Annotated in this window: 92 protein-coding genes and 2 pseudogenes; 56 read left to right on the top strand and 38 right to left on the bottom strand. The window is 61.5% G+C overall.

The window, feature by feature from the left end:
* The first annotated feature begins 140 nt into the window (after window positions 1–140).
* The 8 genes from AB4Z15_RS17655 to AB4Z15_RS17620 all read left to right on the top strand — a co-directional run bounded on the left by AB4Z15_RS17655 (window position 141) and on the right by AB4Z15_RS17620 (window position 9,155).
* Complete coding sequence (locus AB4Z15_RS17655) at window positions 141–545, top strand: tautomerase family protein (protein ID WP_442018320.1); 405 nt, start codon at window positions 141–143, stop codon at window positions 543–545.
* 162 nt (window positions 546–707) lie between these two features.
* Window positions 708–1,742 (top strand): 5-dehydro-2-deoxygluconokinase, encoded by a 1,035-nt coding sequence (gene iolC, locus AB4Z15_RS17650; protein WP_442018319.1) that lies wholly within the window; start codon window positions 708–710, stop codon window positions 1,740–1,742.
* The gene (locus tag AB4Z15_RS17645; RefSeq protein ID WP_442018318.1) at window positions 1,739–2,722 is read left to right on the top strand and encodes a Cgl0159 family (beta/alpha)8-fold protein; all 984 of its coding nucleotides are present in this window, start codon (window positions 1,739–1,741) and stop codon (window positions 2,720–2,722) included. The genes iolC and AB4Z15_RS17645 overlap by 4 nt, the downstream gene beginning before the upstream one ends.
* Window positions 2,723–2,762: 40 nt before the next feature.
* The gene (iolD, locus tag AB4Z15_RS17640; RefSeq protein ID WP_442018327.1) at window positions 2,763–4,688 is read left to right on the top strand and encodes a 3D-(3,5/4)-trihydroxycyclohexane-1,2-dione acylhydrolase (decyclizing); all 1,926 of its coding nucleotides are present in this window, start codon (window positions 2,763–2,765) and stop codon (window positions 4,686–4,688) included.
* A gap of 66 nt (window positions 4,689–4,754) precedes the next feature.
* Complete coding sequence (locus AB4Z15_RS17635; RefSeq protein ID WP_442018317.1) at window positions 4,755–6,266, top strand: CoA-acylating methylmalonate-semialdehyde dehydrogenase; 1,512 nt, start codon at window positions 4,755–4,757, stop codon at window positions 6,264–6,266.
* Window positions 6,267–6,290: 24 nt separating this feature from the next.
* On the top strand, window positions 6,291–7,208 hold the full coding sequence (locus tag AB4Z15_RS17630) for a sugar phosphate isomerase/epimerase family protein (protein WP_442018316.1): 918 nt from the start codon (window positions 6,291–6,293) through the stop codon (window positions 7,206–7,208).
* A 51-nt stretch (window positions 7,209–7,259) separates the two neighbouring features.
* The gene (locus tag AB4Z15_RS17625; RefSeq protein WP_442005965.1) at window positions 7,260–8,273 is read left to right on the top strand and encodes a Gfo/Idh/MocA family protein; all 1,014 of its coding nucleotides are present in this window, start codon (window positions 7,260–7,262) and stop codon (window positions 8,271–8,273) included.
* A 9-nt stretch (window positions 8,274–8,282) separates the two neighbouring features.
* Window positions 8,283–9,155 carry a sugar phosphate isomerase/epimerase family protein gene (locus AB4Z15_RS17620; RefSeq protein ID WP_442018315.1) on the top strand — a complete coding sequence of 291 codons (873 nt, stop codon included), beginning with the start codon at window positions 8,283–8,285 and terminating at the stop codon, window positions 9,153–9,155.
* Window positions 9,156–9,226: 71 nt separating this feature from the next.
* On the opposite strand, the gene iolB is transcribed toward AB4Z15_RS17620, so the two are convergent.
* Both iolB and AB4Z15_RS17610 read right to left on the bottom strand, forming a co-directional pair.
* Window positions 9,227–10,120 carry a 5-deoxy-glucuronate isomerase gene (iolB, locus tag AB4Z15_RS17615; RefSeq protein ID WP_442018314.1) on the bottom strand — a complete coding sequence of 298 codons (894 nt, stop codon included), beginning with the start codon at window positions 10,118–10,120 and terminating at the stop codon, window positions 9,227–9,229.
* Between the two features lie 17 nt (window positions 10,121–10,137).
* Window positions 10,138–10,878, bottom strand: a complete 741-nt coding sequence (locus tag AB4Z15_RS17610; protein ID WP_442005968.1) for a GntR family transcriptional regulator — start codon at window positions 10,876–10,878, stop codon at window positions 10,138–10,140.
* Between the two features lie 307 nt (window positions 10,879–11,185).
* Here AB4Z15_RS17610 and AB4Z15_RS17605 point away from each other — a divergent pair, with 307 nt between their 5' ends.
* The 3 genes from AB4Z15_RS17605 to AB4Z15_RS17595 all read left to right on the top strand — a co-directional run bounded on the left by AB4Z15_RS17605 (window position 11,186) and on the right by AB4Z15_RS17595 (window position 14,237).
* Window positions 11,186–12,181: a substrate-binding domain-containing protein gene (locus AB4Z15_RS17605; RefSeq protein WP_442018313.1), complete on the top strand. Its 996-nt coding sequence runs from the start codon at window positions 11,186–11,188 to the stop codon at window positions 12,179–12,181.
* A gap of 64 nt (window positions 12,182–12,245) precedes the next feature.
* Window positions 12,246–13,298 (top strand): ABC transporter permease, encoded by a 1,053-nt coding sequence (locus AB4Z15_RS17600; protein WP_442018312.1) that lies wholly within the window; start codon window positions 12,246–12,248, stop codon window positions 13,296–13,298.
* 12 nt (window positions 13,299–13,310) lie between these two features.
* Entirely contained in the window at window positions 13,311–14,237 is a 927-nt protein-coding gene (locus AB4Z15_RS17595) for an ATP-binding cassette domain-containing protein (protein WP_442018311.1), read from the top strand.
* Between the two features lie 59 nt (window positions 14,238–14,296).
* On the opposite strand, the gene AB4Z15_RS17590 is transcribed toward AB4Z15_RS17595, so the two are convergent.
* On the bottom strand, window positions 14,297–15,298 hold the full coding sequence (locus AB4Z15_RS17590; protein WP_442018310.1) for a LacI family DNA-binding transcriptional regulator: 1,002 nt from the start codon (window positions 15,296–15,298) through the stop codon (window positions 14,297–14,299).
* A gap of 157 nt (window positions 15,299–15,455) precedes the next feature.
* Between AB4Z15_RS17590 and AB4Z15_RS17585 the strand changes: the two genes are divergently transcribed.
* From AB4Z15_RS17585 to AB4Z15_RS17575, 3 genes are all read left to right on the top strand, one after another.
* Window positions 15,456–16,643: a Gfo/Idh/MocA family protein gene (locus AB4Z15_RS17585; protein WP_442018309.1), complete on the top strand. Its 1,188-nt coding sequence runs from the start codon at window positions 15,456–15,458 to the stop codon at window positions 16,641–16,643.
* On the top strand, window positions 16,640–17,671 hold the full coding sequence (locus AB4Z15_RS17580; protein ID WP_442018308.1) for a sugar phosphate isomerase/epimerase family protein: 1,032 nt from the start codon (window positions 16,640–16,642) through the stop codon (window positions 17,669–17,671). The genes AB4Z15_RS17585 and AB4Z15_RS17580 overlap by 4 nt, the downstream gene beginning before the upstream one ends.
* An 84-nt stretch (window positions 17,672–17,755) precedes the next feature.
* Entirely contained in the window at window positions 17,756–18,778 is a 1,023-nt protein-coding gene (locus AB4Z15_RS17575) for a Gfo/Idh/MocA family oxidoreductase (protein WP_442018326.1), read from the top strand.
* A 656-nt stretch (window positions 18,779–19,434) separates the two neighbouring features.
* On the opposite strand, the gene AB4Z15_RS17570 is transcribed toward AB4Z15_RS17575, so the two are convergent.
* On the bottom strand, window positions 19,435–22,173 hold the full coding sequence (locus AB4Z15_RS17570; RefSeq protein WP_442018307.1) for a chitobiase/beta-hexosaminidase C-terminal domain-containing protein: 2,739 nt from the start codon (window positions 22,171–22,173) through the stop codon (window positions 19,435–19,437).
* Window positions 22,174–22,463: 290 nt separating this feature from the next.
* Window positions 22,464–23,264, bottom strand: coding sequence for a gamma-glutamyl-gamma-aminobutyrate hydrolase family protein (locus tag AB4Z15_RS17565; protein ID WP_442018306.1), 801 nt, complete (start codon window positions 23,262–23,264; stop codon window positions 22,464–22,466).
* Between the two features lie 74 nt (window positions 23,265–23,338).
* On the opposite strand from AB4Z15_RS17565, the gene AB4Z15_RS17560 reads away from it, so the two are divergent.
* Window positions 23,339–24,472 carry an LOG family protein gene (locus AB4Z15_RS17560; RefSeq protein WP_442018325.1) on the top strand — a complete coding sequence of 378 codons (1,134 nt, stop codon included), beginning with the start codon at window positions 23,339–23,341 and terminating at the stop codon, window positions 24,470–24,472.
* A gap of 9 nt (window positions 24,473–24,481) precedes the next feature.
* Here AB4Z15_RS17560 and AB4Z15_RS17555 read toward each other — a convergent pair whose 3' ends face one another.
* The 3 genes from AB4Z15_RS17555 to AB4Z15_RS17545 all read right to left on the bottom strand — a co-directional run bounded on the left by AB4Z15_RS17555 (window position 24,482) and on the right by AB4Z15_RS17545 (window position 27,645).
* A complete protein-coding gene (locus AB4Z15_RS17555; protein ID WP_442018305.1) occupies window positions 24,482–25,396 on the bottom strand; it encodes a matrixin family metalloprotease in 915 nt (304 codons plus the stop codon).
* Between the two features lie 115 nt (window positions 25,397–25,511).
* A complete protein-coding gene (locus tag AB4Z15_RS17550; protein WP_442018304.1) occupies window positions 25,512–26,399 on the bottom strand; it encodes a matrixin family metalloprotease in 888 nt (295 codons plus the stop codon).
* Window positions 26,400–26,481: 82 nt separating this feature from the next.
* Window positions 26,482–27,645, bottom strand: coding sequence for a VIT1/CCC1 transporter family protein (locus tag AB4Z15_RS17545; protein WP_442018303.1), 1,164 nt, complete (start codon window positions 27,643–27,645; stop codon window positions 26,482–26,484).
* A gap of 256 nt (window positions 27,646–27,901) precedes the next feature.
* On the opposite strand from AB4Z15_RS17545, the gene AB4Z15_RS17540 reads away from it, so the two are divergent.
* Window positions 27,902–28,096 carry a hypothetical protein gene (locus tag AB4Z15_RS17540; RefSeq protein ID WP_442018302.1) on the top strand — a complete coding sequence of 65 codons (195 nt, stop codon included), beginning with the start codon at window positions 27,902–27,904 and terminating at the stop codon, window positions 28,094–28,096.
* A 110-nt stretch (window positions 28,097–28,206) separates the two neighbouring features.
* Here the strand turns inward: AB4Z15_RS17540 and AB4Z15_RS17535 are convergent, their stop codons facing one another.
* Window positions 28,207–29,748, bottom strand: coding sequence for a sodium:solute symporter (locus AB4Z15_RS17535; protein WP_442005843.1), 1,542 nt, complete (start codon window positions 29,746–29,748; stop codon window positions 28,207–28,209).
* A 267-nt stretch (window positions 29,749–30,015) separates the two neighbouring features.
* Between AB4Z15_RS17535 and AB4Z15_RS17530 the strand changes: the two genes are divergently transcribed.
* Window positions 30,016–30,591: a helix-turn-helix domain-containing protein gene (locus tag AB4Z15_RS17530; RefSeq protein WP_017197669.1), complete on the top strand. Its 576-nt coding sequence runs from the start codon at window positions 30,016–30,018 to the stop codon at window positions 30,589–30,591.
* A gap of 24 nt (window positions 30,592–30,615) precedes the next feature.
* On the opposite strand, the gene AB4Z15_RS17525 is transcribed toward AB4Z15_RS17530, so the two are convergent.
* On the bottom strand, window positions 30,616–32,589 hold the full coding sequence (locus AB4Z15_RS17525) for an amino acid transporter (protein WP_442018301.1): 1,974 nt from the start codon (window positions 32,587–32,589) through the stop codon (window positions 30,616–30,618).
* 231 nt (window positions 32,590–32,820) lie between these two features.
* On the opposite strand from AB4Z15_RS17525, the gene speB reads away from it, so the two are divergent.
* The 8 genes from speB (at window position 32,821) to AB4Z15_RS17485 (ending at window position 43,704) form a co-directional block, all read left to right on the top strand.
* Entirely contained in the window at window positions 32,821–33,891 is a 1,071-nt protein-coding gene (speB, locus tag AB4Z15_RS17520; RefSeq protein ID WP_442018300.1) for an agmatinase, read from the top strand.
* Window positions 33,888–35,591 (top strand): thiamine pyrophosphate-binding protein, encoded by a 1,704-nt coding sequence (locus AB4Z15_RS17515; protein ID WP_442018299.1) that lies wholly within the window; start codon window positions 33,888–33,890, stop codon window positions 35,589–35,591. Before speB ends, AB4Z15_RS17515 begins: the two co-directional genes overlap by 4 nt.
* A 134-nt stretch (window positions 35,592–35,725) precedes the next feature.
* Window positions 35,726–36,208: a MarR family winged helix-turn-helix transcriptional regulator gene (locus tag AB4Z15_RS17510; RefSeq protein WP_442005847.1), complete on the top strand. Its 483-nt coding sequence runs from the start codon at window positions 35,726–35,728 to the stop codon at window positions 36,206–36,208.
* 9 nt (window positions 36,209–36,217) lie between these two features.
* Window positions 36,218–38,314, top strand: coding sequence for an MFS transporter (locus tag AB4Z15_RS17505; protein WP_442018298.1), 2,097 nt, complete (start codon window positions 36,218–36,220; stop codon window positions 38,312–38,314).
* A gap of 313 nt (window positions 38,315–38,627) precedes the next feature.
* A complete protein-coding gene (locus AB4Z15_RS17500; protein ID WP_442018297.1) occupies window positions 38,628–40,361 on the top strand; it encodes an ABC transporter ATP-binding protein in 1,734 nt (577 codons plus the stop codon).
* A complete protein-coding gene (locus AB4Z15_RS17495) occupies window positions 40,358–42,436 on the top strand; it encodes an ABC transporter ATP-binding protein (protein ID WP_442018296.1) in 2,079 nt (692 codons plus the stop codon). Before AB4Z15_RS17500 ends, AB4Z15_RS17495 begins: the two co-directional genes overlap by 4 nt.
* Window positions 42,437–42,510: 74 nt before the next feature.
* On the top strand, window positions 42,511–42,927 hold the full coding sequence (locus AB4Z15_RS17490) for an acyl-CoA thioesterase (RefSeq protein ID WP_442018324.1): 417 nt from the start codon (window positions 42,511–42,513) through the stop codon (window positions 42,925–42,927).
* A 9-nt stretch (window positions 42,928–42,936) separates the two neighbouring features.
* Window positions 42,937–43,704, top strand: coding sequence for a copper homeostasis protein CutC (locus AB4Z15_RS17485; protein WP_442018295.1), 768 nt, complete (start codon window positions 42,937–42,939; stop codon window positions 43,702–43,704).
* Window positions 43,705–43,751: 47 nt separating this feature from the next.
* Here AB4Z15_RS17485 and AB4Z15_RS17480 read toward each other — a convergent pair whose 3' ends face one another.
* From AB4Z15_RS17480 to AB4Z15_RS17470, 3 genes are all read right to left on the bottom strand, one after another.
* Window positions 43,752–46,340, bottom strand: a complete 2,589-nt coding sequence (locus tag AB4Z15_RS17480; RefSeq protein WP_442018294.1) for a GH32 C-terminal domain-containing protein — start codon at window positions 46,338–46,340, stop codon at window positions 43,752–43,754.
* 127 nt (window positions 46,341–46,467) lie between these two features.
* Complete coding sequence (locus AB4Z15_RS17475; protein WP_442018293.1) at window positions 46,468–47,673, bottom strand: NosD domain-containing protein; 1,206 nt, start codon at window positions 47,671–47,673, stop codon at window positions 46,468–46,470.
* A 192-nt stretch (window positions 47,674–47,865) separates the two neighbouring features.
* On the bottom strand, window positions 47,866–48,048 hold the full coding sequence (locus AB4Z15_RS17470; RefSeq protein ID WP_442018292.1) for a hypothetical protein: 183 nt from the start codon (window positions 48,046–48,048) through the stop codon (window positions 47,866–47,868).
* A 268-nt stretch (window positions 48,049–48,316) separates the two neighbouring features.
* On the opposite strand from AB4Z15_RS17470, the gene AB4Z15_RS17465 reads away from it, so the two are divergent.
* The 6 genes from AB4Z15_RS17465 to AB4Z15_RS17440 all read left to right on the top strand — a co-directional run bounded on the left by AB4Z15_RS17465 (window position 48,317) and on the right by AB4Z15_RS17440 (window position 55,651).
* Complete coding sequence (locus AB4Z15_RS17465) at window positions 48,317–49,597, top strand: ABC transporter substrate-binding protein (protein WP_442018291.1); 1,281 nt, start codon at window positions 48,317–48,319, stop codon at window positions 49,595–49,597.
* Between the two features lie 70 nt (window positions 49,598–49,667).
* Window positions 49,668–50,555: a carbohydrate ABC transporter permease gene (locus tag AB4Z15_RS17460; protein ID WP_442018290.1), complete on the top strand. Its 888-nt coding sequence runs from the start codon at window positions 49,668–49,670 to the stop codon at window positions 50,553–50,555.
* A 170-nt stretch (window positions 50,556–50,725) separates the two neighbouring features.
* On the top strand, window positions 50,726–51,622 hold the full coding sequence (locus AB4Z15_RS17455; protein WP_442018323.1) for a carbohydrate ABC transporter permease: 897 nt from the start codon (window positions 50,726–50,728) through the stop codon (window positions 51,620–51,622).
* A 46-nt stretch (window positions 51,623–51,668) separates the two neighbouring features.
* The gene (locus tag AB4Z15_RS17450; RefSeq protein WP_442018289.1) at window positions 51,669–53,054 is read left to right on the top strand and encodes a right-handed parallel beta-helix repeat-containing protein; all 1,386 of its coding nucleotides are present in this window, start codon (window positions 51,669–51,671) and stop codon (window positions 53,052–53,054) included.
* A 15-nt stretch (window positions 53,055–53,069) separates the two neighbouring features.
* A complete protein-coding gene (locus AB4Z15_RS17445) occupies window positions 53,070–54,122 on the top strand; it encodes a LacI family DNA-binding transcriptional regulator (RefSeq protein WP_442018288.1) in 1,053 nt (350 codons plus the stop codon).
* Window positions 54,119–55,651, top strand: a complete 1,533-nt coding sequence (locus AB4Z15_RS17440; RefSeq protein ID WP_442018287.1) for a glycoside hydrolase family 32 protein — start codon at window positions 54,119–54,121, stop codon at window positions 55,649–55,651. The genes AB4Z15_RS17445 and AB4Z15_RS17440 overlap by 4 nt, the downstream gene beginning before the upstream one ends.
* Here the strand turns inward: AB4Z15_RS17440 and AB4Z15_RS17435 are convergent.
* Together AB4Z15_RS17435 and AB4Z15_RS17430 are read right to left on the bottom strand one after the other, a co-directional pair.
* The gene (locus AB4Z15_RS17435) at window positions 55,646–55,963 is read right to left on the bottom strand and encodes a type II toxin-antitoxin system RelE family toxin (RefSeq protein WP_442018286.1); all 318 of its coding nucleotides are present in this window, start codon (window positions 55,961–55,963) and stop codon (window positions 55,646–55,648) included. The two genes, AB4Z15_RS17440 and AB4Z15_RS17435, sit on opposite strands and share 6 nt — an antisense overlap.
* Window positions 55,960–56,211 carry a type II toxin-antitoxin system Phd/YefM family antitoxin gene (locus AB4Z15_RS17430; protein ID WP_442018285.1) on the bottom strand — a complete coding sequence of 84 codons (252 nt, stop codon included), beginning with the start codon at window positions 56,209–56,211 and terminating at the stop codon, window positions 55,960–55,962. Before AB4Z15_RS17430 ends, AB4Z15_RS17435 begins: the two co-directional genes overlap by 4 nt.
* Before the next feature lie 114 nt (window positions 56,212–56,325).
* Between AB4Z15_RS17430 and AB4Z15_RS17425 the strand changes: the two genes are divergently transcribed.
* Window positions 56,326–58,263, top strand: a complete 1,938-nt coding sequence (locus AB4Z15_RS17425; protein WP_442018284.1) for a DUF5107 domain-containing protein — start codon at window positions 56,326–56,328, stop codon at window positions 58,261–58,263.
* A gap of 38 nt (window positions 58,264–58,301) precedes the next feature.
* On the opposite strand, the gene AB4Z15_RS17420 is transcribed toward AB4Z15_RS17425, so the two are convergent.
* Complete coding sequence (locus AB4Z15_RS17420; RefSeq protein WP_442018283.1) at window positions 58,302–58,910, bottom strand: TetR/AcrR family transcriptional regulator; 609 nt, start codon at window positions 58,908–58,910, stop codon at window positions 58,302–58,304.
* Between the two features lie 113 nt (window positions 58,911–59,023).
* Between AB4Z15_RS17420 and AB4Z15_RS17415 the strand changes: the two genes are divergently transcribed.
* Complete coding sequence (locus tag AB4Z15_RS17415; protein ID WP_442018282.1) at window positions 59,024–62,209, top strand: glycoside hydrolase family 2 TIM barrel-domain containing protein; 3,186 nt, start codon at window positions 59,024–59,026, stop codon at window positions 62,207–62,209.
* A 110-nt stretch (window positions 62,210–62,319) separates the two neighbouring features.
* Here AB4Z15_RS17415 and AB4Z15_RS17410 read toward each other — a convergent pair whose 3' ends face one another.
* Window positions 62,320–63,759 (bottom strand): M23 family metallopeptidase, encoded by a 1,440-nt coding sequence (locus AB4Z15_RS17410; RefSeq protein WP_442018281.1) that lies wholly within the window; start codon window positions 63,757–63,759, stop codon window positions 62,320–62,322.
* Window positions 63,760–64,278: 519 nt separating this feature from the next.
* Here AB4Z15_RS17410 and AB4Z15_RS17405 point away from each other — a divergent pair.
* The 3 genes from AB4Z15_RS17405 (at window position 64,279) to AB4Z15_RS17395 (ending at window position 68,074) form a co-directional block, all read left to right on the top strand.
* Entirely contained in the window at window positions 64,279–66,513 is a 2,235-nt protein-coding gene (locus AB4Z15_RS17405; RefSeq protein ID WP_442018280.1) for an McrB family protein, read from the top strand.
* Window positions 66,514–66,592: 79 nt separating this feature from the next.
* Window positions 66,593–67,801: a 5-methylcytosine restriction system specificity protein McrC gene (locus AB4Z15_RS17400; protein WP_442018322.1), complete on the top strand. Its 1,209-nt coding sequence runs from the start codon at window positions 66,593–66,595 to the stop codon at window positions 67,799–67,801.
* Window positions 67,802–67,834: 33 nt separating this feature from the next.
* On the top strand, window positions 67,835–68,074 hold the full coding sequence (locus AB4Z15_RS17395; RefSeq protein WP_442005865.1) for a PLDc N-terminal domain-containing protein: 240 nt from the start codon (window positions 67,835–67,837) through the stop codon (window positions 68,072–68,074).
* Between the two features lie 3 nt (window positions 68,075–68,077).
* On the opposite strand, the gene AB4Z15_RS17390 is transcribed toward AB4Z15_RS17395, so the two are convergent.
* Window positions 68,078–69,748 (bottom strand): sensor histidine kinase, encoded by a 1,671-nt coding sequence (locus AB4Z15_RS17390; RefSeq protein WP_442018279.1) that lies wholly within the window; start codon window positions 69,746–69,748, stop codon window positions 68,078–68,080.
* Between the two features lie 100 nt (window positions 69,749–69,848).
* On the opposite strand from AB4Z15_RS17390, the gene AB4Z15_RS17385 reads away from it, so the two are divergent.
* Window positions 69,849–70,592 carry a response regulator transcription factor gene (locus AB4Z15_RS17385; protein ID WP_442005867.1) on the top strand — a complete coding sequence of 248 codons (744 nt, stop codon included), beginning with the start codon at window positions 69,849–69,851 and terminating at the stop codon, window positions 70,590–70,592.
* A 73-nt stretch (window positions 70,593–70,665) separates the two neighbouring features.
* Here AB4Z15_RS17385 and AB4Z15_RS17380 read toward each other — a convergent pair whose 3' ends face one another.
* The 6 genes from AB4Z15_RS17380 to AB4Z15_RS17355 all read right to left on the bottom strand — a co-directional run bounded on the left by AB4Z15_RS17380 (window position 70,666) and on the right by AB4Z15_RS17355 (window position 77,121).
* Complete coding sequence (locus AB4Z15_RS17380) at window positions 70,666–70,968, bottom strand: DUF4193 domain-containing protein (protein ID WP_442005868.1); 303 nt, start codon at window positions 70,966–70,968, stop codon at window positions 70,666–70,668.
* A gap of 388 nt (window positions 70,969–71,356) precedes the next feature.
* On the bottom strand, window positions 71,357–72,436 hold the full coding sequence (locus AB4Z15_RS17375) for a LacI family DNA-binding transcriptional regulator (protein WP_442018278.1): 1,080 nt from the start codon (window positions 72,434–72,436) through the stop codon (window positions 71,357–71,359).
* A 38-nt stretch (window positions 72,437–72,474) separates the two neighbouring features.
* Window positions 72,475–73,386 (bottom strand): carbohydrate ABC transporter permease, encoded by a 912-nt coding sequence (locus tag AB4Z15_RS17370; protein ID WP_442018277.1) that lies wholly within the window; start codon window positions 73,384–73,386, stop codon window positions 72,475–72,477.
* Window positions 73,383–74,264: a carbohydrate ABC transporter permease gene (locus AB4Z15_RS17365; RefSeq protein WP_442018276.1), complete on the bottom strand. Its 882-nt coding sequence runs from the start codon at window positions 74,262–74,264 to the stop codon at window positions 73,383–73,385. Before AB4Z15_RS17365 ends, AB4Z15_RS17370 begins: the two co-directional genes overlap by 4 nt.
* Before the next feature lie 46 nt (window positions 74,265–74,310).
* Window positions 74,311–75,645, bottom strand: coding sequence for an ABC transporter substrate-binding protein (locus AB4Z15_RS17360; RefSeq protein ID WP_442005872.1), 1,335 nt, complete (start codon window positions 75,643–75,645; stop codon window positions 74,311–74,313).
* Window positions 75,646–75,684: 39 nt separating this feature from the next.
* A complete protein-coding gene (locus AB4Z15_RS17355) occupies window positions 75,685–77,121 on the bottom strand; it encodes a GH32 C-terminal domain-containing protein (RefSeq protein ID WP_442005873.1) in 1,437 nt (478 codons plus the stop codon).
* A 148-nt stretch (window positions 77,122–77,269) separates the two neighbouring features.
* Here AB4Z15_RS17355 and AB4Z15_RS17350 point away from each other — a divergent pair.
* Window positions 77,270–77,551: pseudogene (locus tag AB4Z15_RS17350) on the top strand (PDDEXK nuclease domain-containing protein); the annotation flags it as partial.
* Window positions 77,552–77,887: 336 nt separating this feature from the next.
* Here AB4Z15_RS17350 and AB4Z15_RS17345 read toward each other — a convergent pair.
* The 3 genes from AB4Z15_RS17345 to AB4Z15_RS17335 form a co-directional block, all read right to left on the bottom strand.
* Entirely contained in the window at window positions 77,888–78,196 is a 309-nt protein-coding gene (locus AB4Z15_RS17345; RefSeq protein ID WP_442005874.1) for an RES family NAD+ phosphorylase, read from the bottom strand.
* Entirely contained in the window at window positions 78,193–78,822 is a 630-nt protein-coding gene (locus tag AB4Z15_RS17340; protein WP_442005875.1) for a hypothetical protein, read from the bottom strand. Before AB4Z15_RS17340 ends, AB4Z15_RS17345 begins: the two co-directional genes overlap by 4 nt.
* 81 nt (window positions 78,823–78,903) lie before the next feature.
* The gene (locus tag AB4Z15_RS17335; RefSeq protein ID WP_442005876.1) at window positions 78,904–79,299 is read right to left on the bottom strand and encodes a nuclear transport factor 2 family protein; all 396 of its coding nucleotides are present in this window, start codon (window positions 79,297–79,299) and stop codon (window positions 78,904–78,906) included.
* Window positions 79,300–79,627: 328 nt separating this feature from the next.
* Here AB4Z15_RS17335 and AB4Z15_RS17330 point away from each other — a divergent pair, with 328 nt between their 5' ends.
* The gene (locus AB4Z15_RS17330; protein ID WP_442005877.1) at window positions 79,628–80,428 is read left to right on the top strand and encodes an SDR family NAD(P)-dependent oxidoreductase; all 801 of its coding nucleotides are present in this window, start codon (window positions 79,628–79,630) and stop codon (window positions 80,426–80,428) included.
* A gap of 64 nt (window positions 80,429–80,492) precedes the next feature.
* Here AB4Z15_RS17330 and AB4Z15_RS17325 read toward each other — a convergent pair whose 3' ends face one another.
* Window positions 80,493–81,245 carry a helix-turn-helix domain-containing protein gene (locus AB4Z15_RS17325; RefSeq protein WP_442005878.1) on the bottom strand — a complete coding sequence of 251 codons (753 nt, stop codon included), beginning with the start codon at window positions 81,243–81,245 and terminating at the stop codon, window positions 80,493–80,495.
* 408 nt (window positions 81,246–81,653) lie between these two features.
* On the opposite strand from AB4Z15_RS17325, the gene AB4Z15_RS17320 reads away from it, so the two are divergent.
* The 9 genes from AB4Z15_RS17320 to AB4Z15_RS17280 all read left to right on the top strand — a co-directional run bounded on the left by AB4Z15_RS17320 (window position 81,654) and on the right by AB4Z15_RS17280 (window position 91,165).
* Window positions 81,654–82,715 (top strand): sugar ABC transporter substrate-binding protein, encoded by a 1,062-nt coding sequence (locus AB4Z15_RS17320; protein ID WP_442018275.1) that lies wholly within the window; start codon window positions 81,654–81,656, stop codon window positions 82,713–82,715.
* A 62-nt stretch (window positions 82,716–82,777) separates the two neighbouring features.
* Window positions 82,778–84,307: a sugar ABC transporter ATP-binding protein gene (locus AB4Z15_RS17315; protein ID WP_442018274.1), complete on the top strand. Its 1,530-nt coding sequence runs from the start codon at window positions 82,778–82,780 to the stop codon at window positions 84,305–84,307.
* A 68-nt stretch (window positions 84,308–84,375) separates the two neighbouring features.
* Window positions 84,376–85,419 (top strand): ABC transporter permease, encoded by a 1,044-nt coding sequence (locus tag AB4Z15_RS17310; RefSeq protein WP_442005881.1) that lies wholly within the window; start codon window positions 84,376–84,378, stop codon window positions 85,417–85,419.
* Between the two features lie 38 nt (window positions 85,420–85,457).
* Window positions 85,458–86,186 carry an SDR family NAD(P)-dependent oxidoreductase gene (locus tag AB4Z15_RS17305; protein WP_442018273.1) on the top strand — a complete coding sequence of 243 codons (729 nt, stop codon included), beginning with the start codon at window positions 85,458–85,460 and terminating at the stop codon, window positions 86,184–86,186.
* Window positions 86,187–86,230: 44 nt separating this feature from the next.
* Window positions 86,231–87,178: a dioxygenase family protein gene (locus tag AB4Z15_RS17300; protein WP_442018272.1), complete on the top strand. Its 948-nt coding sequence runs from the start codon at window positions 86,231–86,233 to the stop codon at window positions 87,176–87,178.
* Complete coding sequence (locus AB4Z15_RS17295; protein WP_442018271.1) at window positions 87,175–88,230, top strand: maleylacetate reductase; 1,056 nt, start codon at window positions 87,175–87,177, stop codon at window positions 88,228–88,230. The genes AB4Z15_RS17300 and AB4Z15_RS17295 overlap by 4 nt, the downstream gene beginning before the upstream one ends.
* Window positions 88,231–88,282: 52 nt before the next feature.
* On the top strand, window positions 88,283–89,386 hold the full coding sequence (locus AB4Z15_RS17290; RefSeq protein WP_442018270.1) for a zinc-dependent alcohol dehydrogenase: 1,104 nt from the start codon (window positions 88,283–88,285) through the stop codon (window positions 89,384–89,386).
* Between the two features lie 12 nt (window positions 89,387–89,398).
* A complete protein-coding gene (locus AB4Z15_RS17285; RefSeq protein WP_442005886.1) occupies window positions 89,399–90,322 on the top strand; it encodes a sugar phosphate isomerase/epimerase family protein in 924 nt (307 codons plus the stop codon).
* A 99-nt stretch (window positions 90,323–90,421) separates the two neighbouring features.
* A complete protein-coding gene (locus tag AB4Z15_RS17280; protein WP_442005887.1) occupies window positions 90,422–91,165 on the top strand; it encodes a helix-turn-helix domain-containing protein in 744 nt (247 codons plus the stop codon).
* A gap of 299 nt (window positions 91,166–91,464) precedes the next feature.
* Here the strand turns inward: AB4Z15_RS17280 and AB4Z15_RS17275 are convergent, their stop codons facing one another.
* Window positions 91,465–92,961, bottom strand: coding sequence for an amino acid permease (locus tag AB4Z15_RS17275; RefSeq protein ID WP_442005888.1), 1,497 nt, complete (start codon window positions 92,959–92,961; stop codon window positions 91,465–91,467).
* Window positions 92,962–93,405: 444 nt separating this feature from the next.
* Between AB4Z15_RS17275 and AB4Z15_RS17270 the strand changes: the two genes are divergently transcribed.
* The 4 genes from AB4Z15_RS17270 to AB4Z15_RS17255 all read left to right on the top strand — a co-directional run bounded on the left by AB4Z15_RS17270 (window position 93,406) and on the right by AB4Z15_RS17255 (window position 96,722).
* On the top strand, window positions 93,406–93,822 hold the full coding sequence (locus AB4Z15_RS17270) for a RidA family protein (RefSeq protein WP_442018269.1): 417 nt from the start codon (window positions 93,406–93,408) through the stop codon (window positions 93,820–93,822).
* A gap of 92 nt (window positions 93,823–93,914) precedes the next feature.
* Complete coding sequence (locus tag AB4Z15_RS17265; RefSeq protein WP_442018268.1) at window positions 93,915–95,057, top strand: MalY/PatB family protein; 1,143 nt, start codon at window positions 93,915–93,917, stop codon at window positions 95,055–95,057.
* Between the two features lie 147 nt (window positions 95,058–95,204).
* Window positions 95,205–95,951 carry a helix-turn-helix transcriptional regulator gene (locus AB4Z15_RS17260; RefSeq protein ID WP_442018267.1) on the top strand — a complete coding sequence of 249 codons (747 nt, stop codon included), beginning with the start codon at window positions 95,205–95,207 and terminating at the stop codon, window positions 95,949–95,951.
* Between the two features lie 207 nt (window positions 95,952–96,158).
* Window positions 96,159–96,722 carry an OsmC family protein gene (locus tag AB4Z15_RS17255; RefSeq protein WP_442018266.1) on the top strand — a complete coding sequence of 188 codons (564 nt, stop codon included), beginning with the start codon at window positions 96,159–96,161 and terminating at the stop codon, window positions 96,720–96,722.
* A gap of 140 nt (window positions 96,723–96,862) precedes the next feature.
* On the opposite strand, the gene AB4Z15_RS17250 is transcribed toward AB4Z15_RS17255, so the two are convergent.
* Window positions 96,863–97,264 carry a nuclear transport factor 2 family protein gene (locus tag AB4Z15_RS17250; RefSeq protein ID WP_442018265.1) on the bottom strand — a complete coding sequence of 134 codons (402 nt, stop codon included), beginning with the start codon at window positions 97,262–97,264 and terminating at the stop codon, window positions 96,863–96,865.
* A gap of 84 nt (window positions 97,265–97,348) precedes the next feature.
* Here AB4Z15_RS17250 and AB4Z15_RS17245 point away from each other — a divergent pair, with 84 nt between their 5' ends.
* Window positions 97,349–97,732, top strand: a complete 384-nt coding sequence (locus AB4Z15_RS17245) for a winged helix-turn-helix transcriptional regulator (protein ID WP_442005894.1) — start codon at window positions 97,349–97,351, stop codon at window positions 97,730–97,732.
* Window positions 97,733–97,738: 6 nt separating this feature from the next.
* Here the strand turns inward: AB4Z15_RS17245 and AB4Z15_RS17240 are convergent, their stop codons facing one another.
* The gene (locus AB4Z15_RS17240) at window positions 97,739–98,149 is read right to left on the bottom strand and encodes a CGNR zinc finger domain-containing protein (RefSeq protein ID WP_442018321.1); all 411 of its coding nucleotides are present in this window, start codon (window positions 98,147–98,149) and stop codon (window positions 97,739–97,741) included.
* Between the two features lie 203 nt (window positions 98,150–98,352).
* Here AB4Z15_RS17240 and AB4Z15_RS17235 point away from each other — a divergent pair, with 203 nt between their 5' ends.
* Complete coding sequence (locus AB4Z15_RS17235) at window positions 98,353–99,288, top strand: AEC family transporter (protein ID WP_442018264.1); 936 nt, start codon at window positions 98,353–98,355, stop codon at window positions 99,286–99,288.
* Between the two features lie 123 nt (window positions 99,289–99,411).
* On the opposite strand, the gene AB4Z15_RS17230 is transcribed toward AB4Z15_RS17235, so the two are convergent.
* From AB4Z15_RS17230 to AB4Z15_RS17220, 3 genes are read right to left on the bottom strand one after another with little or no spacing between them, the layout of a single operon-like run.
* Complete coding sequence (locus AB4Z15_RS17230) at window positions 99,412–100,215, bottom strand: amino acid ABC transporter ATP-binding protein (RefSeq protein ID WP_442018263.1); 804 nt, start codon at window positions 100,213–100,215, stop codon at window positions 99,412–99,414.
* Window positions 100,212–101,150 carry an amino acid ABC transporter permease gene (locus AB4Z15_RS17225; RefSeq protein WP_442018262.1) on the bottom strand — a complete coding sequence of 313 codons (939 nt, stop codon included), beginning with the start codon at window positions 101,148–101,150 and terminating at the stop codon, window positions 100,212–100,214. Before AB4Z15_RS17225 ends, AB4Z15_RS17230 begins: the two co-directional genes overlap by 4 nt.
* Window positions 101,151–101,176: 26 nt before the next feature.
* Window positions 101,177–102,103: an ABC transporter substrate-binding protein gene (locus AB4Z15_RS17220; RefSeq protein ID WP_442018261.1), complete on the bottom strand. Its 927-nt coding sequence runs from the start codon at window positions 102,101–102,103 to the stop codon at window positions 101,177–101,179.
* A 217-nt stretch (window positions 102,104–102,320) separates the two neighbouring features.
* On the opposite strand from AB4Z15_RS17220, the gene AB4Z15_RS17215 reads away from it, so the two are divergent.
* Window positions 102,321–103,154: a GNAT family N-acetyltransferase gene (locus AB4Z15_RS17215; RefSeq protein WP_442018260.1), complete on the top strand. Its 834-nt coding sequence runs from the start codon at window positions 102,321–102,323 to the stop codon at window positions 103,152–103,154.
* A complete protein-coding gene (menC, locus tag AB4Z15_RS17210; RefSeq protein ID WP_442018259.1) occupies window positions 103,151–104,257 on the top strand; it encodes an o-succinylbenzoate synthase in 1,107 nt (368 codons plus the stop codon). Before AB4Z15_RS17215 ends, menC begins: the two co-directional genes overlap by 4 nt.
* A 53-nt stretch (window positions 104,258–104,310) precedes the next feature.
* On the opposite strand, the gene AB4Z15_RS17205 is transcribed toward menC, so the two are convergent.
* From AB4Z15_RS17205 to AB4Z15_RS17190, 4 genes and pseudogenes are all read right to left on the bottom strand, one after another.
* Window positions 104,311–105,912 (bottom strand): PucR family transcriptional regulator, encoded by a 1,602-nt coding sequence (locus AB4Z15_RS17205; protein WP_442018258.1) that lies wholly within the window; start codon window positions 105,910–105,912, stop codon window positions 104,311–104,313.
* Window positions 105,913–105,923: 11 nt separating this feature from the next.
* Window positions 105,924–107,066 (bottom strand): M20 family metallopeptidase, encoded by a 1,143-nt coding sequence (locus AB4Z15_RS17200; RefSeq protein ID WP_442018257.1) that lies wholly within the window; start codon window positions 107,064–107,066, stop codon window positions 105,924–105,926.
* A 103-nt stretch (window positions 107,067–107,169) separates the two neighbouring features.
* A complete protein-coding gene (locus AB4Z15_RS17195) occupies window positions 107,170–107,790 on the bottom strand; it encodes an MBL fold metallo-hydrolase (protein ID WP_442018256.1) in 621 nt (206 codons plus the stop codon).
* A gap of 131 nt (window positions 107,791–107,921) precedes the next feature.
* Window positions 107,922–108,245 (bottom strand): annotated as a pseudogene (locus tag AB4Z15_RS17190) (TMEM175 family protein); the annotation flags it as partial.

The raw sequence follows: 108,245 nt of genomic DNA, 5'->3' as shown, positions 1-108,245 counted from the left end.
CTTTAAAGCACGACGGCGGCCCCGCCCTTTCCACACGGAAGGTGCGGGGCCGCCGTCGTGCTTTAAAGCGGAGCCCCTGTACCTTCATGCCCTTTGTTTGTTAGTATGTCAGGACAAACTACTTCGAAGGAGCGCGCAAGATGCCACTGGTAAGAATCGACGTCAATCAGGGCCGGTCGGCGGAGGAGTTGGCCGCCATTAGCCGGGCCATCCACGATGCAATCGTCTCCGAGTATGAAATCCCCGAGCGCGACTACTTCCACATCATTACCGAACACCAGGGGGCCCAGATTGTGGCCCAGGATGCGGGGTTGGGCTTTGAGCGCAGCCCTGGAGTGGTCATGATTCAGATCTTCACGCAGGGCGGGCGAAGCCAGATGGCCAAGAGCTCGCTCTTCGAGGCCATTGCCGAAGCGCTTGGCGAGGTTGGTATCAAAGGCGAGGATGTCTTCATTGGCTACATGGAGAACTCGCCTGGCGACTGGTCTTTCGGCTTCGGGCGGAGCCAATATGTCACTGGCGAATTGGCCATCCCACGGAAGTAGATGCAGTCCGTGTCATGTTGTAAATATGTCAGTACAAACCTTTGACAGGACATGAAATCTGGGGCAAAGTAGTCATGTGGCCCCGCTCACTGAGGGGTGGCAAGGCATTGGGGCCCAGCGCTCAAAGGTTCAGAGTTCACAAGAGAAAGGTCAACGATCATCGTGACCCACGAACTGCTTACAATCGGGCGCATCAGCGTTGATATCTACCCGAACGACATCGGAGTGGACCTGGAGGACGTAACGTCCTTCGGCAAGTATTTGGGAGGTTCGCCCTCCAATGTGGCCGTCGCTGCTGCGCGCCACGGCCGCCGCTCCGGTGTCATTACCCGCACGGGCGACGACGCATTCGGAAAGTATCTGCACCGGGAACTGCACAAGTTCAATGTTGACGATTCGTTTGTCTCCCCGGTGAAGGAGTACCCGACGGCGGTGACTTTCTGTGCCATCAAGCCGCCTGAGGATTTCCCGTTGTACTTCTACGGACGTTTCCCCACGGCGCCGGACCTGCAGATCAAAGCCGAAGAACTCGATCTTGAGGCCATCAAGGACGCGGGCATTTTCTGGTCCACGGTGACTGGCCTGTGCCAGGAACCGAGCCGCAGTGCTCACCTCGCCGCCCACGAAGCCCGGCCTCGGACTGGTCTGAAGGAAGGCCAGTTCACCATCCTCGACCTGGATTACCGGTCGATGTTCTGGGATTCGGAAGAGGAAGCCCGCGCGGAAGTCGCTAAAATCCTCCCGCACGTCACAGTCGCGATCGGCAACGACAAAGAATGCGCCGTCGCGGTAGGAGAGGGGACGCCGGACGAACAGGCGGACCGCCTGCTCGCCGCCGGCGTCGAGATCGCGGTGGTGAAGCTCGGCCCGGAAGGCGTGATGGCCAAGACCCGCACTGAGCGTGTTGTCTCGGCCCCAGTACCGGTGGAAACCGTCAACGGCCTGGGCGCGGGTGATTCCTTCGGCGGGGCTTTCTGCCATGGACTGCTGTCCGGTTGGACGCTGTCCGAGGTCCTGGATTACGCCAACGCTTCCGGTGCAATCGTCGCCTCGCGGCTTTCCTGCGCGGATGCGATGCCGACGCCGGATGAGGTCACCTCGCTGCTCGCTGAACGCGGACGGCGGATCCCGGGAGCTTCCCCCGCCGCGGCCACTGCGCCTGCAGCACCCACGTTCGCAGAAGGAGCAGTCCGTTGAGCCTGAATGACGATCCCCGCCGGTATGAGCACTTGAGCCGTATCAGGCTGGAGGACCCGGAGGCCGTCGCACGCGCGGCTGCCACCCGGCGTCGCCACCCGGGCTTGAAGCACGGCGTCCAGAATTTCATTGTTGCGGCGGACCACCCGGCACGGGGCGCCCTTTCGGTCGGGCCGGAGCCGATGGCGATGGCCGATCGCCGGGACCTGCTGGACCGGTTGCAGATCGCCCTCGCGAACCCGGCCGTGGATGGCATCCTTGCCTCACCGGACATCATGGATGACCTGCTGCTGCTGGGTGCTTTGGACGGCAAGCTGATCTTCGGCTCGATGAACCGTGGTGGCCTGGCTGGTCTGGTCAACGAGTTCGATGACCGGTTCACCGGCCACACAGCCGCTGCGTTGCAGGCACTGGGCGCAGACGGGGGCAAGATGCTCACCCGGATCTGCCTGGGCGACCCGGATACCGTGGCAACCCTCGAGGCGACCGCGAAGGCCATCGATTCGTTGGCCGAACGTAAGCTCATCGCGATGGTGGAGCCGTTCCTGTCGGTGCGTGACGCACACGGCAAGGTCCGCAACGATCTTCGCGCGGACGCCGTGATCAAATCCGTGGGCATCGCCGAGGGCCTGGGTTCCACCAGCGCCTACACCTGGATGAAACTGCCCGTAGTGGCTGACATGGAACGCGTCATGGCCTCCACCACCCTTCCCACGGTGCTGTTGGGCGGTGACCCTGACGGCTCGCAGGACGAGGTCTTCGCCAGTTGGCAGGCCGCCCTCGCACTGCCCGGCGTCCGCGGCCTCACGGTGGGCCGGACGCTGCTTTACCCGCACGACGGCGATGTGGCAGGTGCCGTAGCGACGGCCGCCTCGCTGCTGAACAGCACTGCACCTGCGACCGGGCCCGCGACCGGACCGGCGCCAGCTGCGGGGGAGCCCACCTCGTCTGACCGTATTCCAGTGAAAGTATCGGAGTAGCCCCGCCATGCGGACCTCAACAGGAACAGTAACCCGTCGGATGACCGTGGCCCAGGCCGTGGTCGAGTTCCTCTCCAAGCAGTACACAGTGGATTCCATCAACGGGGTGGACTATCGCGAGCGCCTGATCCCAGGCATGTTCGGTATCTTCGGGCACGGCAATGTGGCCGGCGTTGGCCAGGCTTTGAAGCAGTACCAGGCCGCGGACCCGTCCATCATGCCGTACTACCAGGGCCGCAATGAGCAGGCCCAGGCGCACCAGGCCGTGGGGTACGCCCGACACACGCGCCGGCGCCAGACGTTCGCAATCAGCACCTCGATCGGTCCGGGTTCCTCGAACCTGTTGACCGGTGCCGCCCTGGCCACGACCAATCGTTTGCCGGTGCTGCTGCTGCCCAGTGACACGTTCGCCACGCGCGCAGCGGATCCGGTGCTCCAGCAGCTGGAGTTGCCGTATGCGTACGACATCACGGTCAATGATGCGTTCCGTCCGTTGTCGAAGTTCTTTGACCGGGTGTCCCGCCCGGAGCAGTTGTTCTCGGCGTTCCACCACGGCCTGCGTGTACTGACGGACCCGGCCGAGACCGGCGCAGTGACCATTTCCTTGCCGCAGGACGTCCAAGCCGAAGCCCTCGACGTCCCGGAAGAATTCCTGGCCGAGCGTGAATGGCGGATCCGCCGTCCCGAGGCCGAGGACGATGACATCCGCCGCGCCGTCGAGGCCATCCGTGCCGCGAAGCGCCCCCTGATCATCGCCGGCGGCGGCGTGCTCTACGCCTACGCCAACGAGGAACTCGCCACGTTCGCCGAACTCACCGGCATTCCCGTGGGGAACACGCAGGCTGGCGTCGGGGTTCTGCCCTGGGACCACAAACACTCCCTGGGTGCGATCGGATCCACGGGCACGACGGCGGCCAACGCCATCGCTGCCGAAGCGGACCTGGTCATCGGGATCGGAACGCGCTACGAAGACTTCACCACCGCGTCCCGCACCGCGTTCCAGAACCCGGACGTGAAGTTCGTGAACATCAACGTCGCCCCCATCGATGCCTACAAGCACGGGACCACCATTCCGGTCGTCGCCGACGCCCGCAAGGCCCTGGTGAAACTGAACCAGGCAGTGGGCGGCTACCGTGTGGGTGCTGATCTTGAAGAAAAGGTCGCGGCGGAGAAGAAACGCTGGAACGCGATCGTGGACGAAGCGTTTGATACCCGGTTCACGCCATTGCCGGCCCAGAACGAGATCATCGGCGCCACGAACAAAGCCATGGATGACCAGGACGTCGTCATCTGCGCGGCGGGTTCCCTGCCGGGGGACCTGCACAAGATGTGGCGGGTCCGTGACCCGTTCGGCTACCACGTGGAATACGCGTACTCCTGCATGGGCTACGAAATCCCGGGCGGGTTGGGCGTGAAGCGCGCAGCACTGGCCGAAGCCGCTGCCGGCGGTCCCAACAGGGATGTCGTGGTGATGGTAGGGGACGGGTCCTACCTGATGATGCACACCGAACTGGTCACCGCCGTCGCCGAACGCATCAAACTGATCGTGGTCCTGATCCAGAACCACGGCTACGCTTCCATCGGTTCGCTGTCCGAGTCGCTCGGTTCGCAGCGTTTCGGGACGCAGTACCGGGTCCTGGACAAGGAACAGCACAGTTTCGACGCCGGTGAGCACCTGCCGATCGATCTGGCCACCAACGCCGAGTCCCTCGGCGCCAAGGTCATCCGGATCGAACCAGGCGAGAACGTCATCCAAGCCCTTGGCGCTGCCATCAAGGAAGCCAAGGCAGCCCCGGAAACCGGCCCGATCGTCATCCACGTCGAGTCCGATCCTCTGCTGGACGCGCCCAGCTCCGAATCCTGGTGGGACGTTCCCGTCTCCCAGACCTCCGAGCTCGAATCCACCCAGCAGGCCTACACGACGTACACCGAGCACAAGAACCGCCAGCGCAAGCTGCTCGGCTGATTCCCAACACATAGCCCCCGCCTCTAAAGCCACAGCTTTCAAAGCCACAGACCAAAGGAAGTCCGCATGTCGACGACGACCACACTGACCACCATTAACCACTTCATCAACGGCGCCGAAACCGCAGGCGACGGCGACCGCACCCAGCCCGTATATAACCCGGCAACGGGGCAGGTCAGCGCCGAGTTGCGCCTGGCCAACGAGGCTGACCTGAACACTGCGGTGGCTGCGGCGAAGAAAGCTGCCGAGTCCTGGGGCGATATTTCCCTGGCCAAACGCACCGGCGTGTTGTTCAAGTTCCGTGAGCTGGTCGCCGCGCACGTGGACGACCTCGCCGAGCTGATCACGGCCGAGCACGGCAAGGTCCTCTCGGATGCGAAGGGCGAGATCGGCCGGGGCCTGGAAGTCATCGAATTCGCCTGCGGCATCCCACAGTTGCTCAAGGGCGACTACTCGGACCAGGTCTCCACCGGCATCGACGTGTTCTCCTTCCGTGAGCCTCTGGGCGTGGTTGCCGGCATTACCCCGTTCAACTTCCCGGTGATGGTGCCGTTGTGGATGGCTCCGATGGCGATCGCCACGGGCAACGCGTTCATCCTCAAGCCCTCCGAGCGTGACCCGTCCGCCCCGATGCTCCTCGCCCGCCTGTGGAAGCAGGCCGGGCTGCCCGATGGCGTATTCCAGGTCGTCCACGGCGGGAAGGAAACCGTCGACGGGCTCCTGACCCACCCGGACGTGGACGGCATCTCCTTTGTTGGCTCGACCCCGATCGCGCAGTACGTGCATGAGACCGCCACGAAGCACGGCAAGCGAGTCCAGGCGTTGGGCGGGGCGAAGAACCACGCGATCGTGATGCCCGACGCGGACCTGGACAACGCCGCGGACCACCTTGCAGCCGCCGCTTTCGGCTCCGCCGGGGAACGGTGCATGGCGATCTCCGTCGCCGTCGCCGTCGGGGACGCCGCGGATTTGATCGTGAAGAAAGTCGAAGAGCGTGCCCTGACCATCAAGGTCGCCAACGGCACCGAACCCGACGCCGACATGGGCCCGGTCATCACCCCCGCCTCCAAGGAACGCATCGTCAGGATCGTCACGGAAGCCGAAACCGCCGGCGCGGCCATGGTCGTGGACGGCCGGGACCTGGTGGTCCCGGGCCACGAAGAAGGGTTCTGGGTAGGGCCGACCGTGATCGACCACGTCAAAACCGAAATGACTGCCTACACCGAGGAAATCTTCGGCCCCGTCCTGGTCGTGGTCCGCGTCGCGGACCTCGAAGAAGGCATCGCGCTGATCAACGCCAACCCCTACGGCAACGGCACCGCGATCTTCACCTCCTCCGGCGCCGCAGCCCGTAAATTCCAGCGCTCCGTGACCGTGGGCATGGTCGGCATCAACGTGCCCCTGCCCGTCCCCGTGGCCTACCACTCCTTCGGCGGGTGGAAGAACTCCCTCTTCGGCGACAAACACATCTACGGCCCCGAAGGCGTGTCCTTCTACACCCGCGGCAAAGTCATCACCTCCCGCTGGCCCGAACCCACCCACGCCTCCGGCGCCTCCTACAACTTCCCCTCCAACTAACCTTCCTAGAAAGACACCGCTGTCATGACTGACGTCGAGAACAAGCTCATCATCGGCACCGCCCCCGACTCCTGGGGCGTGTGGTTTGCCGATGACCCCCAGCAGACTCCGTGGGAACGGTTCCTGGATGAGGTTGCTGAATCCGGTTACAAATGGATTGAACTGGGTCCCTACGGCTACCTGCCCAACGACCCCACCCGTCTGGCTGAAGAGCTCAAGCAGCGCGACCTCAAAGTCACTGCCGGAACGGTGTTCACGGCATTCCACCGTGGTGCCAAGCAGTACGACGAAGCCTGGGAGCCGGCCCGTAAGGTGGCCGAACTGACTGCGGCCATGGGTGGCGAACACATTGTGGTTATCCCCGCGATGTGGCGGGACGACGTCACGGGCGAGGCCGTGGAGAATGGCGAACTGACCGACGAACAGTGGGCTGATCTCTTCGCCGGCCACAACCGGATGGGCAAGGTCCTGTTGGAGGACTTTGGCCTGCACCAGCAGTTCCACTCCCACGCGGACTCCCACGTTGGCGCGCAGCAGGACATCGAAACCCTCTTAGCCGCAACGGATCCGCAGTACCTGAACCTTTGCCTGGACACGGGCCACGCAGAATACTGTGGCGCTTCCAGCCTGGAGCTCATCAAGAATTACCCGGACCGCATCGGCTACCTGCACCTCAAGCAGATCAACCCGGAGATCCTGGCCGAGGTCAACGAGAAGAACATGACTTGGGCTGCGGCGAACCTGGCCGGCGTCATGACCGAACCGCCCAGCGGCCTACCGGACCTGCGCGCCGTGATCGAAGCCGTGGAAGGCCTCAACCGGCCGATCTTTGGCATCGTGGAGCAGGACATGTACCCGGTAGCGTTCGATGTGCCGATGCCCATCGCCAAGCGAACCCGCAGTTACCTTCTCTCCTGCGGCTCCCGCACGCGGGTCCAGTAACTCCCGCACGCGCGTCCAGTAACAAGAACGAACCTCACGAAGGATAGAAAAGTGACAAAGATTCTCCGCGTTGCCGTCATCGGCGCAGGCCGCATGGGTGCCGATCACATCAAGCGCCTCAGCACCCGCATTCACGGCGCTGAAGTAGCCGCCGTCGTCGATGTTGACCTTGCCCGTGCGCAGGCTGCCGTTGAAGGAATCGACGGCGCCGTGGCGCTGTCCAGTGCCGATGAGGCGCTGAACAATGGTGACGTCAACGCCGTCCTGATCGCCACGCCGGGCTTCCTGCACGAGGAAATCCTGTACAAGGCGTTGGAGAAGGACTTCCCGATTCTCTGCGAGAAGCCGCTGACGCCGGATGCAGAAAGCGCGTGGAAGGTTGTCCAGGCTGAACTGGCATTGGGCCACAAGCGCATCCAGGTGGGTTTCATGCGCCGCTTCGATGCCGAGTACTCGGCGCTGGGTTCGATCATCCGCAACAGTGAATTGGGGGAGCTGTTGATGCTGCACCACCAGCACCGCAACCCGAGCACGCCTGAAGGCTTCACCAACGAGATGCTGATCAACGACTCCGTGGTTCACGAGTTCGACGCCATCCGTTACTTCACCGGCGAAGAAATCACGTCCGTACAGGTCCGTCTGGGGAAGCCTACGCGCAACGCCCCGAACGGCCAGCATGACCCCCAGCATGTGCTGCTTGAAACCGAATCCGGTGTGTTGGCCGACGTCGAGATTTACGTCAACGCCAAGTTCGGCTACCAGGTTGCCACGCAGGCGTCCTTTGAGGACGGCATTGTGAGCATCGGCGGTGACAGTGGCCCGTACATCCAGTCCGCTGGCAAGTGGGGCGGCAGCGTCACTCCGGGCTTCGAGGAGCGCTTCGGAGCAGCGTACGACGTCGAGGTCCAGGCTTGGGTTGATGCTGCCCTTCGCGGCGACATCGGCGGTCCCACCGCCTGGGACGGTTATGCCACCGCTGCCTGTTGCGAGGCCGGCGTCGAGGCACAGAAGTCGGGCGAAAAGGTCAAGGTGCAGCTCAACACCAAACCGGATCTCTACAAGTAAGGGATTGTTATGAAGATTGCCCTTGATCCCACTCCGTTCCACCACAGCCATACCCTGCTCGAGTTCCCGCGCGTGGCAGCAGACCTGGGCTACAAGTACCTGCAGATGACCCCGCATGCGGACCTCATCCCGTTCTTCAACCACCCCAAGGCTGACGACGAGCTTGTGGGCAAGTTGAAGGCAGCGTGTAAGGATGCCGGCGTCGAAATCGCCTCCGTCCTGCCCGTCCTGCGCTGGTCCGGACCCGATGAGGATGCCCGGGAAGCTGCCGTCCGCTACTGGAAGCGGGCCATCCAGATCGCCGTCGATCTTGGCGTCCAGACCATGAACACGGAGTTCAGTGGCCGTCCCGAGAAGGCCGAGGAGTCTGAGCGCGCGTTCTACCGCTCCATGGAGGAACTCCTGCCGATCATCGAGCGCGAAGACATGGATGTGCTCATTGATCCCCATCCGGACGACTTCGTGGAAGACGGCCTGGCCGCGCTGCGCGTGATCCGGGGCGTGAACTCCCCGAACATCGGCATGGTCTACGTGGCCTCGCACTCTTTCCATATGGGCAACAAGCCGTTGGAGATCATGCGTGCGGCCGGCGACAAGCTCCGCCTGGTGCACGTCTCTGACACGATGAACCACCACGCCTCACACGGCCTTCGGTACATCACCAACCCGCCGGGCAACGCTGTGCGCGTCCACCAGCACCTCAAGATCGGTGACGGGGACGTGAACTGGGACGACTTCTTCGGCGGCCTGAAGGAGATCGGGTTCCTGGACAAGGCGAACACCGTCATGGTCTCGTCAGTGTTCGCAGAGGACGAGAATGCCGAGGACGTTTCCCGGTACCAGCTCAAGACGATGAACGACTACATCGCCGGGACAAAATAACTAGTTTGTGTACAGCTAAGGCCCCCTGGACGTCATCCAGGGGGCCTTTCGCTGTGCACAGGCTCGGGAGGTTAGGCGCCGAACGGGAGCCTGGGGTCGACGTCCTGGCCGTCCCAGGTCTGGCGGATCCAGCCATGGTGGGGGTCGTCGCTGATGAGCCAGTCGCGCACGCGGCCCGGGCCTGCCATGACGTTCAGGTAGTAGAGGTCATAGCCCGGAGCTGCCATGGCGGGTCCGTGCCAGCCGTACGGGACCAGGACCACGTCACCGGTGCGGACCTCAGCCGAAACGTCGATGGGCCGGTCGTCGGAGGCGTAGACGCGTGCGTAGCCGATTGCGTCCGAGTCTGCGGGGGCAGGGGAGTCCGGGGCGACTCGCGTTTCGAAGTAGTAGATCTCCTCCAGGCTGGTCTCGCCCTCCTTCTCCTCATCGTGCTTGTGAGGAGGGTAGGAGGACCAATTGCCGGCAGGGGTGATGACTTCGCAGACAATGAAGCGATCAGCTTCCAGTGCTGCCGGAGTGCCGAAGTTGTGGACCTGCCGGGAGCAGTTGCCCGCGCCGCGTAGCTCTACTGGGGTCTCGGCCGCAGTGATCAGACGGGTAGGGTACCCGGCCTTCGCCGGTGCGGTCGCAACCGCCACCCTGCCGCCGTCGTGCGAGCTGATGGTGACGGCTTTATCGATGCCGGTGTACAGGACGTCACTTGGCCCGTGGAAAACCGACTGCCGGCCCGCGAGGCTGTACGCGTCGTCGTCGACCGTCACGGTAAACGAACCGCTCAACGGAACCACAATGCGCTCTTCCGCAGCTGCACGAAGTTCGACGGCGGCACCAGCTTCGAGCGTCGCAACCTTCAGTCCCGTATGGGCCCAGCCGTCGATCGCGAGAGTGGAATCGGAAGTGCCGAGCGAGATGTCCCACTTGCCGTCGGTGGCTGTTCCCAGCGGGTAGACCCAGTTGGCCATAAGTATGTGTCCTTGCGTTAGCGCTGTACGAGTGTCATTTCAAAGCTGTAGGAATCGGCGCGGTAGACGTGGTGGCCCGTTTCAACCATGCGTCCCGTGTCGTCCACCGCGGTGCGCTCCATGGTCACAAGCGCCGAACCTACTTCGGCTTCGAGGAGCGGAGCCTGGTAGTCGTTGGCGATCATGGCGCCGATACGCTGGGACGCCAACCGGAAATTCACGCCGCCGCGGCGAAGGATGGAATACAGTCCCTCGCTGGAGAGCTGGGCTTCATCCATGCTGGTGATGTCGTCACGCACCCAGTTCTCCATGAGCGCCAGGGGCTTGCCGCCAACTTTGCGCAGGCGGGTGAAGTGGTAGACCTTTGACCCGGGCGGCAGCTGAAGTGCCGTGAGGGTGGCGGCGTCGGCCTCCACGTGGGAGAAGCTGAGCACATCCGTGGTGGGTTTCTTGCCGTTATTGCTCAGGTCATCGTAAAGGCTGGAGAGCTCCAGCGGCCGCCGGACCTGGCTTGAAACAACCTGCGTGCCAACGCCGCGTTTGCGGACCAGGAGGCCGGAGCGGACCAGTTCGTCCATGGCCTTTCGCATAGTGGGGCGGGACAGGTTCAGCTGCGCTGCAAGGTCGATTTCGTTGTCCAACCTGCTGCCCGGTTCCAGGACGCCACTGTGGATGGCGGCTTCGATTCCCTGGACCACTTGGTGATAGAGCGGCACCGGGGACGAACGGTCGATGCTGAGGCTGAGTTGGTTCGCCACGGGATTCTCCTAGCCTGCGGAAGCCCGGCCGGGGAAGCAGTATCCCGGCCGGATGGATGAGTATGTCCGCCCATGTTCTCTTGATAGGACATACTGCCTTTTTCTGATAATAGCAGCCGGGCTGTGCTGGTCAAGGAAGTGACTTCCGCCCACGCTGCGGCGTCATCTACTCGAGGAACTTACGTAAAAACATCCTAATGTCAGGACAAACTATTGACAAAGTGTGAGACGAGTCACCATGATCGAGGTAGCAGGCGATCCGGCACGAGTCCCCGGACGCCCGAAGCTGACATCAAAGGAGATAACGGTGGCAAAATTCTCGTGGCGCAAAGCGGCGGTCGTCGCAGCAGTGGTTCCATTGGTGGCCCTGAGCGCCTGTTCGAGCCAGGGCGGCAAACCGGCTGATTCCGGGGGAGGTGCAGCTGCCGGACAAGCAGCCAGCACGGCACGCATCAAGGTGGCCCTCATTACGCACGCAGCGGCGGGTGACACCTTCTGGGATATTGTCCGCAAGGGCGCAGAGGAAGCATCAAGCAAGGACAACGTAGAACTCCTGTACACCAGCGATCCCGAAGCCGGGCGCCAGGCGCAGCTTGTTCAGCAGGCCATCGACCAGAAGGTTGACGGCATTGCTGTCACACTGGCAACGCCGGACGCTTTGAAGGATGTGCTGAAAAAGGCCAACGATGCGGGTATCCCCGTGGTGAGCCTCAACGCGGGTGAATCCGTTTCCAGCCAGCTGGGCGCTTTCACGCACTTCGGATCCAATGAGAAGCTCGCAGGCGAGGCGGTTGGCACGCGGCTCGCTTCAGAAGGCTACAAGCACCCCGTTTGCGTTATTCAGCAGCAGGGCCACGTGGGCCTGGAAGCTCGCTGCGCCGGCGTAAAGGCCAAGGTGCCGGCAACGGAAATCCTCTACGTTGATGGCAAGGACATGACCGCGGTCCAATCAACGGCCACAGCGAAACTCCAGGCGGCCAAAGATGCTGATGTGATCATCGGTCTTGGCGCCCCCATCACCCTCACCCTGCTCAAGTCAGTTAGTGACGCCAGCAGTTCGGCCAAGGTGGCCAGCTTCGACCTCAACGCCGATCTCGCCCAGAAGATCGTAGACGGCCAAGTGATCTTCACTGTTGACCAGCAGCCATGGCTTCAGGGCTACATGTCAGTTGACGCCCTGTGGCAGGCAAAGCGCGGCGGTTTCAAGATCGGCGGCGGACAGCCGGTCCTGACCGGCCCCACCATCGTGGACAAGTCCAATGCTTCCGACGTCCTCAAATTCGCCCAGCAGGGCGTCCGCTAGATCCCGGCATCAGGCTGCGCGGTGGGGAACCGCCGCGCAGCCTGAACAACAAGGAGTCATTCCCATGGCAAACACAGCAACCCTGCCGCCGGCGACATCGCCTGGTGATGAACGGGTAGGCCGCCGTAGTCCGGTCCAAAAGTTCCTGGCGAGGCCCGAGGTCGGTGCACTGGTCGGAGCAGTAGTCCTCTTCATTTTCTTCGCCTCGGTTTCCCAGACGTTCACCCAGCCGAACGCGCTCGCCACCGTGCTTTACGGGTCCTCAACCATTGGCATCATGGCGGTAGGGGTTTCCCTCCTGATGATCGGCGGTGAGTTCGACCTTTCCACCGGTGTGGCCGTGATCTCTTCCGCCCTGACCGCCTCGCTCTTCAGCTGGAACTTCTCAACGAATGCGTGGGTTGGTGTCACGCTGGCACTGGTTGTCTCCTTGGGCATTGGATTCATCAATGGCTGGATTCTCGTCAAGACCAAACTTCCCAGCTTCATCGTCACCCTGGCGACCTTCCTCATGCTGACGGGCCTGAACCTGGCACTGACCCGCCTTATCGGCGGCAGCGTCTCCTCGCCGTCGATCTCCAAGCTTGACGGGTTCGAATCGGCACGAGCGGTGTTCGCCTCCTCCATCAGCATCGGCGGCGTGGAAGTCAAGATCACCGTGTTCTTCTGGATCATCCTTGTGGCAGTGGCCTCGTGGATCCTGTTGCGCACCCGCGTTGGCAACTGGATCTTCGCAGTGGGCGGGGACGCCAATGCTGCCCGCGCAGTTGGCGTCCCGGTGACCAAGACCAAGATCGGCCTCTTCATGGCTGTCGGTTTCTGCGGCTGGATCCTGGGCATGCACAACCTCTTTGCCTTCGATGCAGTGCAGTCCGGTGAAGGTGTTGGCAACGAGTTCCTCTACATCATTGCTGCCGTTATCGGTGGCTGCCTCCTGACAGGCGGCTACGGCTCGGCCGTGGGTGGTGCTATCGGTGCTTTCATCTTTGGCATGGCCAACAAGGGCATCGTGTACGCACAATGGAATCCGGACTGGTTCAAGTTCTTCCTGGGCTTGATGCTCCTGCTGGCCACCATCGTGAACCTGATCGTCAAGCGCCGGGCAGAGCTCAAGTAAGGGGCCGGAACAATGAACGCACAACAGATCGACCAGCAGACACTGCTGAAAAACGAGAAGGACCCGTTGACGCACACACCCGTGCACCTGCTTTCGCTCGACGGAGTAGGCAAGCACTACGGCAACATCATCGCCCTGCGCGATGTCACCATGGCGGTGGACAACGGCCGGGTTACCTGTGTCCTGGGCGACAACGGCGCCGGCAAGTCAACGCTGATCAAGATCATCGCCGGCCTGCATCAACACGACGAAGGCACCCTGCAGGTGATGGGCGATGCCCGGAAGTTCAATTCACCCAGGGACGCGCTCGACGCCGGTATCGCAACCGTGTATCAAGACCTGGCCGTCGTTCCACTGATGCCCATCTGGCGTAACTTCTTCCTTGGCTCGGAACTGATCAGCGGATTCGGTCCGTTCAAGAGCATGGACGTCCAGAAAATGAAGGACATCACGCTGAAGGAGCTGGCCGAGATGGGCATCGACCTCCGCGATGTTGACCAGCCCATCGGTCAGCTCTCCGGCGGCGAGCGCCAGTGTGTCGCCATCGCCCGGGCCGTGTACTTCGGCGCGAAGGTGCTGATCCTGGATGAGCCCACAGCCGCGCTTGGCGTGAAGCAGTCCGGCGTGGTGCTTCGGTACATCCTGCAGGCCCGCGACCGCGGCCTCGGCGTAATCTTCATTACCCACAACCCGCACCACGCCTTCCCCGTGGGTGACCGCTTCCTGCTGCTCAAGCGCGGCAAGTCGATCGGTTATTACGACAAGAAGGACATCACCTTGGATGAGCTGACGGCCCAAATGGCCGGCGGTGCAGAGCTCGCCGAGTTGGCGCATGAGCTGGAGCAGCTCGGCGGGCACTCCGATGCGCTCGAAGAGGTTAAGGCCGAAGTGGCGGGTGTGGCTGACGCTGCACCGGAGGGTGCCACGAAGCGGCACTAGGGTTTGTTCGGCCGTCTTCTGCCCGGAGCGCCTGATGGCTCCGGGCAGAGCCGTGTCCTCTACTGAACCGGCGACGTCGTGCCGCGGAGTACCAGCGTCGGCTCGATGAGCTTCCGCTCCGGCTCCAACGTCGGATCCTCGATGCGGGCCAGCAGCCTTCGAGCAGCGTCCACGCCCACAAGGTCGCTTCGGTTATCGATGGACGTGAGGTTCAGGAAGCGCGACTTGGCTAACGGGGAATTGTCGTACCCGATGACCGAAATATCGTCGGGCACGGAAAGCCCACGGGCTTTGATGGCGGCGAAAGCGCCCAGCGCCATGGTGTCGTTGGCGGCGAAGATGGCGGTAGTGCCGGGGTGGTGGTCCAGAAGCCAGCAAGCGGCTCCGTACCCGTCTTCTTCAGACGTTCCTTCAGTCTCACCGATGACGACTTCGACGCCGGCAGCCTCCAGCGCGCTTTGGTAACCGGCACGCCGGTGTGCTGACGCGCCGTCGTACCCCGAAAGGTGGCCAATGCGGCTGTGGCCCAACCCCAGCAGGTGGTCCGCTGCCATGCTGCCCCCGCGGTCGTCGTCGTTGGTTATCAGGTCCGCGCCTGTCGGGACGCCCTTCCGCCATCCGGCAACCACGGTGGGGACCCACGTTCCAGCGAGCATGGGTTCGCTGGGCTCGGCGGCCAGAACCAAGGCGTCCACGTGCATGGCCAGGAGGCCGTCTGTGGCTTCCTTGATGCGGTTCGCGCCAGGCCTGGAGTCCGCGAGCAGGACGTGGTAGCCAAGATCCGAAAGGACGGATTCCATACCCCGGAGGAGATCGACGAACCAGGGGTTGCGGTAATCGTCGATCACCAGGCCGATGCTCTTGGTGCGGTGGCTGGCAAGAGTGGTGGCAGCCCGGCTTGGCCGGTAGCCCAAATCGTGTATCGCCTTTTGGACGGCCTGCCTACGCTTTTCGCTGATCCTCGCCGGGTCCTTGAGGAACAAGGAAACCAACGACGGCGAGACTCCGGCCTGCGTGGCGACGTCGTAGAGGGTGGGGCGTCGAGTCTGTGCGTTGTTCAACGGAATCGGTGTGCCTTTCGTGTCTGTCCTTGAGGATAGTCGCTTAAGGATTGACAGGACATATAGACATAGTTACGATCGAGCCCAGTGCAAAATTGTAGCGCTACAGAATGCCGTTCAGTGCCTGATGGCATGGCAAATTTCAAAGGAGAAATCAATGGCTGAAAGCCTCGGCGTCGCCGTCATCGGTGCAGGGATGGCCGGCAAAGCCCACGCTGCCGCGTACCGCACGGCATCCGCCCTCTACAGCCCGGTACTGCCACAACTCCGCCTCGTCTCGATAGGCGACGTGAACGCAGAATTTGGGTCCCTGGCTGCCCGGCGCTTTGGATACGAGCGCAACGATACGTCCTGGCAGGCAATCGCCGAGGCCGATGACATTGACGTGGTGAGCGTGGTCATCGCCAACTCCCTCCACCGCGAAGTCGTGGAAGGCCTGCTCGCCGCCGGCAAGCACGTGCTGTGCGAGAAGCCGCTCAGCGATACCCTGGCCGATGCCCGCGCCATGGCAGACGCCGCCCGGCAAGCAGAGGCACGTGGAACACTTGCCCGCATCGGCTTCACCTTCCGTCGGACTCCGGGCATCGCCTACATCCGTGACCTGATCCAGAACGGCGTTCTCGGGAACGTCCTGCACTTCAGTGGCAGGTACTGGACCGATTACGGCTTCAGCCCTTCGGCGCCCATGAGCTGGCGATACAAAGGCGGGCCCGGCTCCGGTGCGCTGGCCGACGTCGGAAGTCACCTTACATATGTATCCGAATTCCTGTGCGGCGACATCAAGTCCATCAGCGGTGGTCGGCTCGCCACAGCGATTGCCAAGCGCCCCCTTCCGCTGAGTGCCGTGATGGGTCACGATCACGTGGCCGTCAGCGACACGTTCGAAGCGGTGGAGAATGACGACTACGCAGCATTCAACGCAGAGTTCACCAACGGCGCCGGAAGCTTCGAGGTCTCCCGCGTTGCAGCCGGCCACGCCAACAGCCTCCAGTTCGAGGTCTTCTGCGAGAACGGCGCCGCCAAGTTCGATCAGCGCCGCCCGTCCGAAATCCAGCTGTTCCTCAACGACGGCTCAGGCAACGAGAACGGCTACCGCCAGGTCATCCTCGGCCCGGGACATCCGTACATCGCCGGAGGCCTCGCCATGGACGCCCCGGAAGTTGGCTTTGGCCAGAACGACGCGTTCGGCTATCAGGCCCGCGCGTTCCTCGAAGAAGTTGCCGGGCTCAACGCAGAAGCATCCCTGCCTCGCTGCGCCACCTTCGATGAAGGCGTCCGCAACATGGAACTCCTCAATGCCGTCACTGAATCCAGCCTGAACAACGGAAAGAAGATCACGCTATGAAGCTCGGCGTCTACAACGCGATCCTGCACGACCGGCCGCTTCCCGAAGCGCTGAAGGTCATCGCTGATCTTGGTCTCACTGGGATCGAGATCAACACCGGAGGATTCCTGCCAGCTGTGCACGTCCCCACCTTTGACCAGATTCTGGAAAGTGACGCAGCCCGCGACGACTACCTGGCGATCTTCGAGGGCACCGGCGTTTCCATCGCGGGCCTGAACTGCAACGGCAACCCGCTGCATCCCAAGCGCGAAATCGGTGAGAAGCATGCCGAAGACATCCGCCGCTCCATTCGCCTGGCCCATCGCCTTGGGCAGAACCGGGTTGTGACCATGTCCGGCCTGCCCGGTGGCGAGCCTGGAGCGAGCACCGTCAACTGGGTAGTCAACGCCTGGAACTCCGCGGCCCTGGACGTGCTGGATTACCAGTGGGATGTGGCCGCTGCGTTCTGGAGGGAAATGGACCGCCTCGCTGCCGACCATGGCGTCAAGGTGGCCCTTGAGCTGCACCCGCAGAACCTCGTCTTCAACACGGCCGATGTCTACAAACTCATCGAGCTCACCGGTGCCACCCATGTTGGTGTCGAACTCGATGCTTCGCACCTGTTCTGGCAGCAGATGGACCCTATGGCTGTGGTCCGCGAACTTGGCCCACTGGTGTTCCAGGCAGCTGCGAAGGACGTCCGCGTGAACAAGGACAACGCTGCGCTGTATGGAGTTTTGGACAACAGCTTCCGACGGCTTTCACCCGAGGAAAACCGCACCAACCTGGGCGGCGACGAGTGGGCCAACGAATGGCCCGAGAACTCGGCCTGGGACTTCGTTGCCCTGGGCTGTGGACACGACACGGCCTTTTGGACAGAGTTCCTCCGGGCGCTCCATGAGGTTGATCCCAACATGCTGGTCAACATCGAACACGAGGACGTTTCCCTGGGGCGCATTGAGGGACTTGAAGTTGCGGCAAAGGTCCTTAAGGAAGCCGATGCGGCATTGGAAGCGTCATGGAAGGCTGCCGCTGCCAATGTTGTTTGACAGGACAAACTGACAAGGTTTAGTGTCGCCTCAAGAATCCCTCTTAGGAATCAACTTCTGCTGCACTGACGGAGACAGATAATGATGAAGCAAGTGACCCTCGGCCTGGTGGGCGTTGGCCGGATCGGTGTAATGCACGCCAAGAACATCAGCGCGCTCAACCAGGTCCTGAACCCCGAAGGTATTCAGGTCCAACTCAAGCTGACCGACGTGGCGGAGGAACACGCCCGATCCGTGGCCGCCGAATGTGGAGCGGAATTCCTGGGTTCGGTGACGGAGTTGATCTCCTCGGGTGTGGACGGACTGGTGATCGCCACCGGCACGGCGACACACCCGGACCTCATCCGCGCCGGCGTGGATGCCGGAATTCCCGTGTTCTGCGAGAAGCCCGTGGCTGTGAATGTTGACCAGTCCCTGCCTGTCCTGGAGTACATCCGGGAGAAGGGCGGAACCGTGCAGATCGGCCACCAACGCCGATTCGATGCCGGCTACCTGGAAGCCAAGCGCGCCTACGAGGCCGGGGAATTGGGCTGGATCCACTCCGTCCGTGCCCTCACATGCGACATGACCCCGCCGCCGGTCCAGTTCCTGGCAACCTCGGGCGGCCTGTTCCGGGATTGCTCCGTGCACGATTTCGACATCCTTCGCTGGCTCACGGGCAAGGAAATCGTGGAGGTGTATGCCAAGGGCTCCAACAATGGCGACCCCGCAATCGGTGAGGTGGGCGACGTCGATACCGCCTTGGCAGTAGTAACTTTCGACGACGGCACGGTAGGCACGGTCTCAGCCAGCCGGTACAACGGGGCCGGGCATGATGTCCGCCTGGAACTCCAGGGCTCGGATGGCTCCGTGGTGGTTGGCATGGATGAACAGATGGCTGTCCGTTCGGCTGAGCCAGGGGTAGCCTTCCCGTCCGGCAACTCCCACAAGACCTTCGCCGAACGCTTCGACCAGGCCTACCGCTCCGAGATGGCTGCGTTTGTGGAATTGGTCCTCGGGGAACGCAAGAATCCGTGCACCCCCGAGGACGCCGTCGCTGCTTCCAAGGTGGCCGACGCCGCCCAGGAATCCCTCGAAACCGGCGTCCCGGTCCGCGTCGCCCCCTGACCTTCTCTCACATCCTGCGGCTTTTTCCCCGATCCTCTCTCACATCCTGCGGGATTGCCGGCGTTCCTCTCTCCCTTGCTTCAGGAAAGCCACGACGTCGGCACCTGACCTGAGTGCCGACGTCGGGACTTGCCGCGCGGGACGTGAGAGAGGATCGGCCGAAAGGGGCCTCGATGTGAGAGAGGATCGGGCGAAAGGGGCCTCGATGTGAGAGAGGATCGGGCGAAAGGGGCCTCGATGTGAGAGAGGATCGGTCAGGTAGCTGCTGTCAAGGTGGGCGGACGCCGCCCAGGAATCCTTTAAAACTGGCGTCCGGGTCCGCGTCGCCCCCTGATCTTCTCTCACGTCCTGCGGCTTTTTCCCCGATGTTCTCTCACGTCCTGATGGATTGGCGGCGTTCGTCTCTCCCTTGCTTCAGGAAAGCCACGACGTCGGCACCTGACCTGAGTTCGGACGTCGGAACCTGCCGCGCGGGACGTGAGAGAGGATCGGGCGAAAGGTGGCCCGACGTGAGAGAGGATCGGGCGGGAGAGGCGTCGATGTGAGAGAGGATCGGACGAGAGGGGCGTCGATGTGAGAGAGGATCGGACGTAGCTGACGCGGGCCGGATGAGTCTGGGGGAAAACTCCGACCCGCGCCAGGTCTATGGGGGCTGATCAGGCGATGACCTTCATGGCCTGCCAACCCGTGCCGAGGCTAACGGGCGGAACGTTGCTGAGCGTTCCGCTTCCCGATCCGGGATAGAGCCACAAAGTGTCTCCGATGCGGCCTACGACGTCGTTCTTACCGTCGCCGTCAAGGTCCCGTGGTCCGGCCAGCGCAGTGCGGGTTCCCCAGCCCGTCCCGATCTGCGTCCATTGCAGCCAGCCCCCGGAACCATTGCCCGGATATAGCCATAATGCGCCTGTATCAGTGCGCCGCGCCAGTACATCTGCCTTGCCGTCAGCATTGAAATCGCCGCTGCTGAAGATGGAGTTCATGACGCCCCAACCCCAGCCCACGGTATAGGGGGTCCGCTGTCCTCCAGCACCATTTCCTTCATACAAACGGAGGTCGCCGTTGCTGCGACGTGCCATGAGATCGGGAATACCGTCACCGCTGAAATCCCCTGGTGAGAAGATCTGCGTCATGGTGCTCCAACCGATGCTGACCTGCTTCCGGGCGCCAAAGCTGCCAGCCCCGTCACCTGGGTAGAACCACAGGACGTCCCCGGATCGTGCCAGGAGGTCAGGCTTCCCGTCGCTGTTGAAATCGCCCGGAGTGATGGTGTCCGTGTTGGATGACCAGGCCGGCGCAGCCAAGGCAAGCTGCCGTGGGCCGAGTCCACCTGCGCCGTTGCCGGGATACAGGTACAGGTTCCCGGCGGTATCAGCCGCCAGGACGTCAGCGCGGCCGTCACCGTTGAAGTCATGGGCCGACGGCGGTCCGGCTGCGGGAACGGTGTACGTCTGGGTAGCCACAGCCGAAGTGTTGCCTGCGGTATCCACGCCTATGTATTTGAGCGTCAGCGTGGAGCTGCCCATCACAATCGGGCTGGAGTACTTGATGTTGGTAGCAGACTCCGTGGCCGTGGGGGTGCTGCCGTTCGTCGTGTAATAGATGGCCGCCCCAGGCTCGTTGGCTGTCAGCGTGATCGTGGCGCCGCTGGCCAAGGCCCGTGAGGTGGGATTGGCCGTCACAACAGGAGCCGTCGTGTCCGGCGGGACCGTGTAGGTCTGCGTTGCGAAGTCGGAGGTGTTTCCAGCCGTATCCTTCGCGAAGTACTTCAGGGTCATGGGGCCGGGCCCATTGAACGTTATTGGCGCGGTATACACCAGTCCGGCTGTGAGGGGATCGGTGCCGTCTGCGGTGTAACGGATTTCCGCTGGTTCGTTGGCGGACAACGTGATGGTGGTACCTGCAGGATAGGCGCCCCCTACAGGGTTGGCTGTCACAACAGGTTTGGTGATGTCAGGGCCCGTGGAGTACGTCTGGGTGGCCACGACCGAGGAATTGTTGGCGCCGTCAACGGCGAAGTACTTCAGGGTCATCGGGCCATTGAGCGGGATGGGGCTGGCGTACTTGCTGCTCGCCGTCGTGGGGTTGCTGCCGTCCGTGGTGTAGTAGATCGTCGCCGTCTCATTGGCGGTGAGGGTGATGGATTGACCCACAGCGTATGTTCCACCCGGAGGCGTCGCAGTGACCACGGGGGCAACGTTGTCCGTTCCCAGGTACGCCTCAAACTCGGCCAGACCGGCGTTCGTGGTGGTGGAGCTGACTGAGGTGATGTTCAAACGCACAGAGCTCACGGTCTTTGCCGGGAAGTTGATGGTGAGTCCGGAGCCATTATTGGGAAGGGCAGGGACTGTCACTGTGCTTCCGTCCGAGAACAACAGGTTTCCTCCGGTGATTTGGTCCGAGAGGAGCGGCCGGTCGAACAAGGTCACCGAGTTGATGGTCCTTGTGGGGGAGAAGTTGTACTGAATCCAACTGCCTGCCTTTTCGCCGGCTGTTACCCACTCACGGGTTGCGTCCATGGGGGCGCCCCAGTCGTACCCATCCCGGGCCTTCTCCGGACTCTGGGCTGCTGCTTTCTGGGATGACGCCGTGACGGTGGTCCCTGCCGACTTAGCGGCGTTGCCCACCCACTCAATGGCTGTGATGTATTGCCGCTTCAGCCACTCGTCGTAGGGGGAATCGGGGCAACCTTCGCCGGGACTGCTGCAGATATACATGTCGAAATCCGCGAATCGCACGAAGGTGTCCACCTTCGCAGTGAGTTCAGCACCGGTCACGTTCTGCGGGTACTCGTCAATCACGTACGCATCGTAGGCCAGGGAAGTGTGGGGGCCGGTGTAGCTGCGCGTAGCCAACTGGGCGAATTTGGCGGTTGCCCAATGGTCGCTGTGGTCGTAGGGGTTGTTAAAATTGCCAGTCCAATCCTGGGTACGGAACGTGGTCGGTTGGAAGTTGGCCACCAGCCGGTTCAGTGCAGTCTGGAACTGGGACTTGGTGAACGTGGCGGCATTGTCCACGGGCCTGATGGAGGAAAGCCGTCCATCCCAGAGTTTGAGGATGCTCTGATCGTTGTACGCCGCACTGCCATCACCATTCGGGAAACCATCGGGCAGCCGCATGAACACTACCGAGATGTTTGGTGCGCCATTGAGGGTTTGCATCGTCAGCGGCCGGTTGGGAACCCCGGCGTCCGAGGTCGTCCAGGAATCAGACACTCCTGCCATCTTGGAGTAACTGGCCCTGATTCCGGCTTCCAGGCCCTTCCAGTACGAAGCGCCCTCGCCGGCCTCGCCCGCAGTGGTAAACACCGTTTGGACGCAGCGTTTGGCCTGGATATCCCTCATGAAATCGGGGCTCAGGAAAATCAGGTCATCGTCCGTGTGGGCAACGATCTGCATGGCCCCGCCGGTTCCTGCACACGGCGGTACGGCTGACACCGCAGGGGTAGCGGAAAATGCGACGAGCCCCGCGAAGGCCAGAGCCGGACTAAAGATAAAACCCAGAAGGCTGAAAAAATGGGCTTGCCGATTCGGACGACGGGCGTGTTTTGGACGGTCCACAACCATGCTCCTTTGAGCAGATGTTGGGCCCCCCAGCCGGCAAACTTACGACGCCCATAGGGACGTCATTCGAATGGAGTTATGCGCTAGCCGAGCTCTCAGAGGAACGGAAAGCGATGCAGTGAGCGCTACTGTACTCCTCCGGGCCGGGCCTGAACAGGGTTCCGGCACACTTCCACGAACGCTTTGAAAGGCGCCAACCGCTCCACATCCGGAAGCTGGGAAGCTTCCGGATGCCACTGCACCGAGGCAACCCAACGGGAAGGGTCTTCAAGCGCTTCCACCGTGCCGTCGTCGGCCATCGCCGTCACCATCAGGCCTTCACCCACCCTGGCCACCGCCTGGTGATGCCCCGAGGCGATCTTGATGGAGGTCCCTTCCGGTGCGCCGTAGAGCGCGGCGGTCTTCGAACCGGGTACCAGCACGACGTCGTGCCATGCCCACTCATTGGCCGCGGGATCGTGGGGATTCAATCCATTGTGGTTGACGGCCGACGGTGCCATGTCCTGGATCAACGTTCCGCCGTAGAGCACGTTCAGCAACTGGTGGCCGCGGCAGATCCCCAGCAGCGGAAGGCCGGCGTCAATCGTGGCCCGTGCGACGTCAATGTCCAGATGATCCTGTTCCGGGTTGACGTCATACACCGAATCCTCCGGATCCTGGCCATAAAGACGCGGTTCCAGGTCCCCGCCACCGGGCAGCAGCACGCCGTCGAGCGTTTTCATGACGGAGGCCAGACGCCCGGCGCTGTCGGCCGAAACGGGGGTCAGCAACACCGGCTGTGCGCCGGCTTCACGGAGCAAATCCACAATAAAGGTGAACAGTTGGTTGGCTTCGCCCACGCGGGCGTCGGGATTGTCCGAGCTGCTAAGGCGGACCGGAACTCCGATACGCGGCCGGGCGAAAGCGCCGTCATCTGAAGTCTTCATGCTTCATCATGCAACGGAACATCGCCCTGCGCGTAAACGGGACTCAGGCCGTTCGGCACTACTACGCTGATGCCATGAATCCCTCCGGTGCCTTGAACCCAAGTCCACGGACGCTCGACGTCGAAAGCATCGTCCATTTTGACAAGCTGGTCAGTTCCGGGGCCGGGTCCATGCACGGCTGGCACGCACAGTCGCTGGACCTTCGCGGACGCTCCCGGGAACTAAAAATGATGGACCCGCAGGGCGCTATCTTCCTGGGATGCACTTTCGACGACGGCATCGAGGAGAGCCTTCGAAGCCGCGGCGCGCTCATCTTTCCCAAGATGCGCGGCGTGCCGTTCAACCCGTATCGCGGCACCCTCTACACGGCCAGGGAACTCTACGAGGACATTTCCACTACCGAGTACGAAGCCACCCTGGACGCGAGGATTTATGAGTGGAGCATCCTTCCGGGCAAGCGGGCAAGCCTGGACGCGACGCTCGCCGCAGCCCTCCACGACCACGCCATTGGCGATGCCCTGGACGAACTGCTGCAAGACGGTGAGCTATCCGGTACCAAGCTGGTAGGCGTCATGGGAGGACACGCCGCCCAGCGCGGAACCAAGGAATTCGCCGACGCCGCGCGGCTGGGTCGCCAGCTGGCGCAAGCCGGATTCACGGTAGCAACCGGCGGTGGCCCCGGTGCGATGGAAGCAGCCAACATGGGCGCCTACCTCAGCGGACTGCCCGACGCCGATTCCAGCGCAGCGGTTCAAACGCTCGCTTCCGTACCGGGGTTCAGGCCCTCGGTGACGGCTTGGGCGCGGCAAGCAGCCGCCGTCGTCGAACGTTACCCGGAAGGCACCGCGACGCTCGGCATACCCACGTGGTTCTACGGCCACGAGCCACCAAACCTGTTCGCAACCCACATCGCGAAGTACTTCGCCAACGCGATCCGGGAAGCGATCCTCCTGGAGCTTTGCAACGGCGGGATCGTGTTCCTGCCGGGTTCCGCCGGAACCGTGCAGGAGATCTTCCAGGACGCCTGCGAAAACTATTACGGCGCTCCCGAAACCATCACTCCCATGGTCCTGGTGGGCCGCGATCATTGGGAACAGACCTACCCGGCGTGGCCGATGCTGCGGAGCCTCGCTGCCGGGAGGCCCATGGCGGAGAGGATCTTCCTGGTGGACACTGTGGAGGATGCGCTCGCAGTGGTGGCCGGCTAGAAATCTTTGCTAGAAGTCCTTACTGCAGGGGCCGGAGCCGAGTTGGGCAAGGCCCGTCTTGTCCCCGGCGGCGTACTCTCGAACCCACGAGGCTTGGTCGTACATCAGTTGGCGGGGGTCATCCACATGGTCCAAACCAAGAACGTGTCCGAGTTCGTGCATGATCACAGCTGTGCCCACTTCCTTGCCTTGGGGTGAGTCCATGATCCCGGCGAACTGGGGTGCATCCAACGATACCGAGCCAGTCACGTAGGCCTTATAGCCGTTGCTCAGGCCGATGGAAGAGCTTCCGCCCAAGCCGACCGTTTGCCCGGTCAGCCGAGGCACCTGCTCTGGTGTAGTCCAGGCAATGAGCACAGGCGCCCAGCGGTCACCGTAAGTGGTGGGCTGGTAGCCGGCCCTGTTGGTGCTCGGGATTTCGGACGTCGGACCGTCATAAATGAACTGCAGCCCGGAGGCGAGGCTGGCCTGCCGGACGGCGTCCTCCACCATGGAATACCAACTCGTTGGGGCCAGATCCGAGTTGACCACGTAGTGGATCGGTCTGCAAGGGGAGTATGCCAGGGGAGTTCCGTCTGCTTTGACGGCCAGGAATTTGTAGGAAGTGCTGGTTCGCTGCAATGGCGCCGGTGTGCCCAGGGGTGCGTCCGCTTCCTCGAAGCCGGGCAGCGGATCCTGACGCTGGCCAAAGGGAACCAGCCCGGGGTGCGGCGTCTGGCTCTGCGTCGTGGAATCGGACCAGAACCTTTGAAGTTCGCCGCTGAAGTAGGCGCCGGCGCAGACCAAAGCGAGGACGCCGATCAAGAACAGGATGGCCGCGATGCTGCTGTGTTTGATGGGCGGCCTGGGCGGCGGCGTGGCATGCTGCTGATAAGGCGGCGGGGGATAGGGGTCTGGCCTCTCTGGCGACCCATAAGGTTCCATCGAACCCCCTCACGGGACGGCCCAATCGGACGGTGAGCGCCGCCGTCGGCCGCTTCCGTCAGGATAGAACCGATGGCGCGGTGAGTCCATGGCGATTCATGAGAAGGTGCGCTGCTTAGATGTCCTTGCGGCAAGGAGCCGAGGCCAGGAGGTGAAGGCCGTTCAGGTCGCCGGCAGCCAATCCGTCAGGGGCGCCGATCTCCGGGTACATCAGCTGAACCGGATCATCAACATGATCCAAACCCATGACGTGCCCCAGTTCGTGCTGCATGACAGCCAGCACGTAGTCCGAACCGCCCTCCTGGGCAAGAAGCTCCGTCACTTGCGGGGTGTCGAGCTCCAGGCTGCCGGTGATGTAGCTCTTGGCACCGTTGTTCAGTGAGTACATGGTGCTGCCGCCCGTACCGATGACGTTCTCAGCCAGCGCCGGAGCCGTCTCGGGCGTCGTCCATGAAATCAGCAAGGGAGCCCACCGGTCACCGTATTTGGACGGTTGGTACGGTTCGCGTTTCGCTGTGGGAAGTTCGTCGGTGCTGCCATCGTTGACGAACTGGATTCCGGACGCCGCGGAAATATTGGCGATTGCTTTGGCAAGCAGGGCAGCGGTGCCCTCCGGTGCCGTGGCGTCGTTTACCACGTAGTGCAAGGGTCGGCACGGCGAGTACCCAACCGGAGTGCCGTCGTCGTTGGTTGCCAGGAACTTGTACGAATCGCTGGCGTTGGCTGGGGGCGGCGGCGATGCCAGCGGGGCGTCCGCCTCGTCGATTCCTGGAGGGGGCGCGTCCAAGGCCCGAGCCTGTTGGGTTGGGGCAGCCGTGGGCGAATTGGGCAGGGCCACGCCCGGAAGCAGGCTGGTAATGCGGGGATCACCGTGGAGCAAGCCGCTGACGAACACAGCCACGACGGCGGCGACACCGGCCGTGAGGACGCCGCTAAGAACCCGGAGGGTTGTGCCCGTACGACGGTGTTTTGGCGCGCGCAACAGCGGCTGCTCCGAATCCACGGTTCTCCATTCCCTACGCCCCGGTCACGCGGGGCCGCCCCGGTCACGCGGGGCCGCGCGGAGGACGAACCAACATTACCGCCTAGACGATCATCGTTCCGAACGCGAGGCCAAGCCCATAGGTGGCGGCCGCAGCACCCAGGCCGATCGCCAACTGCCGGAAGCCGCGGGTCAGCGGTGAGGTCCCGGACAACAGTCCGACGACGGCGCCAGTCGCCAGGAGCGCGACGCCCACCAGCACCGCGGCTACTGTCAGCGCAGCCACACCCGTCATGCCGAAAATAAACGGAAGGATGGGCACGATGGCACCAGAGGCGAAGAAGCAGAAGCTGGACATCGCAGCGCCCCAGGCAGACCCCACGGTTTCGTGGTCGTCGGCGGGTTGCTCCTTTTCCGGTTGCAAGGAAAGGCTTGGATCGCAGTCGCAACTGAAGAGTCCCATGCGTTCGGCGGCGCGGTGCTCGGCGGCCTCGCGGGTCATGCCCCTGGCCAAATACACCAGCACCAGCTCATTGTGTTCAATGTCCAGAGAAGGGGCGGCCGTGAGGGTAGCCTGCGTGGGCAGCGTGGCGTTGAGCAACTCCCGTTGCGAGCGGACGGAAACGTACTCGCCGGCGCCCATGGAGAGGGCGCCAGCCAGCAATCCTGCCACGCCGCTCATGAGGACCACCGGGCTGGGAACGCCGGTTGCGGCCATGCCCATGACCAGTGAAAGGTTGCTCACCAAGCCATCGTTGGCGCCAAAAACAGCGGCACGGAAGGTACCGGAGAGCCTGTTACGTCCGCGCGTAGCAAGGCCGCGGACAACTTCTTCGTGGATTTGTTCGTCGGCAACCATGGCCGGGGTCGCGGCGGGTTCGGCACCGTAAGGGGAGCGGCCTTCCGCGCGCTGAGCCAACGCGAGCACGAAGACGGAGCCGAAGTGCCGGGCCAGGAAGCCGAGTAGCTGGCTACGGGTGGAGGCTCCCTTCGGCATTCCGGCGTGTTCTCCGAGGAGCTTGAGCCAGTGTGCCTCGTGCCTTCCCTCTGCCTCGGCCAAGGCGAGCAGGATCTGGCGTTCCTCGCCGTCGCGACGCTGGGCGAGCTCCCGGTAGACGGCGGCTTCGGCACGTTCGTCGGCCAGGTATTGACGCCAGCGCCTGATGTCCGCAGGCGTGGGCGGGACTGGTTGGGGCGGTGTTCCGGATCCGGGGGTGGGGTCCGGAGCGGGGCTCGACGAACCGTGGGATTCCTGGTGCTTTTGCACTTTCTCTCCTGTGCTGGGTGGGGTAGTTGCGGCCCCATTGCAACGCCCACTGTACCGCTTATTGGCGCGGATTTTTGGCCGGTATTCCTTAGCTGGAATGTTCGGTGTGCCTTAATTCCGGGCGCGATCCTGCCTTGCTCCGGGCATGCCTTGACCCTCTTCAAGCACAGTGCTCAGATGGAAGGACAGGGGCGGGGGCCCTCCCCGTACTCGTCTCAGCAGGCTACTTGCCAGCCCACCAGACGGAGGTTGCAGTATGGACACCACCGAACCGCACGCCAACCACACGGAACGGGAGACCATCGAGTCAGACCCCGCTTACGACTACGCCGAAGACCAGGAAGTCGACGAACCTTGGGTAGAGGAAATCGACGTCCCGGATGACGACGAGAGGGTTGTCCCACTGGATGAAACCGAAGAATTCCGTGGGGAAGAAGACGAAGAATTCTAAGCGTCCTCGACGCGGGCCCCGTAACTCGGGAACCCAAGGTAAAGCGCGACGGCGACGCCGCCCCGAAAAGGGGCGGCGCCGCCGTCGAACATTACTTGGGGCTGGGCCGTTCAGCTGGCGTTGTGGCTGCTGACGGGGTGGGCTTCCAGGGGCAATTCGTCAGAGACTGCCCCGGCCACACGCTTGTCCCAAGCCGCCCGAACTTCGGGTTCGGTGGGCGGCGTGAGGAGGGAAATCACGACGTACGCCACGAACGAGGCAGCCAGGCCGTAGTAGATCGGTTCGTTGGCGTAGACGCCGTCGACGCTCGGGATGAGTCCAGTGGCGAAAAGAATCAGCAAGGCCAGAGTCAAAATGGAGCCCACTGCCATGGACCAGGCAGCAGCGATACCGGTTCCGCGCTTCCAGACGAGGCCGCCCAGAATCGCGACCAGGAGGCCGCCCACCAGGATGTCGTAGGCAATGGTGAGGGCAACCACCACGTCCTGCGCGGCCATGGAGATCAGCACCGCAACGATGCCCAGGCCAAGAACCCAGTAACGGTTGGCCTTGACGTCGTGCTCAGGGTTTTCGGTGTCGTCGGTGTTGATGGTCTTGCCGAACCAGCTGGCCACGAACGGAACAACGTCTGCGCGAGCCACGGTGGCGGCGGCAATCAGGGCACCTGAAGCGGTGGACATCATGGCTGCAACAGCTGCGGCCATGACCAGGCCGCCGATGCCGATGGGCAGGATGTTCGTTGCCACTTCGGCATACACCACGTCCTTGCCAAGGCTTGCCACATCGATGTTGGGGAGTGCTACCCGGGCAGCCAGGCCGATCAAGGCGCCAGCCACACCGTAGAGGATGCAGTAAACGCCCGCCGTCGCTCCGCCCCAGCGTGCAACCTTGGGAGTCTTGGCGGTGAAGACGCGCTGCCAGATATCCTGGCCGATCAGGAGTCCGAGTGTGTAGACGACGAAGTACGTGATGATCGTCTGGACACCGATTCCGTCAATCTGGAAGAAGCTCGCGTCGACGCGTTCACGGATGCCGTCGAGTCCTCCGGCTGCGTTCATGACGAAGGGGAGCATCAGGAAGAAGATGCCCACGGTCTTGATGATGAACTGGACCTGGTCGGCCAGGGTGATGGACCACATGCCACCGATGGTCGAGTAAACAAGCACAATTGCACCGCCGACGGCGATCGCCATCCAGCGTGGCCAATCGAAGAGGACGACAAAGATGGTGGCGTAGGCGCCGGTGGACGTGGCGCAGAGCATGAGGGTGTAGGCCAGCATCACGATGCCGGAGGTCTGCGTGGCCTTGCTGCCGTAGCGAAGGCTCAACATTTGGGAGACCGTGTAGATCTTCAGGCGCTGGATGGTGCCGGCGAAGAGCAGGCTCAGGAGGAGGACGCCGGCGCCGATTGCGACGACGAGCCACATCCCCGAAATGCCGAACTTGTAACCCAAGCCGACGCCGCCGACGGTGGATGCGCCACCGAGGACAACTGCGGCCATGGTTCCGGTGTAAAGGAAGGGGCCCAGACGGCGGCCGGCCACGAGGAAGTCGCTGTTGTTCTTGGTGCGGGACTTGCCCCACCAACCGAATGCAAGCATGGCAAGCAGGTACACCACCACAATGGCGATGTTTATGAACGATGAGTCCATGAGTGGCTCCTTGGAGCTGGTGCACGGAGGTTGGGGTTTTCGACGATACTCCTGGGAATCGCCGAAGTCTCCGTGCTGATGATGGGAGATTGGGTTCGTGTTGTGTGCCTCACAGACAACACTTGTTGCCTATGAGGATATGTTGTGATGGGAGTAACAGTCAAGGGGCTTTGGTCATCGTTGGGCTGTTTGTGGCTCCCACAGCGTGGGATCCCGCTACTATTGCTGCAATGACAGGGCCCAATGACAGGCCTGAAAGGTTCGTGAATGAAGGCTCTCCCCGTTGAACCAAGCAACGTTCCCGTTGCCATTGGTTCCAGAATCCGCGCAGCCCGCCAGGCGCAGCGCCTCACCATCGAACAAGTGGCGGACGCCACGGGGCTGACCAAGGGTTTCCTCAGCCGTGTCGAGAGGGACCTGACATCGCCGTCGGTCGCTTCCCTCGTAACCCTTTGCCAGGTCTTGTCAGTTTCGGTGGGAGACTTGTTTGCCGCTCCGGAAACGCACCTCACCAGGCGCGACGACGGTCCACGGATTTCCCTGGGTGGCCAGGGCATTGTGGAGCGTTTGTTGACTGCCCGATCGGAGCGGCGCCTGCAGATCCTTCAGGCCACCATCGAACCGCGGGGCCGTGGCGAGAACGAGCTATACGCCGTGGACTGCGACGTTGACGTCCTGCACGTGGTGAAGGGGCGCATCAAACTCATCCTGACCAACGAGGAGTATGACCTCGAAGAAGGGGACACCCTCTCCTTCCCAGGCAGGGAACCCCATACCTGGGTCAATCCCACGGACGAAACCGTCGAGGTCCTCTGGGTTCTGGTGCCCGCAGCGAGCCGCTAGGTCTTTCCAAGCAACGCGGCGCAGTCAGCCCACGTGGACCCAGGGCCGGCGGGTGATGTCTGGCTCAGCTTCACGCAGTACCTCGCGAGTCACCGGCGCGATCTCGCCCTCGCCGAAGAACAGGAACTTGCTGAGGTTGGAGATCGGATTGCCCTCGGTCCAGCGGAAGTAGATGTGCGGCATGAAACCGGTGACGTCGCGGATGTGAAGCAAGACGGCGGCAAGGGTGTTGGGCACGTTGTTGCTGTGGACTTCCAGGATCTTGAACCCGTGCCGGAGTTTGCCCACTACTTGGAGCTCCTGCTCGAAGTCTGAGCTGTCATCCACGATGATTTCGATGAACACTGCATCGCAATCCAACGGCAGGTGGTTGGCCTGTTGCGCGTGCTGGAGCTTCTCGCGGTACCGCCCGGCGCTGAGGTGCTTTGGTTCATGGGCGATGATCCGGACCGGTCCGTCCACGTTATTCGCAGTGAATTCGAGGGCGGCCTGGTCCATCTTGATATGCGTGGCCCGGAGCTCGAAGGCACGCCGGATCCGGGAAATGAAGCTCACCACCATGATGGCCAGAATGAACAGTGCGGCGATCTTCAGGCCGTCCGGACGCTCGATCGAGTTGACCACGGTGGTGTAGATGAAGACCAAGGAAACCACGCCGAAGCCGATGACCTGTGCCCGCTGCTTCTTTCGCCGGGCGGACAGTGTCACGGCGATGGAGGCGGAGGTGATCAAGACGAGTACACCCGTGGCATAGGCGCCACCCTGTGCGTTGACGTCGGCTTGGAAAATAATCGTCACGATGAAGGCGATGACTGTGAAGACCAGGACGAGTGGACGCAGTGCGCGTACCCATGCTGGAGCCATGCCGTAACGCGGCAGGTACCTGGGGACCAGGTTCAGTAGGCCTGCCATGGCCGAGGCTCCGGCAAACCACAGGATAGCGATGGTGCTGACGTCGTAGACCGTGCCGAATCCATCGCCCAGGAACTTGTGGGCGAGGAAGGCGAGGGCACGTCCATCAGCCTTGCCGCCTGGTTCGAATTCTGCGGCCGGGATCAGCATGACGGTGGTGAAGCTGGACGTGATGAGGAACGAGCTCATGATGATGGCGGCGGTGGTCAGGAGCTTGTGGGCGCCCTTGATCCGGCCCGCTGGTTTGGCTTCAGTATCGGAGGGATGTCCCTTGATCTGCGGCATGACCGCGACGCCGGTCTCGAACCCCGAGAGGCCAAGGGCCAACCGTGGGAACACCAGAAGCGCAAGGGCAATCATCAGGATGGGATCCCCGTGGGACGTGTTCAGCGCGGTCCACCAGTCAGAGATGACACGGGCCTCCGTGAACACGTGGCTGATGGAGACGATGACCACCACGAGGTTCAGTGCGAGGAAGGCGGCGACCAGGACGACGGCCACGTTGATGGCTTCTTTGAATCCGCGCAGGAAGACGATGCCCAGTCCTGCAATCAGGGCCAGGGTGATGACAACCTGCTGGCCTTCCAGGAAGTGCGGAGCAAAGGGGTTCTCAATGAGGTGCGCGGTCGCGTCGGCGGCGGAGAGGGTGATGGTGATCATGAAATCCGTGGCCGCAAAACCGAGGAGCGCCAGGACGAACAACTTGCCGCCCCATCGAGGAAGTAGGCGCTCCAGCATGGCAATGGAACCCTCGCCCCGAGGACTTTCCCTGGCAACGCGACGGTATACAGGCAGTGCGCCAGCCAGGGTGACGAAGACCAGGAGCAGCGTGGCCAACGGCGACAGCAAGCCGGCAGCCAGGGCAGCGATTGCAGGCTGGTAGCCCAGAGTCGAGAAGTAGTCCAGGCCCGTCAGGCACATGACCTTCCACCAAGCTTGCGGTTTGTGGGCTTCCGCTGGCTGTCCGTGCGGACCCTGCCGCTTGCCCGAGGTATCCGGCATTCCTTCCAGCAGCCACGATTTAAGGTGGAATGCCTTTTTGAGTCGGTCTGCAGGATCGGCCGGCGGCCTGGTCAGGGTGGTCACGTTGTCCTTTCGGGCAGCAGTGTGCTGCTTAGGCAAGGAGCGTATGGCCGCCGTCAGCGGCTCAACCCCGGTTTTTATGAAATCTTTACGCCTCATGTGACCGGCATCTCACATGAGCTCACCGACAGAAGCAACTTGTAAACAGCTGATGCGTATTAGGAAACTTTGAGTGTATGATGGGTGTCACAGTTACTGATTCATCTCGACCTATCCACTAAGGAGTGGCGCATTTTGGAAGAGCTCCGTATTGAAGCCAACGGGAACCTCGGTCCCATCGATTCATCCCGCATCCCGCGCTACGCCGGTGCCGCCACCTATGCCCGCCTGCCCCGCTTGGACCAGGTATCCAAAGCTGACGTCACGGTTGTTGGCGTGCCCTTTGACTCCGGTGTTTCCTACCGGCCCGGCGCCCGCTTTGGCGCGAACCATGTGCGTGAGGCCAGCCGTCTGCTGCGTCCGTACAACCCTGCCTGGGACGTCAGCCCCTTCGAGAACATCCAAGTGGCAGATGCTGGTGACATGGCGGTGAACCCGTTCAACATCAACGAGGCCATCGAGACAATCCAGCAGAACGCCCTGGACCTCACGGCCAACGGCAGCAAGCTCGTCACCCTGGGTGGCGACCACACCATCGCCCTTCCGCTCCTGAGGGCAGCAGCAGAGCGCGCCGGTGAGCCGGTGGCCATGCTCCACTTCGACGCACACCTGGACACCTGGGACACCTACTTTGGCGCTGAATACACGCACGGTACGCCGTTCCGCCGTGCCGTGGAAGAAGGCATCCTGGACACGGAGGCAATCAGCCATGTGGGTACGCGCGGTCCTCTGTATGGCAAGAAAGACCTCGACGACGACCACCGCTTTGGCTTCGGAATCGTCACCTCCGCGGACGTCTACTACCAGGGCGTCCTGGAGACGGTGGCCAAGATTCGCGACCGCATCGGGAACCGTCCGCTGTACATTTCTGTGGACATCGACGTCCTGGATCCGGCACACGCGCCCGGCACCGGTACCCCCGAAGCCGGCGGCATCACCAGCCGTGAACTGCTCGAGATCATCCGTGGTTTCCGTGGCATGAACCTCATCGGTGCCGACATCGTGGAAGTTGCCCCGGCTTATGACCACGCCGAAATCACGGGCGTTGCCGGCAGCCACGTTGCTTATGAACTGGTAACCCTCATGGCAGACAACGCCGTGGAAGGTGATGGTCACGGCGCGCCGAACGGCTACGCCCAGCAGGCTCTCGGTGCACGAATCGCAGAACTCGCCCAGGCAACCGGCACGACTGGAGAGACGCGATGATCGATTTCGATCCGGGCACTGCCGCGCCCACCAAGGGCACTGATCAGCGCAACGGTGGGGACCTCGTCGTCGAGACCCTCGAAGCGCTTGGCGCGAAGACTGTCTTTGGTATCCCGGGCCAGCACGCGTTGGGTCTCTTTGACGCCATGGGCCGCGGCAACCTGCACTTCGTGTCTTCGCGAGTGGAGAACAATTCGGCATTCGCAGCTGATGGCTACTCCCGCGCAACCGGCGAAGTGGGCGTGCTGTTCCTGTCCACCGGTCCCGGCGCGCTGACGTCCCTTGCTGGTTTGCAGGAGGCCTACGCCACCGGTGTTCCGATGGTGGTTGTTGCCAGCCAGATTCCGCTTGAGGGCCTTGGCGCTCGCCGCAAGGGCATGCTGCACCAGCTGGATGACCAGAAGGCTTCGGCTGCGAATGTCACCAAGAGCCAGCGCCTGATCCAGCATGCCTCGGGCATCCCATCGGCCATCCAGGACGCTTGGACCGAGGCGATTTCCTCACCACAGGGCCCCGTATGGATCGAGATCCCGCAGAACGTCCTGCTGGATCCGATCATGGTCCCGCCGGTGGAGGACGCGCTCGCCGAGGCCGCGGACAACCCGCCGCGCGTCGAGCTGATTCGCGAGGCCGTGAAGTGGCTTTCGACGGCGGAACGTCCGGCGATCATCGCAGGTGGCGGTACGCGCCGTGGCCGGGCTGAGAAGTCGCTGTTCTCCATTGCCGAGCAGCTGCGCGCTCCCGTCATCTGCACCCCTGGCGGCAACGGAGCGTTTCCGTGGAAGCATGAGTTGTCCCTGCAGTCGTGGATCGAGGACCGGTACATGACCGATGTCCTGGAAGATGCCGACGTACTCATCGTCATCGGTTCGTCCCTGGGTGAAGTGACCTCCAATTACTTCACGTTCGAACCCCGCGGCCGCATCATCCAGATCGACGCCGAACCCCGCGTCCTCGAATCCAACCGGCCCGGTCTGGGCATCCGCGCCGACGCCGGGCAGGCCCTCGCAGCCTTGGATGAAGCGCTCTCGGCGGCAGGAGCAGCGGATAAGGCAACGCGCTCCTGGCATGGCACCACCCCGGAAGACCTGGTGAAGGAATCCCTGGCTAAGGTGAAGGCCCGCCTGGAATCGCAGGACCTCGCCAAGGAACTGAAGTTCATGGCCGATATCCGGGAAGCTGTTCCCGCCGACATGCAGACCTTTTGGGACATGACCATCTCCGCTTACTGGGGATGGAGCTGCTGGGACGCCCGCGAGGGCCAGTTCCATTCCGCGCAGGGTGCTGGCGGCCTGGGCTACGGATTCCCCGCCGCAATTGGCGGTGCCGTGGGACTGGAAACCACCGGCAAACCCGGAAGGGTGCTGGCTGTTTCCGGTGACGGTTCCTCCATGTACTCCATCTCCGAACTTGCCACGGCGAAGCAGCACAACATCCCGGTCACCTGGCTGATCGTGGACGACGGCGGCTACGGCATCCTCCGCGAATACATGGTGGGCGCTTTCGGCAAGGCCACGGCCACCGAGCTTGCACGACCGGATTTCGTGAAGCTGGCCGAGTCCTTCGGTGTTCCGGCCCGCCGGGTGGCACCGGAGGAAGTGGAGGACGCTCTCAAGGAGTCCTTCGAAGCTGACGGCCCCAACGTCGTCGTGGTTGAGACGCTGCTGAAGATGTTCGGCCCCACCCATCTGGACCACTAAGTACCCAGGATCAAGCCCCGCACGCTATCCGTGCGGGGCTTGATGCTTTTAAGGGTCCAGTCGCTTCTTTAGTTTCCCAAAGCAATCAATATGAGCTATAGTTGCTCTAGGCAAACAAAAAAGGGGTGTTTTCCATGTCCGTCGGTTCTGCCACAGCAACCGATCTTGTGCATCAAATATTCGACCTCCAGCGCACTCTGCGCTGCGTGGTAACCGCCCACATGGCCCGCGTTCCCGACGTCGGGATGGCGGTCCAAGGCGTCATGCGCTTTATCGGCGAGGGGGAGACCCGGGCAACAGCACTGGCTGCGCGCCTGGGTGTCAGCGCGCCGGTCCTGAGCAGGCATGTCGCTGAACTCGAGGAACTTGGCTTCGTCGCCAGGCGGCCTGATCCGGCGGACGGCAGGGCCCAGCTCCTTGCTTTGACGGAGGATGGCGCGGCGAAGCTGCGCGACTTCGAAGAACAACGCAGCGTGAGGCTGCGGGATTACCTGGCGGATTGGAGCGAGGCTGACGCCCTCGAGGCCTCCCAGGTCATCAACAAACTCACCACGTCCCTCAAGGACTCAATCCGGGCAACGGCGGCCGGCTCCACTACGACGACTCACACAGCTTAGGAGCCACGCATGGCCACACCAATTCAAAATGCCGCCCTGGGGAATACCGCAGCACCCATGACCCACCGGCAAATCATGGAAGCCCTCACAGGTCTTCTCGCTGCCTTCTTCACCGCAATCCTCAGCAGCACAATCGTCGCCAATGCGCTGCCAACCATCATGTCCGAACTCAAGGGCACGCAAACTGACTTCGCCTGGGTCATCACCGCCGCTTTGCTGGCGAACGCAGCCACTACACCCATCTGGGGAAAGCTCGCTGACCTCTTCGACAAGAAGCTCCTGGTTCAGCTGAGCATCATTATCTTCGTGGCTGGTTCCGTCATGGCCGGCTTGTCCGAGACGATTCCGCTTCTGCTTACTGCGCGTGTCATTCAAGGCATCGCCATGGGTGGCCTCACCGCCCTGGCCCAGGCAATCATCGGTTCCATGATCCCGCCGCGGGATCGTGGTAAGTACTCCGGCTACATGGGTGCCGTGATGGCGGTGGGCACTGCCGGCGGCCCGCTGCTGGGTGGTTTCATTGTGGACAGCCCGCTCGGCTGGCGCTGGACCTTCTTCGTCTGCGTGCCACTGGCTGTGATTGCGCTCATTTTGCTTCAGGTGACCCTGAAGATCCAGCACATCAAGCGTCCTGCCAAGATCGACTGGCTCGGCTCCATCCTGCTGACCTCCGGCGTAAGCCTGCTCCTGATCTGGGTTTCCTTCGCCGGCAACCCGGACTACTACGACTGGTTCTCCTGGCAGTCAGCCCTCATGGTGGGCGGCGGCGTAGTGCTGCTGGCGTTGCTGGTGCTGGTGGAAACCAAGGTTGCCCAGCCGATCATTCCGCTCAAGATCATCTCCGAGCGCACCACGGCACTTGCCATCATCGCGTCGATCGCGGTCGGTATCGCCATGTTCGGATCCTCTACGTTCCTCGGCCAGTACTTCCAGGTTGCCCGTGGAGCCACACCCACTGAGGCTGGCCTGTTGACGCTGCCAATGATCGCCGGCAACCTCATTGGTTCTGTGGCATCGGGCGTCCTGATCAGCCGCTTTGGCAAATGGAAGCGGTTCCTGATCGCAGGCTCCGTGCTCCTGATCGGCGGCCTCGCCTTCGCCGGCACCATGGACCACACCACTGAACTGTGGATCGTTGCCATCTACACCGGTGTGTTCGGCCTCGGCTTGGGCATGCTCATGCAGAACCTGGTGCTCGCCGTGCAGAACACGGTCCAGGCCAAGGACATTGGAACGGCCAGTGCCTCGGTGGCCTTCTTCCGCTCTGTGGGTGGCGCAATCGGTGTGTCCGTCCTTGGTGCCATCATGTCCAACCACGTGAAGGACCTGGCCGTTCAAGGGATGGCCGCCGCCGGTATTCCGGTTCAAGGTGGCGGGTCTGGTGCCAGCATGGACCTGGCCGACATGCCCGCGCCCATCGCTGAGATCATGCGGGCGGCTTACGGCGATGCCACCGCCCAGATCTTCCTGATCTCCGCGATCATCAGCGTCGTGGCACTCCTGGCCGTGCTCTTCATCAAGGAACGCCCGCTGCGGCGCACTGTCGATGCGGCACCGGAGAAGGAACTCGTGGCGACGGCGTCCGGAGATGCTGCCATGTCCCTGGATACCACTTCCCTGGATGCCGCTTCCTTGGATACCGCTGACGCCGGCGTCGCTCAGGTTGGGAAGCCCGACGACGGCGCACGCCGCTTGGGTGCCGAGCCCGTCGTTTCAGGCAGCGGCCGTCAGGTTCCGGCGGGGGAGCGTCAGGGTCCGACCACGGACTCCGGTTCCGATCTTGACCTCGAATTCGCGCGGATCCTGACCCAGGAACGCCCCCAGTCAACTGCCGACGTCAAGGAATTGCAGGAACAACTGTCCCGCACCCAGTACGTCCTGGCCGAACAGCAATTGCAGCTCAGCCGGGCCAACGTTGAACTGCAGGCCCGATTGCGGGAGCAGCAGACGGTCGCGGAGCAGCAGGCACGCACTGCCAACGAACTGTCCGCACTCCGTAAGGAACTCAAGCGCGAACGCAGACAGCAGGAACGCATGGCGTTGATGCTCCTCCAAGGCGTCCAAGCGCAGGAAGCACGTTCAGACCACGGCAAGCACGCAGGCTAAACACCACAGATCCTGTCCATGTTCGAAACTCCTGGCCTACCCCCGGGGCTGGGCGAACGAGGGCGGGGCGAACGAGGGCGGGACCGAAGCGCCGGCTGGGTGACCAGCCGGCGTTTTTGTTGCCTGCAGCGGCTGGTCCAGCCTGCGCCAGCGGGAGCACATCCGACACGGGAAATACTCCGCTGGGATGATCTTTTCCCTAGGTTGTTTCGCCGAGGCAACGGATTTCGTAGAGTAGGGAGGCTAATACTGTCAGCCCCTGCTGCAAGACTTCTCTTACTTCATTCACGCACTCTTTCTAAGGACCGTGGGCATGCTTGTCACCCTTATACGGCGCTACTCCAAGCCGTATTTGCCGCAGATAGTGGCCGTCCTCATATTCCAGTTGGCGTCCACCATTGCCACGCTCTACCTCCCAAGCCTCAACGCCAAAATCATTGATGAGGGAGTCTCCCGCGGCGACACCGACTTCATTTGGCGGACCGGCGCGCTGATGCTCGCCGTCGCACTGGCTCAGGTGCTCACCGCCGTCGCGGCCGTCTACTTCGGTGCGCGGACAGCGATGGCGATCGGCCGGGACCTCCGGCGCAGCGTCTACCGCCAAGTGAGCAGTTTTTCCGCCCAGGACGTGAACCGCTTTGGTGCTCCTACGCTGATCACCCGCGGCACCAACGATGTCCAGCAGGTCCAGATGCTGGTGCTGATGGGCCTGAACTTCATGGTCTCCACACCCATCATGTGCGTGGGTGGCATCATCATGGCCCTCCGCGAGGACCTCAGCCTGTCCTGGTTGGTCTGGGTTTCCGTGCCCCTCCTGGTGGCAGTCGTGGGCTACCTCGTGGTTCGCCTGATGCCGCTGTTCCGTTCAATGCAGACCAAGATCGACGCCATCAACGGTGTGCTGCGCGAGCAAATCATTGGTATCCGGGTTGTCCGTGCCTTTGTGCGCGAACCCTATGAGGCCAAGCGTTTCGGTGACGCCAACCAGGACCTCACCGCCGTCTCCGTGAAGATCGGCAATCTCTTTGTCCTGATGTTCCCGGCCATCGGCATGATCCTGCACCTCTCTACTGCGGCGGTGCTGTGGTTCGGCGGTCAGCGTGTGGACTCCGGCGACATGCAGGTAGGTTCCCTGACTGCTTTCCTTCAATACCTCCTCCAGATCCTGATGGCAGTCATGATGGGAACCTTCATGGCCATGATGATTCCCCGTGCTTCCGTCTGTGCAGACCGAATCGGCGAGGTGCTGGACGTGGAGCCTTCAATCCACAACCCGACATCCCCCGTGGTTCCGGCCGAAAAGAAGGGACGCGTGGAGTTCCGCGACGTCACCTTCAAGTACCCCGGAGCCGAGGCGCCGGTGCTGAGCAACATTTCCTTCACCGCTGAGCCGGGCAAGACCCTTGCGATCATCGGTTCCACGGGCGCAGGCAAGACCACCCTGGTCTCCCTGCTCCCGCGGCTTTACGATGTCGCCTCAGGTGATGTCCTGCTCGACGGCGTCCCAGTCACCGAACTGGACGCGTCGGAGATCACCAGCCGCGTCTCGGCCGTGCCGCAGAAGCCGTATCTTTTCTCCGGGACCATCGAGCACAACCTGCGCTTTGGCAAGCCCGAGGCCACCGACGAGGAACTCTGGGAGGCGCTGGAGACCGCGCAGGCCAAGGGCTTCGTTGAGGAAAAGTCATCCGGCCTGAACCGGCGGATCGCCCAGGGCGGCACCAATGTGTCCGGCGGCCAGCGCCAGCGCCTTTCCATTGCAAGGGCCCTGGTCACCAAGCCGAATGTCTATCTGTTTGACGATTCTTTCTCAGCCTTGGACGTTGCCACAGATGCCAGGCTCCGGAAGGCCTTGAAGGCCAAGACACGTGACGCCACGGTCATCATCGTTGCCCAACGCGTCTCGACCATTGCCGATGCGGACGAGATCCTGGTTCTGGATAACGGCCGGATCGTGGACCGCGGAACGCACGACGAACTGCTGGAAACCTCGCCTACCTACCAGGAAATCGTTGAATCCCAGCTGAGTGTAGAGGAAGTCGCATGAGCGAGCAGAACCAGCAGAAGAAGCGTGGCTGGGCTGCCAAGGCAGAGGCCGCGAAGAATGCCCAGGCTAAAGACGAGGCAGACGTGGCAACCGAGGCACTTGATGACGACGACTTCGTAGAGGAGGAGTACGTCCCTTCGGAAGCCGATGGCGGTATGTTCGGCGATGTTCCCGCCAAGAAAGCCAAGGAGTTCTGGCCATCGGCCAAGCGACTCATGGGCTTGTTGAAGCCTGAGAGTGTGGGCGTCTATATCGTGATCGGCCTTGTGGTGGTCTCGGTGGTCCTGAATGTGATTGCACCCAAGATTCTGGGCAGTGCCATGGACGTGATCTTCGGCGGCGTCATGGGCAAGCAGCTCCCGCCGGGAGTCTCCCAGGAACAGTTCGTGGAGCTCATGCGCCAGCAAGGCCAAGAGAACTTTGCGGACATGGTCTCCAAGATGGAACTCACCAACGGGATCAATTTCCCCAAGCTGACGTTCCTCATTTCGATCGTGCTCTTGATGTACTTTGTGGCCAACATCTTCCTGTGGGCGCAGGGCTGGCTGCTCAACAGGATCGTCATGCGCGTCATTAAGAAGCTCCGTAATGACGTCCAGGAAAAGCTCAACAGGCTCCCGCTGAACTACTTCGACACTCGCCAGCGCGGCGACATCCTGTCCCGCGTTACGAACGACGTCGACAACGTCCAGCAGGGACTGCAGCAGGCGTTCGCACAGTTGGTCAGCTCGGTGCTTACGGTGCTGGGCATCACGGTGATGATGTTCATCGTGTCCTGGGAACTGGCACTGATCGCACTGATCGCGCTGCCACTCTCCGGTGTCATGGCCGGCGTCATTGGTGCCAGGAGCCAGAAGCTCTTCGCTGCACAGTGGAAGAACACCGGCTCGCTCAATGGCCAGATCGAGGAATCATTCTCCGGGCATGACCTGGTCAAGGTGTTTGGCCGTGATGCTGACATGCTGGTGCGCTTCGATGAACGCAATGAGGCCCTGTACAAGGCGTCGTTCGGTGCCCAGTTTGTTTCCGGCGTAATTTTCCCGGCCATGAACTTCGTGTCCTACCTGTCCTATGTCGGCATTGCAGTGGTGGGCGGCCTGCGGGTTGCCTCAGGTTCGATGAGCCTTGGCGATGCCACGGCATTCATCCAGTACTCGCGGGAATTCACCCAGCCGCTCGGCCAGATCGCCGGCATGGCCAACATGCTGCAGTCCGGTGTGGCCTCGGCCGAGCGCGTTTTCGAATTCCTGGACGCCGACGAAGAAGTTGAAGAGACCGGTACCCGCCACCTGCCTGCAAAGACCGATGGCCACGTGGAGTTCGAGCACGTCTCCTTCAGCTATGTGGAGGACAAGCCCCTCATCGAGGACCTGTCCTTCAGCGCGGAGCCTGGCCACACCGTGGCGATCGTCGGACCCACCGGGGCCGGAAAGACCACCCTGGTGAACCTGGTAATGCGCTTCTACGAGCTCAATGCCGGACGCATCACCTTGGACGGCGTGGACATCAAGGACCTCAGCCGCTCCGAGCTGCGGTCCAAGGTGGGCATGGTGCTGCAGGATGCCTGGCTCTTCGGCGGGACCATCTACGACAACATCAAGTACGGCAACCTGGACGCCACCGAGGCACAAATCATGGAAGCGGCCAAGGCCACTTACGTGGACCGCTTCGTCCGGGCCCTCCCGGACGGCTACCAGACGATCATCGACGAAGAAGGCAATAACGTCAGTGCAGGTGAGAAGCAGCTCATCACCATCGCACGTGCTTTCGTCTCCGATCCGTCACTGTTGATCCTTGATGAAGCTACGAGCTCGGTGGATACCCGTACTGAGCTGCTGCTGCAGAAGGCCATGGCCGCCCTCCGCACGGACCGCACGAGCTTCGTGATCGCGCACCGTTTGTCCACTATCCGCGACGCCGATACGATCCTGGTGATGGAGAACGGGCAGATCGTGGAGCAGGGCAACCACAACCAGCTGCTGGTGCTCCAAGGCGCCTACTACCGCCTCTACATGTCCCAGTTTGCCGGTGAGGAAGAGACCGCCGTGGATGATTCGACGGCGGTGCACAGCTGAGCGCGGATTCCCTGAGCACCGGGGTGCAAGCCCAGAATTCCGTGGCACCCCAGCGCATTGAGGTACTCGTACCCATGCGCTGGGGTGACATGGATGCGTATGGGCATATCAACAATGTGCAGATTGTACGGATGCTGGAAGAAGCCCGAATTGCGGCCTTCGGACCACCACGAGGTGCTGGCCTTCCAGGGGTAGAACCACCGGCTGCCCTCTTCAATGATGTTGAAGAGGGCACCATGACGTTGGTAGTGGAGCACAAAGTCCGGTACGTGCGGACGTTGGAATACCGCAACATCCCGGCAGTGGTGGAGATTTGGGTTGGCGTCGTCAAGGGGGCCAGCTTTGATCTTCACTACGTCATCAAGGACCCCGTCACAAGGGAAGACTGCGTCAAGGCCGTTACACACCTGGCCTTCGTGGCGGAAGCTACCGGGAGGGTCCTCAGGCTCACTGCGGACCAGAAGGAAAAGCTGGAGCGTTACCGCGCGTAGAGTTTCACCATGAAACTTGAAATCGCCGTGGTGAGCGCGGCGGGCGCCGGTACGGCCGCGTCCGAGGGTGCCGATCGGGTTGAGCTCTGCAGCAGCCTGGAACTTGGTGGCATCACACCGAGCCAAGGACTCATGGAAGCCAGCATTGAACACGTTGCCGGGCGCCTTGAGATCCATCCGCTCGTGAGATGCCGTCCCGGCGATTTCCACTACTCCGCCTCGGATGTGGACACCATGGTGCACGAAGTACGTCACCTGCTGGCTCAGGGCGCCCACGGCATAGTCGTGGGCGCCCTGACCGCAGAGGGCGACATCGATGTTCACGCGGTCCAACGCCTGGTGGATTCTGCCCGGCAGGGCAACCCTGAAGCGCAGTTGACCTTCCATCGAGCGATCGACCAATCACGGGACCCGTTGGCCACCCTTGATCACTTGCTTGAACTCGGCTTCACCCGGGTACTCACGTCTGGCCACGAGGCCACAGCAGGTGCAGGCATTGCCAACCTTTCCGAGATGGTGGAGCGGGCCGGGGGAGCCTTGGAGATCATGGCCGGCGGCGGACTGAAGCTTGGTGACATCCCGGCGATGCACGCGGCCGGCCTCTCGGCCGTTCATATGTCCGCCAAAAGAACCGTCTCCACATTGGGGCAAAGAACCTTGTCCCTGGGTGCGCAGGACGTTGCCGACACCACTGCCTATACCGTCACCGACCGGGAAACGGTCCGCATGGCGAGGGCGGAGATCAACGCGCTGGAACTCGGTGCTCCTCCCGAATAGCTCCAGTCCGTCATAGCTTCCACGGCCGAAGAGTTTCCACTGCCGGGTCAGCCGCCCCACATTGCCTGGTTCAGGGGAGTTACCGCCAGGCTTTCGAGCCGCGCCGTTCCTCCTTCTGAGAAGACCGAGATATGGGTCGCCCCAGCGCTTGGAAAGACCTGATCCGTGATGGTGGTCAGGCCGTCCTGGGCGAAGAGCTCCACGGATGCACGGTCCACATACAGGCGCAGGCGAAGCCGGCCATTGATCAACTCCACCCGCGGGTCCTCTACTGAACTGAAGGCTGGATGGAATCCTTCGTTGCCTGAGTTGGTCCTGTCGACGGCAAGCCGTTTCGTGGACGGGGCGTAGGCGATCCGGGTCGCTTCGGTTCCGTTGTCGAGGACTTTCAGGCCAAACGCCGACGCCGTTCCCGGCGAGAATTCGGCGTCGATCTGGACTACGTCACCGGTGATGGGCAATGTGGTTGTTCCCGGCGAGACGTCCTGGGCCGGCGCCGTGTACGCTGCTGCCGTGTTCTTCAAGGCATCGGCTTGGGACACCACCTGCTGCCGCAGCCGCGGGCCCTCGGACGTCTGTGTAAGGACGACTTCACGCGGCAACGCCATGGTTCCGCGCCACGTGCTGGTGGGAGTGTCCTGGCCGTAGTCCCAGTTGTTCATCCAGCCCAGCATGATGCGTTTGCCGTCTGGAGCATTGTTGAAGGACACCGTGGCGTAGTAGTCCCTGCCCCAGTCCAGCCAATCATGCTGCTCGAGGTGGGAGGCATCCGAGGAAACGAATTCGTCGGCGAGGATGTGTCCCCAACCGCCGCGGTTGTTGTCCACGATCTTGATCGTGGCCTGGCTACCCGTGTAGGCGCTCACGTCCCAGGCTTTCCACTCCAGATGTTCGGAGTCGCTGCCGGTGGCTGTGCGGACTGTTTGACCATTGACCACGAGGTTCACGGTGGTTTCAGCACTTCTGGGCTTCGCCAACTCCGAACCCAACACCATGTTGTCCAGTGTCAGATGGCCCCATGGCCCGGTTGCGTTGTCCACAACCCGGATGCGGGCGATTTGGCCGTACCAGGGGGAAACGTCCCAGTTCTGCCAGTTCAGGTCGCCCGAATTGGTCCCCGTTGAGGTGCGCACCGGCACTCCTCCCACCAGCAGCTCAACCTGGAGCCCTCCGTTGGTGCGGCTGCCGCCGCCCAGGAGGAAGCCGATGTTGGTGTTGGTCAGGTAAAACTCGGGGGAAGTGATGGTGCCGACATTGTTGTCCTGGTTCGGGCCGCCTTCGAAGGTGTTGATCCGTTTCCCGATGGCGAATTCACCGCCCGACGTCGAGGGATTCAGTGCCGCTTGGAAGTCGCCGGTGAGCTGCCAGCCGGCCTGCGTGAGGGTCCCTGGGTAGTCGAAGCCGTCGAACAGCAGGTAGCCAGGAGGGGCCTGGTTTCCCGACTGTTTCCCGGCTTCCTGCGGGTGTTTTCCGCCGCCGACGAGGAAGTTGAGGTAGTCCTTGTCCAGTGTGAAGGGTGCTGATTCCATGGTGCCCACGGGAGCATCTCCACCGTGGAAGCCGTTAACCAGCCCGGCTCCGATGGTGCCAGTAACCGCCATTTGACCTGAAAGACTTCCTGAGGCGGGGGCGCTTCCCCAGGGCCCGGAACTGTTTGAAGGATCGTTCTGGACGTTCCAGCCGCTGTAGTTGCCACTGTTGAATCCGGCAAGGACGTTTCCGGGAGGAAGTTGGCTGGCGGGATCGATGTTCTCAGCAGTGAAGGACGTGCCGTTGAAGGTTCCGACGAAGTATTGTCCGCCGCTGCCGCCGGCGACGGCTCCAGGGTTGATGTTCACGGACAGGACCCACTTGACGTTATTCGGGTCTCCGTCAACCGCTAGGGGGAACAGATCAGGGCATTCCCACTGGCCGCCTGTTGCATTTGCGGGACCGAAGTCATCCAGATAGTTCCATTGCTTGAGGTCGTTGCTCTTATAGAAGAGGACGCGGTGTTCGTCGGCTTCGACAGCTGCCATGACCCAGTAATCCGGACCAGTGGGGGAGTCGTACCAGAAGACTTTGGGGTCGCGGAAGCTGGAGGTGTTCCTGCTCAGGACCGGGTTGTTGCCGTACTTGGTCCAGGTTTGTCCGTCGTCAGTGCTGAACGCCAGTGACTGCGCTTGCTTACCGGCGAGGGTGGGGTGGGCCGCAGTGTAATTGCTCGTGTAGATGGCCACCAACGGTGGATTTTGGAGGGTCCCGAGTCCGCTGGTGTTCTGCGTGTCCACCACTACGGATCCGGAGAAGATTTCCTCGATGACCTGGCCGGATCCGTTGAAACCCCGTGGAATGGCGAGTGGTTGTTCCTCCCAGTGGATCAGGTCAGTGGAGGAAGCGTGGCCCCAGCTCATGTTCCCCCAACGTGTTCCGTTGGGGTTGTACTGGTAATACATGTGGTATTTCCCGTTGTGGAAGACGAGCCCGTTGGGATCGTTCATCCAGTCCGCTTCCGGCGTGTAGTGCAGGTAAGGCCGGTATTGCTGGGTGGCCGGGTCCGGGTCGGTGGCCTGGGCGGTGGCGGCAACGGAGAATGAGGCAGCGGTGAGAGCCACGGCCGCCCCGATCGAGATGAGGGCTTTGGTGCGTCTTGTCATCGTTGACAGACCTTTCGTCAAGGGCTTGCGTTGCAGGATGACGACGGCGGACCCGCCTCGTGGGGCGACGCCCGCCGTCGTCGTTACTTATGCCGTGCGATGACGCCGTGCTGTTGCGGCGTTCGGCTTACGGCGTTGCCCTGAACGCATAATTGGACGCGTACCGAACCACCTGGTTGCTATCGCCGCTGTCCAGCACCTTGGACCCGGAAGTTGATGCATCCAGGACCACGGTGTGCACGGCGATGGCCGAGACGGTGTTGTTAGTGGCGATGAAGTTGTTGTTTCCGGAAGCCACCAAAATGATGGTGGGCGTCTGCCCCGACGGCGTGACCGATCCGGAGGCGACGTCATAGCTGAAGTGGTTTCCAGTCACGGTGTTGTTGCTGCCCGCGATGTGCACCAGGCCGAAGAGATCGTCCAACCCATTGTTATAAGGCTTGAGGGGATCGAACGGTTCCATCTGGCGCAGGAAGTGATTGGCTCCAACGAGGTTTTCCGTGCAGCTTCCTTCGAAATTCACCATGCCGGGGTAGAAGGCATGGAACCGGTTGGAGGTGATGGTGGAGCGCGTGCAGTCCTTGAAGTGCACGCTGCTCTTGCCCCTGGGGAAGACGTTGTTGCCCGTGACCAGCAGGCCCATGTGCCCCTCGGCGAAGATCGAGAATCCCACGAAGCCGGCGCCAATGAGGTTGTCGGTGACTTTCGAGGCCTGGCCCGATCCTGTCAGTTCAACGCATGACCCACATTCAGCAAGGAAGTTGCTGCTGACGCTCAGGGCATCTGTATCCCTCACCACAAGCCCATGCTCGAGGTACACCATCCCCATGCGCTCCACCCGGCAGGAATCGTTGGCAGAATCGAAGCGGATGCCGGTCTTGCCGTTGGTGTAATCGTTCTCGTTGGAACCGAAGGACACGCCATCGAGGCAGAAGTTCTCGAACACCACCGCGCTGATCCGCGGATCGCCTGTGCGGTAGACCCGGAAAGCGTCCGTGTTCCCGTCGGTGTTTTCCACCCTCACGCGGCTGGCACCGGGGTTGATCTCGTGCCAGCTCGAGGTGTTGCCGGCGTTGTAGCGGATGCTCAGCGAGGTGAAGCCATGACCGGATCCACGGATGGTCAGGAAGCTGATGTCCACATTGACCCGGGTCTTGAGGGAGTAGTCTCCCGGCGGGATGTAGATAACGGCGCCGGGCTTGGACGCCTGGCTGGTCTGCTGGCTCTTGATGTCAGCGATGATGCTGTTGATGATGAGCCCGATGTCGTTGTACGGGGTGGCGGACGGATTCCCTGGAACGCTCCAGGTGGTGACGTCATAGACGGTGGTCAAAGCTGGTTCTCCTCACATCGTTGGGGGACTGAACTGTGCTGCTTCTCTTTAAGTGCGTCCGGAACCGCCGGCGCCGTGCTCTGCATGCTCGCTCGTGCCTCGCTTGGACGCATGCTGCCGCACGCCTCCGGCGGTCCGGCGTGGTTCTACAGACGGGTGGTTCTACAGACGGGTGCTCTATAGACGGTTGCTTTACAGAACGCCGATTAAGTGGCGGTGCCCCTGCGGCTGGGGACCGGCGTCGGGCTTTGCGGCCACTTGTTCACGTGCTGCGGCGGCAGCGTTGCCCGTTGCCGCGACAGCGAAGGCGACGGCCGCCGACGCCGTAAGCGCGCGGAGCACACTTCGCCGGCTGATGTCCGGGATGGGTTTCATACGTTCTCCTTTGAATGGGGATGCCCACTGGGCACAGCGCGGATGCCAAAAACGGCCAAATCGGCCAAAATATGCCAAAACGGTTTATCTACTAGCGTCGATGACTCTAGGGCTGGGGCATCCGGCGCGTCAAGGCGCCAAACTGGCCAAAATGTGACGCTTGACATACTGCCGAAATCGGGCCTATGGTGTTGCCAAGTCGTTTTGGCAAAACGATTCTCCATCCCCAAAGATTCTTTCATCCCGTTCCAAGAGAAAGTCGACAGCGATGTCCACTCGAAAGACCATCTCCAGGCTCGTCACACTCGGCGGCCTCTGCACTGCCGTCGCACTCGCTGCTACTGGTTGCGGTGCCGGGGGCCCCGCACCAACATCCGGAAGCGCATCCAGCACAGTCAACGTCCTGGTGGAAGCAGGAGGCCACGCCGAGCTCACAGGCGTTGCCCAGCAATGCAAGAAAGACACCGGCCTCGACGTCAACTTCGTCGAACTGCCCTATGACGGCATGTTCAACCGGCTCTCCAGTGAGTTCTCCTCCGGCAATGTCTCCTTCGACGTCGCGGCATTGGACTCCGTGTGGCTCCCCAGCTTCAAGGATGCAGTCCAGCCAATCGATGAACTGTTCACCGATGAAGCCAAGAAGGACATTTTCCCCGCCCTCGTGAAGGAAGCCAACGTTGACGGCCACTTCATCGGAATGCCGGCATGGACCAACGCAGAGATCATCCTGTACCGCAAGGATCTCTTCGAGGACGCCAAGAACAAGGCAGATTTCAAGGCAAAGTACGGCTACGACCTGGCAGCTCCCACCACGTGGAAGCAGTACCAGGACATCTCCGAATTCTTCACCAAGGACGGCATGTATGGCACGGACGTGAAGGGCGCCGTGGAAACGGAATGGCTTGCCCACGTCCTGCAGGCCGGCTCGCCGATGGTCCTTGATGCGAACAACAACGTGATCATCGATAACGCTGCCCACAAGGAAGCGCTCGACTTCTACGTCAGCCTCACCAAGGACGCCCCTCCGGGTGCTGCACAGGTTGACTGGGCTGCGGCACAGAACCTGTTCAACCAGGGCAAGACCGCCATGACCCGCTTCTGGGCCCACGCCTACCGGCAGATCCCCAAGGACTCTCCCGTTGCTGGCAAGGTGGGAGCTGCAGCGATGATTGGCGGCAGCGCCGGCGTCGCGGGTGTTCCGGGCCCGTGGTACCTGTCCGTACCCAAGGCGACCAAGAACGCGGATGCAGCCAAGAAGTTCATCAAGTGCGCGTACGACTACAACAGCATGGGTGTGGAATCCAGCCTCGGACTCGCCTCGCGCATCTCAGCGTTTGAGAAGTACCAGAACCAGCCGGGCTACGAGAGCTTCAAGCCGCTGATCGAAACGCTCAACGGCAAGGCAACCGCAACGCGTCCGGCAACAGCCAAGTGGCAGCAGATTGTGGACACCGTGCTGGTTCCGCTCCTGCAGAAGGCTGTAGCTGGCGGCGACTCCGCCACTCTCCTGGCTGACGCCAAGAAGCAGATCCAGGACCTCCTCAAGTAAAGACTCCGCGGCCGGCACCAGCCGACTCAGCCGGTGCCGGCCGTGGCCCCAACAAACAGAAGAGAAAATCGTGCGTATCTCCGATCGCCGCTTCGCCCTATACCTGATGACCCCGGCGGCACTGTTCCTGGCCGTGTTTGTGGCCTACCCGCTGTTCCGCCTCGTCGCAGACAGCTTCTTCAAGATCTCGCCCATCGCGGGCGGCACGCGTGACTTTGTCGGATTCCAAAACTACGCTGCAGCGTTCGCCTCCGAAGCCTTCATGGGTGCCGGCTGGCGAACCCTGGCATACACAGTAGTGGTGGTGACGCTGGAGTTCGCGCTCGGCCTGGGGATGGCCCTCCTGTTCACCACGCTGGGACGCAAGTCGCAGATCTGGCGAACGGTCTTCCTTTACCCGCTTATGATTGCGCCGATCGTGGCCGGCCTGCTCTGGAAGTTCCTGATGATCGATAACTTCGGCCTCATCGGGACCATCCTGCACCAAGCAGGCATCCTCTCCAACCCCAACCAGATCGGCTGGCTCTCGGACCCGAACATCGTGCTGTTCTCGGTGGCCGTCCCGGACATCTGGCTCACGACGTCCTTCATGTGCCTGGTCCTGTTCGCCGGCCTCCAAAACATCCCCGGCGACCTCATCGAGGCAGCCCGCCTGGACGGCGCCAAGGCACCGGCGCTTCTGTTCCAGATCATCCTTCCGCTCCTCCGCCCGGTGATCGCCGTGGCACTGGTGGTCCGCGGAATCGATGCCGCCCGGGCCTTTGACACCATCCTCATCCAAACCAACGGCGGCCCGCAGTCCGCCTCCGAAACCATGAGCCTGCTGATCTACCGGACCATGATCCGCTTCGGCGATCCCGGCCTGGCCAGCGCCATGGGCACCATCTACCTGCTGGCGATGCTCGCCGTCGCATTCTTCGCGGTGGCCACCATCTGGCGGCCAGGAAAGGACAACTGATGAGCGCCGCAGAAACCTCGCACGACGGCGGGACACCGGCTTCCGCTCCTGGCATCAGGCCGCGCCGTTCAGCAATGGTCGCCCGGCTGACAGCTGCCAAGCACACCCAAGCTGCCGAGCACACCCAAGCAGCGAAGCAAACACCCGGTGACCCGACAGGCAAAACTGTGCTGCCGCCGTCGGGGGTTACTGAGCCAAGCGCCCCGCGCAAGCGTCGTGGTGTAAACCGCGAAGGCCTTGAGGCGGGACGTCGCAGCACGCGGACCATTCTGTGGATCCTGCTGGCCGCAGCCATGGTGCTGTATGGGTTCCCGTTCCTGTACCTGCTGTTTACGTCCTTCAAGACCCCGATCGACACCATCGCCGTTCCACCCACCATCCTTCCCAAGGAATGGACGCTGGCGAATTACGCGAACGCCCTGGGCCGCAGCGGTGTGTTGGCTTCCTTCATCAACAGCATCCAGACCGCGATCATCAGCACTCTGCTTTCCCTGGTGCTGGCTGTCCCGGCGGCTTACGGCATCACGCGCTACAAGACTCCGAGCGGCCGAGTGTTCATCATGGCCGCACTGGTCACCCGCATGGTGCCGCCGGTAGCAATCGGTATCCCGCTGGCATCCATGATGGCTTCGGCAGGTTTGGCGGATACGCCGATCGCATTGTCCATTGCCCACACCACCATTTCCTTGCCGCTCTCCATCTGGCTGATGTCCAGCTTCTTCGAGGCTGTTCCCCGCGACCTGGAAGAGGCAGCAACAGTGGATGGCTGCAGCAGGCTCGGCGCGCTCTGGCGGGTGGTGATCCCGGTGGTTTCCGGAGGCATCGCCGTCACCGCGATCTTCGCCTTCCTGGCCTCATGGAACGAGTTCCTCTTCGCGCTGCTGATGACCGCCATCCGCTCGCAGACCACTCCCGTGGTCATCGCGAACTTCCAGACCCAGTTCGGCCTGGACTGGGGATCGATGACGGCGCTGGCCGCCGTGTACTCGATCCCGGTCATCCTTCTCACCCTTCTCCTGCAGCGCAAGATCGTAGCGGGCATGACGCTCGGCGCCGTCAAGGGCTGAGAAAACGCAACGGCTGAGAAACCACACCACAAAAAGGGCAGAAGCAATGTCAAGCAACAACTACTACGACGTGACTACGTGGCCGGTCGGCAACCCGTTCGAGGACGTCGGTGAAGTGATCAACAGCATCATCGCCGACGTCAAGGCCCGGCAGGCAGCCACCGACGTGAACAACGGAGGAAAGCCGGGAGCAGTGATCTACCTTCCGCCCGGGGACTACCACCTCCGTACGCAGGTGCTGATCGATATCAGCTTCCTCAGGATCGAGGGTTCGGGGCACGGCTTTACGTCCTCGAGCATCCGGTTCAACGTCCCCGAAGACGAGTGGAGCGATCTGCATGAACTGTGGCCTGGAGGAAGCCGCATTATTGTCGATCTTGCCCTCGGCGGGGACTCGGACGAAGCCAAGGGAGCAGCCTTCTACGTTGAGCGAAGCGGGAGCCCCCGCATCAGCTCAGTGGAGTTCTCCAACTTCTGTATTGACGGCTTGCACTTCACCCCTGATGGCTCGGACCTGCCGCCGGAGAACACGTATGTGAATGGCAAGACCGGTATCTACGTGGCGAGCGCCAATGACTCATTCCGCGTTTCGGGGATGGGGTTCATCTACCTGGAGAACGCCCTCACTATTCACAACGCTGACGCGCTTTCCATTCACGATAACTTCATTGCTGAATGCGGGAGCTGCATTGAGTTGCGCGGCTGGGGACAGGCGTCAAAGATCACTGACAACTTGATCGGAGCAGGTTTCAAGGGCCACTCGATCTATGCCAAGAGCCATGGCGGGCTCTTGATAACCGCGAACAACATCTTCCCCAGGGGTGCCAGCAGCATCCATTTGGACGGCGTCACGCGTTCAAGCATCACCAACAACCGGCTGCATTCGTTCTACCCCGGGATGGTGGTTCTCGCAGAGAACAGTTCCGAGAATCTCGTGGCGACGAATCACTTCCTGCGTGACCATGAGCCCTGGACACCCTTCCTGGGAGTCGATAACGGGCTGGACGATCTTTACGGGCTTCTCTGCGTGAGCGGGAGCAACAACTCTGTGGTGGGCAACCACTTCTCCGAGGTCATCGACGCAGAGAGCATCCGTCCCGCAGGAGCGACGCCGGTCATCATCCGGTTGCTGGAGGGGGCTGGAAACTTCGTCTCCAACAACCACGTGGTGGCGATGGACGTTCACGCCACGTCCAGTGATTCCTGCTTCTCCGCCCAGGTGGACGCCCTGTTGACCACGGGCGCTTCTGACGGGCTCGCCGTTACGGCCGTCCTGGTCGATTCCGGATCTGCCCGGAATACGATCCTTGATTCCGGAACCGACGACCAAGTTATTGCAGACAGGGCTGTCAACGCCTTGAGGGCCACACCAACTCTGGGTTTCCAGGCCGCACATGCTGATTCGATCGCAGGATCAGCACCAACATCATGAGGACGTGGGGGACCAATGACCAATAGATCAGTGGGTATCAAAGACGTGGCGGCAGAGGCCGGAGTTTCGGTCACCACCGTCTCCCATGTCCTGAACGATGTTGCCTACGCCCGCGTTGGCGCAAGAACGCGGGAGCGGGTCCAGGAGGCTGCGCATCGCCTGGGGTACGGCCCGAACCGGCTGGCCCAGGCCCTGCGGACACAACGTTCAGGGATGATCGGGTTCATCAGCGAGGAAATCGCCACCACGCCGCATGCAGGCAGGATCATCCTGGGCTCAGAGGAAACTGCGAAGCGCCGGGGCTACAACATCATGATCATCAACTCCACCAGCACCAGCTCCCAGGAGTCCAAGGAAAGCCAGGTGGCGGATCTGCTGGACCGGCAAGTGGATGGCATCCTGTACGCCACGATGTATCACCGGAAGCTGGCTGTCCCCAAGAACCTCGCTGGACTGCCTGCAGTCCTGGTGGACTCCGAAGACATCAGCCAAACTGTTTCCTCCGTCATCCCCGACGAAGTGGGCGGGGCAAGGTCCGCAGTGCAGACACTGATCGACGCCGGTCACACCCGGATCGGGATGCTCAACAACACCGACGACGTGCCCGCAACCCACTCCCGGTTGAGGGCTTTCAAGGAGACGTTGGCAGACGCCGGGCTGCCGTTCCACGAAGAACTGGTCCAGTCCGAGATCTCGGAGATGCCCGGTGGCTACCAGGCGGCGCTGCGCCTGCTGAAATCCGAGAACCGGCCAACGGCCGTGTTTTGCTACAACGACCGTATGGCCATGGGTGCGTACCGGGCCGCTGCGGAACTTGGCCTTCGGATTCCAGATGACATCTCCTTCGTCGGTTTCGACAACCAGGAACTCATTGCCGAAAACCTTTACCCAGCGCTGACGACAGTCGCCCTGCCGCACTACGAAATGGGTGCCTGGGCAACGGAAAACCTGATCGATGCCATCGAAGGGAAAACCGACCTGCAGCTGTTCGCTACCCACCCCACCGTTCTTCCATGCCCCATGGTTCTTCGCGATTCCGTCGCTTCCCTCCCGAAAGACCTCCGATGACTGAAACAACAACGCACCGTGCCGCCCCCGGCGAAGACGCCGCCTCAACGATGCGTCCGATACTTCACTACACGGCCAAGAACACCTGGCTGAACGATCCAAACGGACTGGTTTGGTACAACGGCGTCTACCATCTCTTCTACCAAAACAACCCCTTCGACAACGTCTGGGGCAACATGTCCTGGGGGCACGCCACCTCGACTGACCTCCTGCACTGGACTGAACACCCGGTTGCCATCGCCTGCGACGACGAAGAGGACGTCTTTTCCGGCAGCATCGTGGTGGACCACGGCAATACATCAGGATTCGGCACAGACGAAGAGCCGGCGTTGGTGGCCATCTACACGAGCGCCTTCAAGGAAGGCTCGGCGCATCAGGGGACACAGGCCCAGTCCCTCGCGTTCTCCACGGATGGCGGCATGTCGTGGAGCAAATATGCAGGCAACCCGGTGCTTGGCCGCGGCTCGGCCCATTTCCGGGATCCCAAGGTGTTCCGCTACGAGGGATCTGCCGGGTCCTGTTGGGTGATGGTGGCCGTGGAGGCCCAGCATCAGCAGGTTGTCATGTACCGCTCGGAGAACCTGAAGGACTGGGAATACCTGAGTACTTTCGGCCCCGCGAACTCGGCGGAAGGCGAATGGGAATGCCCGGACCTCTTCCCGCTGCCCGTCGACGGCGACCCGGAGAACGTCAAGTGGGTCCTGGTGGTTAACGTCAATCCAGGTGCCGTGGCCGGTGGTTCCGGAGGACAGTACTTCGTGGGCCACTTCGATGGCTTGCAGTTCACTGCCGATCCTGATTCGCTCGTTTCACCCGGTGCCGACGGAACCATGGATCTCAGGCAATGCCTCTGGCTCGACTGGGGGCGTGACTACTACGCCGCGGTCTCTTTCAGCAATGTCCCGGAGAACCGCCGCATCATGATCGGCTGGATGAACAACTGGGACTATGCCAACTCCTTGCCAACGGCCCCGTGGCGCTCCGGCATGTCGCTTGCCCGCGAGGTTGAACTTGCAACCGTAGAGGGTTTGCCACGCTTGGTGCAGCGGCCTGTGCTGCCGCTGGACTCCGGAAACCCCGCCAGCATTCTCCAGGATGCCGAAGTTAGCGATTCCGCGGTGCAACTGCACGACGCCATGCCCGGATCAGCCCAGCTGATCGAGGCTGAGATCCTGCCCGGCTCATGCCGGACCATTTCCTTCAGGCTGCTCGGTGCCCCGGATGGGAGCGCCGCAACGGTTCTCAGCTTCGACGCCGGGACGAGCCAGCTCACCCTGGATCGACGAAACTCCGGAAACACCGGCTTCCACGAAAAGTTCGCGTCGGCGGAGTCGGCGCCCGTGAAGCTCGACGGCGGCGTGCTGAGGCTGCGTATTATCGTGGATCAATCAGTGGAGGTCTTCGCCCAAGACGGCAGGGTTGTCCTCAGTGATCTGGTCTTCCCCCTGGCCGGGAGCCTCGGCACCGAGTTGCGGGTGGAAGGCGGCACCGCCGTTGTGCGGAAACTGGTGGTCAGCTCCTTGTCATAAGCCCGGGGCTCCGGGAACCGCCGGTGCGGACTTTCGTAGAGCTTTCTGGTGTCGGTAGATTTCCTTGCGGTGTCCTACCTTCACAACCAGGATCAAGAGTTCGTGGTCGTGGATTTCGTAGACGATACGGTAATCGCCGACCCTGATTCGCCATTGTCCATCTCCGCCAACGAGCTGGGTCGCTTTGGGTGGCCGTGGAGTGGCCCCCAGTATTTCCACGGTCTTCAACACTCTGACCTGGGCGGATCTGTCCAGTTTGCGGATCTGCTTTGCCGCCGTGGCCGTGTAGGCGATGTTGAAGTCTGCGCTCACGCCTCGATTCCAAGCTCACGCAGCAACTCCGCGTGAGTGACGCGTGGTTCTGTTTCGGTCTTCGCCGTGTGTGTATCGGCCAGATCGTCAGCGTCTTCAAGCGCTGCCACGGCTCGTTCGTAGAAGTCTGGGTCAACAACTACGGCTACCGGGCGGCCGCGGCGGGTGATGTGGACGGGTTCCTGCCGCACGGCGTCAATGAGCTCTGACCAGTGCATTCTGGCTTCATTTGCAGTTTTTACGGTCATCCCTCAAACTTACGAAACTTACGATTCGTAAGCAATTGTGGGCTCTAGCGCTGGCCATCCGGTTCGAGGAGACTGTGGGTGTGGACGTTGAATTCCTCACGAACGGATCCTGACATGGCTGTCACCTCACCTTCCAACCTCACGGTCACCACCATTTCCCTGACGATGGCAGATATTGGTCCGCTGAACCCCTTGCCGGTGGTGGCCGCGGAACTCGATCAGCCTTATACAGTGGGCGAGGGCGTGCCGGAAGAGCTCCAAGCGGCGGCCCGCTATGGAGTGGTGGCCAACGTTTACCCGTACCTCATGCAGGACGGCTACAGCCGGGAAGCGGCACCCAGGGAGCTACCCGCCGTCGTGCTTGAGAACAGCAAACTCCGGGCGACGGTCATACCGTCACTGGGCGGCCGTATCTGGGAATTGTTCGACAAAGTGACGGGAAAGCAGCTCCTCCACACGCACGACGCGCCCCAGCTGGCCAACATCGCGCTGCGAAAGGCGTGGTTCGCGGGCGGCCTGGAGTGGAACATAGGCACGCGCGGCCACTCACCCACCAGTTGCGATCCACTGCACACGGCGATCGTCCACACGCTGGACGGAAAGCACATCCTACGTGTGTGGGAGTTCGAGCGGCTCCGGGAAGTGGTCTTCCAAGTGGACATATGGTTGCCTGCCGAATCTGACGTGCTGTTCGCGGCCGTGCGCATCCGCAACCCCAATGACCACGAGGTTCCCATGTACTGGTGGAGCAACGCGGCCATTCCGGAGACGGACCGCACCCGCGTGATCGCCCCGGCCGACGAAGCTTTTGGCAGCGACTACGCCACGGACATCACCCGCGTCCGGCCCACGGACCACAACGGTTACGACGGCACGTGGTTGGTCAACAGCCCGCATGCCGCGGACTTCTTCTTTGATATTGATCGATCCGAACGTCGCTGGGTTGTAGCTGCGGACCACGACGGCGATGGGCTGGCGATGCTGTCCACCAGCCGGCTGAGGGGCAAGAAGCTCTTCGTCTGGGGACAAGGCCAAGGGGGCAAACGGTGGCAACAATGGTTGAGCCCGGGTGCTGGCCCTTACGCCGAGATCCAGGCGGGGTTGGCGAGAACCCAGTTTGAAAATATGGCCATGCCGTCGGGTGCGGAATGGTCCTGGGTGGAAGCGTACGGCAATGGGCATCTGGACCCCGATACGGCCCATGGATCGGATTGGGATGCGGCCGTAGCCCACGCCGGCCAGCGGCTCGAGGAGCTCCTGGCACACGAGGAACTGGAGGCAATGCTGCCCGCCGCGATCAGCGACGCTGACGTCCCGCCGTCCACCATGCTGCTCCACGGCAGCGGCTGGGGCGTGGTGGAGCGGGCCCGCCGGCGTCGGACGGGCAAGGGCTGGATTGACGAGAGCGGCACCCCGTTCGTCGATGAAAGCATCACAGCGGAGCAGGAACCATGGCTGGAACTGCTAAAGGGAAAAGCGTTCGACGGCGCGCCCAGCTTTGTTGCCGGAGCTGACTGGGAGGAGCTGCTTGAGGGACGGGAAACTCCTGAGGCGCGGTTCCATGTGGCCACGATGAGGCATGCCAGGCAGGACCTGGAAGGAGCCAAAGAGGCGTATCGCGAGGTGCTTGCTGCCGGGGGCGTTCGGCCAGGGACTTTGGCGCTCGCACATCGTGGATTGGGCCTGGCGTTACTGGCCGAAGGCTCGGATCGCGAGGGCCTGGATGAACTCAGAAGCGCTGCTCAAGCCGACTCCGCCAACACAGCGTTGCTCACCGAGGCAGTGACACTCAGCATCCGCCATGATGATCCGGCCCAAGCGCTGGAACTGCTGGAGTTCGCACCCAGGGAGGGCGCCGCCGTCGGGCGTTTGAGGTTCCTCAGGGCCCTGGCACTGGCCCGGGTGGGCAAGGCGGGCGAGGCAGCAGCCATCCTGCGCGAAGGGGTGGAGATACCGGACCTCCGTGAGGGAGAGGATGCCATCGCGGCGCTCTGGGAAGAAGTCTGTCCGGGCGAGGCTGTGCCGTTCAACTACCAATTTGGAATGCACTAGGGGGCTGGAACGGCAACGCATAGTAGGTTTTCGGCCCGTCACGCTTCAGGCAGCAGGATCACTTCGAAGAAGCCGCGCAGGGCTTTTGCTACGTCTATCTTGTCCGGGGCCAACAGCCACTGGGTTTGAAGTCCGTCCCACAGGGCCACCAGGGACGTGGCTGCCCACGCTGGATCCACGCCGGGCCGGAGCTTGCCCTCCTGGGCCAAGGCCGAGAAAGAGCGCCTATAGCTTGCCCGTATGCGTTCGAAGCGTTCTGTGAAGTAATCACGGCCGGGATGGGCATTCGTGATCGATTCCGCGCACAGCACTGTGTAGAGCTCGATGACGCCGGGAATCTTCTCGTTATGGAGCGCCGTGCGAATCACGTCATCCACAAGCGACTCTTCCTCAGCGGAGGGATTCTCGCTTCCGGTCAGTTCGTCGCGCCACTCCAGGACGCCCATCAGAAGATCGCTTTTTGACGGGAAATAATGCAGGAGGCTGGTCTGGCTCATGCCCGCTTGGTTGGCAACGTCCTGCAGGGAGCCGCCCAAATACCCCTTCGCGGCAAACACGGCGTGGGCGGAGTCGAGGATGAGTCGTCGCTTTTCCTTCGCCTTGGAATAGGGTCCCCGCTTGGCGCTCGCCGTGTCCTTTGTGGTCATGGCAAGCCAGTGTACAGCGGGCGGGGATTGGAATTCTGAAATTAGAGTAACTACTCGAAATTTGTGTTAGCGTGGTCACACCCAACCCTGCAGTGGACGCTTGAAGGAGCCACGTGGAATCGACATCTTCGGCCTTGTTTGCCGGCACTTCCTACATCACCCATCCCGGCCCCGGCTCCGGCAATCGGCTGCCGGCCCGCTCCTGGCTACGGAGTGACGCGCCCACGATCCCACTCAACGGCTTGTGGAGATTCCGGTTGCTGCCCGGTGCGCCCGGAACGCCCGGCGGCAGGGGAGTCCTGCCCGCCGGCGAGCAGGTAGAAGGAGTCGCTGATGAAGGTCTGAACGATTCCGGTTGGGATGAAATCCCGGTTCCTTCCCACTGGGTCCTGGAAGGTGAGGGCCGCTATGGCCGCCCCATCTACACCAACGTCCAGTTCCCTTTTCCCACCGAGCCACCCCACGTGCCGGACGAGAATCCAACGGGCGACTACCGTCGGACCTTCACCATTCCTGCTGACTGGGCAAGTGCGGAGAGGATCGTCTTGCGCTTTGACGGGGTGGAATCCCGCTACAAAGTGTGGGTCAACGGCACAGTAATCGGCGTCGGCACGGGAAGCCGGCTTGCCCAGGAATTCGACGTCACCGAGGCAATCCGGCCCGGGGAAAACGTCCTCGCCGTCCGCGTCCATCAGTGGTCTGCTTCGAGCTACGTCGAGGACCAGGACCAGTGGTGGATGCCGGGCATCTTCCGCGACGTCACGCTGCAGGCCCGTCCTCAAGCGGGAATGGACGACGTCTGGTTGCGGACGCCATTTGAAGGCACCAGCGACTCCGGTTCAGGCATCATCGACGCCGAAATTGCCGCTGCTCCCGCTGCCTATCCTGTGCGCCTCCGCGTTCCCGAGCTCGATGTTGATGTCACGTGGGAAACTCCGGAGGACGTCGCCCCGGTGGGGATTGCCGCCGTCGAACCCTGGTCCGCGGAAGTTCCGCGGCTGTACGCGGCGACTGTCTCCAGCCAAGGCGAAACGGTCTCGTTGAAGATTGGCTTCCGTACCGTGGAGATCAAGGGAGACCAATTCCTGGTGAACGGGCGGCGCGTGGTGTTCCACGGCGTCAACCGGCACGAGACACACCCAGACCGTGGCCGCGTCTTTGACGAAGATTTTGCCCGCGCCGATCTTGCCATGATGAAGCAGTTCAACGTCAATGCCATCCGCACCAGCCATTACCCGCCGCACCCGCGCCTGCTGGATCTCGCGGATGAAATGGGATTTTGGGTGATCCTGGAATGCGATCTTGAAACACATGGCTTTGAGCGTCATGGCTGGGCCGGAAATCCCAGTGACGATCCCGCCTGGCGTGAGGCGTTGGTGGACAGGATGGAGCGCACCGTTGAGCGGGACAAGAACCACCCCTCAATCGTCATGTGGTCCTTGGGTAACGAGGCAGGAACCGGCGCCAACCTTGCGGCTATGTCCGCCTGGACGCACGCGCGAGACTCCAGCCGTCCAGTGCACTATGAGGGCGACTACGCCGGCGCGTACACGGACGTCTACTCGCGCATGTACTCCTCCATCCCCGAAACCGAAGCCATTGGCCGCGACGATTCCGGCTCGCTCCTGCTCGGCTGCTCCGCGGCGGAATCGGCGCGCCAACGCAGCAAGCCCTTCATCCTGTGCGAGTACGTCCACGCAATGGGCAATGGTCCCGGTGCGATCGACCAATATGAGGACCTGGTGGACCGCTACCCACGGTTGCATGGAGGTTTCGTGTGGGAATGGCGGGACCATGGGATCCGCACCACTACCGCAGATGGCACAGAGTTCTTCGCCTACGGGGGCGACTTCGGTGAGGTTGTCCACGACGGCAATTTCGTCATGGACGGCATGGTCCTTTCGGACTCGACGTCCAGCCCGGGACTGTTCGAGTTCAAACAGATCGTGGCGCCCCTCCGCTTGGGCTTCGAAACAGCCGTCACGGACGGTGTGACCCGTCCCATGCTCACAGTCGCCAACCTGCGGCACTCGGCGGACGCGTCCGACGTCGTCCTTCGCTGGCGCACCGAAACGGACGGCGAGGCGACCGCGTCCGGAACGTTCGACGTCGTGACCTCCACTGGTGGTCAACTCGCCGCTGGGGACTCCGCGGTTATGGAGCTGCCGGAGTTGGCACTGCGGGCTCTCAGCAGGGTGGAGGCCGGCGAGCAGTGGCTCACCGTTGAGGTTGCCCTGCGCAAGGACACCGCGTGGGCTCCTGCTGGCCACGTCATTTCCACTGCGCAGTTGGATTGCACTGGGCAGTTGGATTTCACTGCATCTGCTGCCAGGCGTCCTGCTAAGGCTCCGCGACCACTGTCGTCGGCTGGGCGGCGCGGGGAGACCGGGGCGGCCGGGGCTCTGTCCTTGGGCGCTGGATCCCTCGGTCCGGCATCCCTCGGACCTGCCCAGTTCGAGGATGGGCGGCTCGTTGCCCTGGCTGGACTGCCGGTATCCGGCCCGCGCCTGGAGTTGTGGCGAGCACCAACGGACAATGATCGAGGTTCGAATTTCGGCAGCTACGACCTCGGCGACCCGTGGCTCAACAATGGGAACGGGGTTCCAGCTCCGTCCAACCAGAGTGTGTGGCTCAAGGCGGGTCTTGATAGGTTGACGGCCCGCGTCGAGAAAGTGGTGCAGGCCGACGACGGCGTGTTCGTCACCACCCGCTATGCCGCCGCGGACACCGCACATTCTGTTTCCGTGGACGAGCAGTGGCAGGTATCCGGGGGAGAGCTGTGGCTGCGTCTGGACATTGCACCCAGCTCGGGCTGGGACATCGTGTGGCCTCGCCTGGGAGTGCGGTTTGACCTGCCCGGATCAGTGGACGGAGCCTCCTGGTTCGGGACAGGACCCCGGGAATCGTATCCCGACAGCATGCGTGCCGCCCTGGTGGGCCGCTACTCGGCGGCAATCGACGAGCTCAGCGTGAACTACGCCCGGCCGCAGGAGACAGGGCACAGGAGTGCTGTCCGATCCTTGGAACTGCGTAACAGTACGGATCCCTGGGTGACGTTCCATGCACTGCCCGATTCCAGGGATCGACTCCCTGGCTTCACGTTGTCCCGGCATACGGCGCAGCAGGTCACGGGCGCAGCCCATCCACATGAATTGCCGCAGAGCCGGAACAGCTTCCTCTACCTTGACGCCGCACAGCACGGGCTGGGCTCGAGGGCCTGCGGACCCGACGTTTGGCCGGATTTCGCCCTCAAACCCGAAGCCCGCACGCTCGTGTTCAGGATCGCGGCTGCCGGCTAGGAGGAATGCTGTCGGCTAGCGGGATGCTGCCGGCTAGCAGGAATCCAGTCCGGCCTTCCGCCTGCTTGCACGCAAGCAGACGGAAGGCCGGACACTTCTCGTGGACACGCTCAGGGCGTCGGAGTGGGCGTGGCCGTGATGGTTGCCGTCGGTGTGGGCCCGGTGGTTGGGGTTGCTGTGATGGTTGGAGTCGGCGTTGGCCCTGTACTTGGGGTCGCTGTGATGGTTGCGGTGGGAGCGGCCGTGGCTGTCGGAGTGGGCGACGGCGTGGGGTCGGATGTGGGCGTTGGGGTTGCCGTGGGCGTCGCGGTAGGTTCACTGGTTGGAGTTGCCGTCGGCGCGGTCGTTGGGGTCGGCGTGGGCGTTGTTGTTGGAGATGCCGTGGGTTCAGCGGTGGGGGTCGGGCTGGCCGTTGGGGTCGGCGTCGGCGTAGCAGTCGCAGTTGGTGTGGGCTCCGCCGTGGCAGTTGGTGTGGGCGTAGCCGTTGGGGTGGCTACAGGTGTGGGAGTGGACGGCGCAGCCGGCGTGGGGGCCGACGTCGCCTGCTCGCCAAGTGCGCCGCCGAGCGACCACACCGGAACGTCGCCAACCGGCGTCGTTCCTGTTGCTGGTGAGTAGCTCGTGAGCCTGAGCAGATCCACGGACGACTCTTTGTCCAGCGGAATCAGGCTCCACGATGATGGATCCACCAGCAAGCCATTCACAATTGTTTCAAAGTGAAGGTGGCATCCGGTCGAGGAACCAGTGGAGCCGACCAACCCGATGACGTCCCCGGCTTCAACTACTTGCCCCTTGCGGACGGCGCTCGCCTGCAGGTGGTTGTACGTGGTGATCAGCCCGTTGCCGTGATCGATTTCTATCCGGTTGCCTCCGCCCCAGGCATGCCAGCCCACCTCGCGCACGTAGCCGTCGTCGGCAGAATGAACCGGGGTTCCACAGGGCGCCGCGAAGTCCTGCCCGGTATGAAATTCACCAGGGGCACCGGTGATGGGACTGGTGCGCAGCCCGAAGGGTGAGCTGGGGCGCAGAATCACCAGTGGGGACATTAAAGTGCCTGGTCCTGGCCGGACATGACCTGACGCAGCGTTACCGACTGATGTTTGCCACCAACCGCTGCCGCTGGAACAAGGGAGTGTCAGCGGACCTTGGGAGTTCAGGAAACCCACGATCTTCTGGGCCAGCTCCCGGTACTTGGTGTAGTGGTCTGGATCCTGGTTGTGCTGTACCTGGTGGATGGCCAGGGTGGAAGGCAGAAGCTGCCAGTCCTTGATGCCCTTCAGAGCTAGGAAGAAACTGGTTGCGCTGATGAATGGATCCATGCGATCGGCATAAGAGCCCCATGCCCCGTTGGCGCGCTGCTGGAACAGCCCACGGGAGTCGGGGCCGGCGCTATCGCCGAAGTCCTTGTTTTCCAGGGAAGATTCGCCAAGCGCGGCTTGTACCCCAAGGATTTGGGCATCGGAGGGAAGGTCCAGTTTTTCCGCCGCCACCATGATGGCCGAAGCATTGCGGAGTTGGAGGTCCGAAGGAGCGCCGATTGTGGACGCCACTCCAAATCCTGAGGCTGTTTGTTGACAGAGCGTCGACGCCAAAGGGTTTGTAGGCGCGGGCTCAGACGTCCCCGAAGTGTTGGTGGCCTGAACCGGAGTGTCATTCGTGGACCGGTTGGCTACGGACGACGCCTCCGTCGATGAGTTTGCCCGGATCTGTTGGATGGCCGAGGGCGCCGTGGTGGCTGCTCCAGATTGGAAGCAGCCGAGCAGGACCGCTGCCGCAATAAGCGCTAACGGAAACCGGGCGCGAACACGCAGCCGCGTTGGGCCTTTGTCAGGAGGTTTGCTGTTCACAAATCCCGCTCCTGACATGAGCCCCCGCCCGGCGAAAAGCGTTGGAGGTCCACACCATTGTCTGGATCCGATCACTGCATGTTACGGGTACTGCATGTCTATGGGAATCAGAGGCTCACGTCAAGCCATGTGCGCGCGAACATCATTACTGAACCAGCGTTCTACGGGTCCTGTGCGCGTCCAAATCCAGATGCTTGGCTAAGTCAAACAAGGTAAGTTGGCATGGTGACCCCCTCCGTGAAGCCTGCCATTGACCGCGCCCCCGGAATCTCCAAGGAGATCGAGGACGCGGCCTGGTATGTGCTGGGCCCGGCCCTCCAAGGAAGACCGTCAGCGCTGGACGGACGCACGCTGACGTGGACGGCAGACGCCGCCGGGGAGCTGCTTGAACGCCTTGAGCGTGGGGTGGAAGATTCCAAGGCCCCCATGATGACCAATCTCCGGCAGAACCTCGACGGCGCGTCCCGTGAAGCCAAGCTGCTGGCAGTGGAGCTGCTCTTCCTTCAGTCCTTGCCGCTGGCCCACGAGGTCAAGTCCCTCAGGGTCAAGCGTGCCCGCGTGGCCGAGGCTGCCTCCTGGGTGGAACCGGCCATCGAGTTGCCGGAACAGCTCTACGAGGGCATGACGGACCACGGCGTGATCCGCGACCGTACAGCCGAGTTCAACTGGACCATTTGGGACCACCTGAAATGGCTGTGCCGCTTTGTTGCCCACGTGGACGGCCAGAGCACGGAAACCATCAATCAGGCGCTCGCCGATCCTTTGAAGTTCCACGAGCTTGCGGTTGGAACACCAGAGGACCAGGCGGCCCTGCGCCGCAGCATTGAGTATTTGGTGTGGCCCAGCTACTTCGAGCCCGTGGTGGCTGACGTGGAGCGCCGGGAGATTCGTGATGCTTTCGCCTCACTCGTTGGTGGCGCCGGGGGCGATACCGAAGAGGACGTGACTGCGGACATTCACAGGATCCGGCTGCACCTGGACGAACAAGCCGGCCAGCGCATCGATTGGTACGCACGCCAGCTGGTCAGCCAATGGCGCAAGGTGGGAGACCCCGGCCGCAGATCCTGGTTGCTGCGTACGCATCACGACAACGCTGATTTGCTGGCCGCGTGGGTTGCTGAAGAGAAAGCCACGCTGGATGTCGAGCACCTTCGCTCGCTCACTGCCGGAGTCACTGCGGGCGTTGTCCAGCATGCCGTGGATGAGGATTACAAGCACCTGGGCTATGTAGAGCGCGAGGACACCAAAACGGCGGTCTTCGCCTTCCTCACTGTGATGAAGCCCGGAGACCTCACGCTCTACCAGAACGCCGGACGCGTTCGGGTTGGCGTGGTCCTCGGCGAACCAGAACACCACGAGGACAATCGGCGTATCCGTCGCAAGGTCCGCTGGTTCGATGACAGTTACGCCATCACCGAACTACCGCGCCATGCACAGCGGCAATTGTCCACGCCCGGCATCATCGTGGATGTCACCCGGGTTATTCAGGCGCTGCAGGAACTCCTGCCGGTAGAAGCCGAAACCGACGGCGAGGACGAAGCGCCGCCCACCGCCGTCGTCGAGGTTGTCCAGCAGGGTTTCCGGCCGTTGACGGAAGAGTTCGCGGCGTCCCTCCACATGGACCTCGAGCCGCTGAAGGAGATCGCCGAACTGCTCGAAGAGAACCGCCAATTGGTTCTTTATGGTCCGCCAGGGACCGGCAAAACGTACCTGGCCAAGCACCTCGCTGCGGAGCTCGCAGGCGACAGCACCGATGAACGCGTGAAGCTGGTGCAGTTCCATCCGTCGTACGCGTACGAGGATTTCTTTGAGGGTTACCGGCCGGACAAGACCGACGACGGACAGGTCTCCTTCAAGCTTGTGGCCGGGCCGTTGCGTCGGCTCGCGGAGGAAGCTGCCAAGCCGGAGAACGCGCACAAGCCGTACTTCCTGATCATCGATGAGATGAACCGTGCCAACCTGGCCAAGGTCTTCGGCGAGCTGTACTTCCTCCTTGAGTACCGTGACGACCGCATTTACCTGCAGTACAGCCCCAACGAGCCCTTCAGCCTGCCGGACAACCTGTACATCATCGGCACCATGAACACCGCGGACCGCTCCATCGCCATGATGGACGCCGCGATCCGCCGCCGGTTCGCGTTCATCGAGCTGCATCCCAAGGTGGAACCGGTCAGGGGCTCGCTGAGGCGCTTCCTCCAAGCCCGTGGCCTGGACACCCTCAACGCCGATCTCCTGGACGCCCTCAACGACGCCATCGACGACTGGGACCGTGACCTGATGATCGGGCCGTCCTATTTCATGAAGAATGCTGCCCAAAACCCCACAGGTCTTCGCCGCATCTGGAAGTACGAGCTCATGCCGTTGCTGGAGGAGCACTATCACGGGCAGTTGAACCGCGCGCAGCTTGAGGAACGCTTCGGCCTGGACCAATTGCTGGGACGACTTGCTGCCCGCTAAGGACGTCCCGCCACGCCCGCGTCGCCCGCCCGCAAGCGCCGGCAAGACGTCGGCGGCTGCCGGGACCCGGCACATCGTCATGGACGAGCTCTCACGCGGACTCGTTGACAAACTCGACCCCCCAACGGCTGCGTTCATCAATGCCAGTGGGCTGGCCAAGGCCTCACCGATTGGCATGGGCCTCTACAGGATCGAACCCGTGGGCAAGGTCGGATCGGTAAGGACTTCCACCGTCCAGCTGGAGGTCCGCCCCAAGGACCGGCTTGGCCTGAGTCGTTTGCTTTTCCTCCTCAGCTACGCCGGCGACCAAGGCTTCCGCGACCACTCGGTGGAAGCAACTGAGCACCCGGATCTCTGGAGCGCCCTGGCCGAATCACTGGCCCAACTGGCCGACCGCGCCCTGAGCCGCGGCGTCCTTCAGGGCTACCTCACCATTGATGAATCGCTGCGGACCGTCAAAGGCCGCATCCGCATCTCGGACCAAATCTCCCGCCGGCCCGGCATGATGGTGCCCTTGGAAGTGTCCTACGACGAATTCACTGAGGACATCGCTGAAAACCGCATCCTCCGCGCCGCTTTGGAACGGATGGGGAAGGTGCCAGGTGTCCGGGCCGACGTCCTGAGCCGCTTGCGCCAGCTCAAGGGAAAGCTCGACGCCGTCACCCGCCTTCAGTCCGGAGCTCCACTGCCGCCGTGGCGGGCCAACCGAATGAACCTCAGGTACCACGCCGTTCTGCGGCTCTCGGAGGTCATCCTGCGCAATGCCTCAGCCGAGGCCGGAGAAGGGAAGCAGCAGACGGCTTCCTTTGTGGTGGATATGGCACAGGTTTTCGAAGAGTTCGTGGGCACGGCCTTGCGCCACGCGATGAGTGCCTACCCAGGGGAGATGCGCCTCCAATATGGAGCGATGCTCAATGAGGCTGTCCGGGACTCTGATCGCCTGACAGTCCGCCCCGACGCCGTGCACTTCCTGGGCGGGAGGCCGGTAGTGGTCTACGACTCCAAGTACACGGCGGCAGGAGATGCCGGCGCTTCACTGAATGCGGACCATTACCAATTACTGGCGTACTGCACCGCACTCCGGGTCCCGACGGCATGGCTTGTTTACGCTGGACCGGGCGAGATGAAGCTCCGCAGGATCCTCAACACGGACATCGACATCGTGGAGTATCCGCTGGACCTGTCCCTGCCGCCGTCGGAGATCCTGGCCGCAGTGGCGGACCTCGCGGAACAATCGTGGGGCGAGGTAGTGCGTCAGGCTGTGGCGGGACGAACGGCGTCCGACTAGCCTGATAACTAAATCTTCACGGATGGAGGCATCATGGCTCGCAGGAAATCGTGGCGCGATATGAGCAAGGGCCAGCGGATCATGCTCATCGTCAGCGGAGCCATCAATATGGCCCTGCTCGGTGCGGCGCAGCGGAGCATCGGCAAGACCCCCGATTCCAGAATCAGGGGAAAGAAGGCGGTGTGGCGTGCTGTTTCGTTCATCAACTTCTTCGGACCGGTGAGCTACTTCCTCTTCGGCCGCCGTCGTGATGCCGCAGTAGCCGGGCGCTAACGCTCAGGCGGGCATCTTCACGAGGAAGGTCGTGCCCCGGCCGGGTTCGCTTTCCAGCGTGATGGTTCCACCATGCGCTTCAACGATCGCCTTGCTGATGGGCAGTCCAAGCCCGACGCCGGGAATGGTGCTGTTGCGTACGCCGCCGGCACGAAAGAACTTGGTGAACGCCTCGGACTGCTCTTCTTGGGTCATACCCATGCCGGTATCGGACACACGGCAGAACACGAATTCCTGGTCCTCCCACGCGGCTACTTCTACGTCTGCGCCCTGGGGGGAGTACTTGATGGCGTTTGATACCAGGTTGTCCAGGACCTGGGCTATGCGTGAGGAGTCCACATGGGCTTCCAAAGAGTCAGGGACATCCATGGACAACCGGATGCCCGCCTTGGCAGCGCGGGGACCGGCAGAACTCACACTTCCCCGCACCAGCTCAGCCACGTCCACTGTGTGAGGCTGAATGATCATGTGGCCCGACCGCACCGCCAACAAATCGGACACCAGGGTAAGCAACCTTTCGGCGTTCCGCCGGACGATATCCAGCTGCCTGCGCGAGGAGGGATCGAGGGACCGGGGATCATCCAGCAAAAGCTCCACGTAACCAAGGATGGATGTCAGCGGCGTTCGGAATTCGTGGGAGACGTTGGCCACGAAGTCGTCCTTGGCTGCCAAGGCATTGACCAGGTCCGTGACGTCGCTGAAGACGACGACCGAGCCGGCGAAGTTCCCGGCGTCGTCAACCATGGGGCGGGCACTTGTGGTGAACGCACGCTGCTCTGCTCCGGAACCAAGCCACACGAGCTGGTCTGTGAACCTTTCGCCCAGAACCGCGCGCCGGACTGGACGGCGGTCGACGGGCAACGGCGTGGTCCTGTCCTGGTCGAAGACGAGCAGCTGGGATTCGTTCGGATCGTCATTGCCTGCAGGAGTTGCCAGGGAGTGCGTGTGTCTTTGGCGGCGGTTCATAAGGATGTCATGACCATCGCCGTCCACGGCCACCACACCCAGCGGCAGGGCTTCCATGACGGTGTTGAGCAGCCGTTCCTGTTTGGTTCTGATGTCCAGGGCTTTCTTTAGCTCCTCGTCCTTTTGCTCCAACGCGCGCTGCTGTCGGACCATGCTTAGCGTCAGCACGCTCACGGACACGCCGATGCCAAGCATCAGGATGGGGAAGAGCAGGGGTTTAGTGAGGTCCCGCTCCGTTAGTGATCCGTTGACGAACAAGGGGGCCCACACGATGCAAAGCGGACCCACGAATGACAAAGCAATGGCCAGTCTTGGGTATAGACCGGATGCACAGAGCCAAATGACGGGCAGGACCACCAGGACGCTGAGTCCCGTGAGCGATTCCTGCCCTCCTTCCCTGCCGAAGGAAATTGAGACCATGTCCAGGATCGGTATCGCCAGGAAGCTGGGGAACGGGAGCCGGTGCCAAGGCACAATGACGCACACCGCCAACAGGAATGCCTGGCTCAGCAGGAAGAGGAGAAACAGGGGATTCTCGAGGGTGGCCGGGAAAAAGAGCCACACCAGAATCGCCGAAATGCAGACACAGACAGACAGCGGCAATTGGCTGAGAACCACCCTCATTCGCAGGGTGTGTTCGTGGAAAGAGCGCCGAAAAACCAGGAGTTTTTTCTTCTCCCCAAGATCCCAGGTGGTTGGGCGGGTCACGGCGCAACCACCGGGAATGCAGAAGAAAGTCGGTTCATGAGATCAGCCTAACCATAATGGTTATACTTCGAAGGGTTATCGAAGGGGCTGAGGGGCAGCGATGAGTGAAGTACGTGTGGGGCTGGTCATTGAAGATGACCAGGATATTCGCGAATTGGTGCGTGTGGTCCTTTCGCAAGCGGGGTTTGACGTCCATGTTGCATCCACTGGATCCGCGGGCGTTACGTCAGCCCGTGAACTGAATCCTGACGTCATAACGCTGGATCTGGGCCTTCCCGACATCGATGGCTTCGAGGTGGCACGGCAGATCAGGAAATCCTCGGACGCCTACATCATCATGCTCACCGCCCGGGCGGAGGAACTGGACACCCTCATGGGCCTTGAGGCCGGCGGTGATGATTACCTGACCAAGCCGTTCCGTCCGCGCGAACTTCGCGCCCGCGTCGAGGCCATGATGCGAAGGCCCCGCGCGTCGTCGGAGTCCAAGGCAGCCGTGGAAGAAACTGACCCGGAAATGAGCCACAACGGCCTTGCCGTTTCGGCAGGTTCCCGGACGGCAGTCCTGAACGGCAAGGAACTGAGGCTGACACGCACCGAATTCGACCTCCTGCTCGCCCTCCTTGAGACCGGCAGGATCGTGCGGACCAAGGCAGATCTGGCGCGGCGACTCCGCAACGAACCCTACGACGTCGGCAGTTACGTCAGCGACGCCGACGAACGTGCCGTTGAGGTACATATGGGCAACCTGCGCAAGAAACTTGGCGACAGCATCCAGAACCCGCGCTGGCTCGAGACCGTGCGCGGCGTTGGGTACCGACTGGCGCCGCTGGCTCAGGGCAACTGAGCTGCGTCACTGAGCCGCCTGGGCGCGATTCTGCGATGCTGTTCGGTTCGTGGTGGTACCTACGGCAATGGGTTTAGCCTTCGCACTCGATGCAGTATGAGTGGCCGTTGGCTTCACGTGCCAATTGGGACCGGTGCCGGACCAAGAAGCAGGAGTAACAGGTGAATTCGTCCTCGGCCTGGGGAATGACCTGAACGATGAGTTCCTCGGAGACAATTTCACCGCCGGGCGTCAAGCCTTCATCGAACGCATCGGCCTCGTCCAATTCCGTGACGACGCTGCGGGCATCGGGTGCGTTGGCAGACTTAAGTGCCTCCAACGAGCGGTCCTGGGATTCCTTGACGTCGGAGCGGACTTCGTCGTAATCAGTTGCCACTTAGGTGATTCTCTTTCTGATGTTCGATTCTGACGACACTGCAACGCACACCATCGGGTTATTGTTCCCGGGGATAAAGATTCGCCGCGTCTTGACCGGATTCTCCCGCGCGGACCCAATTGCGCAACAAGCCGTTGCCCAATTGCCGTGGGGGCATGTCGTCGTCCTTTTGGACAAGACAGACACTCGACGACATGACGAATCCGCGCCGGAGCCCTGATCTGACCCTCGCGGGAGGAGGGAAGAACCTCCTCCCTCAACATCGTTGGTATAGCCTCGGCCTTTGGCCGCGGGATTCTGGCATAAGGAGGCGCAGCTTGGCGGGGGCGCCGGCGACAGCAGCGCAGTGCGACGATGCGGTCCCCGAGTCCAGCCGGGTGCTCGAAACCTATACGGGCGAGTGCGCAGCCACGGATGCGCGTTCAATGGTGGGGCACGCAATCTTCACTGCGGAGTCGATGGGTGCTTCGTCCAAGCCCAGCAGCATGCGTACTCCTGCCGCCCCGAGTTCGTAGTGCGGCAGCGACACTGTGGACAGCGGCGGCCGAAGGTGGGCCGCGATGACTTCCTGGTTGTCGAATCCGACCACGGCAATGTCGTCAGGGATGGACAGCCCGTGTTCCCGCAGTCCGTCGTAGAGTCCCATGGCCATGCGGTCGTTGTAGCAGTACACGGCGGTGACGTTGCGTTTGAGCAGCTCTTCGGTGGCGCCGTATCCGCCTTCCTGGTCGGGGTAGGCTTCCATGACCAGGTCAGGGTCAAACCCAATGTTCGCGGCAGCCAACGCGTCTTTGTAGCCCTGGAGCCGTCCGTCTTTTGCCGGGGCGGGGATGGTGGCATTGATGAAGGCGATGCGTCGGTGGCCGGCGTTGAGCAGTATCTCCGTGGCGGAGTGCCCGCCCTGTGCTTCGTCGGGGACGACAGCGCGGGCTGCCCCGGGCTCTGTAGCGAAGCAGTTGACGAGGACGAAGTCGGCCTCACGCAGGGTTTCCGGGATGTCGGTCGGCCGGTGGAACCACGTCGAGTACAGGATGCCGCGTACCTTGTATTCCAGCATCATGGCGATCGCGTCCTTTTCCAGGTCGCGGTTGCCCTCGGTGTTGGCGATCAGTAGGGCGTACCCGTGTTTCCACGCTTCGTCCTGGGCTCCGTGGATGATCTGTCCAGCGAAGGGGGTGGTAGCGACGCCGTCTGCGACCAGCCCGATGAACCGTGAGGTGCCGCTGACCAGGGTCTTGGCCATTGCATTGGGGCGGTATCCAAGCTGCCGGATTGCGTCCTGGACGCGTTGACGCGTCTTATCTGCAATGCGGGCATTCTTCTTCTGGTTGATGACCAGGGAGACCGTGGCAGTGGACACGCCGGCCGCTTCAGCAACTTCGCGGAGGGTAACCGGATGCGCGCGGCCTATTTTGACAGGAACGTCGGGGGTGGCCGCGTTGCCCGAATTTTTCTTCTGCGAAATCATTTGCCCTCCATCGGGAGTATATCCGGCTGGCATGGGCGTCACCCCTTCGTCGCCCCGCTCTCGAGGCCTTGGATCATCGCCTTGTTCAGCACGAGGAACACCAGCAGCAGAGGCGTGATCGTGACGCAGACCGCGGCAAAGGTGGCCGTCCAGTCGGTTTTTCCCATGGCTCCGATGTAGTTTTGCAGGCCCAGTGGGATCGTCTTGAGGCCCTCAGAGAGCACGAACGTGTTGGCGAAGATGAAATCGTTCCAGATGAAGATGCTGTTGACCAGAACGACTGTGACCACAGTATTCACGGAGAGGGGGAGGGTGATCAGCCCGAAGATCCGGTAGGGGCCCGCGCCATCCAGCGAGGCGGCCTCGTATGTCTCGCGAGGGATGTATTCAAAGAAGGAGGAGAAAAGGTAGATCGACATCGGAAGAGCGAATCCCGCCAGGGGAATGATCATCGACGGGTAGGTGTCGAGTAGGTTAACGGTCGAGTAGTCGATGAAAAGCGGTACCAGCGCGATCTGCACGGGCACGATGATGCCAATCATAAACAAGCTGCGGACGAACTTGCTGAACCGAAAGCCGAGGACCTGCAGGGCATAGGCCGCCATCATGCCCAGAAGCACGATCAGCAGGTTGGCGCCCATCGTGACAATGAAACTGTTGACGATGTTCATCCCGAGATTGCCGGTCTCAAACGCGCGGGCGTAGTTATCGAATGTGATCGCCTTGGGCAGAGCAAACGGGTCGCCCGTCGCGAAGTCATTTTCGGTGCGCAGACTGGTGATGAAAAGCCATGCGAGCGGGTAGACCTGCACGATGACGATGAGCGCGATGAGGACCTTTGATAGGGTGCCGTGCAGGCTTCGTTTGCGCCTGCGCCGCGTGGGCAATGGTGGCCTGCTTTCTGATGTTGCAGGGCTGTGCCTTGTGATCCGAGCTGCTTGCGCGGTCATGCGTCCGCCTTTCGTTTGAGCATGAAAAGGATGAGTCCGACGGCGACCAGGCACTCGACAACGATAAATACCGAGATGGTGCTGGCGTAGCCGAAGTCGGTGCTGGTGAAAGCTGTCTTGTACATGTAGGTGGTCAGCAGTTCCGAGGACTGTCCGGGGCCGCCGTTGGTCATCAGATAGGGGATGTCGAATCCGCGCAGGCCGTAAGTGGTCGCCATGATAGTGGTGGTGATCCAGACGGGCCGGATGTGCGGGAAGCGGATCTTGGTGAACAGTTGCCACCGTGATGCACCGTCGAGGCGGGCGGCTTCCTCAAGTTCCTGCGGAACGGATAGCAAGGCCGCGTAAATGATGAGCATGTACAGCCCCGTGAAGCGCCAGCCTTCCGGTACCGATACTGCCGTGAGGACGGTGTTCACGTCTGAGAGCCATGCGTGTTCGAGGGTGCCGAGGCCGATCCACTGCAGCACCTGGTTGAGCAGACCCACCGGGTCGATCGAGTAGATCCGCACGAAGAGGAATGCGATAGCCACGGTGGAGATCACGGCCGGCAGCAGGTAAAGAGTCTTAATTAGTTCGCGGCCGCGGCGCAGAGAGGTGAGTAGGGTGGCGACAAGCAGCGCACCGCCGAGCTGCAGGACCAGACAGATAAACAGGTAGCCGAGTGCATTGAAGAAGGAGCGCCAGAAGACGTCATCGCCGGTGAACATCCGTAGGTAGTTGGCGAGGCCGACGAACTCCATGTCGCTGATGCCGTTCCAGGAGAAGAAGCTGAGGAACAGGGACTGGAGGATGGGGAACAGTACGGCGGCGCCGTAGAGCAGCAGGGGTGGGAGCAGGAAAACCAGTACTGAGAGTCGGGACCTGTTGGGGAGCATGGTGGGGCCTTTCGGGTGGGGGGCCGAGGCCCCCCACCGTTATGTGTTATTTGAAGAACTTCGGTGCGTTCTGCGCGATGGTGCTGTCCATCGTGCTGGTGAACTGTTCCGGCGTGATGTCGCCCTGGACGAGGAGCACGAGTTCTTGCTTGAGCCGTGAGTCAGTTGTCGGGTCCAGCTGCGTATCCCACGGCATGGCCTGCTGGTCTCCCAGGTCGTTTGCTGTCTCGAGGGCCTTCTTGTACAGGGGAGTCGCATTGGCCGGGGTGGCGGTCTGCACGTTGGTCGTCGGTGAAAGAGCGCCGGTGGCCGCGTACTCGGAAGGGTATTTCGTCAGGGCAAACTTGAGGAAGTCACTGACGAGCGGGTCGTAGGTCTTGGCATTGACAGCCATGCCGATTCCGGACGGCGAGACGTATTCGTTGGCAGCGGTGACGGATCCTTCAGTTGTCGGGAGGGTGAGGAAATCAATATTGTCCCGAACTGCCGGGTTCAGCTTGTCAGTCGCCAGGCTTGGCAATTCCCACGTGCCGATGTTGTACATCGCTGCCTTCCCGGAGGTGAAAATGTTCTGGGCGTCGGAGTAGCCCTGCGAGGAGAAGCCATCCTGGAAGCACTTGTTTTTGCCCAGGGCAGCCAGCCAGTCAACGGCCTTCTTCCCGGCAGCGTCTGAGAACTTCGCGTTGCCCTTCTTCAGCTTCTGGAGGAAGTCGGGACCCGCTGTCCTGAACGGCTGGTAGGCCATGTAGCGTTCCAGGGGCCACTGGTCCTGCCCGTCGATGGCGATCGGGGTGATTCCGGCGTTGCGCAGTGCGGTGCACATCGCGGGGATGTCGTCCAGCGACTTCGGTACCGGGACGCCAGCCTGCTGCAGCAAGGCCTTGTTGTACCAAATGAACTCCAGTTCGAATTGGAACGGGATCATGTACAGCGATCCGTCATCGAATCGCTGGTAGTTCAGGGCGTTGGGTCGGTAGTTGTCATACACGCCCAGGTCTTTGAGCAGCTTTTCCGCGTCCACCATCTTGCCCTGCTTGGCGAGCTGTTGGGCGAAGGGTGTGGCATCCGTGTCGAAAAGCTCGGGAAGCTTGTTCGCGGCGGCGAGGGTCTCGAGTTTCTGGATATATGAGGGGCGGTCGGGGGTGGTGATGAGGTTCAGCGAGAAGCCCGGGTGGTCCTTGGCATAGTCGTCCGCGACCTTCTTCATGATGTTGATTACTGCCCCGTCCGCTGGGCGAGAGAGCAGCCATGAGATTTCCCTCGGTTTGATCTCGCCGGTGGGCCTCACATTGGCAGGGCCGCCGGCCCCTCCGCCGGCGCAGGCGGCCAGGGACAGCGCAGCTATGGCCGCGACCGCAGCCGTGCGAATCAGTTTCTTCATGGAACAATCTCCTTTGATTTGAGCCGAAAGTGGTGGTGTTTAGTTGTCTGTGCGTTTACGTATCTGAAGTTCGGTAAGAGCAGCGGAGCCCTCCCCGGTGAAGATGCCTATCCGCCCCGCGGGCAAGTCGTAGATCCGGGTGCTGAGGGCGACCTGCCGATCAACAACGGCAACGCACAGGTCCCCGTCGACGATGACTTCCAGCGTGTGTTCGCCGGGAGGCAGGTGGCAGGGGCGTTCCAATTCGATGTCGAACGGGATGTCCCCGGAGACATGCCACTGCGCGTCGCCGGTGATCTTCCTTGGCCACCGGTCGAAAACCATGCGCCCGCGCTTCGGTTCCAAGCGCAGGACGTAGGACTGATCCCCGTCCTGGCTTGACCGGAGCAACAGCCCGCATTCGGTGGTGTTGGGGTCAATGTCCAGTACTGCCTTGGCGTAAAACTGGCTGGGCAGTTCTTCTTCGGACACGATGGCGGTGTACCCGTCCGGTACGTCCAGTCGTGTGGGCAGTTCGGCTGGCAGGGTTACCGGGACGTCTTCCCAGAAGCTGTCTACGAGTTCGTCGGCGAAGGAGAATCCCAGTGTTCCGTCGGGGTTCTGGCGTGCTTCCAGGACGGACATTGTGCCGGCCCACTGCCAGGGACCGTCGTCGGTGTTGCCTTCCTTGCTTGCGATCCATCCAAAGAAGAAGCGGCGACCATCGCGCTCTGCGGACTTGGATGCGTAGAAGGCGCGGCCGTCGACGCTGTCAAGATTGGGTACGGTCCACGGGCCGTCGGGACTCTTGGCCATTCGGTAGCGGGTTGTGAACGATTCGGAAAACTCGGAGTACACCATGTACCACCAGTCGCCCCAGGAGAAGACGTCGGGGCACTCATGGGTGATGTAGCGGCGCGGGTCCCAGAATGGTTCGGTGTGCTGCCACGTCATGAGATCAGTGGACACGCACTGTGCGATGACGCCTCGGCGCCGTTCCGGTCCGGCGGAGTGGCGTGCCGCCAGCAGCATCCTCCACTGGCCTTTGCTTTCATCGCGAAACACGAAGGGATCCCGCCAGTCACCGGACTCGTAGCCGTCAGGGGCGCCGAAGGTGAGTTCCGGATGCTTTACCCAGCTCCGCATGTCATCCGTGCTCGTGGCGTGCATAACCAGCTGCAGGGGCGCGCCGTCGGGGCCGAGGTTCCGGGGGTTGTGGCCGGTATAGAAGAGGTGGTGGACGCCGGTGTCGTCGACGACGATGCTGCCTGTGTAGGCGTTGAAGTCCACGTCGGTTTCGCTGCCGTGATGCAGGGATACGCCGTGGTTCTCAAACTCCGTGAGGTCCTTGGTGGTGACCAGATTCCATGAAGTGCCGGGTTTCGGGTCCGTACGGTCTTCGTGAAGGTAGAAGAGCCAGAACTCGCCGTCCTTTTCGAAGGGGATGAGGTCCCCAACCCATCCGTTGGCGGGTTGGAAGAAGACTGAGCGTTTCATCTGCGCTGATGTCCATTCTGCTAAAGCGTTTGATCACTAGTAAGTTAGCGTTAATCGTGGGGGTGGTCAAGCGTTTTAGCAAAAGTTGTTTGGCGCCTTCTATGGTCTAGTTTCGGGGCGGGCATGGGACCCCGATTCCACCAACGCCTACGCGATGGGGGCAGTTCAGCACGGGTGGTCACGCAATGTGCTGCTGAACAAGATCATGAATAGAGCTCTGGAACGCACGGACAATGCCACTTCGAACTTTGCGCGGCAACTTGCTGCGCAATCATCCGAACTGGCCCAACAGGTTGCCAAAGACCCCTACAACTTCGAATTCCTCGGCCTCTCCGGGGAAGTCGTCCAACGTGATCTGGAAAATGCTCTGACCACCAGCCGGATCACCGAAACTCTCCGGGAAGTCGGACCGGGGTTCTCCTTCGTCGGCGGGGCCTCCTGCTACCTCGCGAGAACGTCGACTTTGAGGGGCGCACAGGTATTCACGAGCCAGCTGAAGCCGTCAGCCGCGGCGAAGGCAAGTCCGCTTCCCGGGACTACTTCAAGGTGGTCTTCCTGAAACCTGTCACCAAATAGCACGTTGGCTCTGGCACTGTTGTCGCGTCTAGACATCCAACCGAGCCGTCAAACCCTGCGGAGTGGGCTGCCTGTGCCCATTTGCGCGTCTGTGGGTAGTTATCCATCGGGGTGTCTGTAAGTTGGGTGGCTTCGATTCCGGGCGCACGAAGGCCCAGTCCGAAAAATTCTGCGATCCGAACCTGCCGCTTCAACTCCAGCCCCGCCAAGACACTGTTGGCGTAAATGCTGCGGGAAGCGTCGCCGGGGCGCCAACAGGGACATCGTGCAGCAGGGTCTCAGCCAAGGCAGCTTCCCGGGTTTCGGACAGGTACAGGGCCGGGACCATGGGGTCGCCGAAGAAGTGGAACCGGCCGGCGCCCTGGGGCCCGGGGTTGAACTGGTTGGGCCGGAACCGGTTGGAGTGAATACGGTGGAGGATGGTCCCAAGTGCCAAGACTCCGATGCGTGGCTCGAAGGGGTCGGGTGGCTCCGGGGTCGTGGGCCAGACGACCGTCACCAGATGGCCTCGAAGTGGGCCTCAGCCGCGGCGAGCAGTTGTTCCCGGTCGTTGAGATGGTCCACTGGCCGGCGCTGATCAGCGAATGCCGATGAAGGGGTTGCCATCCATAAGACCAGGTCTTCGTCCGGGACGTCGAGACCGCGGGTGAGCGCCACTAGCTCTGGAATGACAGGAAGGACGGTACCGCGCTGCAGATCGAATTGGAACTTCGGGTAGCGGATGGCCTGGCGGCGGGCATACCCGAGCAGCCTCCCGGCGGACCGCTGCGACGACGCGAAGTTCCGGTTGGTGGCCTTGGCGCCAAGGAAAGCTGCCGTCTCAGTGCTGCTCATCGACGGCAACTCGTTCTCGATCCGCCGCCACCAGTTCTCCTCCGCCTGCAGGCTGCGGACAAGTTCAGGAGAGGGCGTATCCGGATTGGACGCAATCGCGGCTCCCAAGGCGGAGATGCTGTTCGCTTCACTGAGAGCCCTTTTTAGGATCCATGCATCGACGCCGACAACCTCGGAGAATTCCTTCACGGTGGAGGGGGAGGATTTGGTGGCGAAAGAGCCGCCTGCAGCACGCCGACGAGCGGCTATCGCCTTCTTTTTCAGGATCACGTCCCGCCGTGAGGTCACCATTTCTCCTCCTGACAATGACGGTTGATACAGATGACTTTGTCATCTGTGAAAGACATCGCGTTCGTTCGTTTGCCCCTCGATCTACGCGGCGGCAGGCTTCCGGGGCGTCGGCTGGTAGGCCAGAAACTTCCAGGTTTCATCCTCCTTGACCCATACAGACAGGGCACTGTTGGCAAGGGTTTTATGGGTTCCGTTGACAGTGAGATCTGCGTTCATCTCGCCGAACACCAGTGCCGTGTCCCCGATAAGGAGGATGTCTTCAATGGGGTGGTCGATTCGGTGGTACTTGTAGAACCCTTTGCGAAGCTTTTCCAGGTAGCTGCCCAACGTGTCCCTGTCGCCGAGTGAATGGGTGTACACCAGCTGCTTGTGGCAGAGGTCTTCAAAGGCAGCGTAGTCACCATCGACTACGGCTTGGTAGCGTTTCGCCTCCAACGTTTCGATCTGGTTTTTCTCGGCTGCGGTGGCGTTATCCACGAAAGCGCTCTCCTTGCTTGAAGTGTTTGACCCCAGTCTGCTTCCAAGGTAATTGACGACAAGAAGAGTGTCAACTAATAGTTGACGAATCTCTCGCTCCAAGCAGCCAGGCCCCTGCCACGTCTTATCGCTCGGGCGCCGTTAGACGCCGGGTAGTGCGCAGTAATTAGGCACTTTTCGTAGTTTCTGAGCGTTCAAGCTTGGGTTCGCTTCGAACAACTATGTAACCTTTTACTTGACAGCTGTGTGTTGAATCACTTAACGTCGTCCTCGAATCCTTCGCCACCACAACCAGCGCTGCCGTAGTGCGGACCGAAAGGTAGATCTCATGGAATTGGAACTGACCGGCAAGAAGGCCATCGTGACAGGTGCCGCCCAGGGCATCGGGCGTGCGACCGCACTTTTGTTGACCGCAGAGGGGGCAACGGTGGCAGCGCTGGACATCGACAAATCGGCTCTGACCGAGCTTGAAGAACTGGCGGCGGACAATCCGGGCCGGATTGTCCCCGCCGTCGTGGACTTCACCAACGGCGAAGCCACCACCAACGCGGTCATTGAGGCCATTAGCCAGCTCGGCGGCCTTGACCTGTTGGTCAACAACGTCGGCTCCGGGGCGGTCCGGACTTTCGAGCAGATCTCAGACGAAGACTGGCAGCGGACGATGGAGTTGAACTTCATGAGCTACGTACGCACCATCCGGGCCGCCCTGCCTACGCTTCGTCAATCAACGGCGCCATGCATCGTCAACAATGCCTCCGATCTGGCCCGCCAGCCTGAAGCCCAGCCTGTTGACTACTCGGCAAGCAAGGCGGCAGTGCTGGCGCTGACGAAGTCTATTGCCCGCGCAGAGGGTCCGAAGATCCGCGTCAATGCGGTCGCTCCTGGGCCAATCTGGACACCGTTCTGGACCAAACCGGGCGGTTTCGCGGACACCTTTGCCACCCTTCACGGGATGGAACGCCAGGCGGCGGTCGAGCACGAAATGAAGCTGCGTCAGCTGCCACTGGAACGGCTGGGCACTCCGGAGGAAGTGGCACGCATCATCGCCCTGCTCTGCAGCCCGATTACCAGTTTCGTCACCGGATCCGTCTGGGGCGTGGACGGCGGCAGTATCCGCGGACTTATCTAGGTTCTCAGTCCGTCCTTGACGCCCGTCGGCAGGGCAACGGATGGACGGCACGAAGGGGTAGAAATCAGGAGTGTGAGTGGCCAATCGCCGCGGAATCGCCGTCGTCGGATCCGTGCCTCGCCCTGGCGAGGTCCAGAGGATGGGCGAAACCCTGACGGCCGACTACTGCCCAGATGGCGATGCAGTCTTCACCGGAGGTGTTACTGAGACGGTGCGGCACGTTCGAGTCGAAGTTCATGCTGTCTCCCGGCCCGAGAACATCGCCGTCAAAGGAGACCTGAACGTTCAGGTGGCCAGAAAGTATGTGGATGTACTCCCATCCAGGGTGGCGCATCAAGGCGTCCGCGGCACAGGACTCGCTCCCGGGTGCGTACGTCACCCGCAAAAACTCGACCAACGGATCCGCCCGTTCCGTAAGCCGCTCCCAGCGGACGCCTCCCATGTTGATCTCCGGACGGTCGCTGGCCCTTTGGATTCCTGGCAGGGAACCTGCCGGAGGGACGAACGCGGAAACACCGTTCAGTTTGTTCGCTGACGCTTTGGCGCTGGCGTCATTGGCCTGCTGGGCTGGCCCCGAGTGCTCACCGCTCATCAGCGAGTCCAGCGACAGTCCCAGTTCGGACACGATGGTGTACAGGGTTCCGATGGAAGGGACGGCACGGCCCAGTTCGACCTGCGACATAAAACTTGCGGAGATGCCGACCCGGCGGGCGAGCTCCCGGAGGGAGATTTTCGCCTTGGTCCGTGCGGCCCGGAGCTGACCGCCCAGTTGGGCGCGACCCTCTTCTGTAGCCGGTATTGTCTCTTGAATACTCATCGTGGGCCTTTCCGGCGATCCAACCCGGCATGCGAGCCAGTCGTTGATATGTCTGTCCACCAAGCGACCACTTAGCTGGCCACAATGTAAAGTCTGCGCTCACGCCAGTTTACCCTTCTCTTGCCCGCTCTGGCGATATTTGGCTGTTTATTTAGACTTCAGCCAGCACGACTGCGAGTTTGGACCTCCAGCTGTAAAGTTCAATGTGCTGTATTACTTGACAGTGTGGGGTGTGTCACTTTACATTTGAGGAGTGATGAAGCCGACGGCTGGCCATTAATGGAGGATTTCCCAGTCGCCACCGCCGGCCAAAGTTTTCGACAAGCGCCCGGTACTCGAAGCCGAGGACGGACCGCCCCGGAACAAGAAGAGTTCCACCGTGTATATCTACCTTCTAATTAGGAGCAAATGATGGTGCAGGATCGCAAAGGCGCCTCCGCATTCAAACTGAGCCGTCGCCACATCGGTGTCGCCGTGCTCGCCAGCGCCACTGTCGCGCTTTCCGCCTGTGGCGGGGGTGCAGCACCTGGAGGTGCTGATGAGAAGCCCACCGTTGGTTTCTCAGCAGGTGTCCTCGACAACCCCTTCACTGCGGGTCTGGTTGACTCGGTCGTCACCGAGGCCAACTCAAACGGCCTGAACATGCTCCCGGCATCCAACGCTGAAGGCGACCCCGCCAAGCAGGTGACCGATATCAACACACTGATTTCCCAGAACGTCAAAGGCCTTGTGACCATCCCCCGGGACAGTGATGCCGTCGTTCCGGCTATCCAGGCCGCGAATGCCGCCAACATCCCGGTGGTGACAGTGGACACCGCAGCCAACGGCGGCAAGATCTACATGAACATCAGGGCTGACAATGTTGCCATGGGCACCAGTGTCTGTGAACAGATCGGCAAGCTCACCGGTGGCAAGGGCACGGTGCTGGAGCTGCACGGCGCGCTGTCAACGACGTCGGGATTCGACCGCGACAAGGGATTCAGCGACTGCATGTCGGCCAAGTTCCCCGGCATGCAGATCATCAAGAAAGACACCAACTGGGAATCCGCGAAGGCTGTAGAGAATGCTCAAACGGTTCTGAGCACGTCCAAGATCGACGCGGTCTTCCTAGCCAGTGACTCAGTGATGCTCTCCGGCGTACAGACCGTAATGGAAGGCCAGGGCAAGTGGGCTCCCGCCGGACAGCCTGGCCACGTTCCCCTGGTGACGATTGACGGATCCAAGGGATCCTTGGAAGCCATTCGTTCCGGCCACGTTGATGCCGTCGTTTCCCAGCCCGTGGACCTCTACGGCAAGTACGGAGTCCAGTACCTTAAGGACGCTATCGCCGGCAAGGAATACAAAGTCGGCCCGTCCGAACATGGCAGCGAGATCGTCGACTACAAGGGAAACCTGGCTGACATGCTTCCTTCCCCGGTTATCACCAAAGCCAACGTTGATGACCAAAACCTCTGGGGCAACAAGAAGTAGCTGCCCCCTCCTTCCCTCGGGCAGGACCTGGGTGAAGACTGAATTTGAGAAAGGGTGACATCGTGGTCACAGTTAACACGCAAAATGCCATCGAGATTCGTGGGCTCCAGAAGTCCTTCGGTTCCACTCAGGCGTTGACAGATGCCAACCTGATCGTCCGTTCAGGCGAATCCCGGGCCCTGCTCGGTCGGAACGGGGCAGGAAAGTCCACTTTGATAGCGATGCTCACCGGCCTGGTGACGCCGGACTCCGGCACCATTCACATCCAGGGCGCCAACGGTGAAGTCACCGAAGGCCCCGGGTCTGATTCCATCGCCTGCGTCTATCAGAAAAGCACCTTGGTGCCGGAACTGACGGTGGCGGAAAACATCAGCCTTGGTGCCTACCCGCGAAAGCGCTGGGGGAGCGTGGACTGGTCCGCGATCCGCAGGACGGCCACTGACCAGCTCAAAGATTGGGGCTACGAGCGCATTGCCGACAAGGTGGTTGCTGACCTTGAACCGCTGGAAAAGAAGATCGTCGAAGTCTGCCGGGCGCTGTCTCGGGGACCACGGATCCTTCTTCTGGATGAACCCACTGCCGGACTCGATGAAGGGGCATCCCACGAACTCTTCGCCCAGATCAACAGCCTTCGCCAGCGCGGAGTCACGGTCATTTATGTGTCCCACCACCTTGAGGAAATCTTCAAGGTCTGCGACTCTGTCACGATCCTGCGCGATGGACGGGACGTCCTGACTGCCCAGACGTCGGACCTTACCGTTAGTCGAATCGTCAATGTTATGGCAGGGGTGAGTGAGGAAGAAGCTGCGGCCGCAAAGAAAGGTACCGTTGGCGCACATCGCCGCCAGGACCAATTGGGCGACACGCGCCTGACTGTTACCGGCGCCGCCGTCGGCTCCCGTGTCCTGGGAGCGAGCCTGACAATCCGCGTTGGGGAATGCGTCGGGCTGACAGGCCTCGATGGGGCAGGCCACGTCCAGCTCGCGCAGGCCATCGCCGGTCAGCTCGCGCTGGATAAGGGCACGGTGGAGCACAATGGCCACACCCTTGGCCACGGAAACGTCATCAAGACCATCAACGCTGGCGTGGGATTCGTCCCAGAAGACCGCCACGTCAACGGCTACGTCCCGGAGATGTCGGTAGAGGAGAACGCCACCTTGACCATCGTTGACCGGCTTCGCGGCCGCGGCGGCCTTATCAATTCAGGCCGACGCCGGGAACGCTTCACAAGACTCTCCGGAGCCTGGGCCATCAAATGTGACGGACCCACACAGGCCGTCGAAGAGCTCTCCGGAGGCAATCAGCAGAAGGTCGTGCTCGCACGGGCTCTGGCGTCCGACCCGGACACGCTGGTTCTCGTCCATCCCACTGCCGGTGTGGACGTAACGGCCAAGGAGTCCATCTACGAATCACTCCGGGCGCTGCGCGAAAGCGGAAGGTCCCTGCTGATCGTCTCCACGGACGACACGGACCTGGAAATCTGCGACAGGGTCATCGTCATGTACAAGGGCGAAATTCACGCCGAACTCGACGCCGGCTACGAAGAGTGGGAACTCGTAGGCGCCATCCAGGGGGCGGAGGCAGCGGCATGAAAATGAAAACTGCCGCCACGCCCCTTCAGCCCACACCCACAGAGCCAAAGAACCAAGGAGAAACTCCCATGTCCACGCATACCCCGACCGTTGCGGGTACGCCGACCAGCCGCCGGCCCGTCAATATCATCGGTCAAGCCCGCTCGTCAGGCTGGGCACGTGAACTGGCACTGCTGCCCGCCATTATCCTGGCGATGGTGGTCGGCGCGGTGCTGTCCCCGCAGTTCCTCACGGCGAACAACCTCCTGAACAACGTCCTCGTCACCTCTGCAGTCCTTGGGATCGTGGTGATCGCTGAAAGCATCATCCTGATCTCCGGATACTTCGATCTTTCCCTCGAATCCGTCGTGGGCCTGGCCCCGATGCTCGCCGTCTGGCTGGTCCTGCCCACCGCGGTCGGCGGCTCCGGTTTTGGATGGTCGCCCTGGGCCGCGATGGCGGTCATGTTTGTCCTCAGTATCGTCATCGGATTCACGAACGGGTTCCTTGTCGGCAAGCTCAAGCTCAACGCCTTCATGGTCACCCTCGCCATGCTCACACTCCTCCGGGGCCTGACCATGGGCCTGTCCGGCGGCAAGACCCTCTCGGGCCTGCCCCCTGAGTTCCTGGCCCTCGGCAACGCCAAGTGGTTCGGGATTTCCATCCAGATCTGGCTCTTCGTGATCTTCCTGGTCGCTGCCGCCATCTTCATGCGCAGCCACCCGGTCGGCCGCAAACTCTACGCAATGGGCGGAAACAACGCAGCGGCAGCGGCGGCAGGTATCAAGACGCTGCGCCTGACCATCGGAGTGTTCGTCGCCGGCTCGATCATCGCCGCATTCGCCGGTCTCATGCTCACCGGCCGCATCGCATCCGTGACCGCCAACCAGGGCGACGGCCTCATCTTCACTGTGTTCGCTGCGGCCGTCATCGGTGGCATCAGCCTTAACGGCGGCAAGGGATCGATGGTCGGTGCGCTGAGCGGCGTATTGCTGTTGGGCATCATCCAGAACATCCTGGTCCTGTCCCAGGTGCCCTCATTCTGGATCAAAGCCATCTATGGCCTCATCATTCTCAGCGCCCTGATCTTCAACTACTTCGCCGGTTCCCGGAGTACCCGCCGCGTCGTGTAACCAATCCGCCACCCCTTGAAAACAAGGAGCATCACACCGTGAGTTCACCATCCTTCGACGGGAAAGTCGCCATCGTCACCGGCGCGGCCAGCGGCATCGGCTATGCGACCGCTACGGCACTGGCCGCACAGGGTGCGACCGTCTACGGAGCTGACATAGCCGCCGGCGACGCAGCTGACGGGACCATCCAGTGGCGGCGCCTCGACGTCGCCGAAGAAGACGGCTGGAAGGCACTCACGGAAGAAGTGCTCCAGGCCCACGGCCGGATCGACGTCCTGGTCAATAACGCAGGCCTGGTCGGATCGTACGAATCGATCACGGATATCGACATCCAGGACTGGCACCGGATCATCTCCATCAACCAGACCGGGGTCTTTCTGGGAATGCGCTTCGTCGCACCGGCCATGCTGGCGCAGGAATCTGGATCCATCGTGAACGTCTCGTCCATCTGGGGACTTGTCGGAGCAGCCGGCGTCGCCGCCTACCAGGCATCCAAGGGTGCCGTGACGATGATGACGAAGAACGCCTCCGCCACCTGGGCAGCGCAGGGGATCCGCGTGAACTCGGTCCACCCCGGGCTGATCACAACACCCTTGACGGAAAACCAGGATCAGGCCATTTCAGATGAGCTGATCGCCAAGACCCCCATGCACAGGGCCGGAAAGGCCAGCGAAGTCGCCGATGCGATCGTCTACCTCGCCTCCGACAAGGCCTCATACATCACCGGCGCGCAACTCGTTGTCGATGGCGGATTCACCAGCATCTGAGCCCCACTGACCAGCCGCGCCAGCTCCAAGGAAGGAACAGCACCATGAGCACGGACCTCGGCCCCGGAACACTGACTGCCGCAGTCATCGACAGTTTCCGCAGCACCCCGGATGACCGGCTTCGGACCATCCTGACCAGCCTCACCACCCACCTTCACAACTTCATCCGGGAAATCGAACCGACGATCGAAGAATGGGAAACCGCCATCAACTTCCTGACCGCCACAGGCCAGAAGTGCGACTCCGTCCGTCAAGAGTTCATCCTCCTTTCCGACGTGCTGGGCGTGTCGATGATGGTGGAAACGATCAACGACGCCGAAACCCCAGACGCCACCGACTCCACCGTTCTGGGGCCGTTCCATATGGTCGAATCCCCGAAACGGGAGCTGGGCGAGAACGCATCGCCGGAGAGCGAAGGCGATGTCTGCTTGGTACGGGGTCGCATCCTGTCCGTCACCGGTGAGCCGGTCCCGAATGCCTCCATCGATATTTGGCAGGCCAATACCAAGGGCTTCTACGACGTTCAGCAACCCGGCATCCAAAGCATCGGCAACGGCCGCGGTCTGTTCACGTCCAACGCCGCCGGAGAGTTCTACTTCCGCAGCGTCATCCCCAGCTATTACCCGATTCCGACTGATGGGCCTGTTGGGGACCTGCTGCATGCCACTGCCCGCCATCCGAACAGACCGGCACACATCCACTTCATCATCAGCGCCCCCGGATTCCGGGAACTGACAACCCACATTTTTGTCGGCGGCAGCGACTACATCGACTCCGATGCCGTTTTCGCCGTAAAGAAGAGCCTGATCGCTGAATTCGTGCCCAACAGCTCGGAAGCTGACGCAGCCCGCTACGGGCTTGCCTCCCCGTTCATGGAGGCAGTGATTGACATCGTTATCCACCCCGACCTCGTCGACCCCGACATTATCCAGAACGCCGTGATGTCCCCGGCCACTGCTCGGATTATCGAAGCACAGGAGAACACCCAATGAAGGATTTTCAGTACCAGGCACTTCCAATGCGCGTCCGCTTTGGAGCAGGATCTCTTGCCTCCCTCAACGATGAGGTGGTCAAACTTGGCCTCAAGCGTGTTCTGGTCCTTGCCACCCCTTTCCAGGCGGACCTCGCTGAAAAGGTTTCCGCACAGTTGGGAGATCTCAGCGCCGGCGTGCATGCGGAAGCTGAAATGCACGTGCCCATCGAATCTGCCCATAGGGCGCGTGAGGTAGCCGCAGTGGCTCAGGCCGACGGGTACGTTGCTGTTGGCGGCGGATCGACAACGGGGCTGGGCAAGGCCATCGCACTCGAGTTCGGCCAGCCGATTATCGCCGTCCCCACCACTTACGCCGGCTCCGAGATGACGCCGGTGTGGGGGCTGACCGCCGACGGCGAAAAGAAGACCGGGCGCGATCCCAAAGTTCTGCCCACCAGTGTCATCTACGACCCGGAACTTACCGTCACCCTCCCGGTGGCCATGTCCATCACCAGCGGATTCAACGCCATCGCCCACGCCGTGGAGGCCCTCTACGCTCCCGACGGATCGCCGATTATCTCGCTGATGGCAGAGGAAGGCACCCGTGCACTGCTCGAAGCGATGCCGAAGATCGCCGAAAGCCCCTCCAGCATCGAAGCCCGCTCCGACGCCCTGTACGGTGCCTGGCTCTGCGGAGCTACTTTGGGTGCAACAACAATGTCCCTGCACCACAAGTTGTGCCACACTCTCGGCGGGACCTTCAACCTTCCCCACGCCGAAACCCACACAGTGGTGCTTCCCTATGCCCTGGCCTACAACGCCCAGCACGCCCCGCAGGCGATCGCGGCCCTGCAGCGCGCAACCGGTTCAGACAATCCCGCTGCGCACTTCAAGAAGTTGAGCGTAGCCCTCGGTGCGCCGTCGTCGCTGGCTGAACTGGGCCTTAAGGAGTCCGATATCGACAAGATTGTCGAAATCGCGACCAAGAACCCTTACGCCAACCCGAGGGAAGTTACGCCGGAGGGCATCCGGGAGCTCATCACTGCGGCTCTCCACGGCAGCGACGTCTAAGCCGACGAACCTCGTTACTACCCGCTGCCTGAACCTACAGAAGGAAGACATCATGTCTGAGACCGTCAAAGACGTGCGGCCAGCATCCGCAGTACCCCCTCTGGGCACTGTCCCAGCCGTTCTGGTCCGCAAAGACGCCAACGCCACCGTCACAGTCGAGCCAGGCACTACAGCCGTCACATCGCCCAAGCCCACCGAACTCCTTATCCGGCCCGCCTACGTAGGGGTGTGCGGAACCGATATCGAGATCCTGCACGGCAGCATGCCGGAATCCTTCAAGATCAACTATCCCCATGTCATGGGCCACGAATGGTCAGGTTTCGTCGTGGAAGCAGGTGCTGACGTTGAAGGGTTCCACCCAGGGGACCGGGTGCTCGGCCACGGACACCTGGGTGGAAATGACTGGTTTGGCGTCACTCACGACGGAGCAGCAGCAGAGCTCTTCACTGTCCCGGCGGACATGTGTTTCCACATCCCCGCCGAGGTGGACATGCTTACGGCCGCCGTCATCGAGCCGTTCGCCTGCGTACTGAACGGATTGACCAAAATCGGCGGAATCAGCGCTGCGGACACCGTCCACGTGCACGGACTCGGAGCCATCGGCCTCAACGCCGTCCTGCAGGCAGTCACCGCAGGCGCGGTCGTCGTCGTGTTCGACCCCAGTCCGCTTCGTCGCGACACTGCGATGAAACTGGGGGCAAAAGCTGCCGTGAATCCCCTGGAGAACCCGGACACCACTACTGCGGCATCAGAGGCCATCGGACGGCCATTCGCAGACGTGGTTATTGAGGCTTCCGGGAACTCGGCGGCTCAAGCGGCTGCGCTCGAGAGCGCTGACCACAAAGGACGTGTCTTGCTGATGGGTGTCTCCACTCCGAAATTCGCTCCCGCGCGATTGGGCCTTGTCCAGGAACGGAACCTGACAATCGCCAGCTCCACCGGGGCGCCGGTGGCAATTTGGCCGGCAGCGATCCGTTTCGTTGCCAACTCGGGCCTGAACCTCGGTGAGATTGTCTCCACTGTGGTCCCCTTCTCCCGAGGGGACGAAGCCCTGCAGCGTGCACAGGATTCCAGCCATGAAACGAAGGTCATGCTCGCCCCTGACGACACAGCGCTCGACGGCGGGCCAAGCTCCCCAACCCCCAAAGCCAACTAACAAAGGACGAATGTGAACGACACGAGCATCATTCAAAACCGGGACCTGCTGGCCTCCTGCTGGACTTGGGCAGGAAACGCAGCGCCGCTGCGTGGCGACGAAACGAGTCCCATTGACGTGCGGACCCGGGTTGAGGCCGCCGCCAAAGCCGGTTGGAAAGGCCTTGGATTCATCCACGCCGACCTTCCACAGATCGAAGAAACCATTGGCCTTAAGGGACTCCGCCAGCTGATGGACGACAACGGCATCGTCCACGCCGAGATGGAATTCCTCGCCGATTGGTGGAAGAACGGCCCTGAACGCGAGGAATCCGATCGCTGGCGCAAGATCCTTTTCAACGCCGCGGAGATTCTCGGCGTCAAGACCATCAAGATCGGCGCGGAGCTTGCTCTCGAAGGTGAACCGGCGCCCGTCGATGAGATCGCATTCCACGAGGAATTCGACCGGCTCGCCACCCAAGCCGGCGAAGCAGGCACGCGGGTCGCCCTGGAACCGATGCCGATGAACAACCTTAAGACGATCGAAATCGGCGCGAAGTTCATCAACGAAGTCAACAACCCGCACGGCGGACTCACCGTCGACACCTGGCACACCAGCCGCGGCGGGACCCGTTATGAAGATCTGTCCTCCATCCTGCCGATGGACAAGGTCTTCATTGTCGAAATCGATGATGCCCGCAAGGACGTTGTCGGTTCGCTCTGGGAAGACACCATCAACGAGAGGCTCTACCCCGGCGAGGGAGACCTGGACACCGTCAGCTTCGTCAAGGCAATCTACGACGCCGGCTGGCGGGGTCACTGGGGTGTGGAAATACTCGCGGAATCACACCGGATCCTGCCCTTGGACCGGGCCCTGGCCCGCGCCCACGATTCGGCGGCGGCAACACTCGAGGCAGCGTCCCAGCTGATCGCCGCAGAGCAGTCCGAAAAGGTCTGAAGCGACTGAGCTTTCTGAATACTCCCGGCCCACGCGCTGCCCGCAAGAGGCAGCGCGTGGGTCAAACACGACAAGCACCCTAAGAAGAAGCGGAACACCGTGAGCGCACCAGCCCCCGAGGAACGATCGGACGCGGCCACACAGCTTGGCAGTCGGCTCCGGAATGCCCGGCAAAGCGTCAGGCTGTCCCTGCGCGAACTCGCGCGCCGCGCAGACGTTTCCGCCAGCCTCGTTTCACAAATCGAGCTTGGCCGCACATCACCGTCCGTGGGAACCCTTTACGCCCTCGTCTCCGAATTGGGCCTGTCACTGGACACCCTGATGCAGGATGGGGCCCTGTTGAGTATTCCGTCTCCAGTAACGAACCTCCGGATGGCTGACACCGCCGTCGCAACCGGGGAAGCGGAAACCAAGTCCGCGGAGGACCAGCACCGGGTCACCCATTCAGTGACCTCCATGGCGGCCAATCCACTCCCAGGGCTGCTTGAAGCGAGGGACCGTCCAAAACTACGAGTCGACGGTGTCCTCTGGGAGCGGCTGACCGCTGAGAACGACCCCAGCGTGGAGCTGCTTCGCGTGACGTACCGAAGCGGCACAGAATCCTGCCCGCCGGACAACCTCATGCGGCATGGTGGGCATGAGTACTTCCACATCCTTGAAGGAAGGCTCCACGTGGAGGCAGGCTCCTCGTCGGGAACGCTTAACGCCGGGGACAGCATCAATTTCTTATCGTCCCTCCCACACCGGCTTAGCAATCCATTCACCGAGGACTGTGTAGCCATCTGGGTGGTGGTCGGCCGGCGAAGCCAGGACCCGGACAACACTGTCTCGCCCATTGCATAGGCCCGACGCAAACTGTCCGTACAAGTCTTACGGAACATGGAATGGAGCCCCAGACGGCCGTAGGGCAATGCGTTCCGTTGGTTGGTCTCAGAATTCTACTTCCAGTTGCGGCTTCCGTGATCAGCCGCGGACGCTCCGAGTTCCTTCGCGCATTGGAGTTGGTGTTGGTTCACCGGGAGGCTGTTGATTCCGGGGTTCATGGCTTGTGCTCGTGCGTGAGCCAAACCATTGCAGGGTTCAGGGAACGGGCGGATGACCATTGCCGGGGCTATGGTCATCCACCTCGTTCGATACGCACCTTACGGCTGCCGCCCTGTGGCCTGGGTGACGATGGGCGCCGCTCCGGTGTGGCCGTCGCGTGCAGCGGCAATCTCGCGGATCCGCCCGCGGCATGCGTACCAGCCTGCGATCATGAGCGCTACCGCGATTGCGGTTACGACCACGGTCAACGGGGAGTCTATAAGAATCATGACAAGGACCACGGCTAGGAAGGCAATGGTTAGATAGCCCGTAAACGGGGCTCCGGGCATGCGGAAGGAGGGACGTTGGGTCCACCCTTTCCTGGCCCACCTCTGAAATTGGATTTGGCACAGGACGATCGCGGCCCACGCGACGATGATGCCAACGGCCGCAATGTTGAGGACGATCTCGAATGCGTCGCCCGGGACGATGTAGTTCAGCGGGATACCGAGGAAGGAGACTGCTGCCGTGATGGCTATGCCGCCGTAGGGCACGCCGGCCTTGTTCATTCGAAGTGCGAATCTCGGCGCTGAGCCGGCGGCGGCCATCGAGCGTAGGATGCGTCCGGTGGAGTAGAGCCCGGCGTTCAGCGAAGACAGGGCAGCTGTGAGCACAACGAGGTTCATGATGGAGTCGATGCCGTTGATGCCGATTGAGCTGAAGAACGTCACGAACGGGCTGACGCCCTTTTCATAAGCGGTGTAGGGCAGCAGCAGTGAGAGCAAGACGACGGATCCGACGTAGAAGAGCGCGATGCGGGCGATGACGGCGTTGATCGCCTTCGGCATGACCTTGGCTGGGTTCTCGGTCTCGCCGGCGGCAGTGCCGACGAGCTCAATTGAGCCGTAGGCAAAGATGATTCCCGACATGAGCAGGACCATCGGCAGAACGCCGTTCGGGAAGATTCCGCCGTTGTCGGAGATGAGCTGGAATCCGACCGCGCCACCGGTAGGAGTGCCGAAGACGACGAAATAGATGCCCACGAGGAGGAACGCGACCAGTGCGGTGACCTTGATGAGGGCAAACCAGAATTCCATCTCCCCGAAGACCTTGACGGAGACAAGGTTGAGGGCGAGGACGAGCACCAGGGCGATCAGTGCCCAGCTCCACTGTGGGACCGCGGCGATCCAGGGGACGTACCTGCCGAAGAAGCTCATGTAGAGTGCGGCAGCGGTCGTGTCGGCGATCGTCGTCGCAGCCCAAACCAGCCAGTAGAACCATCCGACGGTGAACGCTGCCTTCTCGCCGAAGAATTCCCTCGCATAGGAGACGAACGAGCCCGACGACGGTCGGTGCAGTACGAGTTCGCCCAGGGCGCGCAGGATCAGGAAGGCGAAGGCCCCGCAGATCGCGTAGGCGATGAAGAGTGATGGCCCGGCTGCGGCAAGTCGGCCACCTGCGCCGAGGAACAGGCCGGTGCCGATCGCACCCCCGATAGCGATCATCTGGATTTGTCGGGATTTGAGTCCTTTCTGGTAGCCGGCATCCTCGGCGTGCAGTACGGGATCGGGTGCGTGCGCGTGTCCCGAGTCTGTGACGGGCGGCTGAATCGACATGGGAAGCCTTCCTGTTGGTTTGAGCCTGAAAAGGGCCTGATGGTCTACGGCGTAACCGCTGGAGTTGGGGTCCGGGCAGGCATTTGAGGGGATTGCCGTTCTGGGCGCCCGCGGTAGGGCTGTAGTGAGCAGAACGGGGATATGGGAAACCTGAACACCGGAGTACCGGAGATTCAAATCACAGTTGAGAGTATGCGGCAAGTCACATCAAAAGATCAACACTTTGTTGGAGTGATTTTCGACCTTGAGCCGGGTATGCATAGAAACTTGCAGTTTAGAGGGCGTGAATCGGTGAGTGTTCGGTCTACCGCATGTAAACGAAATGTGTAATAATTGTGGAAAGTTCCGCTTTACTCAAACTGTGTGTTGAATACAGTTTAAGTTGGATCGGTGTGGCGTACCTGCTGTGCCGCGTCCGTCTCTCGAACGTCTGGAAGGTTTCTTATGGCTGAATCCGTTACGTCCACACCGCTCTATGAACGCGCCGTCCGGGTGGGGGAGTTACTTTTTGTCTCCGGCCAACTCCCTATCGGAGATGGCGGCTTGCTGTATCCCGGGCGCGTAGGTCAGGAAGTTACAGTCGAGCAGGCGCGTGAGGCTGCAGTGCTTGCTGCCAGACGGTGTCTGGATGTCGTCCGCGATGAACTCGGATCGTTGGAGGCCGTCAAGGGTATCGCCAGGATCGGAGGGTACGTCTCAGTAGGGGAAGGATTCGTGGATGCACCCGCAGTGGTCGATGGCGCGTCCTGGCTTGCCCTCGATGTCTTGGGAGAAAAAGGCCACCATGCGCGGCTGGCAGTGGGAGTAGCCTCGCTGCCGCTGGGTGCATGTGTCGAGATTGAAATGACTGTGCAGTGCTAAGGGCAGCCGAGGAGACTCAAACCGCCAGCTTCACGGCAATCGGGAACCCGCTAGAGGAGCTCTCCCTCGAACAGCTCCGCCAGCGCATGAGCATGAAATGGCGCACTCATCCCTCCGACGTGCTGCCTCTGTGGGTTGCAGAGATGGACGTCCGGCTCGCGCCGCCGGTTTCGGAAGCGCTGCACGAAGCCATCGACGCTGGAGACACCGGATACCCTGCAGGGACGGAGTTCGCGGAAGCGATAAGTGCGTTCGCTTCCCGGCGCTGGGGCTGGGATGGGCTGGCAGTCGAGCGCACCGCCGTCGTGCCTGACGTGATGATGGGCGTAGTCGAGATCCTGCGGCTGATTACAGATCCAGGCGACGCAGTCGTCGTCAACTCCCCGGTGTATGCGCCTTTCTATGCTTTCATCACCCATGATTCGCGCAGGATCGTTGAGGCGCCGCTAGGACAGGATCTCCGGATCAACCTCGCCACTCTTGAGGAAGCTTTCAAGCGCGCGCGCTCATCCGGGCGGAATGCCGCGTACCTGATCAGCAATCCCCATAACCCGACCGGGGTGGTCCACAGCCCTGAAGAGCTCGCAGCTGTCGCCGCCCTCGCCCACAACTACGGGGTCCGGGTTGTCTCGGACGAGATCCACGCCCCGCTCGTCCTTCCGGGAGCAACGTTCACGCCGTATCTGAGCGTGCCCGGGGCGGAGAACGCGTTTGCGCTCACTTCGGCGTCAAAGGCATGGAACCTTGCCGGCCTCAAGGCAGCACTCGCAATCGCCGGGCCCGACGCTGCCGGTGATCTGAACCGCATGCCCGAAGAGGTCAGCCACGGACCGAGCCATCTGGGTGTCATCGCCCAGACCGCCGCATTCCGTGATGGTGAAGAGTGGCTGGATGCCCTCCTCCGAGGTCTCGATGCGAACAGGGTCCTCCTCGGCAAGCTGCTCGCCGAGCATCTTCCCGGGGTGGGGTACGCCGCTCCCGAAGGGACATACCTGGCTTGGCTGGATTGCAGCCATCTGGCCCTCGATTCGTCACCCGGGCCCAAAGGCCTCGCTACCGTGTCCGACCTTGCCGGGCCGGCCAGGATGTTCCTCGACAAGGCTAGGGTCGCTCTGAGCTCCGGCCATGTCTTCGGCACGGGCGGGGCAGGACATGTTCGCCTTAACTTTGCCACTTCCCAGGCCAACCTCACCGAAGCCATCACTCGGATGGGGCGAGCCGCCAGCGCTGACTGAACCTTCCTTGGTTGCAACAGCATGTTGAACGAAGGAAGGGCTATTTCAGGCTGCTTGCGGCTCTAGCGGATACGCTTCAACAAAAAGGCAGTAATTTATGGCGAGTCCGGGAACCTGGACCGCCTGCTAATCGGAAGGACTGCAACGATGACCCAGATTGGTTCGGTCGGCTCAACAGCTCCATCCCCGGACGCGCTGCAGGGCATGGACGCGGAGTCCATCAACCGCGTCCTCGAGCTCCTGGTGGCGCCCCTTCAGGCCGCGGTGCCTCAGCCCACCGAGGTTGTCCTTCATGATCTGCAGCGAATCCCTAACACCGTTCGTGCTATCGCCGGAGACGTTACTCGCCGCCAGATTGGAGACCCGCCTACCGACAAATTGCTCGAACGTGTGGCAGCCGGCGACTTCTCCCATGAGATCGGCTACCGCTCACAACTGCCTGACGGGAGAATCCTCCAAAGCACGACGATCATTTACATCGACAAGGAAGGCCGAGCCGCCGCGGCTCTGTGTCTGAATGCTGACGTATCGGCCTGGGTTACGCTCCGCTCAGCCTTGGACCGCTTCGTTCTCGGCCACGACGGCAGCTCCATGCTGGCGACCGCGACCGTGAACAGGGCAGCGTCGGTCGGCCCCCAGGGGAGCGAGTACTTCCCGCACAGTGTGGAGGAGCTCAGCTCCAAGCTCGTCGAGGCGGCGATCGCCGCCATTGGGGTCCCCGTTGAGCAAATGCGTAAGGAACACAAAGTGCAGGTCGTGGCGGAGCTGGAACGTCGTGGATTCTTCCTCGTAAAGCAGGCTGCCGAGACAGCGGCGACGGCACTCGGAGTCACCCGCTTCACCATTTACAACTATCTCAACGAGCTCGGCGGAGAGGTCGAAGAGACAGCCTAACCCGACAGAAGGCGGCGTTACCCCGTTCCCTGGAACTCAAGCCTTCCTCATCGCCGGATCACCATGAACACGTCCCTACCCCGTCATGCCCGAAATGAGTCACTACAGCATCACTCCGCCCGGCCAAGTCATGCGGGCAATCGTCCAGGCATGCATCAATCACGTTCCCTTTACACGACAAATCGTCAAATAAATCAAGGAGAAAAAATGAACACCGTCACCACCACGAAGCCGTTCGCCGACCTCGCTGCTATCGAGGCAACCGTCGAGGCTGTCAGCGCCCAGCGTGAACTCGGTCGCGTTACTTTTACCATGAACAGCGAGTCCGCCGGCGGTCTGACAGCGAAGACCGAAACAGGCCCGCTGCTGCAGGCAGGCGTACCGGATAACTCACGACGTGGAAAGTACACACTGCACAGTGATGAGCCCATCTCGCTGTTGGGCACAGACACTGCCGTCAGCCCTGCTGAATACATCCTCAAAGGACTCGCCGGCTGCTACATCGTTACCCTTGCCTCACTCGCCGCAGCTCGCAACATCACCCTGGAGGAGATTCGGCTCACCCTTGGGTTCGATATCGATCTGAGTGGATTCCTTGGCATCGACGAGTCCGTGCGAAAGGGCGCAGAACACATTACGGTCAGCGTCGAACTCGAAAGCCCGGGCACTCCACGAGAAGATCTTCAGGACCTCGTCAAGGCACTGGAGGCGACCTCGCCAATCCGCGACACCCTTGCCAACCCCGTGAAAGTCACCACTGCACTGAACTAGGACCATGCGTGAGTTCCGGGCCGGGCTTCGAAGCCCGGCCCGGAAACTCCCATGAGCAGCCCTGTGACGATGTCGTCGTAGAAATTGTCCTGCCGCGCTGGCAGTCCGGGGCAGTGTCCTGGTCAGGACGCCTGTTGTGTCTAGGCCTGTCCCCAGAATGAGTCTTCCGTCGCGCCATCGGCCGAGAACAAACGGACGTCTACGATGTTCCCCTGACGGACAGTGAGAAGGTCTATGCCGGCCATGTCCATGGAAGCGCCGGTCCGCGTGCCCGAGAACGTGACCGGGACGGCTACGAGCTCACCGTTGACCATTGCCGGCCCGGTAACAGCCAGTTGGAACGTCCCTTGGCTGGCTTCCATCATCCCGCCCAGCAAGGCGCCTACGCCGTCGAGCCCTTTATGGTCGCCGGAAAAGCGGTTGGACCCCGGCTGGTGCCACACCACGTCAGGACTAAGCAGCGCCATGGCTGCTGGCATGTCCCCCCGGCCAAGGGCTTCGAAGTACGAGGCGGCCACGGCCGCTGGCGTCTGGTCATTCATCAGTTCTCCTTCATTTGTGATTACGCAGCCATGGTTACATTCGGTAACCTGTTACATCAACGTAACTAAAGGAGCTGGGTTTGATTGGATGCGCCGGTCTGGAACATCATGGTGGCCACGTGCCCCTCACGTACTTCCCTGGCTAAGATCGCCAACAAGTGGACGGCAATGATCGTCATTGCCCTCAGCAAGGGCTCTTTGAGGTTTGGAGAACTACGCGAAGAAGTAGATGGCATCAGCGGCAAGGTCCTGGCCGATACGTTGCGGGATTTGGAGCGTGACGGGATTATCGAGCGAACCGCATACAACGAGATGCCGCCGCGCGTGGAGTACGAACTCACTACGCTGGGCCACAGCCTGCGTGAGCCGCTGACGGCGCTGGGGCGCTGGGCCGAAGAGCACATCAACGAGGTACTGGCCGCGCGGGACGCCTACGACGATCGTCCCGGCACGCGACCCATGCCGTAAGGGCGGTCAGGCCGTTAAGCGTTGGATGTGAGCACCTGGCGTGGCGGTGCGGAAGGCTGAATTACTTGCTGGGGCTCCCTGTCGATGGCGCTGGACAGCATCATAATTGCCGCACTTCGCGGAACAGTACGAGCGCTTGCCGTTGCGACTAGTATCCACAAACACTGTTTCGCAGCCTTGGCGCGCGCATGCCCCTATTCTTTTTCCCGCAGATTCGACACTGAACAGTGCAAGGCCTCCGGCTGTTACTGCTTTGACGCGCGCTACAACATCCTCCTCTTCGGGCGCCCAGTGCAGGTGAGGTTGCAGTCCGTCGTGAGTGCTCAGGTAGGCCCGACTGGTCCCGGCCTCCAAGAGTGAATTGATCGCCCTGCAAAGCCCTTCGGCATCTGTTGCGTCGAAGGCCTTCCGCAGCATCAGGGCCCATTGCCGGAGGCGTTCGGCTGAATTGTTGGTCAAAGACGAGGTCTTCCGAATTTGATGCTCGTCCAGAATGTGCAGGACACGCTCAACGCTCCAGTCGGGTCCGCCGGCAAGGTTGACCAGGTCTACTGCCAATTCAGAACCCGTCATGTTGTCATGGTTGAACTGCACTAACCCATTGCAGCACAGTTTTCCATATGCTGCTCGTAACCACCGCAATTATTCCTGTTGTATCGCTTCTTGTTCTTGGGGCGGTGTTGCGACGGAAGTTCCTCGTTGATTCCGGGTTTTGGGGTGGCATGGAATGGTTGAGCTACAAGGTTTTTACTCCTGCACTGTTCATCTCATCCATTGCAGGCACGGATCTGAGCATCGTTCCCGTAGGGCCGCTCCTCCTGAGCGTCGGCGTGCCGATTGCCGTTATTGCTGCATTCGTCATCGGCTCGGCTCGCATGCTTCGCACCAATGGCCCCCGGTTGACTTCACTGGTGCAAGGCGCTGTCCGAATCAACACCTATGTTGGCCTCACTTTTGCCGGCGCGCTCCACGGCCAGGAGGGAGTGGCTACCTTCGCCCTAGCCAGCGCTGTTGTTGTGCCATTGGTGAATGTGATCTGCGTGGGAACATTGTCCGCATACGGCGACAAGCTGGCCTTGGTGCGCCGCAGGCCGCTGTGGCGGGAGTTGCTTGAAAATCCGCTCATCCAAAGCTGCGCTCTGGGACTGCTTCTTAACCTGGCGGACTTGCCTCTTCCGGAGTTTGTGTCCGCGGCACTCACTATGCTGGCCGCCCCCGCCCTCGCCTGCGGAACGCTCATTGCCGGGGCGGCGCTCCACGCTGACATTCGATGGCGGGATACAGCCGATATTGCGGCAGTTTCCCTACTGAAGCTCGTCGTGCTACCGCTTTCGGCTGCCGCCATTGCCATACCATTAGGCGCCGCGGGAGCCGGCCTCAGCAGTATCGTGCTGATCTGCGCCATCCCGACGGCGCCCTCAGCCTACGTCCTGGCCAGCCGGATGGGCGGTGATGTCCGCCTTATGGCAGCGATAACAGGTACACAAACCGTCCTTGCCATGGGCACTCTCCCTGTAGTTCTGATGCTCGTGGACCTCATGAAAGCGCGGTTCTAAACCCTGAATCGGCTTCACAGGAGACCCATTCTGGCCATCCCGGGACCCGCCCCAGCAACGGCAACAACGGAATCCATCATCAGATGGATACTTCCGACCACATCGAAGCCTTTCTCTGGAAAGTCAGAGGACGGAGTTGAGGAATGTTTGGGTGCGTTCATTTTGTGGGTTGCGGATGATTTGTTGTGCTGGGCCTTGTTCGATGATGGCGCCTTCTGCCATGAATACGACGCGGTCAGCGACGTCGCGGGCGAAGTTCATTTCGTGGGTAACCACCACCATGGTCATGCCTGATTGGGCGAGGTCTTTCATGACTTTGAGGACTTCTCCGACCAGTTCAGGGTCCAGTGCGGAAGTGGGTTCATCGAAGAGCATCAGTTTTGGTTCCATGCACAGGGCCCTGGCGATGGCGACACGTTGTTGTTGGCCACCGGAGAGTTGGCGTGGGTACGCGTTTGCTTTGTTTGCCAGGCCGACGCGTTCCAGTAGTTGGAGTGCTCGCGGGGTGACTTCTGTTTTCCTTTGCTTCAGAACCTGTCGGGGCGCTTCGATAAGGTTTTCCAGCACGGTCATGTGGGGGAAGAGGTTAAAGTGTTGGAAAACCATGCCGATGTCCGCGCGGCTGCGCCGAATGTCGGCGTCTTTTTGTTCGTGTAACTTGTTGCCTTTGATGTCATATCCAATGACTTTTCCGGCGACCCACATCCGGCCGCCGTTGATCCGTTCGAGGTGGTTGATGCAGCGCAGCAGGGTGCTTTTGCCTGATCCTGAAGGGCCGATCAGGCAGACTACCTCGCCAGCGTCGATTTCCAGGTTGATTCCTTTGAGGACGTGGAGCGAACCGTAGTTTTTCTCCACGCCTTCTGCTTTGATCATGGTTCGCGGTCCAGTGACTGCTCCGGCCGGTTGGGTCGTGGTGCTGGTCATCGTATACCGCCTTTTCTGGTTGGCCGATGGTGGGTGTTGAAGAAAAGCGTGAGGCTCTGCCAAGGGGTGAGGGGGAGGTTGCGTTGGTTGCCTTTGGCGTACCGGCGTTCCAGGTAGAACTGGCCGATGCTCAGCACGGAGGTGATGATGATGTACCAGATACTGGCCACAATCAGCAGCGGTATGGTTTCGAAGGTCCTGGCGTAGATGATTTGTGACGAGTAGAGAAGTTCCGGGACGGAGATCACTGACACCAAGGATGTGGTTTTGAGCATGCCGATGGTTTCATTTCCGGTGGGGGGAATGATGACTTTCATGGCTTGGGGCAAGATAATGCGCTGCATAGTGCGGAAGCGGCTGATTCCCAGGGCGCCTGCTGCTTCTGCCTGACCATGATCTACGGAGAGAATTCCTGCGCGTACGATTTCGGACATGTACGCTCCTTGGTTCAGACCGAGACCAAGTATCGCTGCTGTTATCGGGGTGATGAACTGGTTCGCGTCCAGGGCCACTCCAGGTATGCCGAAACTGATCACCGGGTAGAGCGCCGCGAGGTTGTACCAGAAGAGAAGTTGGACCAAAACCGGCGTGCCTCGGAAGAAGTTTACGTACGTTGATGCTGCGGCACGGATCACGGGGTTAGGGGAGAGCCTCATGACGGCCAGGACCACGCCCAGGACGATTCCGATCACCATGGAAACAGCTGTGAGCATCAATGTGACGGCTATGCCGTTCACAATTGAAACATCACGGATGTACTTACCCACCGTTTCCCACCCGAAACGGGGATTGGTCATTACTGACTGCAATGCCAGCGCGGCGAGGACCAGAATCAAGGCTCCTGAAACCCAGCGGCCAATATACTTTGCCTTCACCGTGGTGAACTCATCAAGAGACCTCTGCGGCGTTTCTATCGGAAGTGTTGTTGCTCCCATTGGATATCCCTTGTCTACTGTGGCTCTTATTCGGAGATCTGATCAGCGGTGATGCTGGACCCGGAGGGGATTCCCCAGCGCTTGTTGATGTCGGAGTATGTTTTGCTCTGGACAATTGCTTTCATGGCAGCGGTGATCGCCGGGCGCAAGCCGGACTCTTTGTTCAGGGCAATACCTGAGAGCCTCGGCTCGTAGTCGCCACCAGCCGCCAACTCGAATTTGTTCTCGGCAAGTGTTCCTTGGTAGCTCAAAGGAATACTGTCTGCCATCACGCCATCGACCCGCCCTGACAAGAGCGCAAGGTTTGCGTCTGTCTGGGTGGGAAACACAGCCTGATCGATTGCATGTTCGCCGCTGCCGGTACATTCCTCTGACATGGTCGGGAGGATGTCGAGGGATTCGTGGGTGCCCTTTTGTGCGGCGATCTTCTTACCGCACAGGGAAGCGGCGGTCATCGATAGTTTGGCCGGGTTCCCGGGTAGGACGGCCATGCCGGAACCACCAGAGATGTATGGAACGAAGTCGACCACCTTCTGTCGCTCTTCCGTGACGTTGAAGGCCGACATGCCGGCGTCGTACTTGTTGGAGGCCAATCCCGGCAGGATCGTGTCGAACGTAGCAGGAACATATTGCGCCTTGAGGCCGAGGGAGGACGCCAGGACATTGCCCATGTCCACATCCCAGCCGATGACTGTCTTGTTGTCGGTGTCAAAGTATTCGAACGGGGGATATGTGGGGTCTGTTGCCATCACCAGCGTGCCTTTGTCCCGCATGGACTGAGGTAGCAGGGCACGGGCTTCTTCATTTACTCCGTCTTGTTCGCTGGCTGAAGAGGCAGGTGCCGTTGCCGGGCTCTGTGCAGAAGCGTCACCTTGTGAAGCTGTTGTGCAGCCGCTGACGGAAGACATGACCAGGGCTGCGGTGAGGAGCGCCATCTTATTGCTGATTCGCATCGTTAATACCTTTCGTGAAGGGGGCCTGCCGACATTCGTTGATGGGAGCCCAGACACATCCTTGGGAGGCTCGTGACTTGGGCCACTATTGCTGCAGGCGCCTACTGAGCTTGGCATTGGAGATCGACGGCCGAATGGTTCTCCCAGACAAAAATGCGTCGCAATTTAGTTGTCCGCGACAAAGGACGGACTGCTGCCGCCCTAGAACATGGAGGGCATGAGAACTGATTCAGAACCCCTCGCATCCGCTCGTGACGTTGCGGCGAAGTCGGCAGCAAGGGCGGCGCTTACCTTGCGGCCGCTAACCTCAAAAGGCGAATTCGCTGCTGCCTCTGACCTGCTGGCAGGCATCTGGGGCACAAGCCGGGACGCGTCGCCGCTCTCCTCCGATCTTCTCCGCAGTTTGAGCCATGCGGACGCCTGTGTAACCGGAGCCCTGTCTGGTGAGGAGGTGGTGGGCGTCGCAGTAGCGATCTCAGGGCCCCCCGTCTCTGAAGTGATGTACTCACTCATTGCCGGAGTAAAACCGGGATTTGCCGGTCGGGGAGTGGGCATCGCGCTCAAATATGCCCAGCGCGTTTGGTCTCTCGAGCGGGGTGCCAAACGAATGTTATGGACTTACGACCCCTTGATTCGCAGGAACGCCCATTTCAACCTCGTGCGCTTGGGAGCACAGGTGCAGAATTATATCCCGGAGTTTTACCCACCCATGCACGATTCTCTAAACAGGATGGACCGCACGGACCGTCTATGCGTGAGTTGGGACCTGGCGTCGGCTACTCCGTCGACCCCAGAGGACGACGACGGACCGGTCGCCCTTCGCGCCGGGGAGGACGGCAGCCCTCAACGCTCTGGTATTGCACCGCAACCGCGGATGCGGGTCTGGATCCCCCGTGATATCGAGTCGATGCGGCTTGACGACAACGCTTTGGCAATGCGATGGCGTGTTTCCATGGCGGATGTCCTGCAAGAAGCAGAAGCCCAGAACTTGGTGCCCGTGTCGGTTTCTGGCTCCGGGTACTACGTGCTGGACACGGTGAGTGCACAATGAGCGCGGCATTCAAGGTTGAATTGCGAAGGGTGCGCATGCCCCTTGCCGGCGAGTTCAGGACATCGCGTGGCAGCGAGTCAGTGCGCGAGATGCTTCTGCTCCGATGGGTCACAGACAACTCAGAAGGTTGGGCCGAGTGCGCAGCAGATGCCGAGCCGGTCTATTTTCCGGAACGCCTTGAATCAGCGCGACTCCTCATCGCGGAGGTACTGGTCCCGTTGCTCGCGAAAATTCCCACGCTTGATGCGGCCGGTGCGCATGTGGCGATGAAGCGGGTCCCCGGGAACCCGTTGGCTAAGGCTGCGCTTGAGAGCGCCATCCTTGATGCCGAACTCCGCGCGCACGGAATGTCCATGAAGTCCTACCTTGGTGGCTCCCGCGAGAAAATCAGGGTCGGCGTTTCAGTAGGTATTTGTGAATCATTGAGTGATTTGATCCGCCAAGTCGAAGGGTACGTTGCAGAGGGATATTCTCGCGTAAAACTGAAAATAGCTCCGGGGTGGGATGTTGAGCCGGTTCGGGCCATCAGACGCGAGTTCGGTGAGGACCTGCTTCTTCAGGTAGATGCAAACCAGGCGTACACGATCGCTGACGTCAGCACGCTTCGCCGGCTGGACACCTTTGATCTCCTCTTGTTGGAGCAGCCCCTTCCAGCGGAGGACCTGTGCGGTCACGCCCGGCTGGCAGGCTATCTGCAGACGCCCATTTGCCTCGATGAATCCATTACTTCCTGTGCTTCCGCTGCTACCGCAATTCAGATGGGGGCGGCACAGATCATCAATATCAAGCCAGCACGGGTGGGTGGTTACCTTGAAGCTCGGGCCATCCATGATCTCTGCCTCGCCCAGGGCATACCCGTTTGGTGCGGTGGCGTGCTTGAGACCGTGATTGGTCGGGCAGCTAATCTGCAATTGGCTTCATTGCCGGGTTTTACCCTTCCATCAGATATTTCAGCCACGAAACGCTACTACAGCAAGGACATAGGCCAGGAGTTTCATATCGAGTCTGGAACCATAAGCGTTCCACACGGTCCCGGAACCGGAGCAGTCATTGACTTGGACTACTTGGAATCGGTCAGCGTGGAACAGGAATGGTTGATGTAGGTACTGCTTGGACGACTGGAACAAATGCGTCGGGTGAAGGCGGGAAGGGCGCGTTAAAGCCGTTCCCGCCGGCGCAGGTGGAGCTGTAGCCACATGATGAGGCGTTGGCCCGGGTTGTCCACATCGATTCCAAACTTCTTTGTCAGCTGCCTCATACGGTAACGCTGCGAATTTTCATGGACCATCATCAACTCCGCTGCCCTACGGTTATCGCCAAAGGTGTCTAAAAACGCCAATAACGTGGCAGCGTACTCTGTGCCGTTGGCTGCATCGTACTCAAGGATCTCTCGGACAGATCCCAGCAATCGCTCGGGGGCAGCGATCGTTCCTTCAGAAAGCTCCTGCAGCAAAATCCGGTGGCGATCTTTTTCAGTGGACATGGCTTCATCCAAGGCTTCGATATTCTGAAACCGGAAGGCTGTTTCGATGTCGGTATGTGCTCCTTTTAAGTCGGCAACTGAATGCAGTGGCCCGGAGTAAGCGCATCGCAGATGAACTTCCGCCGTACCGGCAACGGCACGCTGTGAGGCCGTAAGGAAATTCCTGATTCGCTCGTCGGTCAACTGGTCCGCCCCGGGAATGAGCACAAACACCCGATTCGCGAGCACGGTGCAGGAAGCGGCTCTCCGAACCGCTTCGGCGTTCAGCGCGACGATGTCTGCGATCCTGCCCAGGTCGATATCAGCTCCAGTTTCGACGGAGCTCGCGAAACCGATCAACACCACCGGCATCTGCTTCTCAAGGGTGAGTGCGGCCCCAGGCTCCATTTGTGCGCCACCCAGGGCGGCCGTGAGCAATTCGCCGCGCCGATGGCGCTGCAAACTGAATGCGCTGGCCGCATGTAAAAGGTGCAGGGATGCAATGGGCGCAGCATCGGCGAGTACGCTGGCGACTTCTTCGCTTCTGGTGCCGCCTTCGTCAAAGGCCCACAACGAGCCAACCAGCCTTGATCCGACTCTTACCGGCATTGCCACTCGCTCCAAGGCGCCATGTTCCTGGTCAAAAAAGACCGGGGTGGTCGCCATGGCCACAGCTCTGTACCGCGCCAAGTACCAAGGCAAGTCCGGCACAGCACGCCCCAGAATCGCATCGCGTCGGCTATCGTCCGTACCCTGATCGGCAATATTTGAATACGCCACCACTTCTCGATTGACGTTCTCAATCGTGATGGCAGTTCCCGCCATCGCAGCTATCGCATTCGCCAGACTGAACAAATCACCGGGAGCGATATCCGCGATAGAGGCAGTCCGCATTTCTGCCGGATCAGAAACAGCGGCACTGATCAGCGCATGAAGCGAGTTCCAGGAGGCGTCATCTTGAGCAACGAGCACCTGGACCTTTCCGGCACCCGAAACATCTATTGTTTCCTTGGCCGAGTCACGAGACTTCAAGACGACGGCCGCGTACTCGCGCTCTGCCGCTTCCTTGATGGCGGACGATGCAGCGTCGGGCGCCAAGGACGCGCCCGTCATGAGAAGAACACCGCCCTTGATAGGCGGGACTTCCTCCAATGGATCCCAAACAACCGACGCCCGGACATCCGGGTCTGCTGGCAAAGAGCCGTCGCGCGGACCATAAGGAGTCAACAGCAAAGGACCCAGAGCCGCCAGCAGCTCGCTCAAAGAGGTGTATGGAGGCGAAGCGGCTCCGCTCATGCCAAACACTCCTACTGGTTTGTACTGCCCTCGATAGGACGCGCCAACAAAGAGTCGACGAGTCCGGCCAGCAACGCAGCCCGCTCGGGCATGGCGCTGATCTGGACCCATTCTCCCTCGCTGTGCGCACCGGCACCAACAGCCCCCAAACCATCCAGGGTAGGTATTCCCAAAGCTGCAGTTAAGTTTCCGTCGGAAGTGCCGCCGGCCATCACTCCGCGGAGCGGAGGCAGACCCAAAACGGCGGCTACCTCACTGGCACGATCAAACAGAGCGGACGCCCGGGCTTGTTCAAGTGGTCCTCTGTCAATCCCTCCCTCAACTTGGAGGGCTGCACCGTCCAGCTTGGGCCGCAGACACCTCAAAGCAACGTCAACCCGCTCCAACTCAGACATTGAGGTGGCACGAACGTCTATGTCCAGCCAGGCTGATGGCGGAACCTGATTGGATGCTTCCCCTGAACGAAGCGTAGTGGGCGTAACAGACGTTCCCCGGGCAATGTCCTGCAGGTCATCTATCAGGGGAATCTGTTGAGCGATCTCGACGGTGGCGTTTATCCCGGCCTCCGGCTCAAGGCCAGCATGCGAGGCACGCCCACGGACATGAAGTCGGTACATGCCCGAACCTTTGCGGCTCGTTTTGAGCGCCCCATCCAAACTTGCCTCGAGTACCAGAACGGCTTCAACTTCGGCGGCAAGCTTCTCAATCGCACCACGGGAAGATGCCGACCCGGTCTCCTCATCTCCAGTAATAAGGATCTGTATTCCATCCGGGTTGCCCAGTGCGTGAACCGCGTAAAACGCCTGCACGATCCCGGCCTTCATGTCAAAGGACCCTGGCCCCGTCGCTTTGTTGCCATCCACGGAAAAGGGCCACCGGCTGGTAGTACCGACAGGCCAAACAGTGTCGTAGTGACAAACGATGAGAACGCGAGGCTTAACACCCAAACTCCACAACAGGTGGGTGCATCCTTCGCCGGGGAGATAGACAGGCTCACGCCCCAGCAGACTTTTTCCAACAGCTGAGACCTTTTCGGCAGCTGCAACCAGCTCCATCGGCTGCGTTGATGGCGATTCTGAAGACACCAGCAGTTCCAAATCCTCGAGCATCCGAGGCTGAAGTTGAGACAAAGTTTCCATGAGTCGAACGGTCATGAGGATCTCCTAAAAGGGTTTTGCCTCATCATCCGTCGCTTCACCACGACGCTGGACATCAACTTCGACAAATTTTCTTTTAGTTTTTGTCCGATTCAACAACTCAAATAGAGCGGAGCCATGGCTTGTGCGCGTGGGTGAGCCAAACCATTTCAGGGTTCAGGGAACGCACCAGCAGCTGGCCCTCTGTGCGGGGGTTGTCCAGTTCATCGAACCAAACTGCTGTGTCTCCAGCGATGACGGTAGGGCCTTCTTCTCCATCGATGACAACGATTTGTGAGCCCCGGGTGTGGCCTGGCGCTGAAAGGAGTCGTAGTCCGGGAAGCAGTTCCAACCCACCGTCGACCGGAACGTAGTGCACCCCTGGTGAGTCCACCCATTCAGGGATGGTGTAGTCATTCTGGTTGCGGGCGTCGTCGAGTTCCTGGCGCTGGACGTAGATGGGCTTGCCTGTGAAGAGGTGATTGCCCCCGCAGTGGTCGAAGTGCAGGTGCGTGTTGACGACGATGTCGATGCTGCTGATATCAAAGTCCTGCTCGTTCAGTGGGTAAACACGGGGGTCCATGTCAGCGACCGCGGGGTGAAGCTGAGTCATGCCGGTATCCACCAGCACGCGCCCGTCGGGGTGGTCAATTACGTGCACATAGACCGGCATGGGTTCGCCTTCGGGAACCAGTTCGGCCACTCGAATGGCCGTAACAGGGATTGCAGCGGCAGAATTCACTTCGTTACCTCAGTTCCAAAACTATGGCCATGACATGCTCGGGTCCAGACTCCCATTCGTGGGCGTGTCTGTCGAGCAGCAGCACCAGAAGCAGGTCCCTGACTCGCCCCGTGAACCTCTGGCGTGGCCGATTAGCCGGCGCCGCTGTCACTTTGATGAGCCCTGGCGACAAAGTGCTCAACCCGGCGGTCCGGGACCAGCCAGATCAGCGCCACAACGGTGAACATGGCGATCCCGAACAGGGGCTGGACCAGGGTGGCAGCGATGCCGACGATATAGATCACCGGGGACGCTTTGCCTTTCCAATCCCGGCCGACAGCCCGGGCAAGGGCCCCGTCCTTGCCTTGGGCGGCGATCAGGCGACGTTCCAGGATGTAGTACGCGATCGCTGCACACAGCAGGTTGATTCCGTATAACAGGACGGGCACCTGTGTGAAGCCGGACTCATCCATCCA

It is taken from the genome of Paenarthrobacter sp. 2TAF44 (genome assembly GCF_052114885.1).
Taxonomy (GTDB): domain Bacteria; phylum Actinomycetota; class Actinomycetes; order Actinomycetales; family Micrococcaceae; genus Arthrobacter.
Note: the sequence above shows the minus strand (reverse complement) of the source record. Positions and strands in the feature narration are given on the sequence as shown.

What these genes read in the sequence shown, in the direction of transcription:
- AB4Z15_RS17655 (WP_442018320.1), top strand. Translation starts at nt 141, where the DNA reads ATGCCACTGGTAAGAATCGACGTCAATCAGGGCCGGTCGGCGGAGGAG.
- iolD (WP_442018327.1), top strand. Translation starts at nt 2,763, where the DNA reads ATGACCGTGGCCCAGGCCGTGGTCGAGTTCCTCTCCAAGCAGTACACA.
- AB4Z15_RS17635 (WP_442018317.1), top strand. Translation starts at nt 4,755, where the DNA reads ATGTCGACGACGACCACACTGACCACCATTAACCACTTCATCAACGGC.
- AB4Z15_RS17630 (WP_442018316.1), top strand. Translation starts at nt 6,291, where the DNA reads ATGACTGACGTCGAGAACAAGCTCATCATCGGCACCGCCCCCGACTCC.
- AB4Z15_RS17620 (WP_442018315.1), top strand. Translation starts at nt 8,283, where the DNA reads ATGAAGATTGCCCTTGATCCCACTCCGTTCCACCACAGCCATACCCTG.
- iolB (WP_442018314.1), bottom strand. Translation starts at nt 10,120, where the DNA reads ATGGCCAACTGGGTCTACCCGCTGGGAACAGCCACCGACGGCAAGTGG.
- AB4Z15_RS17600 (WP_442018312.1), top strand. Translation starts at nt 12,246, where the DNA reads ATGGCAAACACAGCAACCCTGCCGCCGGCGACATCGCCTGGTGATGAA.
- AB4Z15_RS17595 (WP_442018311.1), top strand. Translation starts at nt 13,311, where the DNA reads ATGAACGCACAACAGATCGACCAGCAGACACTGCTGAAAAACGAGAAG.
- AB4Z15_RS17585 (WP_442018309.1), top strand. Translation starts at nt 15,456, where the DNA reads ATGGCTGAAAGCCTCGGCGTCGCCGTCATCGGTGCAGGGATGGCCGGC.
- AB4Z15_RS17580 (WP_442018308.1), top strand. Translation starts at nt 16,640, where the DNA reads ATGAAGCTCGGCGTCTACAACGCGATCCTGCACGACCGGCCGCTTCCC.
- AB4Z15_RS17575 (WP_442018326.1), top strand. Translation starts at nt 17,756, where the DNA reads ATGAAGCAAGTGACCCTCGGCCTGGTGGGCGTTGGCCGGATCGGTGTA.
- AB4Z15_RS17570 (WP_442018307.1), bottom strand. Translation starts at nt 22,173, where the DNA reads ATGCAGATCGTTGCCCACACGGACGATGACCTGATTTTCCTGAGCCCC.
- AB4Z15_RS17565 (WP_442018306.1), bottom strand. Translation starts at nt 23,264, where the DNA reads ATGAAGACTTCAGATGACGGCGCTTTCGCCCGGCCGCGTATCGGAGTT.
- AB4Z15_RS17560 (WP_442018325.1), top strand. Translation starts at nt 23,339, where the DNA reads ATGAATCCCTCCGGTGCCTTGAACCCAAGTCCACGGACGCTCGACGTC.
- AB4Z15_RS17555 (WP_442018305.1), bottom strand. Translation starts at nt 25,396, where the DNA reads ATGGAACCTTATGGGTCGCCAGAGAGGCCAGACCCCTATCCCCCGCCG.
- AB4Z15_RS17540 (WP_442018302.1), top strand. Translation starts at nt 27,902, where the DNA reads ATGGACACCACCGAACCGCACGCCAACCACACGGAACGGGAGACCATC.
- AB4Z15_RS17535 (WP_442005843.1), bottom strand. Translation starts at nt 29,748, where the DNA reads ATGGACTCATCGTTCATAAACATCGCCATTGTGGTGGTGTACCTGCTT.
- AB4Z15_RS17530 (WP_017197669.1), top strand. Translation starts at nt 30,016, where the DNA reads ATGAAGGCTCTCCCCGTTGAACCAAGCAACGTTCCCGTTGCCATTGGT.
- AB4Z15_RS17515 (WP_442018299.1), top strand. Translation starts at nt 33,888, where the DNA reads ATGATCGATTTCGATCCGGGCACTGCCGCGCCCACCAAGGGCACTGAT.
- AB4Z15_RS17510 (WP_442005847.1), top strand. Translation starts at nt 35,726, where the DNA reads ATGTCCGTCGGTTCTGCCACAGCAACCGATCTTGTGCATCAAATATTC.
- AB4Z15_RS17505 (WP_442018298.1), top strand. Translation starts at nt 36,218, where the DNA reads ATGGCCACACCAATTCAAAATGCCGCCCTGGGGAATACCGCAGCACCC.
- AB4Z15_RS17500 (WP_442018297.1), top strand. Translation starts at nt 38,628, where the DNA reads ATGCTTGTCACCCTTATACGGCGCTACTCCAAGCCGTATTTGCCGCAG.
- AB4Z15_RS17495 (WP_442018296.1), top strand. Translation starts at nt 40,358, where the DNA reads ATGAGCGAGCAGAACCAGCAGAAGAAGCGTGGCTGGGCTGCCAAGGCA.
- AB4Z15_RS17490 (WP_442018324.1), top strand. Translation starts at nt 42,511, where the DNA reads ATGCGCTGGGGTGACATGGATGCGTATGGGCATATCAACAATGTGCAG.
- AB4Z15_RS17485 (WP_442018295.1), top strand. Translation starts at nt 42,937, where the DNA reads ATGAAACTTGAAATCGCCGTGGTGAGCGCGGCGGGCGCCGGTACGGCC.
- AB4Z15_RS17480 (WP_442018294.1), bottom strand. Translation starts at nt 46,340, where the DNA reads ATGACAAGACGCACCAAAGCCCTCATCTCGATCGGGGCGGCCGTGGCT.
- AB4Z15_RS17470 (WP_442018292.1), bottom strand. Translation starts at nt 48,048, where the DNA reads ATGAAACCCATCCCGGACATCAGCCGGCGAAGTGTGCTCCGCGCGCTT.
- AB4Z15_RS17465 (WP_442018291.1), top strand. Translation starts at nt 48,317, where the DNA reads ATGTCCACTCGAAAGACCATCTCCAGGCTCGTCACACTCGGCGGCCTC.
- AB4Z15_RS17450 (WP_442018289.1), top strand. Translation starts at nt 51,669, where the DNA reads ATGTCAAGCAACAACTACTACGACGTGACTACGTGGCCGGTCGGCAAC.
- AB4Z15_RS17445 (WP_442018288.1), top strand. Translation starts at nt 53,070, where the DNA reads ATGACCAATAGATCAGTGGGTATCAAAGACGTGGCGGCAGAGGCCGGA.
- AB4Z15_RS17440 (WP_442018287.1), top strand. Translation starts at nt 54,119, where the DNA reads ATGACTGAAACAACAACGCACCGTGCCGCCCCCGGCGAAGACGCCGCC.
- AB4Z15_RS17430 (WP_442018285.1), bottom strand. Translation starts at nt 56,211, where the DNA reads ATGACCGTAAAAACTGCAAATGAAGCCAGAATGCACTGGTCAGAGCTC.
- AB4Z15_RS17425 (WP_442018284.1), top strand. Translation starts at nt 56,326, where the DNA reads ATGGCTGTCACCTCACCTTCCAACCTCACGGTCACCACCATTTCCCTG.
- AB4Z15_RS17420 (WP_442018283.1), bottom strand. Translation starts at nt 58,910, where the DNA reads ATGACCACAAAGGACACGGCGAGCGCCAAGCGGGGACCCTATTCCAAG.
- AB4Z15_RS17405 (WP_442018280.1), top strand. Translation starts at nt 64,279, where the DNA reads ATGGTGACCCCCTCCGTGAAGCCTGCCATTGACCGCGCCCCCGGAATC.
- AB4Z15_RS17400 (WP_442018322.1), top strand. Translation starts at nt 66,593, where the DNA reads ATGGACGAGCTCTCACGCGGACTCGTTGACAAACTCGACCCCCCAACG.
- AB4Z15_RS17395 (WP_442005865.1), top strand. Translation starts at nt 67,835, where the DNA reads ATGGCTCGCAGGAAATCGTGGCGCGATATGAGCAAGGGCCAGCGGATC.
- AB4Z15_RS17385 (WP_442005867.1), top strand. Translation starts at nt 69,849, where the DNA reads ATGAGTGAAGTACGTGTGGGGCTGGTCATTGAAGATGACCAGGATATT.
- AB4Z15_RS17375 (WP_442018278.1), bottom strand. Translation starts at nt 72,436, where the DNA reads ATGATTTCGCAGAAGAAAAATTCGGGCAACGCGGCCACCCCCGACGTT.
- AB4Z15_RS17370 (WP_442018277.1), bottom strand. Translation starts at nt 73,386, where the DNA reads ATGACCGCGCAAGCAGCTCGGATCACAAGGCACAGCCCTGCAACATCA.
- AB4Z15_RS17365 (WP_442018276.1), bottom strand. Translation starts at nt 74,264, where the DNA reads ATGCTCCCCAACAGGTCCCGACTCTCAGTACTGGTTTTCCTGCTCCCA.
- AB4Z15_RS17360 (WP_442005872.1), bottom strand. Translation starts at nt 75,645, where the DNA reads ATGAAGAAACTGATTCGCACGGCTGCGGTCGCGGCCATAGCTGCGCTG.
- AB4Z15_RS17355 (WP_442005873.1), bottom strand. Translation starts at nt 77,121, where the DNA reads ATGAAACGCTCAGTCTTCTTCCAACCCGCCAACGGATGGGTTGGGGAC.
- AB4Z15_RS17340 (WP_442005875.1), bottom strand. Translation starts at nt 78,822, where the DNA reads ATGGTGACCTCACGGCGGGACGTGATCCTGAAAAAGAAGGCGATAGCC.
- AB4Z15_RS17330 (WP_442005877.1), top strand. Translation starts at nt 79,628, where the DNA reads ATGGAATTGGAACTGACCGGCAAGAAGGCCATCGTGACAGGTGCCGCC.
- AB4Z15_RS17325 (WP_442005878.1), bottom strand. Translation starts at nt 81,245, where the DNA reads ATGAGTATTCAAGAGACAATACCGGCTACAGAAGAGGGTCGCGCCCAA.
- AB4Z15_RS17320 (WP_442018275.1), top strand. Translation starts at nt 81,654, where the DNA reads ATGATGGTGCAGGATCGCAAAGGCGCCTCCGCATTCAAACTGAGCCGT.
- AB4Z15_RS17310 (WP_442005881.1), top strand. Translation starts at nt 84,376, where the DNA reads ATGTCCACGCATACCCCGACCGTTGCGGGTACGCCGACCAGCCGCCGG.
- AB4Z15_RS17300 (WP_442018272.1), top strand. Translation starts at nt 86,231, where the DNA reads ATGAGCACGGACCTCGGCCCCGGAACACTGACTGCCGCAGTCATCGAC.
- AB4Z15_RS17295 (WP_442018271.1), top strand. Translation starts at nt 87,175, where the DNA reads ATGAAGGATTTTCAGTACCAGGCACTTCCAATGCGCGTCCGCTTTGGA.
- AB4Z15_RS17290 (WP_442018270.1), top strand. Translation starts at nt 88,283, where the DNA reads ATGTCTGAGACCGTCAAAGACGTGCGGCCAGCATCCGCAGTACCCCCT.
- AB4Z15_RS17275 (WP_442005888.1), bottom strand. Translation starts at nt 92,961, where the DNA reads ATGTCGATTCAGCCGCCCGTCACAGACTCGGGACACGCGCACGCACCC.
- AB4Z15_RS17270 (WP_442018269.1), top strand. Translation starts at nt 93,406, where the DNA reads ATGGCTGAATCCGTTACGTCCACACCGCTCTATGAACGCGCCGTCCGG.
- AB4Z15_RS17265 (WP_442018268.1), top strand. Translation starts at nt 93,915, where the DNA reads ATGAAATGGCGCACTCATCCCTCCGACGTGCTGCCTCTGTGGGTTGCA.
- AB4Z15_RS17260 (WP_442018267.1), top strand. Translation starts at nt 95,205, where the DNA reads ATGACCCAGATTGGTTCGGTCGGCTCAACAGCTCCATCCCCGGACGCG.
- AB4Z15_RS17255 (WP_442018266.1), top strand. Translation starts at nt 96,159, where the DNA reads ATGAACACCGTCACCACCACGAAGCCGTTCGCCGACCTCGCTGCTATC.
- AB4Z15_RS17250 (WP_442018265.1), bottom strand. Translation starts at nt 97,264, where the DNA reads ATGAATGACCAGACGCCAGCGGCCGTGGCCGCCTCGTACTTCGAAGCC.
- AB4Z15_RS17240 (WP_442018321.1), bottom strand. Translation starts at nt 98,149, where the DNA reads ATGCTGCGGAAGGCCTTCGACGCAACAGATGCCGAAGGGCTTTGCAGG.
- AB4Z15_RS17235 (WP_442018264.1), top strand. Translation starts at nt 98,353, where the DNA reads ATGCTGCTCGTAACCACCGCAATTATTCCTGTTGTATCGCTTCTTGTT.
- AB4Z15_RS17230 (WP_442018263.1), bottom strand. Translation starts at nt 100,215, where the DNA reads ATGACCAGCACCACGACCCAACCGGCCGGAGCAGTCACTGGACCGCGA.
- AB4Z15_RS17225 (WP_442018262.1), bottom strand. Translation starts at nt 101,150, where the DNA reads ATGGGAGCAACAACACTTCCGATAGAAACGCCGCAGAGGTCTCTTGAT.
- AB4Z15_RS17220 (WP_442018261.1), bottom strand. Translation starts at nt 102,103, where the DNA reads ATGCGAATCAGCAATAAGATGGCGCTCCTCACCGCAGCCCTGGTCATG.
- AB4Z15_RS17215 (WP_442018260.1), top strand. Translation starts at nt 102,321, where the DNA reads ATGAGAACTGATTCAGAACCCCTCGCATCCGCTCGTGACGTTGCGGCG.
- menC (WP_442018259.1), top strand. Translation starts at nt 103,151, where the DNA reads ATGAGCGCGGCATTCAAGGTTGAATTGCGAAGGGTGCGCATGCCCCTT.
- AB4Z15_RS17205 (WP_442018258.1), bottom strand. Translation starts at nt 105,912, where the DNA reads ATGAGCGGAGCCGCTTCGCCTCCATACACCTCTTTGAGCGAGCTGCTG.
- AB4Z15_RS17200 (WP_442018257.1), bottom strand. Translation starts at nt 107,066, where the DNA reads ATGACCGTTCGACTCATGGAAACTTTGTCTCAACTTCAGCCTCGGATG.